Raw genomic sequence first — 114689 nt, 5'->3', positions numbered from 1 at the left:
GCGCCGCGTCGCTCTCGACGAATTCCGCCGACGCGGCCAGCTTGATCTCGCCGCCGTCGCTGACCCACTGACCGAAGTCGGCCATGGAGGAGAGGTCGTTTTCGTCGGCGACATCCTGGCGTACGGCGATCGCCCAGGTGTTGTTGGCGGGTGCCGGGGTCAGCCACGCCAGCTGGTGCGCTTCGCTGTCGGCGGCCTTGATCTTCTCGTAGCCCGCCTGCTCGTCCTTCCACGCCGGGTCGTCGGTGGTATCGGTGAAGAACGCGCCGTTGCCGGTATATTCGGGGTAGAGATCGATATCGCCAGCCACCAGCGCCTGGCGCACGATGTTGGTGGGGCCTAGCTGCAGACGGCTCTCCACCGGCAGGTCGGCGTTTTCCAGCACGTCGACGATCATGTTGCCGAGCAGCGAACCTTCGGTATCGATCTTGGAGGCGACGCGAATCGGCTGCTGGTCGTCCTGCGCCATGGCCTGGCTCATGCCAAGGCTGACGGTCATCGCCGCGGCGGCAACGGAGGTGAGTAGACGGGGGAGCGAATGGGACATGGCGGCGTTCCTTTGCGATCGATGAGCGCAAGGCTCGTTTGTCGAGCTTGCAGACTCGATTATTGTGGGCGTCCGTCCGGGACGGCTGTTGTCGAGGGCCGGATGACGAACCTCGCCTGGGTAGAGGATGAGTCTAGCGGTACTGCGCCCGGCCGACCAGCCGATGCCGAGCCTGGCGCTAGCTGCTAGGATGGATTCATCCGAGGTTCATTCGATCAGGAATGGGTCATCAAGACGATGAGGAGTAGGACATGAAGTTTCCTGGAGCGGCATTGATCGTGAGCGGCTTTCTACTGGCGGGTTGCAGCACCGCGCCCAAGCCCGACGAGGCGCCCCGGCCGCCGGACGTGAAGCCGGTTCCCGAAGATGCCTGCGGCGCCCAGACCGTCGGCAGCCTGGTCGGGGAGACCCTGACGGATGAGCTGCAGGCGCGTATCGCGGATCGTTCGCGTGCCGCCGAGATCCGGATCATGGAGCCTGGCAAGGCTTACACGATGGATCATCGTTCGGAACGGCTCAACATCAAGGTCGACGACCAGCGCATGATCACGGATATCACCTGCGGCTGACTGCAGGCAAGCGCATGCTTCGAGGGCCGGCCGATGACCGGCCCTCGCCGTTTCAGGAATCTGCCAGCCAGTGGCGCTCCGGCAGATCGGGCAGCCTCTCGAAGACGTTGCCGCAGCATTCAGCAAGGAGATCCCATGCTACGTACCGAGCTCATCACCGAAGGCACGCTGACCTGTTTCCCTGCCGGGCTGGCGCATGAAAACGGCTCGCTGGTCAACGTCGAAGTCTCGGCCGTGGTCTTCGACGGCGAGCGTTTGATTCTGGCCAGCGACAAGCCGATTCCCGGCGACGACCGGTCGGCCGTGTTCGCCTTCGATCTGGTCGACGGCCTGCCGGATCCGGGCAGCCTCCAGTACCTGACTGCGGACGCCATCCGGCGCGCGGTCAAGTACGAGGATTTCGCGCTGACCGTCGATGGTCGCTATATCCTGGCGACGACCGGCTTCGATCGTATCGATGACGCAAGTCACTCGCTCAATGCCTACAATCATCTGCTGGTCTGGCCGGTGGGCCAGCCGGATCGCGTCCAGGTCGTGGATCCGGATCCGCGCGACGGCGTCGGAGGTTCGCTGGAGCTGCGGCGCAAGCTCGACGAAGCGATCGGCCTGCCGTACTACAAGATCGAAGGGCTGGCCGCGGTCCCGGCGCGGGGCGAACTGGGCGAGAAGAGCGACGGCCTGCTACTGTTCGGCGTGCGCGAACAGGGCCAGGCCTACGACGATTTCGAGTACGTGGCGCGGGTGGTGGGCGTTCACTATCGCATGACGGCCGACGGCAATCTTGAGTTCGTCGACAAGCTCTGCGAGCGCTATCGCTTCGAGCCTTCGGAGTACGCTGGTGTTCGTCATGTCTGCGGGCTCTCGAGTCTCGAATACGACCCCTACAACGATCGCCTCTACCTGATGGCGAGCTTCGAGGTGGACGACGAGCACGGTGAGCACACGGGCGGCTATCTGTGGTCGATGCCGTTAGGCGACTTCTTCGCCGGCGCCGAGCCCTCGATCGTGGAAGACGAGCACGGCGAGGTTCTGGAATTCGAACACAAGGCGGAAGGGCTGGCGGTGCTCGATACCGAGCGGCTGTTCGTCGCCTACGACAACGACCGCGACATGTCGCTGGGCCGAATCGACGAGCGCGACGAGCGTGAGGCCTGCGAGGCGCCCTACACCGTGCTGCGAGTCATCGGCTGATGTCGCCACGTCGCCATACCGCTGCGTGATCGAGCGGCAGTGTCAGGCGTCGGTTTCGTGCCCGTGGGCGGGATCGTGCCGAGTTCGAGGCGCGCTGAATTCGTTCTTCCAGCGCTGCACCGCGACCTGCTCCTTGAGCAGTTCCAGCATGTCGATCAGCACCTGCTGGGTGACCCGGTCGGTCTTGTCGTCGACGTGAAGCCAGGCATCGACGCCGCTGCCGACCAGATCGGTCATCAGCGAATGAAAATGCGGGGAGCGCAGGCCATCGATCGCTTCGTGGACCACGCGGCTGGCAATATCGCTCATGCTGCGCTCGATGCCTTCCGCCACGGCGTCGCCCATCGGTAGACGCCGCAGCCGTCGCAATTCGTTGTTCTCCTCCACCGTTCTGGCGACCAGGGCGGCGACGTAACGATGCACCTGCTGGTGATTCTCGGCGTAGCCCTTGCTGATCGTGCGTTCCAGGCGGGCGGCGATTTCATCGACTAGCGCCGCCTTGCGCGGCTGGATCACCTCGGTCGAGATTCGCTGGGTCAGATGCTCGCTATCGCGGATCTCGCTCTGTAGATCGCTGAGCAGATTGATGGCGACGCGGTCGGAGATCTCTTCCATCAACACGCCGTAATAGGTGCGATAGAAGCGGTAGAGCTTCCAGCGGGTGAAATCGATCACGCCGAGTCGCTGCAACCGGATCATCAGCGAGACCACGCGCAGTACGCGCAGCAGGCGGAACCCGGCCAGCGGAATACAACCGAGCACGTCGTACCAGTGCACGAAGGGGTAGAAGAACCAGCGCACGTAGCGCCGCTGGGCGATGGCGATGGCCCAGCCCAGCAGCACGTCGAGCATGAAGATGGCGACGAAACAGAGATCGATCTGGAAGAAATTGGCGCGGATGGTGGCGTCGTAGGTGTCGTGCAGGCTCGGTGCGACGGCGGCGAAAGCGGCGTTGAGCGGCGGAATCAGATAGAGACTGTCGAACAGCAGCAGCGCCAGATTGATCGCCACCAGAACCACGATCGCGAAATCCCAGATCAGCAGCAGCCTCTCGCTGAAGCGGCTGATGCGCCGCTTGGGGCGGGGATGGCGGTCTGACTGGCGGGGTTCGGTTTCAAGCATCGAACGTCCTTGTTCGCAATGGCGGAAGTGATGGCCGGGCAGAGTCGTCGCGCTGGATGGTTTCCCGGCTCGGGCAAGAAGGCGTCAATCGTCGAACTGGCTGGCCGGATACGCCTTGAGGTGTTCGGCCATGGCGTTGCGCTCTTCTTCGGCTTCCTGCTTGCGCAACTTCTTGCGTAGCGCAGCCTTCTCGAAGCGTAGTTTCTGCAACGGCGTTCTCAATTCCAGCGGCGGTATCGGCACCGGTTTGCCGTCGCTATCGACGGCGACCATGGTCAGGTAGCAGCTATTGGTGTGGCGAATCACGCGCTCCTGGATCGATTCGGCCAGCACCTTGATGCCGACTTCCATGGAGGAGCGACCGACGTGATTGATCATCGCCAGGAAGGTCACCAGCTCGCCGACATGGATCGGCTGCTTGAACAGAACCTGATCGACGGAGAGCGTCACCACGTAGCTGCCGGCATAGCGGCTGGCGCAGGCGTAAGCGACCTCGTCGAGTTTCTTCAGAATCGCGCCCCCGTGCACCTTGCCACTGAAATTGGCCATGTCGGGGGTCATGAGTACGGTCATCGACAGTTCGTGCTGTCGGGGTAGGTCATCAGGCGTCACGGTGTCCTCGGTCTCATCTGGCGCAGCATTTTATGCGCCAGATGTACCACGTTTGGCCCGAACTGCCCATCAATCGCCCCGATAGTCGGCCGCTGGCCTCGTCAGAAAGATAGCGCTCCCGTCTCAGAACATCGTCAGGCCCAGGCCGATGATCACGCCCGTGACCACCAGCTGAATCAAGCAGAAGCCCATGATGTCCTTGGCGTTGAGCCCGGCGATGGCGAGTACCGGCAGCGCCCAGAACGGCTGCAGCAGATTGGTCCAGGCATCGCCCCAGGCCACGCCCATGGCGACGCGCGAGATATCGGCGCCGAGCGCTTCGGCGGCCGGCAGCATCACCGGCGCCTGCACGGCCCACTGGCCGCCGCCGGAGGGCACGAACAGATTGACCACGCCAGCGCTGATGAACGACCAGAACGGCAGCGTATCGGCAGAAGCGATGGCGACGAACATCTCCGACAGCGACTGCGCCAGGCCGGACTGCATCATGATGCCCATGATCCCGGCGTAGAACGGGAACTGGATGACGATACCGGCACCGCCGCGGATCGCTTCGGTCAGACTCGCCAGCAGGCTGCGCGGGGTGCGGTGAAGCACGATGGCGAGCATCAGAAACAGGAAATTGACACTGTTGAGATTGAGCCCGCCGCCGGCGAAGGCGAAGTAGTGGATCAAATAGAGCAGGCCGGGAATTCCGACCAGCCAGGAGAGCAGCGTGCTGTTCTCGAGCCGGTCCGCGGGGCGGTTGATGGTGGTCGAATCGGGCGGTTCCGGCTCGGCGAGCTGTTCGCGGGTAACGAACACGCTTTCGTTCTCCGGCGGTAGCATCCAGCGGTTGATCAGCGGCATGACGACGAACAGAGCGACGATGATGATCAGGTTGTAGCCCGCGAAGATGGTCTGCGAGGTGGGGATGATGCCGATCTGGGCTTCGCTGAAGTGCCCGGGCGTGGCGATGGTCAGCGGGATCGAACCGGCCAGCCCACCATGCCAGACGACGAAACCGGAGTAAGCGCTCGCAATCAGCAGGCGGTAGTCGACGCGCACCTGACGCGCCAGCGCCTTGGCGAAGAGGGCGCCGATGACCAGCCCGAAGCCCCAGTTGATCCAGCTCGCGGCGAGCGAGACCAGCGTCACCAGAATGATCGCGCGGGCCGGCGTTCCGGCAAGGGCGGCAAGTCTGTCCAGCAGGCGCTTGATCGGTGGCGAGTTGGCCAGCATGAAGCCGGTCACCAGCACCAGCAGCATCTGCATCGAAAACGACAACAGACCCCAGAAACCGTCGCCCCAGTAGCGCATCACCGCCAGAGGCGACTGCTGTTCGAACCCCACTGCCGCCAGCGCGGCGATGATCGTCAGCAGCAGCACGAAAATATAGGGATCGGGCAAATAGCGCTCGACCAGCTTGACCGCCGGGCGTGAGAGGCGCTGCAACATGATGTGAGTTCTCGTCGAGACTGTGTTAGCGCGAGGCTAACCCATCCTTCGAGTCACCATTAGTCAACCTTGGTCGAGTTATCGCCTTGATTATCGCGATATTTCCGGACTTTCCCCGGTACTGGATCGCGGGGACCAGCGCGTGCGGCGGTAGTGCAGATAGCAGACGCCCAGCGAGGCGGAACGCACGAAGGTGAAGAAAAGAAAGGCGAACCACAGGCCGTGATTGTCGAAGCGCTGGGTCAGCCACCACATCGGCAGATAGCAGACGATCGCCAGCCACACGGTATCGCGCATCGCCTTGCTTTCGGTGGCGCCGATGAAGACGCCGTCGAGCAGATAGCTCCACACCGCGAGAGCCGGCATCGCGATCATCCATGGTAGATACTCGGCGGCCGTGGCACGGACTGCCGGCAGATCGGTGAGCAGCGCGATCAGCCAATCGCCAGCGATGGCGAACAGCAGCATCGACGCGCCCGCCACCAGCAGCGATAGCTTGCCGGCGGCGCGCACGGCATCACCGAACTCCTTCCAGTCGCGTCGGCCCACCGAGCGGCCGGTGAGCGCCTCGGCAGCGTTGGCGAAGCCGTCCAGCGCGAAAGACGTCAGCATGATGAACTGCAGCAGCACGGCGTTGGCAGCGAGCACGGTATCGCCGAAGTTGGCGCCCTGCGCGGTGAAGAAGGCCTGAGCGAAAAGTAACCCCAGTGTGCGCACAAAGAGATGCTGGTTGACCCGGATCAACGCGGAATAGTGGGCCCAGGCGGTGAGCGCCTCGCGCGACAGCGAGCCGCCCAGATGACGACAGTGCACGGCGACCCGCCACACACCGAAGGCCAGCGCGCTGTAGTCGGCGATGAGCGATGCCCAGGCGACGCCGTCGCTGGCCAGGCCGAAGGCGTTGACGAAGAGCAGGTCGAGCACGATGTTGACGCCATTGGTGAGCAGCAGAATGGCAAAGGTGATGCGCGTCTTCTGTTGCCCGATGAACCAGCCCAGGATGGCGTAGTTGGCGAGCACGGCCGGGGCCGAGAATATCCGGATATGCGCGTAGCTGGCTGCCAGCGCCATCGATGCCTCGCTGCCGTCCAACAGCCAAAGCCCAAAGCCGATCAACGGCTTCGCCAGCACGATCAGTGCCACGCCGATCACCATTGCCATGACCAGCGATTGGGCCAGCAGCAGGCGCACGCCGCTGTCGTCCTCGCGTCCCATCGCCTGGGAGGTCAGCCCGGTGGTGCCCATGCGCAGAAAGCCGAAGCCCCAGTAGAGAAAGCTGAACAGCGTCGCGCCGAGGGTGACCGCGGCCAGATAACGGGAATCCGACAGGTGGCCGACGACGGCCGTGTCGACGAGGCCGAGCAGCGGCACGGTAATATTGGAAAGGATGATCGGCCACGCCAGCTTCCAGATATGGCGGGTCGTGGTTTGAGAGGCCAATTCGCGCTTCCTGCGGTTCGTTGAAATCCACCTGACGGCGCTCGCCAGCATACTCGCAAGCCCGTGCAAGTCGACCCCCGCGCGTTTTGCGAGTTGCGCTATCGGCGAAATTTTCTAGGCTTATCGAGATGTCACGCGGATGTCATGGTTCTCCGCAAAGTCATGCCGGACGCCGCATTCGCTATCTCCAACGGCTGAACAAAAGCCGAGAGTCAAGGGAACTCGATCATGTCGCCAAGCAGCGAGCAGTCGGCCTTTCGGGGCCGTCGCGCACTCACCTGCGCCTTTTTCGTGGGAGGTATGTTCTCCTCTCACGCCTATGCCATCACTGCCGTTACCGATATCGACTATCTCGATGCCGGCATTGTCACGCCGAGTGCGCCGCATTCGCTCTACGAGAGCGGAGACGGCCGGGTCCGCCTCAACGGTGGGCTGACGCTTTACGGATTCGGCGCGGCCACTGACAACGTCAACTTCGGTTCGGGATCCAGCATCGATGGCGGTGCGCCCACCGGGACGAGCCCGGCCTGGATGGAGGCCGTGGGCCAACCGGCGCTGACGGCCGAATGGGACGTTACGGGCGGCGGCACCTGGTTTACCGGCGTGCAGGGCAGCTACGCGCTGACTCGCGGCAGTGCCTACGGTGATGCCGCCGGCGCGACACCCGGACACCCCGAACAGGCAAGGCTCGATCGCGCCTATCTCGGATGGCGCAGCGGCGGCCTGTGGGCGGATACGCTGGGCGAGGACGCGATCACGCTCTCGGCCGGGCGCCAGAAATTCGAATTCGGCGATGGCTTTCTGGTCGGTGACGGCTTTACCGATACCGGCAAGTACGCGGGTTACTACATCGGGCCTAGCGAAGGCTTCAAGAACAGCGCCGTCGCTTCGATCGAAAGTCACGGCTGGCACGGCGACCTGTTTCATCTCGAAGCTGACCAGTACGTCAGCGGCGGTCCGGACAACGAAACCAGCACCAACGGTGCCAACGTCGATTACACCTGGGGCGACCGGGCCAAGGTCGGCGCGGCCTACCTGCGGGTCTACGACAGCGACATCGCCGGTCGCGACGGCATGGACGTTTACAATCTGCGAGCCAAGGGCAAGCCGTTCGCCGCCGTGCCCGACTTCTCGCTAGGTGGCCAGATTGTTCGCGAGAAGAACAGCGATGAAGGTATCGACGACAATGGCTGGTACGTCCAGGCGACCTATGACTTCTCCGATGCCCCCTGGACGCCGCAGATCGCCTATCGCCATGCCGAGTTCGGCGAAGACTACGACACGCTGTTCTACGACTTCGCCGGGGGTTGGGGCAACTGGTTCATGGGCGAGATCGTCGGCGAGTACATGCTGTTCAACGCCAATCTCGACGTCGACATGCTGCGCTTTTCGGTGGCGCCACGAGACGATCTGGAAGTCGGGCTGATCGGCTATCAGTTCCGCTATCACGACACCGAAGCGGCGGGCGCGAGCGATAGCGACTTCGCCAATGAATTCAATCTCTACGCCGACTGGTCGATCACCGATCGGCTCTCGTTGTCGGGCATCTACGCCGTCGCCGATCCCCAGCAGGGCGCCGAGGAGCGCTTCGGTGGCAACGACAACACCGCTCAGCTGTTCGAGCTCTACGCAACCTACACGTTCTAGCCGCGCCGCTAACGACAAGACGCCATCGCCGCTCCGACCTGGAAATCGGAGCGGCGATGGCGTTTTCAGATGTTGCGTTCGGCGAGCGCGGCGATACAAATCGCCATCTCGTGGCGATGCGTCAGGCGGATGAAGTGGATGTGGCTGTATTCGGGATCGATCATCGCTGCCAAGTAACGACGTCGGTTGCGATGCCAGGTCCTGAGAGACCAGAGCAGAACCGAGTCTCGGCTGAGAAAGGTCTGGCGGAAACTCTCCCGGTTGCCGGTTCCGGGCCATAGCTCCTTCTGGCTTGCAATGCGCGCTATGGCCCGGCCCACGGACTGACTCAGCACTCGCCAGAAGCCCAGATCGAGCCAGATGACGATGTCCACGTCACGCCATTTGATGGGCCGCGTGCGATCGAAGTTTCCGTCGATGACCCAGCCGTTCGGCGAAGCTGCCATGGCCGCGTGGAGGCGAGCGAAGAATTCGTCGTCCAGAGAGCCCTGCCAGTCAGCCTGCCAGTAGAGCTGATCGAGTTGAATGTGGGGAATGTGAAGGGCGTCGGCGAGCGCTTCAGCCAAGGTGCTCTTGCCGCATCCACTGGTGCCGACGACGTTGATTTTCATGCTGGGTTTTCGCGGATGGCGTCCTCATGGTGACGTACCCATCCGCAGATCAGATTGGTGCGTCTAAGTGGGCTTTGATGCGTCTCAGTGGCTTTGATGCGTACAAGCGGCCTCAGGCCGCGGTGATGATCTCGTACTTCTTCATCAGCTGCTCCTTGCTCTCCTCGCGCTCGGGGTCGAGGGGGATGCAGTCGACGGGGCAGACCTGCTGGCACTGCGGCTCGTCGAAGTGGCCTACGCACTCGGTGCAGCGCGCCGGGTCGATCACGTAGATCTCCTCGCCGGGCGAGATGGCGTCGTTGGGGCACTCTGGTTCGCAGACATCGCAGTTGATGCATTCATCGGTAATCATCAGGGCCATATCTATGTCCTCATGACGGGTTGTCGCCGTCTGCCGCGAATCGCCGCCGCAGGGCTTCGGCCACGCACGGCGATACATGTTGGGAAACGTCCCCGCCGAGGCGCGCGATCTCGCGCACGATCGTCGAGGAGATATAGGAGTTCTCGATCTCGGGCGTCAGGAACAGTGTCTCGACGTCCGGCGCCTGGGCGCGGTTCATGTTGGCCAGCTGCATCTCGTACTCGAAGTCCGACACCGCCCGCAGCCCCCGCAGGATGATGCGTGCCTGCTGCTGTGCCAGCAGTTCGGTGAGCAGACCGTTGAAGCCGATCACCTCGACGTTGGGCCATTCGGCGACCACCTCTCGAGCCAGCGCCTCGCGCTCCTCGAGAGAGAGTGTCGGCTGCTTGCGCGGGCTCTCCGCGACCGCGATCACGACCTTGTCGAAGATTCGCGCAGCCCGGTGGATCAGATCGCGATGACCGTTGGTGATCGGATCGAACGTGCCGGGATAGACGACGGTGTTCTGCATTCAGGAGACTCCGCGGTGACCGGGAACGGGGCCGGCGGACGGTGCGGTGCTCGCACGTGCTGCCGTACCCGGACCCGAGACGTTCAAACTCAATCCAGTGTACCGAAAGGATTGTCGACCTTCAGTGACACCGGATTGGCGTAACCGGGGATGCGGATCGAGTCGCGACCGACTTCCAGCTCCGGCCCTTCCAGCACGCCTTCACCGAAGCGATAGATGACATCGAATCGCCCGGCATCGGCAGCGGCTTCGTACTGCGCGGCGGCGGCGAGGGTCTGCTCGCGACGATGCCGCCAGTCGTCGACCGCGCGCTGGCCGTGGCGCTGGGCCAGCAGGCGTTCGGTTACCTGTGGCGACAGCAAAAGGCCGGTGGCGTTGTTGCCGCCGAAGCCCTTGGCGTTGATGAAGCTGCAGTCGGTCTCGAACTCGATCGGCGCCTGGAAGAAGCGCAGCCGCTCGGCGTGGACATCGTCGGCGACCGCGTCGAGCGTCGGAATGCCCGGCACCCAGCCGTGGGCGAAGGTGCCCAGTGCGCTGGCGATCTGATCCCCGGCGGCGCTGCCCTGGGAGTGGCCGATGAACGCCTTGATCGCGGCGACCGGCCAGTTCTCGATGCCGTTGGCACGCGCCACCTGATCGAAGATATGCGACTCGGTGGTACGGTTCTTCGGCGTGCTGGTGCCGTGGGCATGCAGATAGCTGCGCTGGCGCACGCTCCGTTCGCCGAGGATCGAGGTGGCCAGCGAGACGGATTTGCCCAGGGTGAGATAGTTGCCGATGCCGGGGGCCGAGATCGAGCGTTTCCAGCCATCCGCGTTGACGTTCACTTCGGGCACGGAACCCAGAATCTGCGCGCCGGTCTCGAGTACCAGCGAGTCGTCCATCAGCAGCACGAACTGCGACGCTTCGGCGATGGTGAAGCCGCAGTTGCGGGCGAACGGACGGCAGGCGCGCTGGTAGTCCTCGTCGGTCAGCAGCTCGAGGGCGTCGAGCGCCATCAGGCTCTGGTCGTCGGCCAGCGCACTCATGGCGCGGAACCCTTCGATGATCTCCGGCGTCACCGGCGCATCGCTAGTGCCGACCATAACGATTCGGCGGCGCCCGTGACGGATATCGTCGATGCCCAGGCGCAGGTTGTAGAGGAACGTGGCGCAGGCGCCTTGAATCGCGCCCGTTCCCCCGACGCTCCCCAGCACGTAGGCGTTGAGAAAGTCCGCCGACATCTGGCCGTAGCCCAGCGGCATCTGCTTGGAGGTGGTGCGGCTGCCGGTGACGAAGCTCTTGAGCATGCCGCCCCAGCCGGCGTCGTCCAGCTGGCCGATCGAGTTGCCGGCATAGACGGCGATGGCATCCGGATCCACCCGGTCGCGCAGCGACTCCCAGTCGAGCCCGCTCTGGCCGAGGCAGTCGCTGACACCGAAGATCGCCATCGACAGCCCGCGCGGATGATGCACGCTGCGATAGAAGCTGTCGGGCGCGAAGCCTTCCGGCAGGCGGCCGGCCGCGCGTACCAGCGCCTGGCGCCGTTCGGGCAGCAGGGCATCGAGCGTACCGGCGGGAACGCTGACCTCGACCGTCTGTTTGTCGAGTTCGCGCACTTCCCAGCCCGCGGGCAGCGGTTGCGGCAACTGGCGTCGCGACGCGGTGAAGCGCAAGGGGCTGTCGAGCGTCATTCGCACTTCACGATTGCCGGGAATGCCGGCCTCCCCGAAGGCGTCATCCTCGATGCGACGGATCAGCGTGTGCTTGAGGATGTGCTCGCGATAGCGGCTGACGACTGCCTGTTCGCTCAGGATATCGCCGTCGGCGCTTTGCCACTGGCCGTCCTCCCGGGAGGTGACCAGTTGCATCAGGGTTGCCAGTGCGACAAGCGTACGAGTCTGTTCGGCCGTTGGCAGAACGTCGAGAATCGTGCGGCGGTAGGCCTGGTGCCCGGAAGTTCTACCCGCGGCGTTGACGCCGCCCATACCGACGATTACCGGTAAATGTGACAAGCCACGTCCCTCGTGAACATTGGGGGCAATCGGTGAACGATGACATGGGGATGACGAAACTGCGATGAAAGGACATCCCCGGCAAAGGCTTGCGCTGTCGACCTCGAGTCGGCGAAGGGTAGCCCCGAGCCGGTGGAGGAGAGCCCTGAGTCGGTGAAAAATGGCCCCGGAACGAGCAGGGGACAGTCATCGCGCATGCCATCGAAGGCCGTATTGCCAGGATTGGCTGAATGTGGGCTGGGATGATACACCTGCGCGCGCGCGCCGTCATGCCGCGCGGGTGGCTTGCCCACGAACGCGTCGCGGGAGCCGGCGCCTCGGCGGCAGGAATGCCGACGCCGCGGCTGCTAGAATGCGCGCTCTGTCGTCAGCCGTGAACGGTGCTCTCCTTTCAACGAGCCTCATCCTTTAACGAGAACATCCTTTAACGGGCCTCATCCTTTAACGGTAATTGCCATGCAAGCGTCTTCGCGCGCCATCACTTCCAGTCAGCAGGGGCCGCACCAGGATCTGGTGCGCCGCGTTCAGCGTGCCCGGGACAGCGCCTGGCAACGTCCGCCCGCCGAGCACACGCGGATCGCCTTCGAGGGGGCGGCACAATGGCTGGTGGACCAGAATCGCCCGCTGATTCTCGACGCCGGTTGCGGCGTGGGCCTCTCCACGCGCCGACTGGCGGAGCGCCATCCCGACCACGCCGTGATGGGGGTGGATCGCAGCGAGCAGCGGCTGTCACGCGACCATGGCACCCTGCCGGACAACGCGCTGCTGGTGCGCGCCGATCTGGTCGATTTCTGGCGCCTGGCGATGGCAGCCGAGTGGCGGCCGGCGCGGCACTTCCTGCTCTATCCCAACCCTTACCCCAAGAGCACGCAGCTCAAGAAGCGCTGGCAGGGGCATCCGGTCTTTCCGGCGATACTTGCCCTCGGCGGTGTGCTCGAGTTGCGCTCCAACTGGGCGATCTACGTTCAGGAGTTCGCGCTGGGCGTGAAGACGCTCCGTGGCCTCGACGGCGAGATCGACTCCTTCACGCCGGAAGGCGCGTTGATGATGCCGTTCGAACAGACTTTCCTGACGCCGTTCGAGCAAAAATACGTCGAGAGCGGCCAGACGCTATGGCGCTACCGTGTCGATCTGTCGACGACGGGGCTCGACGCAACCACCTCGGCTGAACCGGACTCAACCGAATCGCCCTCAACCGAATCGCCCTCAACCAAATAGGAATCAAGCCTGATGAGCTATCTGCTGCTAGCGCTGGCGATCGTCGCCGAAGTCGTGGCGACCAGTTCGCTGAAAGCTTCCGCCGGCTTTTCACGGCTGCTGCCGAGCGTGGTCGTGGTGGTCGGCTACGGCTTCTCGTTCTATGCGCTGTCGCTGGTGCTCAAGTCTTTGCCGGTCGGTATTACCTACGCGATCTGGGCGGGACTCGGCATCGTGCTGGTGACGGTGATCGGCATCGTGTTCTATGGCGAAAAACCGGACCTGCCCGCTTATCTGGGCATGGGGCTGATCATTGCCGGCGTCGCCATCATCCAGATGTTCTCGCGTCTATCGTCGCACTGAGATTCTCGTCACTCTGGCGTCTTTCCTGCCGCTGGCGCTTTCGTCACGATCACGTCTTCTGCCACAGGAACACGACACCGGGCATCGCATTCACAGTGAGTTAATTGGTACGCTCTGGATGAGATTGGCCCTCATTTTTCTTTGGAGCGAGCATCCCATTATGCGGCGATGGCTAGGTCGAAGTTCTCTGTTTCTCGGTGCGTTATCCCTTTCTGTCTTCACCATCGCCGCGCAGGCGGCCGGGTTCGAGCATGTCGCCCGGCTGGCCGACAAAGGTTTCGCGATCAGCGCGCAGGCACGTCTGCTCGATAGCGGCGAGGTTCTCGGCGCCATCAATCCGGCGCAGTCGTTGTCACCGGCTTCGGTCACCAAGCTGTATACCGCGGCCGCTTCGCTGGATCGCTGGGGGCCGCAGCATCGCTTTACCACGCGTTTCGTCTCCACCGGCACGCTCGATGGTAACGGCGTGCTGCACGGCGATCTGGTGCTGGAGGGCGGCGGGGACCCGGCGCTGACCTCCGAAGAACTCTGGCGGTTGATCCAGAAACTGCGGGAGCTTGGCGTCTCCAGCATCGATGGCCAACTGGTGGTCAGCCAGTGGCGCTTTGGCCCGGTCACCTGCATTACCACCGACCGCTGCGAGACGCAGACGGAAGGCACCAACGCCTACGCGGCGCTGCTCTCTTCCGCCGCGATCAACTACGGCAGCTGGTGCGCCACGGTGATGCCGGGGATCGTCGGGCAGCCGGCGCGGGTCACCAACTGCGATACGGTGGCACCGACCATTCGCATCGAGAATGACGTCACTACCGTTGCTGCTGGCGGTTCGGCCAAGCTCTACGCCAGGCGGATCACCGACAGCCAGGGCGATACGCTGCGGGTCAGCGGGCAGATACCGGCCGGCAGCTATCCGCGCCCGGTCTACAAGGCCAGCTCCGATCCTGCCGACCAGACCGGCCAGACGCTGCTGTCGCTGCTGCGCCAGTCCGGTATTACGGTCAGCGGCGGCTATGCCGTCAGCCGCCAGGCGCCGCCGTCCACCGCGCAGGCTCTGGCTGCCGTCGAGGGCAAGCCGCTGCAGGAGCTGCTGCTGCGCACGCTCAACTACTCGAACAACTTCATGGCCGATACGCTGGCGCTGGACCTGACTTCCGGCACGCAGCAGAACCTGACGGACGCCGGCCGCGAACTGGAACGGTTCGCCACCAGCCTGCCGGGGCACAGCGCGGTCACCCTGCGTAGCGGCAGCGGCCTGACGCCGGAAAATCGGGTTTCGGCGCAGAGCGTCAATGCGCTGCTCGGCGCGATGTACGAACGCGCTTCGCTGTTCCCCACCTTCGTGGCCGGCATGCAGGTACCCACCAACGGGCCGATGCACTTCATCCGCCGCGGTAGCCAGACCTTCCAGGACCATGTGATGGTCAAGACGGGAACGCTCAACGAGCCGGTGACGGTACGCGCCATTGCCGGCTATTTCCGTACCGAGAGCGGGCGCTGGGGCAGCTTCACGGTGCTTGTCAACGGGACCGCGTCGACACCTTATCTTTCCTGGCGGGAAACGCTGCCGATGGTCTCGAACGACCTGACCGCGATGATCGAACGCCACTAACCCGCAACTCGACGCGGCGGCCGGCCTGTTTCCGGTCGCCCTGTCATGATCGGGACGCGCTTTCCGTGCGTTCTTTTGAAGAGGACACCATCGTGCTGTCACGCCTTGAGCCCTTGATTGCCGTCTCGGTGACTGTTGCTGTCGCCATGGCCGCTTCCGGTTGCGCCACGAGCTCCGGTACCAGCAATACCGTTGACGAGGGGCAGACTGCCAACGAAGCCCTGATCGGCACCTACTGGAAGCTGATGACGCTGGATGGCCAACCGGTGACCGCGGCGGACAACCAGCGTGAGGCGCATCTGGTTCTTGGTGAAGACGGGCGTGTTTCCGGTTCGACCGGCTGCAACCGGTTGATGGGCAGCTATCGGCTTGAAGGCGATACGCTGACCTTCTCCCGGCTCGCTTCGACCCGGATGGCATGCCCGGGTGACATGGCGATGCTCGAACAGGCGTGGTTGGCGGCGCTTTCCGAGACGGCGCGCTATTCGATTGCGGGCCCGTCACTGGAGCTGCAGAACGCTGACGATCGAGCGCTGGTCGAACTCAAGGCCAACGCGCTGTATTAGACTGCGTCCCAGGCTTCCAGCCTGACGACTCCTGACCTGATGATTTCCGAGCTGACGACACCTGACCTGACCACGAGAATCGAACCTTGACCCTGATCGACTGCGAGTTCGGCCCGCACGGTGAAGCCGTGCTGGCGATTTTCAACGACGCCATTCTCAACACCACGGCACTCTACGAATACCAGCCACGCACCAAGGCGTTCGTCGAGAGCTGGTTCCAGGCCAAGCGCGATGGCCATTTCCCGGTGATCGGCATGCTCGACGACGAGAGTGGGCGGTTGATGGGTTTTGCCAGCTATGGCCCGTTTCGCCCCCATGCCGCCTACCGCTACAGCGTCGAGCACTCGGTCTACGTGGATCGCGACTTTCGTCAGCGCGGCGTGGCCCGGCAATTGATGACGGCGCTGATCGAGCGCGCCGAGGCGCAGCAGTATCACTCCCTGATCGGCGGTATCGACGCTTCCAACGCGCCGAGTATCGCGCTGCATGAACAGCTGGGCTTCGTCCACGCGGGGACCGTGCGCCAGGCGGCCTACAAGTTCGATCGCTGGCTCGACCTGGCGTTCTATCAACGGGTGTTGGCGACGCCGACCAACCCTGGCGTGGATTGATCAGGGCGTCTCGCCGCGCTGACTCGGTTGCGCTCTGACGGCGCTGCCGGTCTCGCCGTTGTCGTTGATGACGTCTGTCGGTGTGCTGGGCAGGGCATCGGAGCCGATTGCCAGCCTGTCGGCGTCGGCCATGTAGACTTCCTGGCTGCTGCGCAGGAACAGACAGAGTTCGCGGCCGGCCTCTCCGTTCATATCGTTCTGTGGCCCGTCTTTCTGTGAATAGTGGCCCTGGATCAGCAATGCCGTCATGCCCGCTTCATCATCGAACAGTACGGGGTCGCCAGCTGGCGCGGCATCTGGAAATTGACTGGCGTTCTGGCACCGTTCGACGACGGCGCGGTCGTGTTCTGCCCATGCCGCAGGGCTGGAGGCGTCGGCGGCGCTGGCCAGCGTGAACAGGGCTGCAGTAAGAGCGATGGGGGGCGAGTTCAGGATCAACCAGCGCATGATAGGGCGTGCCTCGTTCCGGTGAGCTGAAGTGCCGAGCCTGTCGCATCCGCCATCGCATGATCGGCATGAATCTTTTCATGGGCCGTCTTGGCCCGTCATTGGAGTGTAGACCTCGCATGGCGATACCCGTTGCGTTGCTATTTCTGGCCGTGGTGTTCTCGACCTCGGTGTTGTCCGGCGTGTTCGGCATGGCTGGCGGATTGATCCTACTGGGCTTTTTGCTGGCCTGGCTGCCGGCGGCAACGGCGATCGCGGTACACGGGGTGATCCAGCTCACCGCCAACGCGTCGCGGGCCTGGCTGTCGCGCCGATTCATCGCCTGGCGTATCGTCGGCATGATCGCCTGTGGCGTCCTGATCTCGGCAGCCTTGCTGATGCTGGTGCGCTATTCGCCCAGCGAGACGGTGGTGCTGATCGTGCTGGGGCTGATGCCGGTGATGGTGTGGATTCCCAAGCGCTGGTTCCACTTCGATGTCTCGCGGCCCGGACACGCGGTCATGTGTGGCATCGTTTCCGGCGGCCTGACCATCGCCGTCGGGGTTTCCGGCCCGACCATCGACATCGGATTCATCCGCACCCAGCTCGACCGGCGCACCGTGGTGGCCACCAAGGCGACCATTCAGGTCATCGCCCACAGCCTCAAGATTCTCTTCTACTGGCAGGCGGCTATGGCGATGGACAGCGGCGAATGGGGCTGGGTGGCGCTGGCGATCCCCTTCGCATTCCTGGGAACGCGTACCGGCAACCTGATCCTGTCGCGGCTGACGGACGCCGGCTTTCGCTACTGGACGCGCTGGATCGTCACCGTGGTGGGCGCTTATTACCTGATTCGTGGCTTGATGGGGCTTCTGGCCTAGCTTGCCTCGTCAGCCCCGAATTCCCGTTCAGCCCTGCGATGGGCTGACGCCGAAATAGCGCTTGTACTCGCGACTGAACTGCGACGTGCTGCGATAGCCGACATCGGCGGCGGCGCGCGCGACGTTGACGCGCTGCTGGGCCAGCAGCACCCGGGCCCGGAGTAGCCGCAGGCGCTTGAGATACTGCACCGGCGAGAGCTGGGTCACGCGCTTGAAGTGGTGGTGAAAGTGCGAGGCGCTCATGTTGGCGCGATCGGCAAGCGCCTCTACCGTCAATGGCAGGGCGAAGTGGCGATGCAGATAGCTCAGCGATTCGGCGATACGGGCATAGTGCCCATGTTGCTGCACCAACTGGCGCAGCGACTGGCCCTGCGGGCCGTTGAGCGCGGCGAACAGCACTTCCCGTACCCGGCCTGTGCCCAGCGCGCGACTGGCATGTTCATCCTGCAGGCACGACGCCAGGCGTTGCACCGCTTCCGCCATCGGCGCATCGAGGGCCACGGCCGCCATGGGCTCGGGAGAGCCGCGGTCGAGAGGGGGCGGCGCGGGCAGATGGTGCACCAGCTCGCTCAGCATCAACGGATCCACGCCGATGGAGAGGCCCAGTAACGGAGCGTCGGAGCGGGCGATCGTCTCGCATTCGAACGGCAACGGCATCGCCTGTACCAGATAGTTGCCGGGGCCATAGTGAATCACCCGTTCTCCCAGGTAGCCGACCTTGTCTCCCTGCGCAATGATGAACAGCCCGGGCTCGTAGATCAGCGGCGTACGCGGGTGGCTGCATTCCGAGGCGATCAGTTTGACGCCGTCGATGGCCGTGTCGGAGAAGCCGTCGGTGCTGACCAGCGGCGCCAGCGTCCGGGCCAGCCGTGACGCCCATGAGTCGCGGGCGCTCGAGGAGCCGAAAGCGGGATCCCGGGGCGCACGATCCTGAAGAGAGGAGGCTGGGAGACGATCGAGCATGGCGACCTCGCGCTGATGAAGATGAACAAGGTCAGCGTATTGTGCATGAGCACGGCTAGATAGGGGTAACGGCCTTGCGAGATCCGGAGGATCGAGCAAATGTTGCGCAGGAAACGGCATGGCTGCCGAGAACGTTGTCGACCACACTGTGCCCACGATCCCGTTCATTCACCCATCGTTATGGGGAGTCAGAAACATGGCACAAGCTACCGCCACACCTGCCAAGGGTTACGCCGCGCATTCCGCCACCACGCCGTTGGCACTCTGGAACTTCGAGCGTCGTGCGCCGCGCCCGGACGATGTCTCGATCGAGATCCTCTACTGCGGCGTCTGCCACAGCGATCTCCACTTCGCACGCGACGACTGGGGCATGGCCTCCTATCCGGTCGTGCCGGGTCACGAGATCGTGGGCCGCGTTACCGCCGTGGGTGACGAAGTCAGCCAGTACCAGGTCGGCGATCTGGTCGGCGTCGGCTGCATGGTCGACTCGTGCCGCGAGTGCAAGGCGTGCAACGCCGGCCTCGAGAACTACTGCGCCGAAGGGTTCGTGATGACCTACGGCAGCCCCGACAAGCACGACGGCACGCTGACGCAGGGCGGCTATTCCGACAAGGTCGTGGTCAGCGAGCGCTTCGTGGTGCGCATGCCCGACGGCATCGATCTTAAATCCGCCGCGCCGATCCTGTGCGCCGGCATCACCACCTATTCGCCGCTGAAGCACTACGGCGTCAAGCCGGGCGACAAGGTGGGTGTCATCGGCATGGGCGGCCTGGGTCACATGGGGGTCAAGCTCGCCAAGGCGCTGGGTGCCGAAGTCACGCTGTTCACGCGCTCCGAGTCGAAGAAAGCCGAAGCGAAGAAGCAGGGCGCCGACCATGTCGTGATCTCCACCAGTGAAGACGAGATGGGCGCGATCACCGAGACCTTCGACTTCATGCTCGACACGGTGCCGGTGCAGCACGACATCAACCCGTATCTCAACGCCTTGAAGCCGGATGGCACTCACATTCTGGTCGGTCTGCTCGAGCCGATCGATCCGGCGATTTCCGGTGCCAATCTGGTGTTCCGTCGCCGCGTGCTGGCCGGCTCGCTGATCGGCGGCATGCCGGAAACCCAGGAAGTGCTCGACTTCTGCGCCGAGAAAGGCATTACCTGCGACGTCGAGATGATCAACATCGATCAGATCAACGAAGCCTGGGAGCGGATGCAGAAGGGCGACGTGAAGTATCGCTTCGTCATCGACATGGCGTCGATCAAGGACGTCTGATAGCGAGAGCTACGACTAGCGCCGGCTCCGGGGCGCTGTGGACAGTAGCTACGAGCTACGAAAACCGCCAGTGACAATGTCACTGGCGGTTTTCGTTACAGGAGCAACTCACCGATTTCGCGGCTCGCGGCTCGCGGCTCGCGGCTCGCGGCTCGCGGCTCGCGGCTCAGGACTGAACCCTGACCAACCCCTCCTGCGCCGTCGATGCCACCAGGCGGCCTTCGCGATCGAAGAAGCTGCCGCGGGCGAAACCGCGGGCGCCGCCCGCCCAGGGGCTTTCCATCACGTATAGCAGCCACTCGTCGATCTTCGGGTCCTGATGGATCCACAACGCGTGGTCCAGGCTGGCGATACGCAGCCGCGGGTCGCCGAATTCCACGTCATGCGCCAGCAGAGAGGTCAGCAGCAGGTTGAAGTCAGAGCTGTAGGCGAGCAGGTAACGGTGCAGGGCAGGATCCGACGGCATCGTGCTGCCGCCCATGCGGAACCAGATCATCCGCGAGGGCGGGCAGTCGTGGCATTCTTCCACCGTGATGAACTCGACGGGATGGCCGCGAAAGCGCTGGTGGACCGCCTTGCCTTCCGCCAGCAACGCTTCCGGCGACGGCACGTCGGGCGCGGTAGGCTGGTGATGCAGGCCATGTTCACGCCCCTGGAATGACGCACTGCAGAAGAATATCGGCTTGCCTTTCTGAATCGCCGTGACCCGACGCGTGGTGAAACTGCCGCCATCGCGAACGCGATCGACGGAATAGATGACTGGCAACTGGGCATCGCCGGGGCGCAGGAAATAGCCATGCAGCGAATGCAAAAAGCGGTCTTCGGGCACCGTGCGGGTAGCGGCGGCGGCGGCCTGTCCCAGCGCTTGCCCGCCGAACAGCTGGGGCAGGCCCAGATCCTGGCTCTGGCCGCGAAACAGGTTCTCTTCCAGCGCTTCCAGGCCAAGAAGCTGGATAAGGTCGTTCAGCGCTTGTGTCATTCGGGTATCCTTGATGGCGCGTCGATGAAGGCTTTTCGAACCAGATTCGTCACGAGTATATCCTGCTCGCCGACGACTCGCCGCGACGCCGGATGGGCAATACGGGACGGTCATGATACGTAGCGACGAATTCTACATGCACCGTGCGCTGGAGCAGGCGCAACTGGCGTTCGACCACGGTGAAGTGCCGGTCGGCGCCGTGGTGGTAGACCCCGCAGGCGAGGTGATCGGCGCGGGCTATAACTGCCCGGTGGCAGGCCACGATCCCACTGCGCATGCCGAAGTGCAGGCGTTGCGCAGCGCGGCTTCGGGTCTGAGCAATTATCGACTGGATGATTGCACGCTGTTCGTGACCCTCGAACCCTGTCTGATGTGCACGGGGGCGATCATTCACGCCCGCATCCGGCGGGTCGTCTACGCCACCGCCGAGCCCAAGGGCGGCATGGTCGAATCCCGGGCCAATCTGTTTGCCCAGCCCTGGTTCAACCATCGCGTCGAGATCGCCGGTGGCGTGCTCGCTGCCCCGGCCAGAAGACTGCTTCAGCAATTCTTTCGGGCGCGTCGTCAGCGTGATCCGTTGCCGGGATCGTCTTCGAGCTGAGCCTGAAGGGGCGCTTCTGCCTGACCCTGTGGCGTCGACTCGGCCTGCTCGGTGAGAACGACACGATTGCGACCTTCCTGCTTCGCACGGTACAGCGAATCGTCGGCGGCCTGGAGGATCCGGTTGCGCTGTAACGGAAGCGTATTTGTGACGCTGACCCCGATGCTCAGCGTTACCGGCTCGTCGTCGGGCAGGACGAGGCCGCTGTCGATAGCCGCCAGGCGTAGTACCTCGGCGATCTCCGCGGCCGTCTTACGGTCGCAGTGGGGCAGACAGGCGACGAACTCCTCGCCACCGTAGCGAGCGAACATGCCGCCGGCATGCTCAACCGGCAGGCGGCAGTATTGGGCGATTACCTTGAGATAGCGGTCGCCTTCCAGATGGCCGAAGTGGTCGTTGACGCTCTTGAAGTGATCGAGATCGCAGATCAGCACCGCCAGTGGCAGCGGATCCGGGTAGGCGTCCATCCAGCGCAGCAGTTCGCGCCGGTTGGGCAACTGGGTCAACTCGTCGTGACTGGCGATCCATTCCACCTCCTGCTGAAGTCGCTTGCGCTCCTTGATCTCTGCTCGTAACGAGGCGTTGGCCTGGTTGGCCAGACGGTGTTGATGCGCCAGACGCCGATAGATGTAGAGCACCATATGCAGCAGATAGGCGAGCAGGATGCCGAAGATCAGGGTGATTTCCGGTAGCCTGCTCCGCATCGCCTGTAACCAGTGCAGGGAGGGCCTCACGCTGAGCGTGAGCCGGTCGGTGCCCAGGGCGACGGTCTGCTGGTATTGCCATTCGGCAAGAGCGCCCAGCGGACCGTAGTGAAAGTAGAGTTGGTTATTACCACTGAGCGTCACTGCGCGATCCTGGTTGGGCGTCTGCTCGAGCAGCGAACTGAGCAGGGTGTCGACGCTGACCACCATTCCCACCGCACCGCGCAGCGTTCCATCGACGACATCGCGCACCGGCAGGTAGCTGATGACCCCGCGCCCCCCTGAAGGAAGTCGACGATACCGGTCTGGCCTTCGATGCCGTAGATCAGGGGCCGATCCAGAGCCTCCCTGGGCTGGGAGCTCGCCGAGTAGAGATTGGTGCCAAGCACGGACCGGTTGCCGCGTAGCGGATAGACGCGGATGACGGTGCCGTCGGGATCGATGAAGGCGATATTGCGGAAGTAGCCGAAATCGTCGTGATAGGGCTTGGCCTGCTGCTCCCACTCCGAGCGCGTGGGCACGTGTCCCAGCATGTTCCAGAAACTGGTGAAGCGTCGCATGGCCTCGAGATGTGATGCCGTTTCCGACGCCATCAAGGTCGCGATGTCGTTACCTTCGCCGGCAGTGGTCTCGTGGAGACGCAGATTGTCGGTCTGGCGCTGCTCCTGCCAGCTGATCATCGCCAGTAGCGCGATCGAGCCGCCAACCAGGAGCGGTGGCAGAATTCGCCGCCAGTAGCATCGTAGCGTCGGGAAAATCGCCAGGCATTGCGCGGCCCAGAATAGCCCCAGCGCGGCCAGCATCGGCAGCGGGATCCCGTTCAAGCTGGAGGCATATTCCGGCGGCGGTGTCAGCGAGCGATAGCCCAGCCAGGCGCCGCCCATGGCCACCAGCAGCAGAATGATCGGAGAGCCCAGTCCCAGCCGCGACAGCAGCAGCACGTTGAGGATCAATCCGAATGTCATGCACAGCGCGAGGATGGGCGGGCGGCTGTGGAAGAGCTCCCAGTGGCCCGGCAGGAGATCGAGCCAGCGTTGCCAGAGATCGACGCTGACCCAGTCCTCCGCGATCAGGAAGCTGGCGATGATCGCCAGGGTCAGGATGCCGGTAGGAATCAGCAGCCAGCGGCTGGTCCGGATCCAATGGCGATAGGCAACGAACTGACCCAGCCACAGCAAGCCAAGCAGCAGCAGAAGAATCCATCGTTGATCTGGCTCGCCACCTGGCCAGAGACCCAGCAGTAAAGCTGGAAGCGCCAGGTACAACGACAGACGGGACAACACCATCGACATAGACGTTAGAGTTCTCCACCACGGCTGCCGATGACAGCTCAACGATAATCCCATGGCAGCAGACTAGAACAACCGATCACAACAGAGGAGCGACGGTTTCCAGAGGCGTCGTTTCCCCCTCGAGTGCGCGTTCCCCTAGCAGGTTGAACTGCTGCTGGCTGCGATTGACGTACTTCAATATTTCGTAATAACGGCGAATGTTACGCACGTAAATTACCGGTTCCCCGCCACGAGCATAACCGTGGTGTACCCGAGAATACCATTCGCGATCCTGCAGCAGCGGCAGCGCTTCGCGAACGTCGGCCCAGCGGTTGGGATCGCCACCGCGCAGACGGGCGATATCCTGGGCATCGAACAGGTGTCCGAGCCCGACGTTGTAGGCGGCCAGGGCCATCCAGGTACGGTCCGGCTCGGGGATGTCTTCGCCGAGGCGCTGCTTGACCTGAAGCAGGTATCGCGCGCCACCGTCGACGCTCTGGCGAGGATCGAGTCGATCGTCGATGCCGATCTCCTTGGCGGTGGGGCGTGTCAGCATCATCAGACCGCGAACGCCGGTCGGTGACTCGGCGTCGGCTTCCCAGTGCGACTCCTGGAACCCCAGCGCCGCCAGCAGGCGCCAATCGAAACCGGTCTCGCGCGCGGCCTCCTTGAAGTAGGGGAGAAAACTCGGCAGGCGGGTGCCGATGTGATGGATGAAAAGCCGTGCGGCGACGTACTCGAGGTAATCGTCATGGCCGAAGTACCGTCCGATGAGCTCGTCCAGCCCGCCATTGCGCCGCTGTGTCTGGAGAAAGTCGTTGGCGGCGCTGAGAAGGTCGATCGGCTGATCTGCCGAAAAGGCCCAGGCCAGGCTCATGGGTTTGCCTAGCGCAAAGCCGCGCTCGACGTTGGGGAAGAACAGGCGATTGAGCTTGAACTGGTGGGTATAGACGACGGCGGCATCGAGGTCGTCGCGCTCGACCATCTCCATCAGGTCGGCGATGGTCAGCCCGTCCGCTTCGCGCCAGCCGAGCCCTGGCAGGTTCTGCTGCTGCGTGTGCAGCGCCTCGGCGTTGCCGGAGTTGGCGATGACGCCGATACGCAGCCCCACGAGATCGTCCAGCGTACGCACCGGCGGCAGGCCGCGGCGATAGACCACCAGCGGCTGCAACGTCAGGATCGGCTTGCTGTAGCGAATGCCCGGTCGGCTCAGATCCAGAGACAGGGCGGCGGCGCCCATGTCCGCCTTGCCGCTGCGCACGTCGTCGAGGACATCGTCGATACGGATATTGCTGTCGACCGCCAGACTGACGTCGAGCGATTGCGCGAAGCGTCTCACCAGTTCGTATTCGAATCCGGTCGGCCCATGTCCACCGTTATAGAAGGTGATGGGGCCGTTGCGAGTCGCGACCTGCAGGAAATCGCGCTTGCGAATCGGATCGAGACCGTCACTGTAGCGCAGCGCAAACTGAGCGGGGCAGAGAAGCGTCGCCAGCGTCAGCAGCACTGTCAGCGCGAGTCGCAGACGTGTGAGGAGCTTGGACATGCAAGGGGATCGGTGACAGCGTGACGGGACACCATAGCCGGCCGCCGTCTCTCTGTCATCTATTCGAGATTGCGCCACGCACCCCGAAACGCGGGCATCACGCGTCGATCGTGGCGGTATCTTCCCCGCCAGATAGATGGCTCGCGACCGAGACCCGCGTGTTGACTTAGCGAGCGCCGCCGCTTTCCAGTATCATGTCGCCCTGATCCCGGCATCGCTGCCCCGTCTCGCTGAAGACCAACGCGATCCTCGACCGTCCTGGAGGCTTTCCACGCCATGCTCGAATTGCAAGGCGCTTCCGCGCTATCTGCATTCCGTCACGCCAAACTGCTCGCCGATCTTCGCGCTGTCGTTCCCGAAGTCGAGTCTCTCGACGCGCATTACGTCCACTTCGTCGATCACCATGACGAGCTCGATGACGAGGCTCGCCAAGTGCTGGATCGGCTGCTGGACTATGGAATCCAAAACCCTGAAAGTCGTGACGCCGACCAGAATACGCCCGCCGGTGGCCATCTGTTTCTGGTCGTCCCCCGCATCGGCACGATCTCGCCCTGGTCCTCCAAGGCCACGGATATCGCCCACAACTGCGGGCTGGATCAGGTCGCGCGCATCGAGCGGGGTATCGCCTACCGCGTGACGCTGAAGAGCGCGCCGGCCCCCGAAGCCTACGACGTCATGGTCTCGCGCCTGCATGACCGCATGGTCGAGACCGTGCTGTTCGACTCGAGCGACGCGGCCAAGCTGTTCTCGCACCACCAGCCGACGCCGCTGGCGACGGTGGACGTGCTTGACGGTGGCCGGCCGGCGCTGGCCAGCGCCAACGCCGAGCTGGGACTGGCACTCGCCGACGACGAGATCGACTATCTGGTCGAGGCCTTCCGGGCGCTGGGGCGCAACCCGACCGACGTCGAGCTGATGATGTTTGCCCAGGCCAACTCCGAACACTGCCGCCACAAGATCTTCAACGCCGATTGGGTGATCGACGGCGAATCCCAGACCCACTCGCTGTTCAAGATGATCAAGAACACCTTCGAGCAGTCCAGCGACAAGGTGCTCTCGGCCTACAGCGACAACGCGGCGATCATCGAAGGGCCGACGGCCGGGCGGTTCTTCCCCGCGCCGGACAGCCAGGTCTATGGCGCAACCCGGGAACCGATCCACATCCTGATGAAGGTGGAAACCCACAACCATCCGACTGCGATCGCTCCGCATCCGGGCGCGGCCACCGGCGCTGGCGGCGAGATTCGCGACGAAGGTGCGACGGGGCGCGGTGGCAAGCCCAAGGCGGGACTCACCGGCTTCACCGTTTCCAACCTGCGCATCCCCGAGTTCGTCCAGCCGTGGGAAGCCTTCGACTACGGCAAGCCGGAGCGGATCCAGTCGGCGCTCGACATCATGCTCGAAGGGCCGATCGGCGGCGCGGCATTCAATAACGAATTCGGCCGGCCCAACCTCAACGGCTTCTTCCGCACCTTCGAACTCGACGCGGTGGGTGCCGGCGGCATCGAGCGCCGGGGTTACCACAAGCCGGTGATGCTGGCCGGCGGCTACGGCAACGTCCGTGACGGCCACGTGCTCAAGGGCGAGATTCCGGTCGGCGCCAAGCTGATCGTGATGGGCGGCCCGGCGATGTTGATCGGTCTCGGCGGCGGCGCCGCGTCGTCGATGGCCTCCGGTACCTCCAGCGAAGATCTCGATTTCGCCTCGGTGCAGCGCGATAACCCGGAAATCGAACGCCGGGCCCAGGAAGTGATCGACCGCTGCTGGGCCCTTGGTGACGATAACCCCATCGCCTTCATCCATGACGTGGGTGCCGGCGGCCTCTCCAATGCCTTGCCGGAGCTGGTCAAGGACGGCGGGCGCGGCGGCCTGTTCGATCTGCGCGCGGTGCCCAACGTCGAACCGGGCATGAGCCCGCTGGAAATCTGGTGCAACGAAGCGCAGGAGCGTTACGTGCTGGCGGTCACGCCGGAACAGCTCGACACCTTCGATGCGCTGTGTGCCCGCGAACGCTGCCCCTACGCCGTGGTCGGCGAAGCGACCGAAGCGCACCATCTCGCCGTGCGCGACGGCCATTTCGAGGCCGATCCCGTCGATCTGCCGATGAGCGTGCTGTTCGGCAAGCCGCCCAAGATGCAGCGCAGTTTCGAGCGCCACACGCTCAACCTGCCGGGTCTGGGGCTCGACAACCTCGACCTGCGCGAAGCGCTGGACCGCGTGCTGCGGCTGCCCACGGTGGCGTCCAAGAGCTTTTTGATCACCATCGGCGACCGTTCGATTACCGGCATGGTCGCTCGCGACCAGATGGTCGGCCCCTGGCAGGTGCCGGTGGCGGACTGCGCGGTGACCACCTCGAGCTACGACACTCACGTCGGCGAGGCGATGGCGATGGGCGAGCGCCCGCCGGTCGCGCTGATCGATCCGGCGGCCAGCGCGCGCCTGGCCGTGGCCGAGGCGATCACCAACCTGGCGGCGGCACCGATCGAAAAGCTCTCCGACATCAAACTCTCCGCCAACTGGATGAGCGCTGCCGATCATGTCGGCGAGAACCAGGCGCTGTTCGATGCCGTTCACGCCGTCGGCATGGAACTCTGTCCGGCGCTGGGCATTGCCGTGCCGGTGGGCAAGGATTCGATGTCCATGCGCACCGCGTGGCAGACGGAAGAGGGCGAGAAGAGCATCACCGCGCCGCTGACGCTGAACATCACCGGCTTCGCCCCGGTCACCGATGCCCTGCGCACGCTGACGCCGCAGCTGCGTCTCGACCAGGACGAGAGCGATCTGATCCTGATCGATCTCGGTCGCGGCCAGAACCGTCTCGGTGGCTCGGCGCTGGCTCAGGTCTATGGTCAGGTCGGCAACGTATGCCCGGACCTGGACGAAGCCGAGGATCTGGCGGCGTTTTTCAGCGTCATTCAGGGACTCAACGCCGACGGCAAGCTGCTCGCCTATCACGACCGCAGTGACGGCGGCCTGATCGTGACGCTGCTGGAGATGGCCTTCGCCGGCCGTGGCGGGCTCGAGATTAAGCTCGACTGGCTGACCGACGACGCCGTCGGCGCGGTCGATGCGCTGTTCGCCGAGGAGCTGGGCGCGGTCATTCAGGTCAACCGTCAGGACACCGAGTTCGTGCTGGCGCAGTTCGCCGCCGCCGGGCTCGAAACCTGTGGCGTCATCGCCCGGCCGCGTTACGACGATCAGGTCCGCGTGACGCTGTTCGAAGAGCCGCTGCTGGAAACCACCCGCGCCATGACCCAGCGTACCTGGTCCGAGACCAGCTACCGGATGCAGGCGCTGCGCGACAACCCCGAGGCCGCCAAGAGCGAGTTCGACGGCCTGCTCAACCTGCGCGATCCGGGGCTGTCGGCCAGTCCGACCTTCGATGTCGACGACGACATCGCTGCGCCTCTGATTCAGAAAAGCAGAGTCCAGACCGGTGTGCGCCCGCGCGTGGCTATCCTGCGCGAGCAGGGCGTCAATGGCCATATGGAAATGGCGGCGGCCTTCGACCATGCCGGCTTCGAGGCGGTTGACGTGCACATGAGCGACATCCTCGCCGGTCGTGTCACCCTCGACGACATGAAAGGCTTGGTCGGCTGCGGCGGCTTCTCCTACGGCGACGTGCTCGGTGCCGGCGGCGGCTGGGCCAAGTCGGCGCTCTTCAACGGTCGCGCTCGCGATCAGTTCGCGGCCTTCTTCGAACGTGAAGACACCTTCGGCCTCGGCGTCTGCAACGGCTGCCAGATGTTCTCTCAGCTCAAGGAACTGATCCCCGGCGCCGAGCGCTGGCCGCGTTTCGTGCGCAACGGCTCCGAACAGTTCGAGGCCCGCGTGTCGATGGTCCAGGTCGAGGAGAGCCCGTCGATTCTGCTCGCCGGCATGGCCGGATCGACCCTGCCGATCGCCGTCGCCCATGGCGAAGGTCAGGCGTTGTTCGAGGATAGCGGCCACCTGCGCAGCATGCAGACCAGCGGCCAGATCGCGATGCGCTACATCGACAACGAAGGCCAGGTCACCACGCGCTATCCGGCCAACCCCAACGGCTCGCCGGCAGGGATTACCGGACTGACCACGCCGAATGGTCGCGTCACCATCATGATGCCGCACCCGGAGCGCGTTGCCCGCGCGGTGACCAACTCCTGGCGTCCGCCGGAGTGGACGCAGGACGGCGCATGGATGCGGATGTTCCGCAATGCCCGCGTCTGGGTTGGTTGATCTAAGGGATTGACGCCAGCGCCACGTCGTGGTGTGACGACGAAAACCGGTTTGCCGTGGGTTCTATACCTTGAGCAAGCCGGTTTTTTTATGGGCGCCTGGCTGGGCGGTTGGCTCTATCTTGGCGAGGTTACGACTGATGGCGCTTTTACTGCCCTTATGCACGTTATTACGAGGGGCAAGCCCCTCGCGCTCCCCTTTTTGACGCCACAGAACGATGAAGTCCCGAACGTCTGAGCACCAAACTCGGGTCGGCGCCTAGGGACATCCGACCGCCATGGATGGCGGAAGTGCAGAAAATGCAGGAGCAATTTTCTGCCCTGTCCCAACGCGCCTCGCGCGACATCCATGTCGCGCGCCCCGGTTTGGATGCTCATCGTTCGGCATCGTCCTGAATAGGCGTCATTGGGGTGGAGACCTTCACCATCACCGATTCGCCCAGCCTCATCGCTATCATCAAGAAATGATGCTGAAACGCTTATCCATAAAGCGCCCAGTGTCGCGCCCGAATCCGCTCGAGACAGAGCCTGAGCTCGCCATCCAGCGCGCGATCTTCGACTACCGGGGCGAAATCCTCGCGCAGTGTCGCGACCATAGCATCCAACGGGGCGGGCAGAGGATCGCCGCGCAGGTGAACGCCCTGCAGCCCGGCGAGCAGCGCGGCGGCGGTGACCTGTTCGGTGAGTTCGAGCACGCGCAGGGCGTCGCGGGCGGCGATGGTGCCCATGCTCACCTTGTCCTGGTTGTGGCACTCGGTGGAACGGGAGAAAACGCTGGCGGGCATGGTGCCCTTGAGCGCTTCGGCAGCCCAGGCGGAGGCGCCGATCTGGACCGCCTTGAAACCGTGATTGATCATCGTGCGTTCGGCCGGCGCACCGGAGAGGTTGCTCGGCAGGCCATGGTTGTAGCGGGTGTCGACCAGCAGCGCCAACTGGCGGTCGAGCAGGTCGGCGACGTTGGCGGTCAGCGTCTTCAGGCTATCCATGGCGAAGGCGATATGCCCGCCGTAGAAATGACCGCCGTGCATGACGTCACCGGCCTCCGGGTCGATCAGGGGGTTGTCGTTGGCGCTGTTGAGCTCGGTCTCGATGAAGCCGCGCAGCCAGCCGAGGCTGTCCGCCAGCACGCCCAGCACGTGCGGGGCGCAACGCAGCGAATAGCGATCCTGCAGGCGCTGTCGTGGCGGCAGATTCTCCAGTTCCAGATCGGCTCTCAGCCAGGCGGCGACACGGGACTGACCAGGGTGCGGTTTGGCCGCGAACAGTCTCGCCTCGAAATGGTTGGGGTTGCCGCGCAGGGCGGCCACGTTGAGCGCGGTGATGCGGGTGGCGAGCTTCAGCAGATATTCGGCGCGGCCGAAGACCTGGCACGCCAGCGCGGTCATGACTGCAGTGCCGTTCATCAATGCCAGCGCTTCCTTGGGACGTAACGTCAGCGGTTCCCAGCCCAGCTCGGCATGCGCTTCGGCCGCCGTTCGCACTTCGCCGCGCCAGAGCACTTCGCGTTCGCCGCACAGCATGGCCGCCACGTAGGAGAGCGGCGTCAGGTCGCCGCTGGCGCCGACCGAGCCCTCTTCGGGAATGCGCGGCAGCAGATCTTCCTGCAGACAGGCGTGAAGACGCTCGAGCAACGTGAAGCGCACGCCGGAAACACCCTGGCACAGCGACTGCAGGCGAGCGACGAGTACTGCGCGTGCCGCCTCGGGTTCGAGAAACCGACCCAGCCCACAGCCATGGAACGTATACAGCTGGCGCGGCAGCGCCTCGACCTGGGAGAGCGGAATGGCGGTGACCCATGAATCGCCGTAACCGGTGGTGATGCCGTAGATCTGCCCCTCGCGGTCGAGCAGGCCATCGACGACCGCCGCGCCTCGATCGATCCTGGCGCGCCACTGCGGATCGGCATCGAGTGCCGACTCGGCGCGACGCTCGGCCAGAGCAATGACGGATTCGAGGGATAGCGGCGTGGGGCCGAAGACGACGGGGGAGACAGCGACTGACATGAAAACGGCATCCGGGGAAGAAGATCGCCGAGTCTAGCCCGGTGATCCGGTCGTGAACCAGCGGATGCCGTTGGACAAAGGTCGAATGCGGTGGGCTATCTCGACCTCAGGTTGGTCGGATTGCCGTGTAAAAGAAGCGAACCGAAGGCTCGCCATCGAGCAGCGGGGCGGTACCTTCCTTGAAGGGCGGGTAGTGCGGCATCTGCATGTGATGTTCGAAGGCGGCCCGATCGCGATAGACCTCGTGCAGAACGACGATGTCTTCGCTGCCTTCCGGTGTCAACACGTCGAACGCCAGGCAGCCTTCCTCGTTGCTCAAGGACTCGCTGGCATCGTTGTGGGCCAGTGCGAGGAAGGCCGGCACCTGGCCCGGCTTGATCCGGAATTCGGCAATGACCACGAAGTGGGTGGATTCGGCCATGGTGATCTCCTTATCGAAATTGAGCGGGGTAATGGCAAGCGCGCCGTCGCCGACACGCCGGCCGAAGCATCAGTGTACGCGCGGCGCCTCGCCCATGCCGAGACGTTCCTGGAATTCGGCCACGGCGCTCTTGATGAGTTCCAGCAATCCGGGAATCAGCGCGACGCCCTGGTCGGGCCCTTCGACGAATTGTTCGACGCTGACGTGCACGGCCTCGTTGTGCACCACCAGTTTGGCCGCCTTCAATGTATTCATCACGTCGTTGGCGGTTTCCAGCAGTAGCGTGCGATTGGTGGCGGCGGCAGCCTGCCACACGCCGGGCAGCATCAACTGGAAAAACGCCGGCTCGTCGGTGGCGACGACCAGCACGAACTCGAGATTGTCCTGGCGAATGCGCGCCGCCTGGGCGTCCATGGCCTCGATGTCGATCTCCATGGCGCGCAGCTGTTCGACGTAGCGTTCGAGCGGGGTGGGAGCTTCGTGTGAGATGTCAGACTGCATGAAGGCGCTCCGAAGTCGAGTTGCGGCGACAAGGCGCCGGTGCCCTCTATTGTACCGTCAGTGGCCCTCGTTGTACGGCGGCAAGCCCGTTGCATGATACTGATGATGAATCAGGGGGCCGTCGCCATCTCCGGATTGAGGACGGCGGCGCCGAGCGCCCGAAAGGTGTCTAGGCGTTCGTCGGTGGCATCGGTGATCAACGTCCACTGATGAGGGAACGGCGTCCAGTGCTGCTGGCTCGCGTGGCCCAGCTTGGTGGCGTCGGCCATGACATAGACCGCCGCCGCCCGCGCGATCATCGCTTCCTTCAGCCACGCCTGTTCCGGGCTCGCTTCGCAGAGCCCCAGTTCGGTGACGCCGTCGGCGCTGAGGAACAGCCTGTCGACCGTCAGGCGTGAAAGCGACGCGTGGGCCAGCGGGCCGTAGGCGGTCATGCTGGAGGTGCGCAGATCACCGCCCAGCACGGTGGTGTGCCCCTCCGGCAACTGCGTGAGCCAGGGCAGCGCCGCCATGTTGTTGGTGATCACGTGAAGGCCGTGCTTTTCATTGAGCCGGGCGGCCAGTGCCGACGTCGTGGTGCCGCCATCGAGGAGCAGCGTATCGCCATCCTCGATGCAGGCCAGTGCGCAAGCCGCAAGGCGTGCCTTGACGTCGCCCTGGCGCATGCGGCGTTGCTCCAGCGTCAACTCCGGCTCGCGCTGGCCGATGGTCGTGGCCGCGCCACCGTAGGTGCGAACCAGCAGCCCTTGCTGGGAGAGCGCGCCGAGATCGCGACGAGCGGTCGCCTCGGAAATGCCGAAGTGGCGGCACAACGCCTCGATACTGGTAATGCCGGCGTGGACGGCTTCCAGCATGTCGTGGCGGCGTTTGGCGACTTTCATGTAATCCTCCACAATCGAACGAACCCGCCTGGGCGGGTTCGAGCTTCGTCTCTTGGCTATCCTCGGCGCCTATTGTGCCATTGTATGGGGCTCACGGCCGCCGATCGCTGATCCATCGATGGATCAATCGCCCAGAGACAGCTGATGACGCGCCGCGACGATATCGGAGAGCTCGGGAACGTACTTCTCGCCGTCACCCTGGGATTCGGCGCTGGCGTAGAGGTCGCGCACGGCCCTGGCGACACCGGCTTCGACGTTCATTGCCTCGGCCAGCGAGGCCAGGTAACGCGTGTCCTTATGGGCATTCGCCAGGGTGAAGCGATGCGCGTCACGGTCGCGTTCCAGCACGTACTGGAAGAAGGTCCGATAGAAGCCGCTATCCATGCGCGAGCCGCGAATGACGCTATCGAACGTCTGCGGCGTGATGCCGGCCTTGGCACCGATGGTCAGCGCTTCGGCGAAGATCGCGCCGTAACCCATGGCCAGGAAGTTGTTGAGCAGCTTCATGGTATGGCCGGCGCCCGCCGGGCCCACATGCATGATCCTGGCAGCCCAGGTTTCGATGACCGGGCGCACTCGCTCGAGCGTGGCCTCGTCGGAGCCGATCATTGCCTGGAGTTCGCCGCTCTCGGCCTGGGCCGGTATGCCGCCGAGCGGGGCGTCGATCAACGTGATGTGATCCTGTGCCAGTGACTCGGCGAGCTTGCGCGTCAGCGTCGGTTCGGACGTCGAGCAGTCGACGATGACGAGGTTGTCGCGTCTTGCCTGCCTGGCGCCGGCGCGGATGCCGTGCTCGCCATCGATCAGCGATTCGACCTGAGGCGCGCCGGTCACGCAGAGAAAGACGATATCGCATTCGGCGCCCAGAGTGGCCGCGTTGGCCGCTTCCTCGGCACCCTTGGCAACCAGGTCGTCGATGGGTTGGCGATTACGATGCGCCAGTACCTTGAGCGGATAACCCGCCTTGAGTATGTTGCCGGCCATGCCGGCGCCCATGAGTCCGAGTCCTGCGAAACCGATGACCGGCATATGTCTCTCCTGGTATCGATGGATCGTTGACGATCGAGACGTGCCTCAGGCGTTGGCGTCGTGACGGCTCGCCAGTTCGACGGCCTGTCGAAGCGCCTCGATCAGGCTGCGATCGTCGGCAATGCCCTTGCCGGCGATATCGAAGGCGGTTCCGTGATCCACTGACGTGCGCACGACAGGCAGGCCAACGGTGACGTTGACGCCGGCTTCGAGGCCCATCACCTTGACCGGGCCGTGGCCCTGATCATGATACATTGCCACCACGCAGTCGAAGTCGCCACGACCGGCACGGAAGAAAAGCGTGTCGGCGGGGAGCGGGCCCTCGACATCCCAGCCGCGCTGGTGCAGTGCCTCGATGGCCGGCACGATCTTTTCTTCCTCTTCACCATAGCCGAACAGACCGTTCTCCCCTGCGTGGGGATTGATGCCGCACACCGCGATGCGCGGATTCGTCTGGCCGGCGCGTACCAGCGTTTCATGGGCTCGCTCGATGGTACGCGTGACCAGCCCCGGCTCGATGCGCGCAATGGCATCGATGATGCCGATGTGGGTGGTGACGTGGATCACCTTCATCTTCGGTGTCACCAGCATCATCGAGACTTCCTCGGTGCCGGTCAGGTGCGCCAGCAGTTCGGTATGGCCCGGGAAGATGTGGCCACCGGCATGCAGGGCTTCCTTGTTTAGCGGGGCGGTGCAGATCGCATCGAGCTCGCCGGCTTCGATCAACTCCACGGTCCTGGCGATGTACTGATAGGCGGCATCGCCCGCGATCGGAGAGACCTTGCCCCAGGGCAGGTCGGCGGGGATCAGGCCGAGATCGATGCACTCGAGCGTGCCGCGCTCGAACCGCGCCTGCGCGGGAGTCTCGACGACATGCAGCTGAAGCGTGGATCCGACGATCTCCATGGCCTGACGCAGGCGCCCGGCATCGCCGATGACCAGCGGGCGGCACGCGTCGTGGACCGTGTCCTGGGCGAGCGCCTTGACGATGATCTCGGGGCCGACGCCGGCAGCGTCGCCCATGGTGATGCCGATGATGGGACGGTCGGTCATGCTCGTATCCTCTGCTGAATCCTGAAAATGGGTAGCGGCTTTTGCGTCGTGCCAAATTCGGGCGAAGGCGGCGGTGTCGCCAAAGCCGCCCGCCTTGGTGATGACTTCCAGCGTTCGGCCGCGATACCCGGCCTGAAGTCGCGCCATCCCGGTATCGGGCGCATCGACGAGACCTAGCCGGGTAATGTCCGCCGCGGTCAGTAGCGCCCTGGCGGTAGCGCCTCCGGTGGCGATCAGGCGATCGAACGCGTCCAGATGCGGCGCGAGTATCTCGCCAAGCCGGACGCTGAGCCTGGGACCGTCCGCGGCGTTGCGATCGTCGGGCTGGGCCAGGCGAACCATGATGTCGTCCCCGGCTTGCAGCGTTTGCTGAATGCGTCGGGTGACCGATGCCAGAGCGGGCGAGAGCGAGTCGTCACGTGCCTCGCCAACGAGATCGGCGGCATCGATCTCGATCACCTCGAGACTCGGGTTGCTGTCGATCAGCGCGTCGGCCTGCGCATGCGAAATGCCGCTCATGCTGCCGATCACGATCATCGTCGGACGCCGACGTGGTTCCCGCGAGAGACGGTTCGTGGCCGGCGTACCGACGAGCCCCAGCGCCGCCGGCAGTGCCAGCCCCAGCCCGGCCGAACCGACCCAGAATACGTTATCGAGCGGTGCAGACAGCGTTGCCAGACGCTGCAGATCGACATCGGTCAGCGCGTCGCAAACGACGGCCTGGACGCCGTCCTGCTGATACTGACGCAACGTTTCCGATACCACGGCATCCGCTTCATAGAGCGTCGGCAGGTCGAGTCGGCGTGTTTTCAGCTCGGCGCCCTCCAGCATCTCGACCAGATCCGCGCGGCCACGAATGCCCTCGTTGGTCCAGACTTCGGTCTCTTCGACGGGGCGCTCGTAAAGCCACTGGCGACCATCGCGAGTGGTTCTTCCGGTGGCCGGGTAGGCCGGTGCGACGATCGCCATGCCGGCACCGGGAACCAGGCTCGCGATTTCGGCGGCAACGTTGCCGCGTAGCGTCGAGTCGACCTTCTTGAACAGATACTGGTAACGGCCTGTCCACTGATCCAGGCAGGTACGGTGACGCAGGGCGGCCTCGGCGGGATCGCAGGCCCGGGAGTCCATATCGATGGCTGTCGCGTCGCTGTGACCAACGGTCGTGGCGGACAGCATGACGTCGGTCGACAGGCCCTGAGTGGTGCAGCCAATCGCGGAGTCCGCGGTGCCGGTGAGATCGTCGGCCAGAATCAGCAGAGATGTCAGACGCCTTTCAGGCGGATGAGCGTCGGGGGAGGTGTTAATCGTCATTTATGATCGAATCGATAGAATATTGTCTTATAAAATGATCGTTTCGATCATGAAAGGCAAGTCGACGAAAGTGGTGCGTCTGTGAAAAATCGATTCACCACTAGAGGTAAAACCGTACGCGATGGATCGGCAAGCAAACTTTTCTGAGTGAATCGATCATTTTTGTGGCGGGTAGGATGTCTTCAGCATGGCGTGGGCCGCGATAGCACCGGAATGGACGTCGGCCACGCTGCAGTCGTGCGCCAGCGCCAGCCGGTGAACATCCTCGTATTCCGGCGCGACACGGATGTCCTGGCCGTTCAGCGTGCCTATCTTCACCCGTACCGTGCCCCATTCGGTTTCGACGAGCTCGATCCGGCGTTCGAGGCGCCGTCGGCTGGTCTCTTGGCGCCGTACGCCGAACGTCGAGGAGTGAAGCAGCATTAGCTGCTCCAGGCGGTCCGCTTCATGACAGGGGGCCAGTACCGTGATCAGGATTCCCGGGCGCGACTTTTTCATCGTGACCGGGGTGTAGAACACGTCCAGCGCCCGAGCTTCCAGCAGTACGCCCATCAGATGACCCAGCTGCTCTCCGGTGACGTCATCGAGCTGGCACTCCAGCACCGCGATGATCTCCCGCTCCGGGGAGACTGTCGCGGTTTTCATCGAGACGACGCGCAGCACGTTGGGATGAGGAAAGTCGCGGTTGCCGGCACCGTAGCCGATCCCGACCGGCGTGCCTGCCGGCGCGGCGCGGAACGACTCGACCAGCGTCGCCAGAAACGCGGCGCCGGTGGGCGTGGTCAGCTCGCCTGCGACATCGGCCTCGAAGGTGGACAGCGGCACGCCCTTGAGCAGCTCCAGCGTCGCCGGCGCGGGGATCGGGAAGCGGCCATGTGCCATCGTGACCACGCCGTATCCCACCGGCACCGGGGTCGCGGTGATCGTATCGATATCGAGTGCTTCCAGTGCGAAGCAGACGCCGAGGATGTCGATGATCGAATCCATCGCGCCCACTTCGTGCAGATGAACCTCGGCCGGATCGATCCCGTGGATTCGACCCTCGGCTTCCGCGATTGCGGTAAAAATCGCCGTCGCCCGGCGGCGAACCCGGGGAGGGAGATCGGCGTCGGCGATCATCGTCAGAATCTCTCCCGCACGGCGGTGGGGATGATCATGATGTTCGTGTTCGTGTTCGTGTTCGTGTTCGTGTTCGTGCGAGTGCGAAGCATCGTGAGCATGATCGTGACCTTGGCCGTGAGCGTGACCATGGCCGTGAGCGTCACCATCGGGTTCGAGTGCGATCCTGAGCAGCCGCGCGTGGATACCGCAGCGATCCACCGGCCGGGTGTCGAGTTCGAAAGGATCGATCGGCAGCCGTCGCAGCGCGGCCGCGACATCGTCCAGATCGGCGCCGAGATCCACTAGCGCCGCCAGCAGCATGTCGCCGGCGATGCCGAAGGTGCAGTCGATATGGAGCGTCTTCATGAGCGACGCGGTTCCTCGAAACAGGCCGGGCGGGGATCGGGGCCCCGCTCGAGCAGCGAGAGAATGTTGGCCGCCTGCCAGGCGGCGCCGAAGCCGTTGTCGATGTTGACCACGCTCATGCCGGTGGCGCATGCCGAGAGCATGCCGAGCAGGGCGGTAACGCCCTGCAGGCTCGCGCCGTAGCCCACCGAGGTCGGCACTGCGATCACCGGATTGCGCACCAGCCCGGTGATCACGCTGGGCAGCGCGCCTTCCATGCCGGCGATCACGATCAGCACGTCGGCCCGGGTCAGCGCTTCACGATGCGCCAGCAGTCGATCGAGTCCGGCAACGCCGACGTCGTTGAGCCGGGCGACGTTGACGCCCAACCATTCAAGGGTGCCCGCCGCTTCTTCGGCCACGGGCAGGTCGGACGTGCCGGCGCAGATCACCGCCACGGTGCCGGGGAGGCGCTTCGGCGGGTTGCCCCAGCAAAGCAGCCGGCTGGCCGGGTCATAGTGGCCGTGTGGATGGTCTTGCAGCACTCGTTCGGCACGTTCGGCGTCGAGACGAGTGACCAGCGCTCGCTGGTGCCGGTCGATCAGGCGGCCGACGATGGCGCTGATCTGGACGGCCTGTTTGCCCTCGCCGAACACGACTTCGGGAACGCCGTTACGGTTTTCGCGATCGTGATCGACGCGGGCGAATCCCAGGTCGGAAATGGGGCGGTCAGGGCGTTCGGTCATGCCATATCCTGTCGAGCCGAATTCAAGGCAGCAGGCGATTCATGCTGCCGCTGCGGTAGCCGGCCAGATCCAGCGTCACCCAGGCATATCCCAGCGCCGTGAGCTCCGCGACCAGTCGGTCGTGATGTTCGAGCACCGTCGCCATGTCCTGAGGCTCGACTTCGATCCGCGCCAGTTCGCCATGATGGCGCACGCGGAGCTGACCGATGTTCAGGGCCCTGACGCGGCGCTCGGCTTCGGCAATCCGCTCGAGCTTCTCCAGCGTGATGCGCTCGCCGTAGGCGACCCTCGACGACAGGCAGGCCAGCGAAGGCTTGTTCCAGGTCGGCAGGCCCATGGCCTGGGAGAGTTCGCGAATCTCGGCCTTGTAGAGGCCGACCTCGTGCAGCGGGCCGCGCACGCCGTATTCGCGGGCGGCCTGGGTGCCGGGGCGATGCTCGCCATCGTCGTCGGCGATCAGGCCGAAGACGATATTGTGGAATCCGGCGTCGACCATGATCGGCGCCAGATGAGTGAACAGGCCAGACTTGCAGTAGTAGCAGCGGTTGGCGTCGTTCTCGGCGTAACCGGGGATGGCGATCTCCGAGGTCTCGATGACCCGGTGCGGCGCCTCCAGGCGCCGTGCCAGTTCGCGGGCGGCATCGAGTTCCTCGAACGGATAGGATTCCGAATCGGCGGTGACCGCGAGGACGCGTTCCCGGCCCAGCGTCTCCAGCGCGATGGCGAGCAGAAAGGTGCTGTCGACGCCTCCGGAGAACGCCACCACGACATCGCCCATGTCGCGCAGCACGTTGCGCAGCCGCTCGAGCTTGGCGTCGAGTTCGGCGCCCTGGGCCACGTCGGCGGTCAGCGGCACGCCAGGCGGCCGCGACGACGGCGCCCCGTCCACGGTCAAGGCGTCGATCCGGTCGGTTCGAGCCATCGAGGTCATTGGTTCCTCCTATCGTGTGTCCGTCGACCGGTCGTTCAGTCATCGACCTGATTCAATTGTCGGTCTGATCAGTCATCGACATACGGTACTGTCAGCGGCCCCAGCGGCATCACGGCAATCGACATCTCCTCGCCGTAACGTGCCTTCAACGCCTGCAGCGTCTCGGCGATGTCGTGGACGGGCTCCAACAGCGCGGCGCGCGCCTGGGCGTCGCTCAGCGTCGAGTAGAGCATCACGTCGGCCCAGCTCTGGATGACTGCCTGCTTCTGCACCTGCCACTGATCGAGCATGGCGAACTCCGGATCCTCGATCATTTCGAGCAGTGCCTGGGGAGAGTCTGCCATGGCGAGAATCTCGGCGAACTTGCCGTGATCGGGAATGCCATCGGAACACTCGCAGGCCATCAGGATGGTGCCGCCACGCTTGACGATCTTGTGCGCGGCGCTCATTCCTTTCACCGCCTGGTAGAGATTCTGGTCGAGCGGGTAGCCGGAATTGCCGGTAATCACGACATCGAAGCGCTGGCTGGCGCGTACCATGGCGTGTTCCAGCTCGTGTTCGCAACCCTGACGATGGGCTTCGGTGAGATCGCCGGCAAACACCCGAGTGATCGCCTTGTCGCGATTCAACGTGACGTTGAGCATGAAATGGGGCGGGCACAGTGCGTTGATCTCGCGGGTCATCGCCTGCAGCGGATTGTCGTCCATGTTGCCCCAGGTGGAGCGCGGATCGCCGATCATGCGGGAGTTGTGAAACGTCATGATCGTCTCGAGACCCGCGATGCCCGGCATCACCCCTTTGGGCCCGCCGGAGAAGCCAGCGAAGAAGTGCGGTTCGATGAAGCCGGTAACGATACGGAAGTCGGCCTCGACCCAGCGTCGATTGAGCCAGGAAGGGCAGCCGAAGCTGTTGTCCCCCACGTTGACCAGCTCATCGTAGTTGTCGCAGTGGTTGTTGATGATCTCGATATGATCCACCACCCAATCGCCCAGCATGCCGCGGAGTTCCTCGACCGTCTGGTCGCGGTGGGTACCGGTGCCGTTGATGATCACGAAGTTTTCATGCGGCACGTGATCGAGCGTTTCGATCAGCAGCGGTACCAGCAGATGGTTGGGCGTCGGCCGGGTGATGTCGCTGATCACGATGGCGACGCGATCGCTGGCCTTGACCATTTCCTTGAGCGGCGGCGTGCCGATCGGGAAAGAGAGCGCTTCGCGCACGCCGGCCACGGGATTCTCCAGCGCATGCTGCGTCGTGGGTTCGACGACGAAAGTGTCGTCCGGCAGGTCGAGTGCCAGCTCACCCTTGCCGTAGAGCAGAGAGATGTTCATGAAGGCTCCAGGATGGCGGCGCTTGCGCGCCGCCGGATGATGTCGTGCGTCTCAGCATGCCACGATACGGCAGCGACGTCGCTCAACCGTCGCGTGCCACACCGAGATCCTCGTCGACACGAGACTGCGGTTCGTCCTCGCGGGTGCCGTCGATACCGCGTTTCTTCTGCCAGCGGTCGACCAGCATCACGGCGATCGGCCCCAGGATGGCGGTCGTCAGCGTGGCGATCGAGATCTGCGACGTCGCGATATTGACCAGGTCGTGATAACTCTGCGCTTCGGCCGCGCTCATCATGCCCGAGTTGGCGGCGACCGCGGCGGCTGCGGCAATGGCGGCCGGCGTGCCGGCGGCGTTGCCCGCTGTGGTCGCTTCGGAGACCGGGGCGATGGCGCTGGGTTCGCGGAACAGTCGGAAAACCAGAATACCGACGCCACCGGTGAGTACGGTCGTCATGACGCCCAGCAGCAGGCCGGCACCCACGACCTCGGGGTTGAAGAACGCCGCCAGGTTCATGTTCGCGCCCAGGGCAAAGGCGAAGAACGGTACCGGCAGGATCTCGCCGGGCTTGAGGAAGGCGCGAATGTCGCGATCGAGGTTGCCCAGCAGCATGCCCAGCGCAATCGGCAGCAGCACGGCGATGAAGGCGATGACCGGGAACTGGGAGCCCAGCAGCCCTAGCGACATGAGGGTGAAGAACGGCCCGTCGTTGAGCGACAGAATCGCCACCGCGCCGGTATCGGAGCGGTTGCCGTACTGGCTGGTGAGTGCCGCGTACATGCCACCGTTGCCATTGGTCATGGCGGCGATGATCGCCACCGTCGAAAGACCCAGCAGGCCGTCGATCGGATCGAACATCAGGCCCAGACCCACGCCAACCGCCAGACCGGTCAGATATTTGGCGGTAACCAGCAGGGCGCCTTTCTTGAGCGCCTTGCCGCCTACGCGCAGATTCATCTGGCTACCGGAGCAGAACAGGAACAGCGCGATGAGTACCAATGCCCCATCCTTGAACAACTCCTGAGAGAAGCCCCCGATACGCAGGAATTCGTATTGGCCGCTATCGGTCTGTCCTGCACCGAGCCACTGCAGAATCGCGGTGATCCAGGATAGATGGAGCTGGTCTATCGTATTGAGTGCGGCACCGAAAATGAGGGGAACCACCATCAGGCCCCCGGGAACCTTCTGGACCGTGGCGAGCAGTTTCATGAGCTGGACTCCCGTGCGCCATATGTGGCGAATGATTCACTATTGATCGAAACGATTGTCAATTTGATCGAAACGATCATTTGTAGCAATGCCACTAAAGGCGTAGACGACCGTGATCTGTCCATTCCCTGAATGGCTCGACCTGAGTACCATGCCGCTCATGTCCAGATCCCGCTCGGCCAACGCCTTTCCCCAGCTTCGCCCTTACCAGACCCAGGCGGTCGACAACGTCATCGCCCACTTCCGGGGCAGCGACGATCCGGCCGTGGTGGTGCTGCCCACCGGCAGCGGCAAGTCGCTGGTCATCGCGGAGCTGGCGCGGCGTGCCCGTGGCCGGGTGCTGGTGCTGGCGCATGTGCGCGAACTGGTCGAGCAGAATCACGCCAAGTACCTGGCCTACGGACGCGAGGCGGACATCTTCAGCGCCGGACTGGGACGCAAGGAGAGCGGTCGGCAGGTGGTGTTCGGCTCGGTGCAGTCGGTGGTCAACGGGCTGTCGGACTTCGCCACCGGCGACTTCACGCTGCTGGTGATCGACGAGTGTCATCGCGTTTCGCTCACTCGGGACAGCAAGGTCGAGCATCATGCCACGGTGTCCGGGAAAGGTGATCGACGGACCGCTTCCACCTACGAGAAGGTGATTGCGCGGCTGCGCGAGGTGCGACCCAACCTCAAGGTGCTGGGCCTGACGGCAACGCCATATCGGCTCGGCGAAGGGTTTCTCTATCACCGCCACTACCACGGCATGGTGAAAGGGCCGGAGGATGCCTTCTTCCGCGACTGCGTGTTCGAGCAGCCGCTGCGGGTGATGGTGCGTCAAGGCTATCTCGCCGAGCCCAGGCGGATCGATGGAGCCTTGGCCTTCTACGATTTCTCGCGACTGACGCCACAGCGCAACGGCCAGTTCGCCGAGCGCGATCTCGACGGGGTCGTTCGAGGCAATCGGGCCACGCCACAGATCATTCATGACGTGATCGAGCGTGCCCGGGACCGCGAGGGCGTGATGATCTTCGCCGCCACCGTCGCCCACGCCGAGGAGGTGCTGGGGCTGTTGCCGCCGGAGGATAGCGCGCTGGTGACCGGTGCGACGCCGGGGCCGGAGCGGGAGCGATTGATCGCGGCGTTCAAGGCGCGCGAGCTCAAGTACCTGGTCAACGTGGCGGTCTTGACGACCGGCTTCGATGCGCCGCACGTGGACGTGATCGCCATTCTGCGCCCGACCGAATCGGTGGGGCTCTATCAGCAGATCGTCGGCCGGGGCTTGCGGCTTTCGCCTGGCAAGCGCGACTGCCTGATTCTCGATTATGCCGGCAACCCTTGGGAGCTCTACGCGCCGGAGATCGCCCAGGCGCGGCCGGACGGCGAGAGCGAGCCGGTGCAGGTCGAATGCCCGGAGTGCGGTTTCGCCAACACCTTCTGGGGCAAGCGCGACGGCGACTTCGTGATCGAACATCACGGCCGGCGCTGCCAGGGGCTTCTTTTCACACGCGGCCAAAGCCCCGCGCTCTCTATACGCGCCCAAAGCCACGCGCAAAGCGAAAGGTCAAACCTGGCAGGTGAATCTGATGCCGGCGCGGGGTCGGGCGCCGTGGAGAGTCGACATCAATGCACGTTCCGCTTCCGCTTCAAGGTGTGCGAGCAGTGCGGTGGCGAGAACGATATCGCCGCGCGAGCCTGCGGCCATTGCGGCGAACGTCTGGTCGATCCGGACGACAAATTGCGCGATGCGCTCAAGTTGCGTCATGCCAAGGTACTTCGGGTCAGCGGCATGCAGCTCGAGGCGACTACCAACGGGCGCGGCGTCCCGAGGCTCAAGGTGACCTACCACGACGAGGATGGCGAGACGCTGAACGAATGGTTCGGGCTGGAGACGCCGGCACAGCAGCATGTTTTCGCCCGCGTCTTTCTGCGCCAGCATCTGCGCGCGCCGGGTAGCGGCTGGCGGCCCGGTTCGGCCGAGGAAGCGGCTGCCGAAGCGGGGCGTCTGCGCGCGCCGGATTTCGTCATCGGCCGCAAGAGCGGCCGCCATTGGCGGGTCGAAGAGAAACTGTTCGACTATGTCGGGCGTTATCGCACGGCGGATACGGCAGGCGCCGAAGGGTAGGATCGTTTACTTGCTAATAAAATCATTGGGCCAATCGCGACCTTTGACTAGAATGAAGTGGCGCTCGTTCGAGCGCTCTCCCCAAATCGAAAAGCAAGGAGCTCCCCATGAGCTGGACGACCCCGGAAGTGAAGGAAATCTGTGTCGGCATGGAAATCAACGACTACATGCCCGCTGAATTTTGAGCCAGAAGCAAGACACGCGCGGCGGTGCTGCCTTGCAGCTGCGCGTACTGGGGGCGGCCGCCGGTGGCGGCTCGCCTCAGTGGAACTGCCGCTGCGACGTGTGCCGTCTGGTCTGGGAAGGCGATTCACGCGTCACGCCACGGACCCAATCCTCGATCGCCGTCAGCGTCGACGGCGAAAACTGGGCGCTGATCAACTGCGCGCCCGATATTCTCAAACAGATTCAACAGACGCCGGCACTGCATCCGCACGAAGGCCGACGGCATACGCCCATCGCCAGCGTGCTGCTGACCAATGCCGACGTCGATCACATCGGCGGGCTCCTGAATCTTCGCGAAAGCTCGCCGTTCCGGCTGCTGGCGACGCCGATGATTCAGGACGTGCTGCGAGGCAGCCCGGTCTTCGATGTGCTCAATCCCGATCACGTCAGCCGTGAATCCATCGCGCTGGACCAGCCTTTCACGCTGCTCGACGGACTGCAGGCCCGACTGTTCGCGGTGCCGGGCAAGACTGCGCTCTTTCTGGAGGGCGATCAGGTCGAGATCGGTGTCGAAGGCGAAAGCACGGTCGGCGTCGAACTGATCAGCGGCGACAGGCGCGCCTACTATATTCCCGGCTGCGCCGCGATGACGCCGACACTCGCTGCGCGTCTCGATGGTGCCGATCTGCTGCTGTTCGACGGCACTCTATGGCGTGACGACGAGATGGTGCGCGCCGGCGTCGGCCACAAGACGGGCCAACGCATGGGCCATATGTCGATGTCCGGAGCCGAGGGCAGTATCGCGGCGCTGGCCGAACTCTCGCTGGGTCAGCGTGTCTTCGTTCACATCAATAACACCAACCCGGTGTTGATTGCGGATTCCCCCAAGCGCCGGACCGCCGAGCGCGCCGGCTGGGAGATCGCCTACGACGGTATGGAGTTGAGCTGTTGAGCCTGACCTTCGAGAACCATCCGGATCTGACCGAACCGTTGAGCGTCGAGGCGCTGGAAGCCCGACTGCGCGAGGTCGGTGAGACCCGTTATCACCACCGCCACCCCTTCCAGTTGATGCTGCAGAACGGCGAGCTGGACAAGCGTCAGGTTCAGGCCTGGGCGCTCAACCGCTACTACTATCAGGCGATGATCCCGATCAAGGACGCCTCGCTGATGGCGAGGCTCGATGACCCCGACCTGCGTCGAACCTGGCGTTCGCGGCTGGTCGACCATGACGGCGAAGCCGCGGGCGAGGGTGGGATCGAGCGCTGGCTCAAGCTGACCGACGGCCTGGATTTGCCCCGTGAACTGGTCGTTTCGACCCGCGGCATCCTGCCGGCGACGCGCTTTGCTGTCGAAGCGTATACCCACTTCGTGCGCGATCGGACGCTACTCGAGGCGATCGCCTCGTCGCTGACCGAGCTGTTCTCGCCGATGGTGATCGGCCAGCGCGTGCGCGGCATGCTCGAACACTACGATTTCGTCTCCCGCGAGACGCTCGCCTACTTCGAGCCACGGCTGACCCAGGCGCCGCGGGATGCCGAAATGGCGCTGGACTACGTCAAGCGCCACGCCAAGCGCGCCGATCAGCAGCAGGCGGTCATTGACGCGCTGCGCTTCAAGTGCAGCGTGCTGTGGGCAATGCTCGATGCGCTGCAGCACGCCTATGTCGGTTCCAGCTCGAATCCAGCGGGTCAGGTGCCGCCGGGCGCCTGGGGCAGTGGCATCGAAGGGCAGGAGATCGAAGGTAACGGCCTGGGTGGCCAAGGGAGGCTCGCCTGATGAGTGCCGATATCGATACCCCTACCAATTCCGGCGAACCCGAACTCCAGGAGTCAGACGTCGTGCGTATACCGCGCGGCGTGCGCCTGCGCGAGGACAAGGCCCGTGGCGGCTGGGTGCTGCTGGCGCCGGAGCGGGTGTTCCAGCTCGATCCGATTGCCCAGCAGGTGCTGACCCGCGTCGACGGCGAGCGCGACGTCGCCGCCATCGTCGACGATCTGGCGCAGGCGTTCGCCGCGCCACGGGATCGCATTCTCGCCGACGTGCGGGCGATGCTCGCCGATCTGATCACCAAGAACGTTCTGGAAGTGGCATGAATTCCCAACCGGAAGCGCACCGGTCGCCCTCGATGCAACCTCCCCCTATTGGCATGCTGGCGGAGCTCACGCATCGCTGTCCGCTGCAGTGCCCTTACTGCTCCAACCCGGTCGAGCTGACCCGCAAGCGCGAGGAACTCGATACCGAGACCTGGCAGCGGGTCTTCGCCGAGGCGGCCGAGCTTGGCGTACTGCAGGTGCATCTTTCCGGCGGTGAGCCGGCATTGCGCCAGGATCTGGAAACGCTGGTGGCGAGCTGCGCCGAACACGGCCTCTACTCCAACCTGATCACGGCCGGGGTCAATATCAGCCGGGCGCGGCTCGATGCGCTGGCGGATGCCGGGCTCGATCACGTCCAGCTCTCGGTGCAGGGTGCCACTGCCGAGGTCAACGATCATATCGCCAATCTTCCCGGTGCCTTCGACAAGAAGCTCGCCTTCGCGGCGGAGGTGACCGATGTCGGCCTGCCGTTGACGCTCAACAGCGTGATTCATCGCGCCAATCTTCATCAGATTCCCGATCTGGTCGAACTGGCGCTGGAGCTCGGCGCACGCCGGCTCGAGATCGCTCATGCGCAGTACTACGGCTGGGCGCTGCAGAATCGTGGTGCGCTGATGCCGCCACGGGAGCAGGTGATGGAAGCGCTCGAGCTGGTGGAAGCCGCCCGCGAGCGGCTGAAGGGCAAGCTGGTGATCGACGCCGTGGTGCCGGATTACTATGCGCGTTTGCCCAAGCCGTGCATGAATGGCTGGGGCCGTCAGTCGCTCAACGTCACGCCCACGGGCAAGGTATTGCCGTGCCACGCCGCCGAGACCATTCCCGGTCTCGAGTTCTGGAACGTGCGCGACCATGCCCTGGGCGACATCTGGCAGGAAAGCCCCGCGTTCAACGCCTATCGTGGCACCGCCTGGATGCCGGACGCCTGCCAGAGCTGCGACCGCCGCGAGATCGACTGGGGCGGCTGTCGCTGTCAGGCGCTGATGCTGACCGGCGATGCCACCCAGATGGACCCGGTCTGCGAGCGCTCGCCCTATCACGACGAGATCCAGACGCTGGCGATCGTCGATTCGAGCCGAGACGACGAATTTACCTATCGCCGGTTTTCGCGCCAGCCCGCTTGATATCGACGATGGCTGCGTGTCCATCGCCGGTCCGTCGACTTCGTGTCGATAGGCCATCGTTGCATGCCTTGTTAGACTGCGTTCACTATTCAGCAGTGATCCGGGAGGCGGCGTGAGCGTTATCGAATCCGAACGACCCGATGCCGCCGAGGCGTCGCCCTCCGCGCAACTGCCGCTCGAATTCGTGGCGCGGGTCAATGGCGAAGGCCTGACCGAGCTGCCACAGGATCTCTACATCCCGCCGGAAGCGCTGAAAGTCTTCCTCGAGACCTTCGAAGGCCCGCTCGATCTGCTGCTCTACCTGATCCGGCGGCAGAATCTCGACATTCTGGCAATCGACGTTGCCGCCATCACCCACCAGTACGTCGAGTACGTCGATCTGATGCAGGCGATGGAGATCGATCTCGCCGGCGAGTATCTGGTGATGGCCGCGATGCTCGCCGAGATCAAGTCGCGCACGCTGCTGCCGAGACCGCCCAGGGGAGACGACGAGGATGAAGAGGATGATCCGCAGGCCGAACTGATTCGCCGCCTGCAGGAGTACGAGCAGCTCAAGCTTTCCGCCGAGACGCTGGACGAACTGCCGCGAATGGGGCGCGACTGGCACCCGGCCCAGGCGGCATTGCCCGAGCTCGAACCCCGCGTGGTACATCCGGATGTCTCGCTGAGCGATCTGCTCGGGGCGCTGGGCAGCATGCTCAAGCGCGCCGACCTGCGCCAGTCCCACCGGATCAGCCGCGAAGTGCTGTCGACGCGGGAGCGAATGCTCGCGATCATGGCCAGACTCGAGGCGGATCGCTATACGCCGTTCGAATCGCTGTTCGCGCTTTCCGAGGGGCGCGCCGGGGTCATCGTCACCTTCATGGCGATTCTCGAATTAGCGCGTGAGTCAATGATCGAAATCGTGCAGAATGCGCCGCTCTCGCCGATTCACCTGCGGGCCCGGCTGGCGCTGGAGGCGGGCGTTCCCGGCGAGAACGAAGGCGCTCCCGGCGAGGAAGAGGGCGTTTTCGAGACCGGCAGCGACGACGAGGCGAAGGCATGAACCGCCTGACCGACCCCTACGTGACCCCAGCGCTGGACGAGATTCTCGAAGCGGTGCTGCTGGCCGCCGGCGAGCCGGTCTCGCTGGAACGGCTCGAGACGGTGTTCGACGACGGCGGGAATAGACCGTCCCGCGCGGCGATCCGCGAGTCGCTCAACAAGCTCGGCGAGCGGCTGTCGAACGGCGGTGCGCTGGAGCTGATCGAGTCGGCTTCGGGGCACCAGGTGCGTATCCGGCAGCGCTACTCGCCCTGGGTGTCACGTTTGTGGGATGAAAAGCCGCAGCGTTACTCGCGAGCTCTGCTCGAGACGTTGGCGCTGATCGCCTACCGCCAGCCGGTGACCCGCGGGGATATCGAGGAGGTTCGCGGCGTGGCGGTGAGCAGTTCGATCATGCGCACCCTGGTGGAGCGCGGCTGGATTCGCGTCGTCGGACACCGTGACGTGCCCGGGCGGCCGGCAGTCTACGCGACCACACGGGCGTTTCTCGACGATCTGGGGCTGAAGACCCTGGATTCGTTGCCGCCGATGCATGAACTCAAGGCCTTCGAAACGTTCGAAACCGGCATGCGCGAGCCGTTCGCCGATGTACCCGATGTCGATACTGGCGGCGTCACCGGCAGCGAAACGCCACCGCTCGCAGGGGAAGAAACCCCTAAAGCAGTGGTGGAAACAGAAGAAACCGATTTATCGGCAGCGTCGGGTGAATGTGACAATGATGAGCCCGACAACGACGAACACGCCGAGATGGCGTCCCCCGGCGAGTCGCTGAGTTTTGCCGAGCTCGAAGCGCGACTGGCCGAACGTGCCCGAAAACGTCAGGCCGAGGCGGCGAACGACGCCGACCCGGCGGACGAGAATTCGGACACGGACACCTGAGAACCGCCAATTCCGATCGGTTTGCCTGTGGGCGCGACGGTCACTGGCGCATTCTCTAGCCGACGAGGCAATGAAAGACATGACGGATACCAACACCGAAAAGCTGCAGAAAGTGCTGGCGCGCGCCGGTCACGGCTCGCGACGGGAGATGGAAACGGCGATCAGCGCCGGCCGCATCAAGGTCAACGGCCAGGTCGCCAAGCTGGGCGACCGGGTCGGCGCACGCGACCGTGTGGCGCTCGACGACCGGGCGATCAATCTGCGAGCGGTCGAGGAAGTGCCGCGACGGGTGATCATGTACAACAAGCCGGAAGGCGAGCTGTGCACCCGCAAGGACCCAGAAGGCCGGCGGACCGTCTTCGAACGCCTGCCGCGACTGAAGGGCGAGCGCTGGATCGCGATCGGCCGTCTCGACATCAACACCAGCGGGCTGTTGCTGTTCACCACCGACGGCGAGCTGGCCAACCGGCTGATGCATCCTTCGCACCAGATCGAGCGGGAGTACGCAGTACGCGTGATGGGCGAGGTGAAGCGCGAGCACGTGGTCAACATGGTCGAAGGCGTGATGCTCGAGGACGGCCCGGCCCGTTTCACCGACGTGCAGGAGTTCGGCGGTGAAGGCATCAATACCTGGTTTCACGTGGTGATCCTGGAAGGCCGCAACCGCGAGGTGCGCCGGCTGTGGGAATCCCAGGGGCTGACCGTCAGCCGCCTGAAGCGCGTGCGCTACGGCAACATCTTCCTCGACAAGCGGGCCAAGGCCGGCGAGTGGACAGAGATGACCCAGGACGAGATCGACGAGCTTTCGACCCTGGCAGGCCTCGAGCCGCGCAAGGTGCCGGAGATGACGCCGGACGAGAAGAATCGCTGGAGCCGCGACAAGAACAAGCGTCGCCCGGTGACCGCGATGAAGAAACCGCGTCGGCCGCGCCGCGAAGACGCCTGACCCCGGCGGCATGGTGGTTGCCTCGGAGCGGGGAAAAAACGCTTGCCTGCTCCGAGGCTTATGAGTAATATGTGCGCCCAGTCGGAAGGGGTCGTTAGCTCAGTTGGTAGAGCAGTTGGCTTTTAACCAATTGGTCGTAGGTTCGAATCCTACACGACCCACCACTTTCCGACGGGTCGATGTTTTTGGCGCAAACGAGTGCCATTGATCAAAAGAGCATGGGTCGTTAGCTCAGTTGGTAGAGCAGTTGGCTTTTAACCAATTGGTCGTAGGTTCGAATCCTACACGACCCACCATCGATCTCTTTCCTCGCCTTCACGGCATCGATTCGGCTTCCACCGCCGATCATCCGTTCCGGGTCGTTAGCTCAGTTGGTAGAGCAGTTGGCTTTTAACCAATTGGTCGTAGGTTCGAATCCTACACGACCCACCATTCTGTTTTATTCCTTCGCTTCACGCTGAGTTGATGCGCGCCTGGTCGTGTCTGTGGTACTGGTTGATCTAGGGTCTGTTGACGTTTCATGCACGGCCGCGCCGGAGCCAGTTTTTGTGCGGAGGCAAGGCGTGAGGAGCGTAGTTTGGTCATTCCAAATGAACGACGAATAACGCAGCACCGTGCAAAAACTGGCCCGGCCCTTCGGGTTGCGCGGCAAATGGCGCCATGCGGCGTTGCGGGGTTGGAAAAGGGAACCACCCTTCTCTGCATCCCGCGCCTGGCCTGGCGCCATTTGGCGCAGCAACGCGGTTCGCGCAGAAACGTCAACAGACCCTAATGACCGTTCCAGGAGAGAGCCCATGTCTTCCCGTGCCTCCGCGCCGCTCGCTGCCGCTCGACACTCGTCCCGATCGAGTGCCGTCTATCGCCATGCCGACGAGCCGATCGGCAGCGTCGAGCAGATCTACAGCGGGCGGTTGGTTCCGGATCTGGCGGTCAGCACCTTTCGCAATATCGACCGGCTGTTTCCTTCGAGGGTCGTCACTGGCAGCGAGCGGCCACGCCCGCTGCCGCAGGCGCTGGAGAGTCTCGACGGGGTGCTGGCCACGGTGAATGGCGAGTCCTACGACCTCTACGACTATCTCGCCTTGAACCAGGTCACCGGGCTGGTGGTTCTCCACCGGGGCCGCATCGTCCACGAGACCTATCAGCGCGGCAACGATCGCGATACGCGCTGGATGTCGATGTCGGTCGCCAAGTCCATCTGCTCGACGCTGGCCGGCATGGCGATTCAGGACGGGTCGATCCGGGAGGGACTGGCGGCTCGGGTGGTCGACTACGTGCCGGCGCTGGCGGGAAGCGCCTACGATGGCGTGAGTCTGCGCGATCTGCTGATGATGGCCTCCGGCGTGGCCTGGAACGAAACCTACACCGACCCGGCGTCCGATCGCCGCCGGCTGCTCGAGGCGCAAGTCGCCCAGCAACCGGGCGGGGCGATGGCGGTAATGGCGTCGCTGCCTCGCACCGCGATGCCGGGCGCGGTCCACAACTACAGCACCGGCGAGACGCAGATTCTTGCCGAACTCGTTCGCCGTGCCGTCGGCCGGCCGTTGGCCGACTATCTGTCGGACAAGCTATGGCAGCCCTTCGGCATGGAGCACGAGGCCACCTGGTGGCTGGAGTCGCCGGACGGCATCGAGATCGGCGGCAGCGGGATCAGCGCAACGTTGAGAGATTACGCGCGTTTCGGCCAGTTCATGCTCGAAGGCGGGAAGATCGATGGCGAGCCGCTATTGCCCGAAGGCTGGATCGCCGAGGCCACGAGGCCGACCACGCTCGCTGGCGGTGAGTCGCTGGGCACCGTATCACCGGGCACGGTATCACCGGGCTCTGTACCACTGGAATATGGCTACATGTGGTGGACGGCCTGGACGGACCCTTCACGCCAGGACCAGGCCTATGCGGCGAAGGGTATCCACGGGCAGGCCATCTACGTCAATCCGGCCCGCGAGATCGTGATCGCGCAGAACGCCGCCGCCCCCAAGCCGTTGGGCAAGTTGGCGATCGATCCCATGGCGTTCTTCGACGCGATCGTCGCGCACCTCGACCGGCATCGCTGAGTCCTGCTCTCCGGCCGTTTCTTTCTCGGCGCGAGCTCGGCGCGAGATGTCCGGAAGCCATCGCCGGGGTCCCATGGCGGGGCAGATCAGAAGTTTTGCATCGTATCCCGGTAGCCGAGGAAATCCTGGCGCCGCTGCTCGATGCGGCTGGCCATGGCGTAGTCGCCGCTCTGCCTGGCCACTTTCTCGGCGGAGTCTATCTGGCGGATGGCGGTGTCGATGCGTCCTTCGAGCTGTAGCTGCTCGGCGCGCGCCAGCTGGCCCCAGGCATCACGGCCGGTGCGGCCGGCGGCCTCGGCCAGTAGTCCGAACACGTTAGGGTCCTCCGGATACTGTTCGCTCATGGCGCGCAGTACGTCGAACGCCTGGGCAGGGGACGTCTGCACCAGGGCTTCCGCCTGTACCCATTGCGCCGGATAGTAGGAGGGGGAAAGCCGCAGGATGCGCTGCGCTCGCGTCACGGCCTCCTGGCGGCGGTCGGCGTCGTAGGCGATCTGCGCCGCCGTGGCGGGGATCATCGAAAGATCGGGGTATTGTCGGGCCAACTCGTCCAGCGTTTCCAGCGCGGCGTCGGTGCGCGTCTGCCGGGCATCGATCAACGCCTGAAGGTAACTCAACGCTGCCGGCGGCGGATCGTCCTGCTCGAGCGCCGTCATCGCCTGGCTCGGGTTGTCCCGGTTGATCAGCAGCAGCGCTCGCCCGCGAATCATGGCGTAAGTCGGGTCGTCACGGTGGGGAGGTGATGGCAACTGATCGGCGCGCGTCTGGGTATCGCTGATGCGCGATTCGGTGACCGGGTGGGTCAGCAGAAACTCCGGCGGATTGCCGCCTTGCAGCGCGGCGAGCTTCTGCAGCGTGCGGAACATGTCCGGCATGGCCTGCGGGTCGTACCCGGCCTTGGCCATGGCGCCGAGACCAACGCGATCGGCCTCCTGCTCGAAGCGCCGGGAGTAGGCGAGCTGGTCCTGAATGAAGGCGGCCTGCGTCCCCATCATGGCGGCGATGCCAGCGCTGCCGCCACCCCCGGCCGCCAGCACCATGCCCGCCAGCATCGCCGCCATGGTCGGCAGCTGCGTCTCCTCGACCCGCTCCATGCGCCGGGCATAGTGGCGCTGGGCCAGGTGGCCCAGCTCGTGAGCCAGCACCGAGGCGAACTCGTCCTCTTCGGGCGCGGTGGTGAACAGGCCGGCATTGACCCCGACCACGCCGCCGGGCACGGCGAAGGCGTTGAGCAGACGACTGTCGACGAGCGTGACCACGAGCCGTTCGTTGACGCCGCTGTATGGCACCAGTTTGGCCAGCATCGAGCGGACGTAGGTCTGGGTGATCGGATCCTGCCATGGGTCGGTCTGGGCGCGGAACTGGCGTAGCCAGGCGCGACCCAGGCGGTATTCGTCACTGGTGGTGACGGCAGCACTGGTACTGCCGAGATCCGGAAGCTGATAGCCTTGCTGGGCCTGGGCGAGCGGGGCGGCGCCGGCCAGCGTGGCGGATAGCAACGAGACGGCCAACAGCTGCCGTTTGAATGATGTCGGTCGGTGGTTTGTCATGCTGACGGTCTCGATCCCCATTCAGGCAAAGCTACGGTACACGCAAAAGACCCGGCGCAGCCAAAGATACGCTGCAGGCGAAAGCCACGGTAGGGGGTAACGGTCTGGGTTATCATGCCTTCGACTACAGTTTGTCGCAGACGTGCCCAGGCGCTTTCCAAAAGTCGGGGAGCGATGCCACCGGCCCCGTGGCAGGCTAACGAACTTTCGATTCGTCTTTCAATTTACCGTTCACCAACCCGGAATCTGTTATGTCTCAAGCGCCCGATTGCCGGCTGGATGCCTCCGGTCTGAGCTGTCCGCTTCCGTTGCTCAAGGCCAAGCAAGCTCTCGCCGGCATGCAAGCCGGGCAACTGCTCGAAGTGATCGCGACCGACGCTGGCTCCTGGCGTGACTTCGAGAGTTTCGTCGAGCATAGCCGGCATACGCTGGTCGAGCGCGAGCAAGCGGACGGAATCTATCGCTACTGGCTGCGCAAGGCGGATGGAGACGCACCGGCATGAGTTTGAAGGGCATCCTGCGTAACTGGTTCGAGCGTTATCTCTCCGATGAAGAAGCGATCGTCCTGCTGGCACTGCTGATCGGCGGCTTTGCCATCGTGATCTGGCTCGGCGGTGCGCTGGCACCGTTTTTCACCGCGCTGGTCGTCGCCTTCCTGTTGCAGGGCGTGGTGGCCTGGCTGGAGCGTCGAGGGCTGCCGCGTCTGCTGGCGGTCGGGCTGGTCTTTCTGCTGTTCGTGGGGGCGCTACTCGCCTTGGCGCTGGTCATCATGCCGCTGGTCTGGAATCAGCTGGTCGAGCTGGTCCAGGAGGCCCCCAGCATGTTTGCCAGCAGCCAACGCTGGCTGGGCGAGATGCAGACGAAATACCCGACCATCGTCACGCCGGATCAGATCCAGGGGTGGATCGCCACGGCGGGCCACCAGGCGTCGCAGCTCGGCCAGCGGGCGCTGACCTTCTCGCTGGCGTCGCTGGGCAACCTGATGGCGGTGATCATCTACCTGGTACTGGTGCCGATCCTGGTCTTCTTCATGCTCAAGGATCGCGAGCGGCTGGTCGCCTTCATGCTGTCGATGCTGCCGGGCAGACGCACGCTGATGACCCGTATCTGGAATGAGATGGACGATCAGATCGCCAACTACGTGCGCGGCAAGACCATCGAGATCATCATCGTCGGCAGCGTGGCCTTCATTCTCTTCTGGGCCTTCGGATTGCCCTACGCCGCCTTGCTGGGGCTGATGGTGGGACTGTCGGTGCTGGTGCCCTACATCGGTGCCGCGGTTGCCACGCTGCCGGTCGCGGCGGTGGCGGGTTTTCATTTCGGCGCCAGCGAGCAGTTCCTGTATGTGCTGGTGGCGTACGCCATTCTGCAGGCGCTCGACGGCAATGTGCTGGTGCCGATCCTGTTCTCGGAAGCGGTCAACCTGCACCCTGTCTCGATCATTCTGGCAGTGCTGTTTTTCGGGGGGCTGTGGGGCTTCTGGGGCGTGTTCTTCGCGATTCCACTGGCAACCTTGATCAAGGCGCTGGTGCAGGCCTGGCCGCGAGGCGAGTCGGACCAGACCGAGATAGAGAAGACGCCCTGAAGCGCGTCCTCGCCGACCGTCAGACGTTGAGTTCGCGCGCCGCTTCGAGCACTTCGTCCACGTGCCCCGGCACCTTGACGCCACGCCACTCGTGGGCCAGGTTGCCGTCGGCGTCGATCAGGAACGTGCTGCGCTCGACGCCCAGATGTTCCTTGCCGTACATCTTCTTCAGCTTGATCACGTCGAACTGCCGGCAAATCGCTTCGTCGCGATCGGAGATCAGCTCGAACGGGAAGCCCTGCTTGGCCTTGAAGTTCTCGTGGGACTTGAGGCCATCCCGCGAGACGCCGAAGATGACCGTGTTGGCGGCCTCGAACTCGCCGATCTTGTCGCGGAAGTCGCCGCCCTCGGTGGTGCAGCCCGGGGTGCTGTCCTTGGGATAGAAATAGATCACTACCTGCTTGCCACGGTAGTCGCCGAGACGAAAGGTCGTGTCGCCGGTGGCCTCGGCGGAGAAGTCTTCGACGGGTTGTCCAACGCTGAGGGTCATGAGCCGCTCCGAAATGAAAGGGGAATGGATCGTCAAAATCCCTGAGGATTCCGTTGCGAACGAACGATAGCCGATTCTGGCGGTCAATGCTCGGGCATGGCGATCCTCGAGACGGGCGACGAGATCATCACAGGACGGCGTCGTGTGTCGAGGCGTCGATCTCGGCGGGGAGCCGGCTTGCCGGCTGTACACGCCGAGGCTGCCTGAGTACCATCTGAGGTTTGCAAATCGTGCCTGGGTAGGCGCCATGCCCGCATTGGCATGCGTCCGGGGTTCCGGGATTCGTCAGGTCCGGTTATTCGCTTTCCGGGATAATCGACTTACGGTGAGTTAACGCGGCCGGCGTCCATCCCGGCCACAGGGAGAGAGCTGCAAGATGATCACAGGCAGTATCGTTGCCATGGCGACGCCGATGAAAGCCGGTGGCGAGATCGACTGGGAGGCGCTGCGTCGCCTGGTGAATTTCCATCTCGATCACGGCACTGACGCGATCGTCGCCGCCGGTACCACGGGCGAACCGACCACGATGTCGTTCGCCGAGCACTTCGATGTCATCCGCACGGTGGTCGAAGAGGTCAACGGTCGGATCCCGGTCATCGCCGGTACGGGCGCCAACAACACGGCCGAAGCGGTCGAGCTGGCGCGCTATGCCAGCGAAGTAGGTGCCGACTGCTGTCTTTCGGTCGCGCCTTACTACAACAAGCCGACCCAGGAAGGCCTGTATCAGCATTTCAAGGCGGTCGCCGAAGCCAGCGAACTGCCGATCATTCTCTATAACGTGCCCGGTCGTACCTGCTCCGACATCTACAACGAGACGGTTTTCCGCCTGGCGGAGCTCGAGCGGATCGTTGGCTTGAAAGACGCCACCGGCAACCTGGAACGTGCCGAGGAGCTGATCGATCGACTCAAGGGCAGCGATTTCGCGCTCTACTCCGGTGACGACCCTACCGCTTGCGACTTCATGCTGATGGGCGGCCACGGCGATATCTCCGTCACCGCCAACGTGGCGCCGCAGTCGATGCACGATCTCTGCGTCGCGGCGACCAGCGGCCAGCGCGAGAAGGCGCACCAGATCAACGCGCGTCTGGCGCCGCTGCACACGGCGCTGGGGATCGAATCCAACCCGATTCCGGTCAAGTGGGCGCTCAACCGCATGGGTTATGCCGACACCGGGATCCGGCTGCCGCTGACCTGGCTGTCAGAACGCTACCACGGCAGCGTCGGCGAAGCGTTGCAGCTCGCCGGCATCGACAGCAAGTGATGCCACCCGGCGTGGATCGAATCGCTAACCAGCCCATTGCTTCAAACAAAGGTGGATGCATGAAGCCCGTCCTCAAATGGATGCCTCTGGTGTTGTGCTCGTCGCTGGTCCTGTCCGGCTGCGGTCTGTTTCAAGACGGTTACTACTATGACCGCAACGACGAGTACCAGAACGCCAAGATGACCCAACCGCTGGATCTGCCGGCTTCGCGCAACCAGGTTCGCTATCAGGATTCGATGCCGGTTCCCCAGGCCGATAGCGATTTCGCGTCGACGGAGGCCATGGACGACGCGCCGCGCCCGCAGCCGCTGGCCTCCGGGCAGAGCGACGAGCAGCCTTACGTCGAAATGCGTCAGGCAGGCAGCGAGCGCTGGCTGCTGGTCGATGCCGCGCCGGCCAGTGTATGGCCGCGCCTGCAGGGCTTTGCCGTCGATCACGGCGTCAACCCGACCGCCATCAATGCTGCCAGCGGTCGCATCGACACCGCTCAGGGCAGCATGAGCCTGCGCCAGGGGCTGCGTAGCGGTACCAGCGAGGTGCGTTGCGACATCGGCAGCAGCGCCCAATGTCTGACCTCGATCAAGGCGTATCTGGACAACAACCATACCGCCGACAGCGGTGTGTCGCTGGCCGCGCAGCCGCTCGACCAGAGCGAGCGCGTGAAGCTGCGCAACCGCGACGGCGGCTGGAAGCTCGATCTGGCACTGGACAGCGAGCGTGCCTGGTCCGAGCTCTACTATCAGCTGCAGAACGGATTCGATGACGATCGCCTGACGGTAACGGATCAGAACCGCAGCGCCGGTCAGTTCTTCATCGACTACCTGCCGCTGGAAGCTGATGACGGCGGCTGGTTCGACTGGTTCGGCAGCGATCCGCAGCCCAACCATTACCGCCTGCAGCTCGACTCGAACGCCAACAATACCGTGGTGACGGTCGATGATGCCGATGGTCAACCGGTGGCACCGGCTGCGGCACGGGAGCTGCTGGACGCGATCGCGTCCACGCTGCGCTGATGGCGTCGCCCTCCACACCGGGCCTTCACTTCGCCTCGCTGGGCAGCGGCAGCAAGGGCAACGCGACGCTGGTCAGCGATGGCGAAACCCTGGTACTGGTGGATTGCGGTTTCGGCGTGCGCGAGGCGGAGAAGCGCCTCGCGCGGTTGGGCGTCCATCCGCGCCAGCTATCGGCGGTGTTGGTCACTCATGAACACAGCGATCACATCACCGGGGTGGGCGCCCTGGCGCGCCGCCATCAACTGCCGGTCTATCTCAGCGCCGGCAGTTGGTTCTCCGGCAAGTTGGGCGAGGTGCCCAGGCACGAACTGCTGGTACCACAGGCACGCTTCGCCATCGGCGGACTGGAGATCGATCCGGTCACCGTTCCTCACGACGCCCGTGAGCCGATCCAGTTCTGCTTTCGTGCCCACGATCGCCGCCTCGGGGTATTGACCGATCTCGGTCATCCGACGTCTCACGTGGCCGATGTCTTCGGCGGCTGCGATGCGCTGTTCCTCGAGTGCAATCACGATCCGCGCATGCTGGCAGAAGGGCCCTATCCGCCGCACTTGAAGCGCCGTGTCGCCGGGCGCTGGGGCCATCTCGCCAACGGCCAGGCGGCGGAACTGCTGCGCCAGCTGGGGCTCGATCGGCTGCAGCGGATTGTCTGCTCGCACCTGTCGGCGCAAAATAATCACCCCGAGCGGGTACTGGAAACCTTGGTGCCGCTGCTCGACGGCGATGAGTCGCGTCTGCTGGTTTCGGCCCAGGATAGCGGTATCGACTGGCAGCAGGTGGCCTGACGGTGAAAAGAACCGTCTCGTCGCCACACCACGTTTCACCTTCATTACCTTCATGAACCTGCTGCCCCAAGGGGCCGCGACGCGGAGACAGCTCCATGCAAAAACGCGATCTTCTCTATGCCGGCAAGGCCAAGTCGGTCTACCTGAGCGACGACCCGCAGCGGCTTGTCCTGCACTTTCGCGATGACACCAGCGCCTTCGACGGCAAGAAGAAGGAAGCCCTTGAGCGCAAGGGCATGGTCAACAACAAGTTCAACGCCTTCATCATGGAGAAGCTTCAGGCGGCGGGCATTCCCACGCATTTCGAGCAGTTGCTGTCCGATACCGAGTGCGTGGTCAAGAAGCTGGAGATGATTCCGGTCGAGTGCGTGGTGCGCAACCTGGCTGCCGGTGGCCTGGTGCGCCGTCTTGGCGTCGAAGAAGGCATCACCCTGAATCCGCCGACCTTCGAGCTGTTCCTGAAGAACGACGAGAAGGGTGATCCAATGATCAACGAGTCGCTGGCCGAGACTTTCGGCTGGGCGACGCCCGAGCAGCTGGCGACCATGAAAGCGCTGACGTTCCAGGTCAACGACGTGCTCAAGCAGCTGTTTCTCGACGGCGGCATGCTGCTGGTCGACTACAAGCTCGAGTTCGGCATCTTCGAGGGCGAGATCGTGCTGGGCGACGAGTTCTCGCCGGACGGCTGCCGGCTCTGGGATGCCGAAACCCGCGAGAAGCTAGACAAGGACCGCTTCCGTCAGGGGCTGGGCGGTGTGATCGAGGCCTATGAGGAGGTGGGGCGGCGTCTGGGCATGAGCTTCTAGAAACGCTGTCTCAATTCCTGCGCGGGCAAATTGCTTTGTTGTACGGCTCCGGTGCGCCGGTCCGATCGGAATCCTCACCTATACCCCATAGGCTCCGGTTCCTGCGCGCCGTACGCCTTGCACTTCGCTCCGCTCGGAGATTGTTACAGCGCTTCTCGAGAATTGATTTTCATGAGAGGCCCCGACATGACAACGTCGGGGCTTCTTGCTTTCTGGCTCACCTGGCGATTTTCTGGCGTATTTCTGCGCCTTCAGTCGATGCGTTCCGCGCTCTCGATCGTGATCGGCGTCTTCGGCACATTGGCGTGAGGGCCCTGGCGGCCGGTGGCAACGCCGGCAATCTCGTCGACCACGTCCATGCCGGAAACCACGTGGCCGAACACCGTATAACCCGGGTTGTAGAGATCGCGATAGTTCAGCGCGCTATTGTCGACCAGATTGATGAAGAACTGGCTGGTCGCGGAATCCGGATTGGCGGTACGCGCCATGGCGATGGTGCCGCGGGTGTTATCGAGGCCGCTTTTTTCCAGCGCGATCGGTGCGTGAGTCTCTTTCTGCTCGAGATCCGCCGTCATGCCGCCGCCCTGGATCATGAAGTCCTGCATGACGCGATGAAAGACCGTGCCGGCATAGAAGCCTTCATCGACGTAGCTCAGGAAGTTGTCCACCGTCTTGGGGGCCGCCTTGGCATCGAGTTCGACTTCGATGTCGCCCTGGCTCGTGTGCAGGCGCACGTGCGGATGATCGGCATCGGCGAGCACCGGAAGAGAGAATGCCGTCAGGGCGGACAGGCAAAGGGCAATCAGCGACTTTTGCATCGAAGGCACTCCAGTCATTCATCGAAGTTCGCCAGCCTAGCCGCATCGGTGCCGAGTGACCAGCCCTGGTCACCGTTCGATCCACCCATCAACGCGGCTCGATCGCTTCCACCCGGATCTCGGTGTCGTCGACATCTTCCAGTGCCTGAAACCGCACGTTGACGTCGCGCAGGAAGACGCCGTAGCGCCGGGAGGCGCCCTGCCGGTTCGAACCACTGCCGTGATAGGCGGGGCGCGGGTCCTGCGCCAGCACCTCTTCGATCAGGCGAGACAGCGATTCACCGTCGGGATGGCGCTGTAGCGCTTCCTGTGCCGCGGTGCTGAAAACGACGCGGTGCCGGGGCGGCGGCGCGGGCGCGAAACCGGCATCGGCATCGGGTCGGGACTCGGCCCAGGGCAGATACGGCTTGATGTCGAGGATCGGCGTGGCGTCGCAGAGATCGTGCCCCCGCAGGTGCAGCTTGACCCGGCTTCGATACTCGGCCAACCGGGATCCGGCAATCGGCGTCTGGGCAAGCGAGGGTTTCGGCGTGCATTCGATATCGACCAGCTCGACCAGCGACAGGCCAAGGCGGTTGGGGCGGTGGGTGCTGCGGCTGGCGAAGACGCCGATGCGCTGATTGCCTCCAAGCCGAGGCGGCCGCACCCGGGGCGTCCAGTTCTCCGGGCTGCGATCGAAGACGAAGGTCAGCCACAGATGGGTCATCGCCTCCAGACCTTCGACGGCGAGCGGATCGTCGAACGCCGGCGCCAGATAGAGAATCGCCCGCGCCGACGGCGCCAACCCCGGCTGGCGCGGAATTCCGAACTTGTCGGGATAATCGCTGGCGACATGACCGATCGTCTCCAGCGTGAAAGCGCTGTCGGACACGGGAGCATGGCGTGAGGGCTCTGACATCATGAGATTGCGCTTCTCGAGGTGAACTTTTGCAATGGTGCCATAATGGAGTAGCGCTCGGCCCCGGGTGCGGCAGGATTTCGGCAGCTCGCATAATACCAAGGAGAGGTGTTGGATGAGTTTTTTGCATGTTTACCACGAAGCCGATAGCGACCAGCCGTTGCTGTCGACGCGCGATGAGGCGCGTATCAAGCTGGAACTGGGCGCCCATCAGATTCTCTTCCAGTCCCATTCGCTACCGCCGCTTCGCAGTACCGCCAGTGCCGAGGAGGTGCTCGATGAGCACGCCGCTCTCATCGACGAGATGCGTCTGCGCAGCGGGTGTCAGCGGATCGAACTTCGCGGCATGAGCCCGGTCTATCCCGATGGCCAGTTGCGGCGGGAGCTGCTCTACAGCGAGTCGCGCAGCCTGGGTCAGCAATGGCATCTGTTTCTCCACGGCCAGGCGATCTTCTACCTGCATCTGGCTTATCGTGTCTATGTCGTTGGCTGCGAGCGCGGCAATCTCATCTCCATCCCCGCGGATCTGCCGCACTGGTTCGATATGGGGCCGCAGCCGGACTTCGTCACCTTGACGCTCAGCGAAGGGGATACGGATTCGCTGGCGGAAACCGCCAGCGACATCGCGCTGCGCTTCCCGCGCTATGAGTCTCTGGTCAACGACGCTGCGTGATCCGGCGGCGTCGTTGATGGTCGATCAGCTCGGAGGATCTCGATATGCTCGAACGAACCCGCTTCCGCGAGGCATTGCCCCGGGATGTCTCGGATCAGGCCGAGGTTTTTTACCACGCGATCATGGAAGGCGCGGCCAACCACTATACCCTGGCCCAGCGCGAGGCCTGGGCATCGGCGCTGCCGCGCACTGCGGAAGCGTGGATGGCGCGACAGGCGATCTACTCCACGCTGGTGGCAGAATGCGACGGGCATTGCATCGGCTTCTGTGAGCGCGATCTCCCGGCCGGGCGCATCGAAACGCTCTACGTCTGGCCTTCGGTGGCACGGCAGGGCGTGGGATCGCGCCTGCTGTCGCTGTCCATCGAGGCATTGAGAGACGCGGGGCACAGCGAGGCGATGATCGAAGCGAGCCTGGTGCTGGCGCCATCGCTGACCGGGCGCGGTTGGGCAACCCTGGGCGAAGAGTGGAGCGAACGTCAGGGCGAACGGCTGCCGCGGGTGCGAATGAGACTGGCACTGGATACCGGCGGCACGTGAACGCAACCGTTGGCGGTTCTGGACGTCTCCATTTCCCTTGAGCCGGGAAATTCGGTAGAGTCGCTTCCATAATGAAAGTGACCTACGACATTTCCTCCTTCTGCCCGGTGGCTCGCGCACTCGACTGCGTCGGCGACAGCTGGACGCTGCTGATCCTGCGCGATGCCATGCAGGGCGCGCGTCGCTTCGACGAGTTCCAGCGCGGCCTGGGCATCGCTTCCAGCATGCTGACGCGGCGCCTGGATCGCATGGTCACCAATGAACTGTTCGAAAAGCGCTGCTATCAGCAGCATCCGCCGCGTTACGAGTATCATCTGACGGCAAAGGGGCACGACCTCGCACCGGTCATCCTGATGCTCTACCGCTGGGGCGAAGACCATCTGCCGATCGAAGCCGACGGCTTCCATCTGGTCGATCGACAGACCCTGGAACCCGTCGATCCGATCCTGTACGACCGCCACCACGACAGGCCATTGTCGCCCGGCGACGTGCGTCTGGCCCCCGGACCCGACGCCAGCCCGGCGGTCCATGCCCGTGTCGAGCGCATGCAGAAAGCCTTCGACCGTGGTGCTTCTTCCAACTCGCAGACAGCGGCAGCGAAGGCTTCTGGCCAGCTTGCCGATGCTGCGAGTGACTCGATCAATGACTGAAAGGACATCGTCATGCGACGTATCGTAGTGACAGGTATGGGCATCCTCTCGCCGTTGGGATGCGGTATCGAAACCGTGTGGCAGCGTCTGCTGTCGGGCGCCTCCGGCCTGCGCCGACTGCCGGCGGAGACCGTCGAGGGGCTGGCCGTGGGCGTCGGCGGCCCGGTGCCGACCATCGAGGAGGACAGCGCCGGCTTCGATCCCGATGCCACCATGGATCCGAAAGAGCGGCGCAAGATGGACCGCTTCATCCAGATGGCGGTGGCGGCGGCGGAAGAAGCGCTGACCCAGGCCAACTGGTTCCCGCAGACGGAAGCCGAGAAGGAGCGCACGGCGACCCTGATCGGCTCGGGCATCGGCGGCTTTCCCGCCATTGCCGATGCGGTACGCACGGTAGACAGCCGTGGGCCGCGGCGGTTGTCTCCGTTCACCATTCCTTCGTTTCTGGCCAACCTCGCCTGCGGCCAGGTCTCGATCCGTCACGGCTTCAAGGGCCCGCTCGGCGCACCGGTGACGGCCTGTGCCGCCGGCCTGCAGGCGATCGGCGATGCCGCGCGCATGATTCATGCCGGCGAAGCGGACGTGGCGCTCTGCGGCGGCAGCGAGGCGTGTATCGATCGCGTCAGCCTGGGTGGCTTCGCCGCCGCCAAGGCGCTCTCCAGCCATTTCAACGACACGCCGGAGCAGGCCTCGCGGCCGTTCGACCAGGCCCGCGACGGATTCGTCATGGGGGAAGGTGCCGGCCTGATCGTGATCGAGACGCTCGAACACGCCCTGGCACGGGGCGCGACGCCGATTGCCGAACTGGTCGGCTACGGCACGACTTCCGATGCCTATCACATGACGGCAGGTCCCGAGGATGGCTCCGGCGCGGCGCGCGCGATGCAGATCGCACTGCGTCAGGCAGGGCTGGAAGCGGCCGACATTCAACACCTCAATGCCCATGCCACGTCTACGCCGGTAGGTGATCGGGGCGAACTTGCAGCCGTTCGTCGGGTATTCGGCGAACGCTCGCCGGCGATCAGCGCCACCAAGGCAACCACCGGCCATCTGCTGGGTGCCGCAGGTGGCGTCGAAGCGATCTTCACGCTGCTGGCGCTGCGCGATCAGACCGCGCCGCTGACCCGCAACTATGCCGATCCCGACCCCATGGCGGCGGACCTGGACATCGTCCACGGCGAATCGCGCCAGATGCCGATGGAACACGCCATCTGCAACGCCTTCGGGTTTGGTGGGGTGAACGCCAGCGCGATCTTCAAGCGTTACGAGAGCTGAAACGGGCTGCGCTCGGCAATATGACACGAGCTACGAGCTACGAGCTTCGAGCTTCGAGCTTCGAGCTTCGAGCTTCGAGCTTCGAGCTTAGAGCTTAGAGCTTAGAGCTTAGAGCTTAGAGCTTAGAGCTTAGAGCTTAGAGCTTAGAGCTTAGAGCTTAGAGCTTAGAGCTTAGAGCTTAGAGCTTAGAGCTTAGAGCTTAGAGCTTAGAGCTTAGAGCTTAGAGCTTAGAGCTTAGAGCTTAGAGCTTAGAGCTTAGAGCTTAGAGCTTAGAGCTTAGAGCTTAGAGCTTAGAGCTTAGAGCTTAGAGCTTAGAGCTTAGAGCTTAGAGCTTAGAGCTTAGAGCTTAGAGCTTAGAGCTTAGAGCTTAGAGCTTAGAGCTTAGAGCTTAGAGCTTAGAGCTTAGAGCTTAGAGCTTAGAGCTTAGAGCTTAGAGCTTAGAGCTTAGAGCTTAGAGCTTAGAGCTTAGAGCTTAGAGCTTAGAGCTTAGAGCTTAGAGCTTAGAGCTTAGAGCTTAGAGCTTAGAGCTTAGAGCGAAGAACGCCAGCGATGTCGTCGCTGGCGTTCTTCGTTCCGAAAGTCACGCTGTTCTTCGCGGCTCGTAGCTCGTAGCTCGCGGCTTCAGGCCATCGTGTCGACGATGCCGCCTTCGACCCGCATCGCTGCACCGGTGGTGGCGCTGGCCTGGGGCGAGGCGAGGTAGACACTGAGATTGGCGACTTCCTCGACCTCGGCCACGCGCTGGATGATCGACGACGGCCGGTTCTCCTTGACGAAGTTGGCTTCCGCCTCGGCTTCGCTGATGCCTTGCTGTTTGGCGATGTCGGCGATCATCTTGCCCACGCCTTCGGACTTGGTCGGCCCGGGAAGCACCGCGTTGACTGTGACCTGGGTGCCCGCAAGCACCTTGGCCAGCCCCCGCGAGATCGACTGCACGGCGCTCTTGGTCATGCCGTAGTGGACCATTTCCGCCGGGATGTTGAGCGCGGATTCGCTGGAGAGGAACTGGATACGGCCCCAGTCGCGCTGCTTCATTCCCTGGGCGTAGTGGCGCGACAGCCGCACGGCGCTCATCACGTTGACGTCGAAGAACTGCTGCCACTCTTCATCAGGGATCTCGAAGAAGTCCTTGGGGCCGAAGATGCCCACGTTGTTGATCAGAATGTCGCAGTCGGGCTTCCGGCCGATCAGTGTCTGGCAGCCCTCGGCCGTGCCCAGATCGGCGGCCACGCCGTCGATCACGGCTCCCGGTATCTCCTGCTCGAGCGTACGGATCGCGTCGTCGACGCGCGCCTGCGTCCGTCCGGTCACCGTTACTGCCGCCCCGGCGTTGGCCAGGCCCTTGGCGATGGCCAGCCCGATACCGGCGGTGGAGCCGGTGACGATGGCCGTCTTGCCCGTCAGATCGATTTTCATCAGGTCTCTCCTTTTCCTGTTTGGCCAGCGTTTCGTCGGTCTCGCAAAGTGACGGTCGCGAGGATGGCCCCGACGAAAGTCGCAGGGGTAAACTCGAACATCGGGGCAGTCGTCGCGAACACAACCCGTGCGACAGGTTTTGGCCCGGCATCTGCCGGCCATGGCCGCTTTCGATGGCAGGACGTTCGGCGACAGGGCGCATTTCGCAATTCGTCGTCCCATCGCTGAAAGCCGCGGGGCTGCTGCCTCCTTATACTCATTAGATACAACCCTAACCACCAGGGAGAAAGACATGGCCGCGAGCCCGACACGTGACGATTTCGACCGCTACATGACCCCCAACTATTCGCCCCAGCAGGCGATTCCGGTGCGCGGCGAGGGGAGCCGCCTGTGGGATCAGGCGGGCAAGGAGTACATCGATTTCGCTGGCGGTATCGCGGTCAACGCGCTGGGACACTGCCATCCGGCGCTGGTCGGCGCGCTGACGGAGCAGGCCAACAAGCTTTGGCATCTCTCCAATGTCTACACCAACGAGCCGGCTCTGGCACTGGCCAAGCAGATGGTCGAGCGGACCTTCGCCGACAAGGCGTACTTCTGCTCTTCCGGCGGCGAGGCCAACGAGGCCGCATTCAAGCTGGCACGGCGCTGGGCGTTCGACAACTTCGGCGAGAAGAAGCACAAGATCATCTCGTTCAAGCAGGCGTTCCACGGCCGTACGCTGTTCACCGTCAGTGTCGGCGGTCAGCCCAAGTACTCCGAAGGGTTCGGCCCCATTCCCGGCGGCATCGTGCATGCGGAGTTCAACAATCTCGACAGCGTGCGTGCGCTGATCGACGACGATACCTGCGCCATCGTGGTCGAGCCGATCCAGGGCGAAGGTGGCGTGACGCCGGCAACGCCCGAGTTCATGCGCGGCCTGCGCGAGCTGTGCGATCAGCACCAGGCCCTGCTGGTCCTCGACGAAGTGCAGTCCGGCGTCGGTCGCAGCGGCAAGCTCTACGCCTACATGCATTACGACGTGACCCCGGACATCCTGACTTCCGCCAAGGCGCTGGGCGGTGGCTTCCCGATCGGCGCGATGCTGACCACCGACCGTGTCGCGCCGTCGCTGGCGGTGGGAACGCACGGTTCCACCTACGGCGGTAACGCGCTGGCCTGCGCCGTGGGTCTGGCCGCGCTGACCACCATCGATACGCCGGAAGTGCTGGCAGGCGTCGAGCGTCGTCACGAGCTCTTCCGCGAGCATCTCGAGGTCATCAATCGCAAGTACGGCGTGTTCAAGGAGATCCGCGGCATGGGCCTGCTGATCGGCGCCGAGATGAGCGACGACTTCGAGGGCCGCGCGCGGGACATCCTGCCGCTGGCTATCGAACAGGGGCTGATGATTCTGGTTGCCGGCCCCAACGTGCTGCGCATGGCGCCGTCGCTGGTGATCCCGGAAGCGGATCTCCAGGAAGGCATGGCGCGGCTGGAACTGGCCATCGAGCAGCTCGTCGGCCAATCATGATCGATGCCGATGTCGTCTCAGGTGCCGTAGCGGATTCGACGGCGAGAAGCGTCGGACACCTGCTGTTTCGCCCGGCGCAGTCCGGCGATCTGGCCGCGATCGAGCGGCTGGCCGGCGGCTCCACGCCCAAGCTGACCAACCTGCCCGCGCACCGCGACCGGCTGGAGGAGCGGATCGCCCGCTCCTCCCGGGCGCTGGCGCGCAATGTCGACTTCCCCGGCGACGAGCTCTACACCTTCGTGCTCGAGGATCGAAACCTGGGGGAAATCATCGGCACGGCGAGCATCCGGGCTCAGGCCGGCGCGCAGGACGCCTATTACACCTACCGCCAGGAAACCCTGATCCACGCCTCGCAGCAGCTCAACCTGCGCCATGAAGTGCAGACGCTCTCGCTTTCCCACGAGATGTCGGAAGTCTCGCTGCTGTGCGCGTTGTCGCTGGATTCGCGCTACCGCGGCACCAGTGCGGCGACGCTGCTGCGCCGCGCCCGGCTGATGTTCATCGCCCAGTATCCCGAGCGCTTCGCCGAGACGCTGGGCGTCGCCTTCCCGGGCTATCTCGACGAGGCGGGCGGCTCGCCGTTCTGGGACAGTGTCGGCCGCCACTTCTTCGAGCAGAGCTACCACGAGATCAACCTGCTGGCAGGCGTGCGCTCGAAGAGCTTCATCGCCGAGGTGATGCCGCAGTTCCCGCTCTATCTGCCGTTGCTGACGCCGCAGGCCCGCGCGGCGATCGGGCGTGAGCATCCGGCCCACGAGCAGGCGCTGCAGGAGATGCTGGCCGAAGGCTTCGTGCGTTCGCGCCATGTCGATATCTTCGACGCCGGCCCGGTGGTGAGAGGGGAGCGGCAGCGGCTGCACACGCTGACCCACTGCGGCTGGCACCCGGTGCGAATCCGTCCGGCGGCCTCGCTGCCGGATGCCGAGCCGGCCATGGTGGCCAATCAACAGCTGGCGGATTTTCGCTGCACCGTCGCGCGTTACGCGCTCACCCCGACCGGCCAACTGCTGCTGTCGGAAGAGCAGGCGGCATTGCTGGGCGTCGAGGAGGGGCGTGCCGTGCTGGTCGCGCCGCTGGCGCTGCCCAACGTCGAAGACGCGCTGGACGAGGGAGAACTGTAATGCGCCTGCGACCCATTGGGCATCACGATATCGACGAATTGCAGGCCCTGGCCCAGGAAACCGGCGTCGGTTTCACCTCGCTGCCCAACAGCCGCGAGTTCCTGACCGCCAAGATCGACAACGCGGTAGCGGCGTTCGAAGGCCGCGTCCCCGAGCCGGAGCGGCTCTATTTCTTCGTGCTCGAGGATGAGCAGACCGGCGAGCTGGCGGGCTGCTGCGCGATCGAGGCCGAGGTCGGCCGGGAGACGCCGTTCTACCACTATCGTGTCGGCAAGCTGGCCCACTCATCGGTCCAGCTCGACCTGCATCGCACCATCGACACGCTGTTTCTGAGTTCGGATCACACCGGCGACGCCGAAGTCGCCTCGCTATTCCTGCGTCCGGCCTACCGGCGAGACCGCAACGGCACGCTGCTCTCCAAGGCGCGCTGGCTGTTCATGGCGGAGTTCCGCGAGTGTTTCCCGGCCAAGGTACTGGCGGAAATGCGCGGCGTCTTCAGCCCGGACGGCGTCAGCCCATTCTGGAACAGCCTCGGCAGCCACTTCTTTCCGATGGAGTTCAAGCAGGCCGACCAGCTCACCGGGCTGGGGCAGAAGAGCTTCATCGGCGAGCTGATGCCGAAGTACCCGATCTACGTGCCGTTTCTGCCGCAGGCGGCGCAGGACTGCATCGGCCAGGTCCACGAGCACACCCGGCCCGCGCTGGAAATGCTCAAGAAGGAAGGGCTGCGCTGGGAAGGCTACATCGACATCTTCGACGGCGGCCCCACGGTGGAAGCCTACATCGATGACGTGCGCGCCATTCGGCATTCGCGCTGCGTCACGGTGGAAGTCGGCGGCGAGCGGTTGGCACAGTCCGAGCGCCCCGGCTGGATGGCGGCCACCACCGGCATGAACGACTTCCGCTGCAGCTGGATCGGCCGCGGCCCCAGCGAGGATGACGTGATCACGCTCACTACCGCCGAAGCCGAGCGCCTGGACGTGACCAGCGGCGACCGGTTGCGAGTGCTGGAAACGTAACCCGGCTGCGCCGGGAGCTATAAGCTTTAAGCCGTAAGAAAGGTCAAAAGCGAGAAGCCGATTGTTGGATTTTGTGGTGGTGGTTTGATTTTGGCTTACGGCTTACGGCTTACGGCTTACGGCTTACGGCTTACGGCTTACGGCTTACGGCTTACCAACAAATCATCAGGAGCGACATATGCACGCAAAGCTTCAACTGCTGATCGACGGCCGCTGGATCGACGGCGCGGCCGCGCGTTTCGACAAGCGCGATCCCGTGTCGGGCGACTCGCTGTGGCAGGCCGCGGCGGCTTCACCCGAGCAGGTCGATGACGCAATCTCGGCAGCGCGGCGTGCGTTTCCTGGTTGGGCGCGCCGTCCCTTTGCCGAACGCCAGGCGATCGTCGAGCGTTTCCGCGATGAGCTGGAGAACCACCGCGAGCCGTTGGCCCGCAGCATCGCGCACGAGACCGGCAAGCCGATCTGGGAAGCGCGCACCGAAGTAGGTGCGATGATCGGCAAGGTGGCGATCTCGCTGACCGCCTATCACGAACGGACCGGCGAGCGCGCCCGGGATGCCGGTGGCACGCGCGCCGTGCTGCGCCATCGCCCGCATGGCGTGCTCGCGGTCTTCGGCCCCTACAACTTTCCGGGCCATCTGCCCAACGGCCACATCGTGCCGGCGCTGCTGGCGGGCAACTGCGTGGTGTTCAAGCCCAGCGAACAGACGCCGATGACCGCCGATTTGACCCTGCAGTGCTGGGAGCGGGCGGGCCTGCCTGCCGGCGTGATCAACCTGGTCCAGGGCGCGGCGGAAGTGGGGCAGGCGCTGGCGGGCAACGCCGATATCGACGGCCTGCTGTTCACCGGCAGCGCCAAGGTCGGCGGGCTGTTGCACCGCCAGTTCGGCGGCCAGGTCGGCAAGATCCTGGCGCTGGAGCTGGGCGGCAACAACCCACTGGTTGTGAAGGACGTGCGCGATCTCGACGCGGCGGTGCTGACCATCGTCCAGTCGGCGTTCCTCTCCGGCGGCCAGCGCTGTACCTGTGCGCGTCGCCTGATCGTGCCGGAAGGGGAAGCCGGTGATCGACTGATCGAGAAGCTGGCGCAGGTGCTGGCTGAACTGCGGGTGGCCGAGCCGTTCAGCGAGCCGGCGCCGTTCTATGCCGGGCTGGTCAGCCCGCAGGCGGCGGAAGGCCTGCTCGAGGCGCAGCGCGATCTGGAAGCCCGTGGCGGACGCGTGCTGGTACGCATGCAGTCGCTGCAGGCCGGCACCAGCCTGCTGTCGCCGGGGCTGGTCGATGTCACCGGCTGCGACGTGCCTGACGAAGAGCACTTCGGCCCGCTGCTCAAGGTCCATCGCTACCAGAACTGGGACGAGGCGATCGAGCTGGCCAACGATACCCGCTACGGGCTCTCCGCCGGCCTGATCGGCGGCGACCAGACCGACTGGGACGACTTCCTGCTGCGGATTCGCGCCGGTATCGTCAACTGGAACCGCCAGACCACCGGCGCTTCCAGCGATGCGCCGTTCGGCGGCATCGGCGACAGCGGCAACCATCGCCCCAGCGCCTATTACGCGGCGGACTACTGTGCCTATCCGGTCGCCTCCATGGAGGCCGATACGCTGACGATGCCCACGGAGCTGCCGCCGGGGGTGACCTTGTGAGCAGCGAAGCGGACATGACGGCCGAACAGGACGTGCGCGAGGTCAATTTCGACGGCCTGGTCGGCCCGACCCATAACTACGCCGGGTTGGCCCACGGCAACGTGGCCTCGATGCGTCATGGCGGGCTCGCGTCCAACCCGCGCGAGGCCGCGCTGCAGGGCTTGGCCAAGATGAAGTCGCTGATGGATGCCGGCTACGCCCAGGGCGTGCTGCCGCCACAGCAGCGCCCGGACCTGGGCGCCTTGCGGGCGCTCGGTTTCCAGGGGGATAACACCCAGGTGCTGGCGCGGGCCGCCAGGGAAGCGCCGCAGATCCTGCGGGCGGTGTGTTCGGCCTCGTCGATGTGGACCGCCAACGCCGCCACCATCACGCCGAGCCTCGATGCGCCCGACGGCCGCGTTCACTTCACGCCCGCCAACCTGCAGTCGAGCTTCCATCGCTATCTCGAGCCGGAAACCACGGGCCGCGTGCTCGCCTCGATCTTTCGCGACGAACGCCACTTCGCCCATCATCCCGTGCTGCCGGCGACGCCGGCGTTCTCCGACGAGGGTGCCGCCAATCACACGCGTCTTTGTGGCGAATACGGTGACGCCGGCGTGCATCTGTTCGTCTATGGCCGTCAGGCCTTCGGCGGCGAGCGCGCCCCCAGGCGCTATCCGGCCCGCCAGACGCTGGAAGCAAGCCAGGCGATCGCACGCCAGCATGGCCTCGAGGATGCCCGGGTCGTCTTCGCCCAGCAGCATCCCGACGCCATTGATGCCGGTGTCTTTCACAACGACGTGATCGCCGTGGGCAACGGGCCGGTGCTGCTCTATCACGAGATGGCGTTTCTCGACGAAGAGAAGACGCTGGACGCCCTGCGCGAACGAATGACGACGCCACTCGTCCCGGTGCGCGTGCCCAGCGAAGCGATCAGTCTCGAGGATGCGGTATCGACCTACCTGTTCAACTCGCAGTTGCTGTCGAATCCGGATGGCAGCATGACGCTGGTGGTGCCGGGGGAGTGTCAGGAGAACGAAGCCGTCTGGCGGACGATCCAGGATCTGCTGCTGGCGGGCTACAACCCGATCAGCGAGGTGATGGTCAAGGACGTCAAACAGAGCATGCGCAACGGCGGCGGCCCCGCCTGCCTGCGTCTGCGGATCGTGCTGTCCGCGGCCGAGCGTCAGGCGCTGAGCGGGCGGGTGCTGTTGAACGACGCGCTCCATGCCGATCTGGTGGCCTGGGTCGAGCGGCACTACCGCGACAGCCTGACCCCGGACGATCTGGCCGATCCCCGGCTCGCCGACGAGACGCTCACGGCGCTCGACGAGCTGACTCGGCTGCTCGGCATCGGTGACGTCTATCCGTTTCAGCGCGAGTCGACAGGGCGGGCGTAACGAGACGCCGGCCCGATCAGAACCGCCGACGCCGGCTCAGCGCCGCGAGGCCGAACAGCGCCCCCGCGATGACCGTCGTGGTGATGACAGGATGCATCGAGGCCTCGGTGTAGAGGCTGGTCTTGCAGACATGATGCGGGTAGTTCCCCCGCTCGCGCATCTCGGTCCCGGGCTCATGTAGCGCGAATGACTGGCGATGCTCCGCACGCCCGGACTTCTGCTGATCGATCATCATGCCGCCCATGAGGCGATCGGTCAGGCGCGGCGCGAAGTAGTCGAGCATCGCGATCGCCTTGCTGCCGCCCCCGGCGCGAATGTCGCGTCGGGGATGAACGGTGCAATGCAGGATCGCCTTGGCGACGATGCTCGGCTCGTAAAGCGGCGGCGGCAGGCTGGGCTCCTGCTCGAGCAGGTTGTGGGCATGTTCGGCATAGGGCGTGGCGATGCTGCCGGGTTTGACCAGGGTGACCGATACCGGCGCGCCCAAGGCTTCGAGCTCCACGCGCAGCGAATCGGTGAAGCCCTTGACGGCATGCTTGGAGGCGGAATACATGCCCTGGATCGGAATCGCGCGATCCGATACCAGCGAGCCCAGATTGATGATCGCGCCGCCATGGCCCGCAGTGCGTGTGGAGAGATAACGCGCCGCCTCCAGCGAGCCGTGGACGATGCCCCAGAAATTGGTCTCGAACAGCTTGCGATGATCCTCCAGCGGCACATCGAGCATATAGCCGTAAAGCGACGCGCCCGCATTGTTGATCCAGGTATCGAAGCCGCCGAAATGGTTGAAGGCGGTCTCGGCAATGCCATGTACCTGAGCGGGATCGCCCACATCGGCCACGGCATGAACCGCCTCCGCGCCCCGTTGGCGAAGCTCCTCCACCAGTCGAATCAGCGTATTCTCGTTACGCGCCGACACCACGAGGCGCGCCCCCCGATCGGCGGCCATGCGCGCCGTGGAGAGCCCAATGCCGGAGGTCGCGCCGGTAATCACGACGACCTGATCTTCGAGATGCTTCAGCCTGATACCCATGTCGCTCTCCTTGCCGGCCCTTGACGTATCGCGCTCGTGCCTGAGCGAAGTCCGTTTCGGGACCTGTTCCGAGGTCTGTTCCAGGGTCTATTTCGGGGTCTGTTCTGGAAAATAACTCTCTACAGCATAGAAGGCGGCAGGGGATTGCAAAGCCAAGGCATGCCCCGGCTTTACCGAGAGCAATGAAAGGGAGAACCCGGGCGTCAGTCGTCTCCCAGCTTGACCATCCTGGGCCGGCCGATCAGCACGCCGGCCACGCTCTGCCCGGCCAGCAGCACGATCAGGAAGATCAGCGACAGCTGCCAGTCGCCGCTCAGCCCGTGCAGTGCGCCGAACAGCAGCGGCCCGCTGGCACCCATCAGGTAGCCGATGCTCTGGGACATGCCCGACAGCATCGCCGCGTGCTGGGGCTGTCGGGTACGCAGTACGATCATGGTCAGCGCGAAACTGAAACAGCCGCCCTGGCCGGCACCCAGCAGCAGTGCCCACAGCAGCGGGGAGGCCGTGGGCGCAAGCAGCAGGCCGAACAGCGCCAGCGCCACCAGCGAGCAGAGCCCCAGCACCAGCAGGCTGTGATGCGTTAGCCTCGATGCCAAGCGCGCGACGATGTAGCTGCCCGGAATGCTGGTGAGGTTGATCAGCGACAGCATGATCCCGGCGGTCGCCACCGGGACGCCGGCCTGGATCGCCACCGCCGGCACCCAGGTCTGCAGGGTGTAGAAGCTGAGCGACTGGGCGCCCATGAACAGCGTCAACGTCCACGCCACCGGGCTTCTGAACAGGCGCGACATCGGCGGCCGGCGCGTGGCGGCCGGTTCCTCGGGCGCCAGCGAGAGCGCCACGCGCCACCACACGATGGCGGAGCCGATGCCGAACGCCGCCCATAGCCAGATCGGCGTGGACCAGCTCCCCGAGAGATTCATCAGCGGAATGGCGCTACCGGCACTGATCGTGGCGCCGACGCCCATCATAACCGTGTATAGCCCCATGGTGCGGCCCAGCCGGTCGCCGCGATCGCGCTTGACCAGGCTCGGCATGAACACGTTGCCGAAGGCGATACCCAGCCCCGCGCACAATGTCCCCAGCAGCATGACCGTCAGGTTCTCGACGCCGCGCAGAACGCCGCCGAGGGCGATCAGCGTGATAGCGCAGGCGATGGCGCGGTCGAGGCCGACGCGATCGGCGAAGCCCGGCGCCAGCGGCGAGAGCAGCCCGAAGCAGAGAATCATCCCGGTGGTGAACAGGCTCGCCGTTCCCGCGCCGATGGAGAGCGTTGACATGATCGGATCGAGTACCGGTCCGATGACGACGATCGGCGCACGCAGGTTGATCGCCGCCAGACCGAAAGCGACGAGCCACAGCCAGGCCGGTAGCGGGGGACGAGAGATCGAGGCTGACGACACGGGGAGTGATTCTTCGCTGAATGGGCCGGCATCTTACCATCGTTGATCGGCGCATCGATGCTTGCATGGGTAAAGTGATCGTTTTACATTGGGGCCATGGATATTCGCACACGACTCATCTCGACTGCCGAGCAGTTGTTCGACCGGTACGGCTTCACCGCCACCGGGATGGACCGGCTGACGCAGGCCGCCGGGATTTCCAGCCGCACGCTCTACAAGCACGTCGGCAGCAAGAACGGCCTGATGGCCGCCGTCCTGAACGAGCGGGACCGTCGCTTCCATCGGCTCGTCGGCGCGGACAATATCGACGCGCTGTTCGATGCGCTGGAAATCTGGTTCGCCCGGGAGGGCGCGCGGGGCTGCCTGTTCCTGCGGGCCTGGGGCGAAACCGGCGGTAGCGTACCGGAGATCGCCGAGGCGATGGCGCGACACAAGCAGCGACTGCGGCAGCGAATCGACGAGATCGTGGTGGCGGAGATCGGCCGGCGCGACGACGAGCTGGCCGAAGCGATTCTGCTGCTTTTCGAGGGCGCGACCCATGCAGCGACCTATCGCGGCGGCGCGGCCGTCGACGGTGCGCGGCGTGCCGCCCATCGATTGGTCGAGACCGCACGGGCGCCTAGACGCCGCTAGCTGGTCATGTCGTTCGACGAACGGGCCGACGCCAGAGTCGGCGAATTTTTTTCGCCCGTAATGAAAACGACCGTTTTACATCTGATCGGACTTCGACTTCGGCAAACCGGCTTCCCCCAGTCTCGCGACGGTGAATGCTCGAATGGAGAATGCCTCATGAATCACTCGGAAATGCGCCTAGTCCTCGCCGGCACTCTACTGACCGGCGTCAGTTATGGCTTGGCTCGCTTTGCCTACGGTCTCTTTCTGCCCAGCATGCGCGAGGATGTCGGTCTCGGTCCGGCCATTGCCGGGATCATCGGTAGCGGTGCCTACGTCGGCTACTGTCTCGCCATCGTGGCAAGCGCTCTGCTGGTGGAACGCCTCGGGGCGCGCCGGGTGGCGATCGCCGCGGCGCTGGTTGCCGCAGGTGGCATGACGATCGTCGCCATCAGCACCAGCGCGCTCTGGCTGGCCGGCGGCATCCTGTTCGCGGGGCTGAGCACCGGGCTGGCATCGCCGCCCATGGCGCAGGCCGTCTCGACGTCGATCGCGACCGCTCGGCAGGGACGTGCCAATACCGTCATCAATGCCGGCACCAGTCTGGGTGTTGCCGTTTCCGGGCCGGTGGCCTTCGTCGCTACGGGGCAGTGGCGACTCGCCTACGCCGCGTTTGCCGTCGCCGCGCTGCTCAATGCGCTGCTGCTATTAGTGACCATGCCGCGAGCGAATGCCGGCACCGGCCGCCAATCCGGTTCACGGCAAGAAGAGCCTCGTGGCGGTCTCTGGCGCCCGCGCGCGTTGATGCTCGTGGTCGCGGCCACCAGTACGGGCCTGGCCAGCGCTGCCTACTGGACCTTCTCCAGCGACGTCATCATCTCGCGAGGACATCTCGGGCAGGGCGTGGCCAACGTGATGTGGATTCTGATCGGCGTGGCCGGGCTGGCAGGCGCCGCGACGGGCGATCTGGTCGCGCGCTTTGGGCTCAACGTCGTCCATCGTGGGGTGCTGGCGATGCTGGCGCTGTCGTTATGGCTGCTGGTACTGAGCCCCTCGAGCCTGCCGACGGTGTTCGTCTCCGCGGGGCTCTTCGGCGCCGCCTACATCATGCTCACCGGGGCCTATCTCGTCTGGGGCGTGAGGCTCTACGCGGATCGGCCGGCAATCGGGCTGGGGCTGCCTTTCCTGATGATTGCCATCGGCCAGGTCATCGGCTCGCCGCTGGCCGGCTATCTGATCGGCAGCGCGGGATACACTGTCTGCTTCGTTGTCTTTGCGCTGATCGCCCTGGCGACGGTGCTGGCCGGATATCGCCCGGACGATCGGCAGAAAGAATGGCGGGAAGAGGCCGCGGCTACCCAGGGCGCTTGCCGAAAGCGCGGCGCATCAGGGCTGCCGGGCTCCACGATCCATCATTTCTACATGCCGGCCATGCCGCCGCTGGGGTTGATCGACAAGATCGGCCGCAGCATCGGCGACTGGTTCCATTCCGTCAGACGTTGACGCTGTCGAGGGGAGCCCGCCGGCCCCCTCGCCTTAAGACGGATGCCTCTCAGCGACTGCCCGGGACGACTCAATTCCTCAGCATCGCTTCCACGACGCAGGCATGCTGCAGCAGCGCGGCGTCGCCGCCCTGGGGGCGAGACAGCATCAGGCCGATAGGGAGTTCCGCGCCTGAAGGGAAGTAGGGCAGCGAGATCGAGGCGGCGTCGAGATAGTTGAAAACGCTGGTGTTGCGCAGCGCCAGCCGGTTCGCGCGTTGGAACGCGGCGGCGTCGTTCTCGAGATCGGCCCGCTTGGGCGGCAGCGTCGCGACGGTGGGCAGCAGTACCGCGTCGAAGCCGGCCATCTCGACTTCGAACCGGCGCTGCCAGCCCGCTCTCGGCCAGAGGCGCTGGAGATAGTCCGCGGCGCTGATGTCCCGACCGCCGTTCAGACGCTCGGCGATCAGCGGATCGTAGTCCGCCTCGGCACGCGCGAGCTGTTCGCGATGCAGCGCTGCCGCTTCCGGCACTACCAGGCCGCCCTGCTGATTGATCGCCAGCGCGCCGTCGACGGCCGCTAACGGCAGGCGCTCGACGTGGCACCCCTTGGCTTCGAGAGCAGCCACGGCGGCCTCGAAGCCATCACGGACCGCATCGTCCAGTTCGCTCAGCAGACCGCCTTCGGCGATCGCCAGCCGCAGTGGCCGAGGCGAGGCATCCAGTGGCGGCATCGGCCGGTCGGCGAGTATCGACCACAGCCGCGCGCAGCAGTCGACGCTGGGCGCGATCGGTCCGACGCAATCCAGGCTCGGCGCCAGCGGGTACGCGCCTTCGCCGGGTATACTTTCCTGACTCGGCTTGAATCCAGTCAGGCCGCAGAATGCGGCGGGGATGCGCAGCGAACCGCCAGTATCGCTGCCCAGCGTCGCCGCGGCCAGGCCGAAAGCCACCGAGGCGGCGCCGCCGGACGTCGAGCCGCCGGTGATGCGCTCGGCATCGAACGGGTTGGGCGGTGTGCCGTAATGCCGGTTGAGCCCGAGCCCCGAGAACGCGAACTCGCTCATGTTGGTGCGTCCGGTCAGCAGCGCCCCGGCACGACGAAGACGGGCGACCGAGGGCGCGTCCCTCTCGGCCGGCGCGCTGTCACCCAGCACCCGGGAAGCGGCCATGGTCACCTCGCCGCGAACATCGAACAGATCCTTGATGCTGATCGGAGCGCCGCCCAGCGACTCACTCGGGTCGACTCGCGTCAGCCGGTCGCGCAGCTTGTTGGCATCGAACTCGATGAAGGCAGAGGTGGTGACGTCGGTCTGCGACTGCGCCCGCTCGATCAACGCCTCGAGCGCCTGGGCGGGCGTGAAATCGCCAGTATCGACTGCCGCCTGCCAGTCATTCAAGCGGCGCTGATGCGGCGGGCGGGCCCAGAACGCGCTGGCGGCATCGAGCTGGCTCATTGCGCGACCTCGAGCTCGACGACGATGTAGCTGTGGCTCAAACGACGATTCAGGACCGGATCGTTGAGCGTCATCGAGAAGCGCGGGCTGGTCCGAATGCCGCCAATGGCCGGCACCGTGCCGCACAGCAGCAGCGTATTGGGTGCCAGCGACTGCCCCTGCTTGAGCGCGTCGGGGAGTTTGGCCAGCAGCGTATCGACATCCAGCAGCTCGGCGAGCGTGCCTTGTTGATAGGTGACGGTCTGGCCGTTTTCTTCGATCTCGCTTGCCAGTTCCAGCGAATCCCAATGATCGCGGACCTCATTCAGCGGCCATGCCTGGGTGGCGACCGGTTTGGCGCAGAGCTGCTTGGATTCGGCCACGCCGACGGCTTCGAGTTTGCGGTCGGTGTGATCGGACGCGAGCGTCACCCACAGGCGGCCGTCGCCATCGCTGACCAGGCAGACTTCGGCTTCGCCGGAGCCTTCGCTGCCCAGCATCTCGACGTTCTCGGCCTGGGTCAGCAATTGCGCGCTGGCACGGTAGAACAGCGGCACGCTCGATGGCGGTTTGACGCCGATGGCGGCCAGCTCGTCGATGTGATGTTGAACGCCAGCCTGATCGCGGCCGGCCCAGCCGGCGATCGCCAGCCGTTCCGGCGTGACGGTGAGCGTGTCTTCGGGGGTATCGAAAGTCAGCATGAGTGATTCCTGAACTGTCGTTGGATCGGAAAGCGGCGTCGGGTGTTGCTGTTCATAGATGAAGCGACGAATCAGAGCGAGTTCGGCAGCCACAGGGCGATGTCGGGGAACAGAATCAGCAGGACGGCCATCACCACCATGGCGGCGATGAACGGCAGCGTGCCGATGACCACGTCGGAGAACGGCTTGCCGCGCCGGGAAGCCTGGACGATATAGAGGTTGAGACCGACCGGTGGTGTGATCAGCGCCATCTCGACGAACAGGATCATCACCACGCCGAACCACACCTTGTCGAAGCCGGCGGCAAACAGCAGGGGAGCGATGATCGGCAGCGTGATCACCATCATCGACAGCGTCTCGATAAAGAAGCCGAGAATCACCAGCAGTGCCAGCACGCAGAGCAGCAGTGCCATCGGTGACAGGTCCAGTTGCGTCAGCAGTTGCGTCAGTTGATTGGAAAGGCCCGCCGAGGCGAGCGCGAAATTGAGAAACGAGGCTGCCAGCATGATGAACAGAATCATCGAGGTGGTGCGCACGGTGTTGTCGAGCGCTTCGGTCAACATGCGCCAGTCCAGTCGGCGATTGAACGCAGCGAGGATCAGCGCGACCACCACGCCGATGGCGGCGGCTTCGGTGGGCGTCGCCCAGCCGGTGTAGATCGAGCCGACGATGGCGACGAACAGGATCAGCAGTGGCAGCAGGAACTTCAGATGACGCAGGCGCTCCGGCCAGCTCGAGTGACTGCGTGGCCCCCCTAGCGACGGCTTGCAAGCGCAGAACAGGATCGCCGTCAGCATGAACAGGCCGGTCAGCAGCAGCCCCGGCAACAGCCCGGCCACGAACAGCTTGGGGATCGAGGTCTCGGTCAGGAAGCCGTAGACGATCAGGTTGATCGACGGCGGGATCAAGATCCCCAGCGTGCCGCCGGCGGCAATGCTGCCGCAGAAGAGCTTCGGGTGATAGCCGAGCTTGTCGCCCTGGGGCAGCGCCACGGTGGAGATCGTCGCGGCAGTGGCCACCGACGATCCAGAGGTTGCCGAGAACAGCATCGAGGTCATCACGTTGGCATGCAGCAGACCGCCGGGCAGCCAGGAGAGCCAGTGATCCATGGCGCGATAGGCGCGTTCGGCGATCCCCGCACGCACGATGATCTCGCCCATCAGCACGAACAGTGGGATCGCGATCAGCAGAAACGAGTCCGCGGCGGACCACAGGTTTTGACCCAACGCCTTGGTCAACGGGAAGAACGAGAAGAACTGGTCGACGCCGAAGGCGAGCAGGAACAGCGCGATGGCGACCGGAATGCCGGTCAACAGCAGCGCCAGAATTCCGATGGAAAGATAGGCAAGCATCAGGATTTTCCTCCTGCCGTGGCGTTGTCGCGCTCGTTGGCCTCGAGCGGGTCGGCATCATGGCCCATGCCGATCAGTGTATGGATCGTGGCACTGTCGCCCTGCGTTGCCGCCAGCAGTGCGCGTATCGCGAGCATGACCGCAGAGAGCGCGAACCAGGTGTAGCCGAGCACCCAGACCAGCTGTGGAATCCATAGCGGCGTCGACAGCGGCGTGTTCGCCGTGGTGTGGTTGGAAAGTGAATCCGAGAACACCGGCCAGGCGTGGATGACGATCATCCAGCCGACCAGATTGACGGCGAGAATCGAGAGCAGATCGAGCGCGGCACGGGCTGCAATCGGCAAGCGGGAGTAGCCGACATCGATGCGGATGTGGGCGCGTTCGGTCAGAGTATGCGAAAGCCCCCAGGAGGATAGGATGGCCAGCACGTAGCCGGCGTACTCCTGCACGCCCTCGAAAGAGTGGCCCAGCAGTTTACGGCTGACGACCTCGATAATGACCAACGCCACCACGGCAAGCAGTAGAAGTCCGATGAGGCGAGCGGCCCAGCGGGAGATCTGACGCACCGCGCGCACGAGCGCGTCGACCAGCGAAACGAGAGAGAGCATGTTGGATACCTACATCTCGGCGCGGCCGACGCGCGCTGGCGCCGGCCGGAATGAAGCGGGATTTAGGTGATGCGGGTCACTTGACGATGGGAAGCGCGACCAGCGGTGCGACGTTCTCGTTCCACAGCGAGATCGTCTCGTCGTCGATGCGCGATGCCCAGCTCGGCAGCACCGCATCGACCAGCGCCTGGTGGGCGCGCTCGCGGTCGGCATCGGTCACCTCGACCAGGTTCATATCGCCCGGCTCGCCATGTTCGCAATCGCCGCTACCTGTCAGGCAGGCAATGCCCTGCTGTTCGTCCTTGGCCAGATTGTTCCAGACCGGATCGACGAAACCAGGTTCGATCTGGTCTTCGATGGTTTGCTTGGTCTCATCGTCGAGCGAGCTCCAGGTATCGTTGCTGACCGCGGTAATGACGGTGTCCCAGCCGCCGATCGGTAGCGGCAACAGATAATCGGCGACATCTTGCCAGCCAGAGTTGTAGCCGGAGAGCGAGCCGGTCACGGCACAGTCGATGACGCCTCGCTCGAGCGAGCCCGGCACTTCGTTGAACGCCATGACTGTGCTTTGAGCTCCGATCGCCGAGAGAAATTCCGCCGTGGTCCGGCCGCTGGCACGAACTTTTTTGCCCTGCAGATCGCCGAGATTCTTGATCGGTGTGTTGCAGAACACCACCTGCGGGGTATTGGGGGCAATCGCCAGCACATGGGCGTTGTATTGAGATTGCATTGTTTTTTCGGCGATCGGCATGAACGCTTCGCTAACTTCGCGCGCCTTATCGGGATCGGTGGTCATCATCGGCAGATCGAGGCCTTCCAATGCCGGTGCTTCACCGCCGACATAGTCGGAGAAGGTCATACCAATATTGAAAAGCCCGTTCTTCAGGTAATTGAAGACATCGCTGCCTTCGATGCCCATTTGATCGAAGGTGGTCATTTGCACCTGAATCTGGCCGTCGCTTGCCTCGGGAAGCCTCTGGGTCCAGAACGGCGCTTCGAAGTTTTTATGCAGGGAGACAGCGCTCCAGGTGCCGACCACGTTGAGACTGGTTTCGGCAATCGCACTCTGGGCGATCCCGGAGGTCAGCGCGGTGAGGGTGAGGCCAATCAGAGTCTTTTTCATGAGAGTCTCGCTTGTTGAGTTTGTTATACGAGTAGCATTTCTCGTTTGGCAGTACTTCCCGCTTATCGGGGCTTCCAATTCCTGCAGTGCTTTTCCAGCTCCAGTCGTGTTGCCCGGTATTACTAGCGGTACTTCAGGCGATAGTTGGGGATATCGGTAATGAGCATGTGTCCTGGCGCGTGAGCCATGGCGAAGGGCAGCTTCGCATTCATCAACGCGATCTGTGGGGTGACGCCACAGGCCCAGAATACCGGGATGTCGTCATCCTCCATTACCGGCGCATCGCCGAAGTCGGGCTTGCCGATATCGTCGATGCCGATCAGCTCGGGACGAGCCAGATGCAGAGGCGCACCATGAACGCTAGGCATGTCGGTAGTAATCTGTACGGCTCGGATGGCGTCGGCCGGCGACATGGCGCGCATGGAGACGACGTACTGACCGTGAAACGGGCCGGCTGGCACCAGCGGGATATTGGTGCGATACATCGGCACGATGGTTCGGGCATCCATGTGTCGCACCGGCACGCCTTCGGCAATCAAGGGTTCCTCGAACGAGAACGAGCAGCCGATCGAGAAGGTAACCAAGTCGTCGCGCCAGCGTGAGGTGAGATCTTCGGGCTCTGCGACCAACTCGCCATGTTCGTAGACGCGGTAGCGGGGTACGTCGGTGCGCAGGTCGATCGCGTCTCCCAGTGCCTGCGGATGGAAGCTGCCCGGTTCGCTGACGTCGAGGACCGGACAGGCCTCGCGATTGGCCATGCAGAAACGCAGGAAGTCGCTGGCGTAGGCCTCGGGGATGATGACCAGATTGGCCTGGGCGTAGCCATTGGCGATACCGGTGGTCGTGTTGGGCCAGTCGCCGCGGCGGATGGCGGCGCGCGCATCGGCCGGAGAGACGGTGGCGTCGAGAGAGAGCATCTTGTCGATCCTGGTTGTCATTGTCGTGGCAGCTTTGGCCGACAGGGCCGGACGCCGCCTGATGGCATCAACGCTATGGGTTCACGACGCATCAATCCAATCGATTTTTATGATTCTTATTCATCGGTAAAACCTTTCAACGTCAGGTTCATCGACAAAGCCCTCCAACATGAGACCCATCGGCAACGCCTTTTCAGCGTCAAGCGTGCTCGCGCTGGTCACGTTGACCGAGTTCGATCGCCAGGTCGATGACGCCATCGGCCAGTGCCTTGTCGATGTGCTGTGGCCAGGAGGCAGCAAAGTCCAGTCGTGGCAGATCGCAGGGCAGTGTGACGAGCTCGCCGCGGGCGATCTCCTGCTCGACGATGCGGGGCGGGATGGCACCGACGCCAATACCATCCAGCGCCAGGCGCACGATGGTCCAGACCGAGCCGGAACAGTGCAGTTTGATCCGTTCCAGGCGCTGCTGATGCAACAGAGACTGCAGCTCCCGATAGGGGCGGCTGTCGCTGGCGAAGGTGATCAGCGGCGTGCCGCTGCGTTCCAATGCTGCCAGTGAAAAGGTGTCGGGATCGAACGCCAGGCACGGGTTGACGATCAAGCCGGTCGGGTAGTGGCACAGCGGGCGACTGAGTATGTCCTGGGCGTCGACCGGCCCCAGCGTGAAGGCCATGTCGATCTGGCGGTTGAGCAGGCGGTTGGCGAGCCCCGGCGTGCCATCCACCTCGAGCTGAAGCGTCATGTCGGGAAAGCGGTTGGCGAGCTCGGCAATGAACGCCGGCAACCAGCTGTGAGCGATGGTCTCGACCACGCCGAGGCGCAGCACACCCTGGAAAGGGTTGTTGGCCTCGAGCATCGCCATCGCTTCCTGGCGCGTCTCCAGCATGTGCTGAGCGTGGCGGTAGAACTGTCGACCCTTCGGCGTGGGCTGGATCGGGCGCTGGGCGCGATCCAGCAACGGCCCGCCTACGAAGTCCTCGAGCCGGGCGATACGATCCGAGATGGAAGGCTGGGTCAAGTGCAGGTGCTGTGCGGCGAGGCGGAACGATCCCAGTCGTACGATCCAGACGAAGGCTTCGATTTCCTTGAAGTCGAACATGGCAGGCTCGCTCGGGTTGCGGTGGGGAACGGTGGCACAGGGCGCCCGCCAGTATTGCATAGACGGTCGCGCGCAGGAGATGGCCGATTTCCGCCATGGTCGGATGTCCGTGCGCGCTTCGGGCCGCTACAATGGGCCACCCTTTCTGTATCGGACGTGGCCGATTCGCTTCACGAGAGCCGCCGTGTCCGTGCATTGTCATCTGACCGTGACACCACGACACAAGCCGACCGTCACCTTTCGCTGCATCATCCAGCCGGCCTGTGTCGCTCAACCTCTGCCCGATGTGGCAGCCAGACTGCCCCCGCGGCGAACAGACGAAAATGAGGAGTGCTTGATGAGCCAGGATTTCCCGGACGACAATTTTCCCGACAATACGGATCACCGTCGTCGCCATTCCGCCAAGGTGGTCGATGGTCCCGGCAAGGCCGCCAGTCGCGCGATGCTGCGCGCCGTCGGTTTCACCGATGAAGATTTCAAGAAGCCTCAGGTCGGTATCGCTTCGACCTGGAGCCGCGTCACCCCGTGCAACAGCCATATCAACGTGCTGGCGGAAGCGGCCAGCGACGGCGCCGATGCCGCCGGTGGCAAGGGCGTGATCTTCAACACGATCACCATTTCCGACGGTATCGCCAACGGCACCGAGGGCATGAAGTATTCGATGGCCTCGCGCGAGATCATCGCCGACTCCATCGAAGCCGTTTCCGGCTGCGAAGGCTTCGACGGCGTGGTCGCCATCGGCGGCTGCGACAAGAACATGCCCGGCTGCATGATCGGTCTGGCTCGTCTCAACCGGCCCAGCATCTTCGTCTACGGCGGTACCATCCAGCCCGGCGCCGGCCACACCGATATCGTCTCGGTGTTCGAGGCGATGGGCGCCTACTCCCAGGGCAACAAGTCGCTGATCGAGGTCAAGCAGATCGAGGAGACCGCGATCCCCGGGCCGGGCTCCTGCGGTGGCATGTACACCGCCAACACCATGGCCTCGGCGATCGAGGCGATGGGCATGAGTCTGCCCAACTCGTCGGCCCAGGAAGCGGTCTCGCAGACCAAGCACGACGATTGCCGCGCCGCCGGCGAGGCCGTGCTCAAACTGCTCGAGCTGGACCTGAAACCCTCCGACATCATGACCCGCAAGGCATTCGAGAATGCCATCACCGTGGTCATTGCCCTCGGCGGTTCCACCAATGCCGTGCTGCACCTGCTGGCGATCGCCAATACCGTCGGTGTCGAGCTCTCCCTCGATGACTTCACCGAGATCGGCAAGCGTGTGCCGGTATTGGCGGACGTGCGTCCCAGCGGCCATTACATGATGAGCGAACTGGTGGCGATCGGCGGTATCCAGCCGCTGATGAAGATCCTGCTCGACGCCGGCATGCTGCATGGCGACTGCATCACCGTCACCGGCAAGACGCTGGCCGAGAACCTGGCGGACGTGAAGCCGTATCCGGTCGATCAGCAGATCATCAAACCGCTGGACAAGCCGGTCAAGGCGACCAGCCACCTGCGCATTCTCTATGGCAACCTGGCGCCGGAAGGGGCGGTGGCCAAGATCACCGGCAAGGAAGGCACCCGCTTTACCGGTCGCGCTCGGGTATTCAATTCCGAAGAGGAAGCGCAAGCGCGGATCAACGATTTGACCGTGGTCGCCGGCGATGTCGTGGTCATTCGTTACGAAGGGCCGAAGGGCGGCCCCGGCATGCGCGAGATGCTGACGCCGACCTCGGCGATCATGGGCCGCGGCCTGGGCGACAAGGTGGCGTTGATCACCGACGGCCGATTCTCTGGCGGCAGCCACGGTTTCGTGGTCGGCCACATCACGCCGGAAGCCTTCGTCGGCGGCCCGATCGGGCTGATCGAGGATGGCGACGAGATCACCATCGACGCCGAGAACGACGTGATGACGCTGCACATCGACGACGCCGAGATGGAGCGCCGCCGCGCGGCCTGGAAGCGTCCGGCACCGCGCTACACTCGTGGCACGCTGGCCAAGTACGCCAAGACGGTCAGTTCGGCGTCCAAGGGAGCGGTCACCGACCTGCCCGAAGCGCTGGACGACTGAGCCGGTGCCGGAGGTCGATACCGTTTCGTATCGACGCTAGCCGTACGAACGCCTCGAGGTTTCGACCTCGGGGCGTTTTTCGTTCGCGTACCGCTTTTTTCATCTATCAATGAATTTGATTCATGAAGTGGCTGTATAACTTTCATGCCGCCATAGGTCTATCCTCGCCGTCGCTTGGGTATCCTTGGCGGCCTACGTTTTCGGCGGCGCTGCCTGCCGACCCTCTCGCCGCCTTCGAGCCGGCCAACAACGCCAAGGAAAGATCATGAAGACCAGTCGCGATCGCATCATCACCACGCATACCGGCAGCCTGCCGCGGACGCTCGAACTGTCGAAGCTGCTGGTCATGCGCGAACAGGGGAAGCCGGTGGACACAGCGGCTTTCGATAGCGAGGTCGCGCGCTGCCTGGACGGGGTGATCGCCGCACAGTTCGAGGCGGGGCTCGACAGCATCAACAACGGCGAGGCGCCGCGGGTCGGCTTCTCGACCTACGTCACCGAACGCATGACCGGCTTCGGCGGGGAAGGGCGGCGCAAGCCGACGCTGGATATCCAGCGCTTCCCCGGCTACGCCGAGCACATGGCGCGTCAGATCGGAGTCTCGGAGGATCTCGCCAAGGTCTGGAACACGCCGCTGGCCCAGCGTGCCGTCCAGTACGACCCGACTCTGGCCGGGGTCAAGGCGGAGCTCGCGTCGTTCGATGCCGCGCTCGTCAACCGTCCTCGACCGCTGGAAACCTTCATGACCGCCGCGTCTCCTGGCGTCGTGACCACGACCATGCTGCGGGCGGAGAACAACCCCGACTATCTCACCGATCGCGAGTACGTGCTGGCGGTGGCGCGGGAAATGAAGCAGGAGTACGAGGCCATCGTCGCAGCCGGGCACATTCTGCAGCTGGATGCGCCGGATCTCGCCATGGAACGAGTCATCATGTTTGGCGATGCCGATCTTGGCACCTTTCTCGAACGGGTGGAATTGCACGTCGAGGCGATCAATCTGGCGCTGGAGAACATTCCCGCGAACAAAGTGCGGCTGCACGTCTGCTGGGGCAATTGGCAAGGGCCGCACCAGGACGACGTGCCGGTGGCGGACCTGCTGCCGATCCTCTACCAGGCCAAGGTCGGTGCGCTGAGCATTCCGCTGGGCAACCCCCGTCACGAGCACGAGACCGTCTCGTTCAAGACGCATCCGCTGCCGGATCACATGCTGCTGATGCCGGGCGTGATCGATGTCACCACCAACTATCTCGAGCACCCGGAGGTCGTCGCCAACCGCATCTGCGCGTCGGTGGAGGCCATCGGCGACCGCGAGCGCGTGGTGGCAGGCACCGACTGCGGCTTCGGCACCTTCGCGAGCTACGAGTTCGTCGCGCAGGACGTGGCCTGGGCCAAGCTCAAGGCGCTGAGCGAAGGGGCTGCCATCGCCACCCGCCGGCTGTGGGGCTGAGCATTCATTGCAAAACGTAACCTTGCAGAATGTGGCCTTCTCCTATACTGCGTGGGCAAACGGCACAACAGGGAGAGGTGCAATGTCGATGAAAAGGATGAAGAACGCCGGTCTGGGATTGGCGCTCGGTGCGCTGCTGTTCGGTGGCGGGGCAATGGCACAGGACAAGACGAGTGATCAGCCCAATCTGGACAAGCAGTCGGGAGATCAGACCAGCGAGCAGGAAGACGCCCGCGAGACGGGGGTTCAGAAGGAAGGGGTTCCCAAGCTCGCGCAGGAGTGTCGTGATCTTGCCGTGCAGAAGGATGAACAGTCCGAGGAGATAGATGGCAAGTCCATCTACGAGACCAACGCCAAGAACTACAAACAGGGAGAGGAGTTCGAGCTGCTCGTCGATCTGCTTGGCGAGGGCAACGCCAAGTACAATCTCACTTGCAAGATCGACGCCGACGGCAACATGAGTTACGAGGGTATGGAAAAGAGTTCGACCGTCAAATCCAGCCCGGGTGGCGCTTGAGCCTATTCCGTGGGATACGCCATGGCTTCGTTGTGACGCCATGGCGCGGCTGTTTCGTCCACGTGTCTGACGGGTTCGGGCTAGGGTAGCGATGGCAGAGGCGATTCCCTCGGCAACGTTCGAGACCAATGCTCCCGTCGGCGTCATTTCGGATACTCACGGGCTGCTGCGAGACGAAGCGCTGGCGCTGCTGGCCGGTTGCTACCCGCTGATCCACCTGGGTGACGTAGGTGATCCGGCCATTCTTGAGCGCTTGGCCGAGCTCGCGCCCGTCCATGCTGTCCGTGGCAATATCGATATCGAAGGAGAATGTGCTTCCTTGCCACTGCACTGGCGTCTGGTGATCAATGGCCGGGTTCTGCAGCTGGTTCACGATATCGCCGATATCGATGAGCGAATGGCGTTCGAGGCCGTGCTGCACGGCCACTCCCACAAGCCGCGCAACGCGTGGCGGGAGAGCGCCAGCGGGCGCCAGCTGTGGTTCAACCCCGGCGCGGCGGGGAAGCGCCGTTTTCGCCTGCCGATCACGCTCGGCAAGCTATGGATCGACGAACGCGGCATTCGCGGCGCTATCGTTCACCTGCCGTCATGAACGGAATCACTCGTCTTCGGGCGTGATTCGAATCAGCGCGCCGTTGCTGGCATCCGTCAGTACCCATAGCGCGCCGTCCGGCCCTTCCGTCACGTCGCGCACGCGGCCGAGAGATTGTGCGAGACGCTGCTCGCCGCTTACCCGCTTTCCGTCGAGCGTGAGCCGAACCAGGCCGCCCGGCGAGAGCGAGGCGATGATCAGATTGCCCTGCCAGCCGGAGAAGCGTTCTCCCTGGTAGAAGGTCATGTCGCCCGGGGCGATGACCGGGTCCCAGTAGTAGATCGGCTGCTCCATGCCTTCCTTGGCGGTCAGGCCCTCGCCGATGGGCGCGCCGCTGTAGTCCTCACCGTAGGTGATGATCGGCCAGCCGTAGTTCTTGCCGGGTTCCGGGACGTTGAGCTCGTCGCCGCCCTTCGGGCCGTGCTCGATTGTCCATAGTTTGCCGCTTTCCGGGGATAGGGCGGCGCCTTGCACATTGCGATGGCCGTAGGACCAGATCTCGGCCAGCCCGTCTTCGGTACTTGTTGCGACACTTGCGTTCTGTCTATTAGCGAACGGGTTGCTGTCGGGAATGGAGCCGTCGGCGTGGATCCTCACGATCTTGCCGAGATGGGTGTTCAGATCCTGTGCCAGTTGCCGGGATTCGGGCAGCGAGCGCTCTCCCAGGGTTACGTAGAGCCTGCCTTCGTTATCCCACTCCAGCGCGGAGCCGAAATGCTTGGTGGAGTCCCAGGCCGGCGTCTGACGGAAGATGACTTCGACGTTTTCCAGGCGGCCGTGGTCCTGGCCGAGAACGCCGCGAGCGACGGCGGTGCCGTTCTTGCCATCGCCTCGAGGCTCGGCGTAGCTGAAGTAGATTCGCCTGTTGTCGGCGAAGTCGGGATCGAGGCTCACATCGAATAACCCGCCCTGGCCGCGGGCATCGATCTCCGGCAGCCCCTCGATCGGTTCGGACAGCGTGCCGCTCTGCAGGTCGACGGCGCGCAGGCGTCCGGGGCGCTCGGTCACCAGCGCCAGGTCGTTGTCGACAAAGGCCAGCCCCCACGGGTGGACCAGTCCCTCTGCCACGGGCGTCGTGACCAGCGCAACATCGCCTTCGATCGCGGGGGCGCGGGTCTGGCGTTCGAATGCCGGCGTCTGATCCGGAGCATTGGGCGGGCCGCTCCGTACCGGCTGCTGGGCCAGCGTCTCGCCGCAGAGCGATAGCAGCAGGGCAGTGCCGGACGAGGTCACGAGGCTTCGTAGCATGTCGATCTCCATGGGGTTGGCATCGCGCTTCCCTACTGACTGTAGCAGCCTTCCGCGCGAGCAGGGGCGGCACGGCGAGTCGCATCGTGGCGCTAAATGACAGCCGGACGCGCGAGATTGTCGACAAACCCTGCCCGGTATTAGCCAAAGTTGATATCATTAGGCTTTGTCTGAAAAGTCGTTGAGCGAAGGTCAGACAAGGCAAAAATCGGCGAAAACGGACCGGGCTGGCGTACCAGTTTACGCGGTGTAAATGAGTACTTTGAGCCGATTTTTAACGACGTATGGCCGAGCGCAGGCAGTTTTCAGACAAAGCCTAGCCTTTTACCGGAGCCCGACCTTGTCCGCTGATTCTTCTCCGCCTCGCTTTTCTCCCCCGACGTGGATGCGTTGGCTGCTGCTCGTTATCGGCTGTGTCGTGGCCAATCGCGCATTGAACGCGATCCACATGCCGGCTGGCGGCTTCATCGGGCCCATGGCGGTCTCGATCACCTACGGCGTCATGGTCGGTGGCCTGAAGCTGCCCCGCATCGGCTTCAAGCTCAGTCAGGGCGTCATCGGCGTGTTGATCGCCCAGACGCTGACCCTGTCGGTGCTGTTCAAGATTCTCGATGCCTGGCCGGTGATGCTGATCGCCACGGCGATTACCCTGCTGTTGAGCCTGATCGTGGGGATCAGGCTGGTTCGCTACGGCGGGCTTCCGGGCTCGACGGCAGCCTGGGGCACGACGCCCGGCGCCGCCGCTGCCATGGTCGCGATGGCCGAGGAAACCGACGCCGATCCCCGAATCGTGGCGGCAATGCAGTACGTGCGCGTGGTCTGCGTGGTGCTGGTGGGGGCGCTGGTGAGTCACTATCTAGGCGTCACGGATAGCGGCAACGCGGGCCATGCGGCAGCTCTTCCCATCGGTCTGGGCTATCTGGGGGACCTCGTCACGACGCTGGCGGTGGTCGCCATCGGCGTGTGGATCTTCGATCGACGGATGCCCGCCGGCGCGCTGCTGGGGCCGGTGATGGTGGGGAGCGTGCTGCATCTGACCGGCATCATCACCATCGTGTTGCCGCAGCCGCTGCTGGAGCTGGCTTACGGCGTCATTGGCACCTACGTGGGGCTGCGCTTCGATCGCGAGACGATCCACAACATCGCCCGCGCATTGAGCAAGATGATCTTCGCCTCGCTGATGCTGATCGCGCTATGCGCGCTTTCCGCCTGGCTGATGACCCTGCTGATGCATACCGAGTTCATCACCGCTTATCTCGGCACCAGCCCCGGTGGCCTCGACTCGATGACGATCATCGCCATCGATACTCATGCCGATGTCGGACTGGTGGTGGCGTTGCAGACGTTGCGACTATTCACTGTCGTGCTGGTGGGGCCGGGGATGGCGAGGCTGGTGGCGCGCTTTGCCAGACCTTCAACGGCGTAGAGCCCGGTGCCGATGCCCGTTTCAAGCTTTCCGAGCCGCTGACGGCTCGGCTAATCGAAGCTCCACTGCCAGCGCTTGTGGGTGCGCTTCGAGGGCTTGGCCGGGGTATGACTGCGTACCCGGCTAACCCAGGCCTGGCGCGCTTCCCAACGGATCAGGTAGACGGTCTCGCCGTCGCGTAGCGGCGGGTTGGCGGGATCGATCAACACGGCCTCGAACCAGCGCGAGAGATGATAGACCTGCAGTTTGCCGCTAACCGGGTGGGCGGCCACCTGAACGGCAACTTCCGCCCCTCGGCCGTTGGTCGGGAGCATCGATGTGGCGAGCCAGGCTGGCAGGCCCAAGCGGGAGGGACGCCGATAAACCAGTGCGAGCGAGGCAAGGCCCAGGCACAGTACTATCTCTTCCGGCGTTTGATTGAACCACTGATCCATGGGATCTCCCCTGCTTCTTGACGCGATAGCCTCTATCGATGGGCAAAATCGTTCTTTCGTGCGGTGCCTGCGTGGGCTCCCTTTCTCTCTATCAGATCGAGCAATGCCTAGCAGAATACGGATCGTCAGTACCGCTCTCCACATTAGAACGGTAAACATTTGCTGTCTTACGTAGCGATCGATAGGGATTGCTATTGCGATTCCGGCCTGGCGAAACGGGGCTTTCCGCCGTTGCTGCTAACCTGCGGTTTCAATCGCGTCACGGGGTTTACAGGACGCCGCACGCGGCGATGGTCGGCGCGGATCCAGAAACGCAAGGCCCCGATCCTGGGATCGGGGCCTTGTGCCTTGACGCGGCGAGTCTCGAGGGAGACTGATAGATCTCGCCGGAAACTATGGCGTCGTCGGGCGTGCTGAATCACGCCCGGTGGGTAGCGACGATTACTTGACCTTGGAGTACTTGTTTACTGGACCTTGAAGTACTTGTCGTAGATCTCGTCGTAGGTGCCGTTGTCCTTCAGGGTGGCGAGGGCATCGTCAAAGCGTTCGGCCAGCTCCTTGTCGCGCGGGCGGAAGGCGATACCGAAGCCTTCGCCGAAATATTTCTCCGGCTCGCTGATCATGTCGCCGACGGTGACGTAGTTGCCGTCTTCGCTATCCAACAGGGTGGACTTGCCGACCGGGAAGTCGAGGAAGGCGATGTCGACGCGTCCGGCATCCATGTCCAGCACCAGATCGTCGGCCGTGGTGTAGCGGCTGATGTCGGCATCGTCGCCGTACATGTCGGTCACGTAGTTGTCCTGCAACGTGCCGCGCTGGACGCCGATGGTCTTGCCTTTCAGCGACTCGGGGTAGACCGTGTCGATACCGCTGTCGGCGGCCGCGAACCATGCGGAGGGCGGCTTGATGTACGGGTCGGAGAACAGCACGGTCTGGCGGCGCTCGTCGTTGATTGTCATCGACGACATGATGGCGTCGTACTTGCGCGCCAGCAGGCCGGGGATGATGCCGTCCCAAGCTTGAACGACCCATTCGCATTCGGCCTTGATCTGCGCGCACAGGGCGTTGCCGAGTTCGATGTCGAAGCCGGTCAGCTCGCCATCCGGGGTACGGTATTCCATCGGTTCGTAGGGGACGTCGACACCGATGCGCAGCTGTTCGGTATCCTGGGCCTGGGCGACACCCGCGATCAGCGCGGCGCCGAGCAGGCTGGTAGTCAGCAGTTTCTTCATGGATCGCTTCTCTCTTGTGATGCGTGAGTTCTTGTGTGTTGCGATTCGGTCCCGGTCCATTCACCGCCTTTTGAACAGTGAAGGCTTCCTGACACTCGATGGGCGACAACCGCAGCATAACCAATGCTTACACAATTGAATATCGCCGCAATCAACGCCTGATTCACGGCGCCAGCAGATAACCGCTCCGATGGCTGTGATGACCGGCGATATCGGCGACGATCATGCCGGCGGTGGCCATCCGGCGCTGGCTGCGGGCATAGAACATGCCGGCCTGGGAGGCATGAACCGGTTCGACGCGATCGCTGATCGGATCGATGATCTCGGCGATGAGCTGGCCGGCTACCACCTCGATGCCGGGTTCGGCGTGGAACACCAGCAGGCCACCGATCGGCGCATGCAGAAAGTCCATCGCCGCCAGTTCGGTGGCCGGATAGGCCAGTTCGGGCAATGCCGGCGCCTCGCCCGCGACGAGTCCCAGATGCCGCAGCCAGTCGATGATCGCCTGGGCATCGTGACCGGCGAGAGCATGATCGACATCGCACTGACCGCGCAATTCCAGCGTCACCGACTGGCAGCCGTAGTCGAGCGGGAAACGCTCGCCGAACGTCTGTCGCAGCTGTTCCCACACCAGCGTGAAACACTCGTCGAACGACTGGCCGCCGGAATCGGTGGCCAGCATGCTGGCCTTGGCGCCGAAGTATCGCGCCAGCGGCTCGAATACCGGCCAGGCCGCCGGCGTGGTGTAGAGGTGCTCGACGGCATCGAAATCGCAGTGGAGGTCGAGCACGAAGTCGGCACGGCAGGCCAGGCGCTGCAGCGTCAGCTGCATGGATTCCAGCGTGGTGGTCGGTGTGATCGACGCCAGCGCAGCCTCGAAACGATCGCGAATCAGGTCGCGGTTGTGAGCGATGTTGTCGTTCAGTGCCGTCTCAAGGCCGTCGGCAATGCTATCGGCCACGTTCACGTAGCGACGATTGAAGTTGGTCAGACTCTCGAAATCGTAGCGCCCCAGCGGCGTATCCATCAGTTGCTGGTCCAGCCCCACCGGGTTGGCGACGGGCACGAGCGTCACGCGGCAGGCCAGCTGTCCCTGGGCCTCGAGCTCGGCGAGGCGCTGCTTGAGCGTCCAGGCGACCAGCATGCCCGGCAGTTCATCGGCATGCAGCGCGCCCTGCACGTAGAGATGCCGCTCGGCATCCGCCGGGCCGAAATGAAAGCTGTCGATGTAGCGTTCGGTGCCCGGCACCGGGCTGATCAAAGGGTGCTTCTGGTGTTCCACGACACTTCCTCGACTCGAGAATCATGAGGCCCGGTCGCTGGCACCATGGCCTGCGACCGGACGGGGGCGGGATTATTCGGCGCAGTCCTGCTCGCTCGGGCGTACCGACAGATCGTAATCGAAGTACTTTTCCATCAGCTCGTCGAAGGTGCCATCGGCGTAAACCTCGCAGATCGCCTTGTCGAACTTGGCGGCCAGCGCCTTGTCACGCTGACGGAACGCCATCGCCGCGCCTTCGCCGAAGATCGAGGTGGGCGTCTTGATGCTGTCGCCGAGCTGCTTGTAGGGGCTGTCGTCCTGACGGAAATCGATGGCGTCGTTGGCGATCGGGAAATCCTCGAAGGTCAGGTCGAGACGGCCGGACTTGAGGTCGTTGACCACGTCCTGGGAGGAGCCGTAGCGGTGGATGTCGAGAACGTCGCCGTACTCCTGGGTGACGTAGACATCGCGGATGGTGCCGCGCTGCACACCCACGGAGAGCCCCTCCAGGGAGGCCTTGTCATCGATGTCGATATCGCGATCGCGTGCGGTGATCCAGACGCTGGGCGTGTTGTAGTAGGGCAGCGAGAACAGCACCTGGCGCTCGCGCTCCGGGGTGATCGCCATCGACGACAGGATGGCGTCGTACTTGCGCGCCAGCAGGCCCGGAATGATGCCGTCCCAGCCCTGTTCGACCCAACTGCACTCGAGGTTGGCGCGGGTGCACAGCTCGTTGCCGAGATCGATCTCGAAGCCTTCGAGATCGCCCTCGGCGTTACGCACGACGAAGGGTTCGTAGGGCACGTCGATACCCAGGCGAATGGCATCCTGACTTTCCTGGGCCATGGCCTGACTGAATGCCTGACCCGATACGAGGGCGCCCGCGATAAGCGCGCCGGTGATCCACTTGTTCATGAGAAGTTCTCTTTGTGTGTGGTGATGATGGCAGATGACGTCGAACGATGACCTGGTCTGCGCTCAGGCGCCGCGCGGACGCAGGTGCGCCAGTAACCGTTTTTCCAGCTTTCGAAACACGAACATGATGCCGAAGGTCAGGCAGAGATAGATCAGCGCGACGAAGATGAAGGCATCGAACGGCGCGTAGAAACGGGCGTAGACATAATAGGCCGCGCCGGTCAGATCCATGATCGTCACCACGCTGGCCACGGCGCTGGCGTGCAGCATGAAGATCACCTCGTTGCCGTAAGCCGGCAAGGCACGGCGAAAGGCGCTGGGCAGAATGATGCGGCGCATCATCAACTTGCGTGACATGCCGTAGGCGCGGGCCGCTTCGATCTCGCCCTTGGCGGTGTTCTTGATCGCACCGTGGAAGATCTCGGTGGTGTAAGCCGCCGTGTTGAGCGTGAACGCGATCAGTGCCGGGAAGAACGCCTGCTTGAACACCACCCAGAAGATGCTGTCCTGAATGCCTTCGAAGAAGACCACGCCGTAGTAGACCAGATAGAGCTGGATCAGCAGCGGCGTACCCCGAAAGACGTAGGTGTAGGCGTAGATCGGAAGCTTGATCCAGCGGCGCTTCGAACCGCGGCCGATGGCCAGCGGCACCGCCAGGATCATGCCGATCACCAGCGACAGGAAGACCAGCTGTACCGTGGTGACGAAGCCGCCCCAGTAGAAGCCCAGCGTATTGGCGGTGAAGATCGTGTTGTCGGACAACAGGTCGGTGAACCAGCCGTTCAATTGTTCCATTCGCTGGACTCCCCAAAGCCGGTGTTGTAGCGCTTGGTCAACTTGGCGAAGCCCCACTCGGACAGCGTGGCGATCAGCAGATAGATCATCGCCACCGGGATCATGAACAGAAACGGCTCATGGGTTGCCTTGGTGGCTTCGGCAGCGACACGGACCATGTCGGTCAGGCCGATGATCGAGACCAGCGCGGTAGTCTTGAGCAGCACCATCCAGTTGTTGCCGATCCCCGGCAGGGCATGACGCATCATCAGCGGAAAGCGAACGCGTCTGAAGGCGAGTAGCGGGCTCATGCCGTAGGCGCGCGCGGCTTCCATCTGGCCTTCTTCCACCGCCTGGAAGGCCCCGCGGAAGGTTTCGCCCATGTAGGCCCCGAAGATTAATCCGATGGTGATGACGCCCGCGACGAAAGCGTTGATGTTGATGAAGATATCGATATCGAAGGCGTAATAGAGCTGGTCGGTGAGCATGTTGATGCCGATCTGACCGCCGTAGAACAGCAGCATCATCAGCACCAGATCCGGCACGCCGCGCACCAGCGTGGTGTAGAGCGTGCCGATACCGTGGATCAGCCGATTGCGCGATAGCTTGGCGCTGGCGGTCAACAATCCCAGGATGACTGCCAGTATCAGCGATAGCACGGCCAGTTCGATGGTGACCATGGCCCCCTCGAGCAGCCGCGGGCCGTAGCCTTGCAGGTCGATCATGATGGAGTCCGCCTCAGTGCTTGGGCGCCAGGAACTGGCGCAGGCGCTCGGAGCGCGGGTTGTCGAGGACATCGGCCGGCGTGCCGGACTCTTCGACCACGCCCTGGTGCAGGTAGATCACCTGGCTGGAAACGTCCCGGGCAAAGGCGATCTCGTGGGTCACCAGGATCATGGTACGGCCTTCGTCGGCAAGGCCGCGCATGACCTGAAGCACGTCGCCGACCAGCTCCGGATCGAGCGCCGAGGTCGGTTCGTCGAACAGCATCACTTCCGGATCCATCGCCAGGGCACGGGCGATGGCGCCACGCTGCTGCTGGCCGCCGGACATCTGGGTCGGATAGTAGTCGGCGCGATCGAGCAGGCCGACGCGATCGAGCAGGGCGCGGGCCTCGTCGATCGCCTGCTTTCTGGGCTTGCCGAGCACGTGAACCGGCGCTTCGATGACGTTTTCGAGCAGTGTCATGTGCGACCAGAGGTTGAAGTTCTGGAAGACCATCGACAGCTTGGCGCGAATCCGCTCGACCTGTTTCCAGTCCGCCGGCTCGCGGCCCTGTTTGGTGGTACGGAAATTGATCGCCTCGTTGTGAACGATCAGTTCGCCTTCGTCGGGCTGCTCCAGCAGGTTCATGCAGCGCAGAAAGGTGCTTTTCCCGGAACCGGAAGCGCCGATCAGGGTGATGACGTCACCCTTGTGCGCCTGGAGAGAGATCCCCTTGAGCACCTCATGATCGCCGAAGCGCTTCTTGATGCCCTTCGCTTCCAGGGGGATGGGGGTCGCGGCCATGATGTTGTCCACCGAGTGGGTTGGCTGGCGGGAAGCGGTACGGCGTCAGATGGCCCGTCTTGCTGTCGATCGTGCCAACGTCGGATAGCGTAGGCGACGCCGACTCCCCGGCGAAAAATGCGGCGATTCTAGCAGTTTCGCCGTTAGGTTCCAGACAACGCCTGATCGGAGCGACGGCGCGACGCGGCAAAAAATGGGTAAGTGAGCGGTAACTCATTGTTCATTTTGGAAAACTCCTGGCAAGCATTGTCATTGTTGGTCGACTCGAAAGTCGTTGCGGATGAACCCGGTTCGCCGATGGCCGCTAGGGCTGGATCGGGGGCGCGCAAGGACGGACCAGCAAGGCCGCGCGCGCATTCAATTCCACCTGGGCGTTGGGAAAGACTACCGAGAGCGGTGCTTCTTGCACGGTAAAGGCCCCGGTCGCGTCGTCCTCGGTCAGCGTCTCGCCGACCGCGAATTCGGTGAAGTTGGCGACGTCTTCGGCAAAGGTGAGCCGGAAGGATTCGCTCGTGCGCATCAGCTCGAAAGCGACCTGGAAGAAGCGCAGGCCATCCAGACTGTCGGCCGAAAACGGACGGCCTTCCGCGAGGGCGGCGAGCCAGGCCCGCATGCCGCCGAGGGCGTCGAGATCGTTTTCACCGAAGGGGCGCACCTTGCCGAGCTCCAGCGTATAGGCTTCGGCCGCGTGATAGTGACGCGAATAGTGGGAAAAGGTCCAGCTGTGCTGATGCTGCAGCAGCACGGCCTGCATGCCGGCCGCGGCCAGTCCCGGCCAACGCGACTCGGGCTGTGTCTCCGTATAGGGGACGACGGCGAAGCGCGGGTAACGACTGTCGCGAATGGCGGTATGCAGATCGAGATGCAGCGGTTGGTCGGGATGTTTCACGAAGAACTCATCGACCGCGCGCATCAGCTCGCGCGCTCGCTGGGGCTCGTCGCCCGTCTGATCGAGATCGCGCTTGAACAGGCGGTTGAGATTGGTGGTGACGAAGCGGGTCCGGGCGCGAATCGAGGGAATGTTGCCGAGAATGACCAGCAGCGGCGCGCCCAGCGTGAGGCGGCCGACCTCGAGCGCCGCAAGCAGTTCGCCGACCAGCTCGATCGGCGCCGTCTCGTTGCCGTGAATGCCGGCGGAAATCACCACGCCACGAGCGTCCGGCGCGACGACATCCGGTGTCAGCTCGAGGATGCCCTCGCCGAGGATCCGATAGCGTCCGCCGGGCAGGCGGCCCTGTTCTGCTGCGTTGCGGTCGGTGTCATCCGAGGCGCCGTCGCTCGGCGTCGATGCCTCATCCAGTGTCGCCGAGAGCCACTTATCCAGCATGGCGCGATAGTCCAGCATGGCGCGCTCGCCACGGCGGAAGCATTAGAAGGGTGTCGGGCAGGGCGGGTATCGAGATCGGCACGGACATGGGCAGGATAGGCTCTCGCCAGCTTCGGCTGTTACGGAGAGATCAGCTTACCCCGTTCGTGGTCTCCGGCAAGCCGCCGCGTCGATACGCTGAAAAAACGCGGCTCGATCATGAAAGCGCATTCTCGACAGTCTCGGCTGGAAAGTCCTCGCTCTCGCCTTCGCGCTGTACACTCTCCTGGCAAGGGATCCGGAAGGCCCGCTCGCCGCGTGGCGTTCCGGATTCGTGTTCTGCTCTGCCAGGCTGCGCCCGGATTCACGCCAGGCGCCGGTCAGGTCTTATACCAGCCCTCGGGTTCCGGTGTAGAGGGTGTAAATCGAACGGCTGGCGGTCATCAACAGCCGATTGCGATGCTCGCCGACGAAGCAGAGATTGGCGCACACCTCCGGCAGCAGAATCCGGCCGATTCGGTCTCCGTTCGGGGCGAAGATCGATACGCCGTCATGCCCTTTGCCGCCGGAGACCGCTGCCCACAGGTTGTCGTCCTGATCCAGGGTGATGCCATCGTAGGTTTCCGTATCCTGGCTCGACACCACGGTTTCGCGGCCGCTGAGCGACTGGCCGTCCTGGGAGAGCGTCCAGCGCGATACCGTTGCCGGCCGGTCAGGGAAGTGGGAGGGCGCGGTGTCGCTGATGTAAAGCCGGCGCTTGTCGCCGGACAGGGCGATGCCGTTGGGTTTGCCCAGCTCGTCGGTCAGCAGCCTGGGCGTGTCCATGGTGTCGTCGATGTAGTAGACCGCCGGCTTGAGCGCCAGCGGACGCTTCTCGCCTTCATAATCGACGTGGGCGCCGTAGCCGGGATCGGTGAAGATCACGCCATCGTTGTCCAGGATCACCAGGTCGTTGGGGGCATTCAGCGGCTTGCCCTGAAAGCGGCTGGCCAGCACCGTAGTGGTGCCATCCCACTCGTAACGCACGACCCGCGCCGGTGAATGCTCGCAGGCGACGAGGCGACCCTGATGGTCGAAGGCGTTGCCGTTGGAGTGGCCGACGCCTTCGCGTAGCACGCTGACCTGGCCGGTCACTTCGTCCCAGCGCATCTGCCGGGCGCGGGGAATATCGCTGAACACGGCATAACGCCCCACCGCGTTCCAGGCCGGGCCTTCCAGCCACAGCCCGTCCGACCAGTGGCGTTCGAGCGGCGTGTTGAAGACGTAGTACGGCTTGAAGCGATCGTCCAGCACCTGCCACGCTTCGTCCGGGTAGCGGGCGGGCGGCGCGCCGGCCGTCTTGGCCAGCAGGCTGGGCGAGAACGCGAGGGAAGCGCCAAGCAGCGCCGAGTTGCGCAACAGCTGACGACGATCGAGGGTCATGGCAGGCTCCAGGTCGGAAGGATGACTTCCACTATAGGACGTTAGCCGGATGGGGCGAGAAAGAGACCTTCGACGTCGACCAAAGCATGAGCTTCAAGACGGGTGCGTCTCGAGGCGGCGGCTTCGGAACGGATCAACCGGGCGCTTCGCCGACATCCTCGGTTCGCTGGCAGGCTTCTGGATCCTGGGAGACCTGGATCAGCTCGTCGACCGGGAACTCCAGCTCACGCGCCCGGGATACCAGGGCGGTGTAGGTGGGGGCATCCAGGGTCGGGTCCCGCGAAAGTATCCACAGGTAGTCTCGGTCCGGACCGGCGACGAGGGCATGTTGATAACTGTCGTCCAGCGCCAACACGCTGTAGCCGGCATAGAACGGGCCGAAGAAACTGACCTTGAGATGGCCGACATCGGGGGCGCCGACGAAACTGGCCCGACCCTCGGCGCTTTCCCAGCGCTGTTCGGCCGGATCGTAACCACGATTGATGACCCGGATATCGCCATCGTCACGGCGGCTGTATTCTGCCGTGACGCATTCGAGCCCTTCCTCGAAGCCGTGATCGAGTCGAGCGATCTCGTACCACTGGCCCAGGTAGTGATCGATCCGGAAGTCGCTGACCGGCTGGGTGCCTTCGGGCACGCCCGTGCAACCGGCCAGCAACGTGAACGGCGCCAGCCAGGTCAGGCGCGGGTAATGCGGGAGTCTCGACGGCAACAACATGAAGGTCCTTCCTTTTTCGGCTGTTGCTGAGAGTTTCCCGATGAGAAAAAGTTGCATTTGCTATCGGTGTAACAACGTCACGGCTTTCAAGTCTTGTCACGCGGTGGCGTCGGTCGAATCAGGATCTCGTTGACATCGACGCGTTCCGGCTGGCTCAGCGCATAGATCACGGCGTTGGCGATATCCTGATCCTGGAGCGCCTGCTCGGGCGGCGAGTCGAAGAACGGGGTGTCCACCATGCCGGGCTCGATCAGGGTGACGCGAATCCCCGAACCGCGCAGTTCCTCTCTGAGATTGTGACCGATGCCGGTGACCGCCCACTTGGTGGCGCTGTACATCGAGCCGGCGATGGTGGTGCGGCCAGCGGCCGAACCCGTCAGCAGCACATGGCCGTGACTTTCGCGCAGGGCCGGCAGCGCTGCCTGGATCGACAGGCCGACGCCGTACACGTTGGTCAGTATCATCGACTTCCATACCTCCGCATCGGCCCCGCTGAAGCCTCCCGGCGTGCCGCCCATGCCGGCATTGGCGAACAGCCCGTCGAGACGGCCGAAACGGGCAAGGGTCTGTTCGACGGCCCGGTGCTGATCCTTGGCTGAAGTGACGTCGCAGCTCAGCGCCAGGGCGCGCTCCTCCCCGAGAGAAGCCACCAGGGCCTCGAGCTTGTCCGTGCTACGCGCTGCCAGCGCAACGCGATATCCCGCCTCGACCGCGAGCCTGGCGGTCGCCGCGCCGATACCGCTCGAGGCGCCCGTGATCAAAATGACCTTGTCATGAGACATCGTCGAATCCTTTCGTCCTGATCGAAGATGACCGCCCACCGATGGCCGCGGGCGGTCGCGTGAGGTTGGTTGAGACAGAGTGATTGAGACAGAGTGATTGAGACAGGTTGGCTGAAACAGGTTGATCAAAATAGGGTAGTCGAGCCAGGTCGGCCAAGACAGGCCGGTCGAGACAGGTCAGTCAAAACAGGCCGATCGAGACAGGCTGGTCGAGATAGACCGATCAAGACAGGTTGGCCGAGAGAGACCGGCCGCGCCGTCAGCTGGCTTCGCGGCTTTCCATTTCCTGGCGGTAGGTCTTGGCCAGGGAGGTCTTTTCCGAATCCCCCAGGGCGCGCCCCGCCAGTTGGAAGACTTCCTGCTCTTCCTCGTCGAGATGATGCGTGACCAAGTGCTGGAGCTTCTTGGCGCTGGCCAGCCAGCCGGGAGATTCGTACTCGGTCGCTTCCAGCGTTTCCAGCAGCTCGTCGATCTCGTGATGCTCGGCAACGCTGTGGCGCGCTTTCTCCTGCGTCATGTCGTGTTCCATCATCGGAATGTAGAGCGCGCGCTCTTCCGCAGCGGCATGGTTCTCCAGTTCGGCGCGCAGACGTTTGTAAAGCTCGTCGCGGCCTTCACTGTCGCCATGGGTCTTGACCAACAGGTCGAGCAGACGGCGCTGCTTGTCATGGCTTGCACGCAGGTCTTCGAAAAGCGTCATGGTTCTCATCCTTGTGTCGCGGTCCTATTAGCGTGGGCGAATGGACGTTGCATTAGCCTGGGTAAAGGTTAGGCGATATAGCGGCGTCTGCTAGGCTTTGTCTGAAAACTGCCTGCGCTCGGCCATACGGCGTTAAAAACCGGCTCAAAGTACTCATTTACACCGCGTAAACTGGTACGCCAGCCCGGTCCGTTTTCGCCGATTTTTGCCTTGTCTGACCTTCGCTCGACGACTTTTCAGACAAAACCTAAATCCGTCCGCAGGTAGCCGGCTTGCTTTCAAGTGGCCGAGCGACGAGAGCCTGCGGCTTAAGTCGGATGTCATTGCCTCGTCAACTGTGGTTACTTACGTCGATAATATTATCAATAATTATGGCGACGAGGATGACATGGCTAACGACTCTCATGACGACAGCCAGCACGGCAATCAACACGACGGACCGGAAGACGAACGGCAGACGGGGCTCAATCAGGGGCTAGTGAACTACGGCGATGCCGGCTTTTCACTGTTCCTGCGCAAGGCGTTCATCAAAGGCGCGGGGTACAGCGACGATGCGCTCAATCGTACCATCGTCGGTATCGTCAACACCGGCAGCGGTTACAACCCTTGCCACGGCAATGCGCCGCAACTGATCGAGGCGGTCAAGCGCGGAGTGATGCTGGAAGGCGGGTTGCCGATCGAATTCCCCACCATCTCGATCGCCGAGAGCTTCTCCACCCCGACGAGCATGTACCTGCGCAACCTGATGTCGATGGATACGGAGGAGATGATCCGTGCCCAGCCGATGGACTCGGTGGTGCTCATCGGCGGATGCGACAAGACCGTTCCCGCCCAGCTGATGGGCGCGGCCTCCGCCAATCTGCCCATGCTCGAGCTGGTGACCGGCGCCATGCTGACCAGCGGCCACCGTGGCGTCAGGGTGGGGGCGTGTACCGACTGCCGTCGCTACTGGGGCATGTATCGCGGCCAGGAGATCGACGATCAGGAGATCGAGGAGGTCAACGCCAAGCTGGTGGGCAGCGTCGGTACCTGTTCGGTGATGGGGACGGCCAGCACCATGGCGTGTATCAGCGAGGCGCTGGGTATCGCGTTGCCGGGTAGCGCCTCGCCGCCGGCGGTGACCGCGGACCGCATGCGCGTCGCCGAGGCGACGGGGCGGCAGGCCGTGATCAACGCGCGGGCTGGCGTGACCCCGGACAAGATCCTGACCGAGAAGGCGTTCGAGAATGCCTTGCGGGTGCTGCTGGCGATCGGCGGTTCGACCAACGGCATCATCCACCTGACCGCCATCGCCGGGCGCATGGGCATCGATATCGATCTGGCCGCCTTCGACCGCATGAGCCGCGAGACGCCGGTGCTGGTCGATCTCAAGCCTTCGGGTCAGCACTACATGGAAGACCTGCATCGTGCCGGCGGGCTGCCGACGGTGCTGCGCGAGCTGAAGCCGTTGCTGCACCTGGATGCCATGACCGTGACCGGACGCACCCTGGGGGGAGAGATCGACGCGGTGCCGGTGTTCGAGCAGCAGGTCGTGCATCGCTTCGATACGCCGCTCTATCACGCCGGCGGGATCGCGTTCGTGCGCGGCAACCTGGCCCCCGACGGCGCGATCATCAAGCAGTCGGCCGCGGACGCCCGCCTGATGGAGCACGAAGGGCGTGCCGTCGTGTTCGAGGACGCCGAAGACATGGCGGCACGGATCGACGACCCGGAGCTGGACGTGACGGCAGAGGACGTCCTGGTGCTCAAGCGGATCGGCCCCGTCGGCGCGCCAGGAATGCCCGAGGCGGGCTATCTGCCGATTCCGCGCAAGCTGGCGCGGCAAGGGGTGCGCGACATGCTGCGGATCTCCGACGGCCGCATGAGCGGCACGGCGGCGGGCTCCATCGTGCTGCACGTGACGCCGGAAGCCGCCCTCGGCGGGCCGCTGGCGCTGGTCGAGAACGGCGACCGGATTCGCCTGAGCGTGAGCGAGCGCCGGCTGGAGCTGCTGGTCGACGACGAAGAACTCGCCCGGCGCCGGGAAGGCTGGCGACCGGTGGCGCTGACCGCCGAGCGGGGGTATCGCAAGCTGTTTCTCGAGCAGATTACCCAGGCGGATCAGGGTTGCGACTTCACCTTCCTGCGGCCGCCGAACATTCAGCGGCGTGTGCCGAAGTGACACCGGGCCGCTTCGCGGTCGTCAGGTCGATGATAAATCCTTTTGCCAAGACAACGTATTCCTGCAAGGAGAGCGTACAACTGTTGAGATCCTGACTGATCTATTGCTGGTCATGACGAGGGGGCTTAACGCTCGCCCCCTCGCCGCTCCCCCTCTTTTCGCGCCACAAGACCGTGAAACCCTGGCCGATCAATCGCTGCGCTTAGGGTCGGCATGCAAGGACATCCGACCGCCATGGATGGCGGAAGTGCAGAAAATGCAGGAGCGCTTTTCTGCCCGTTCAACGCGCCTCTTGCGACATCCCTGTCGCAAGACCCAGCTTGGCGATTATCGTCCAGTACGGTCTTGAGAGGCGCTTGGGGTGGCTCTGGCGACGCACGGGGCTTTTCAGCCTCTAAGGCTGACTACCTGCATCAGCCGCCTTCCCGGAGGCGGTAGAGGTGGAGGTAGCGCTCCTTCGAGGGCTGGAGATGCTGGTAGCAGAGGCGATGTAGTTCGGCGCGGTCTTGCCGTTCGAGCGCGTCGATCATGGCGAGATGCTCGTCGCGGGCCAGCCGGATGGACTGGCGGTCGGTGGTGCCGATGAAGCGGATGGCATGTGCCTTCTGGGCGAATTCGTTGATGGTGTCGGCGAGATACTCGTTGCCGCAGGCGGCGAACAGCGTGCGGTGAAACGCGATGTTTTGATGAAACACCGCGCGCAGGTCGCCGCTCTCCACGGCCGCGCTGTGTCGCGACTGGATGGCGGTCAACGCCTCGATCAGCGAGGGCGGCGCCGGCATCGGTATGCGATCCGCGGCGGCCTCCTCCAACAGTTCGCGCATGACGTAGATCCCTTCCACCTCTTCCGGCGTATAGGATTTGACGAAAGCGCCGCGATTCTTGATGCGCTCCACCAGGCCGGCATTCTCGAGCTGAAACAGCGCCTGGCGCACCACGTGGCGCTTGCCGGCGAAGCGCTGCATCAGGTCTTCCTCGACCAGCCGCTCCTTCGGATGCACGCGATTGAGCACGATGTCTTCTTCTATGGCCGACACGATATCGGTCACGCTGGCCGCTTCGGCGACCGTCGCGGCTTGCTCGTCGACGAGGTATCGGCCCGTGTCGGTGCTGCTCGGTTTGGCGTTGTCCCGTTTTGGCATGAATGTGTTCCCGTCACGATGTATTCCCGTCACCCGGTTGGCCATTGTCTTCAGCAGGGCAGGCAAGGAGCAAGCGCCGCCGCTGGTCAGTCCGCCGGTTGCAGAATCGATTCTGCCACGGCCGTTCGCCGAATGATGGCGATTTCGCGCCCTTTAGGACCATTTTGTACGCCGTTACTGCTTTAGTCTCTATTGGCGGCAATATTATTGACAATCTGATCGATAAATTAATACGTTCTCTTTGGCACGACAAGAGTAGGTAAGACAAGAGTAGGCAAGACAAGGCTAGGTAAGACAACGACAAACAGACTCCGTCAGAGAGGAATCGATCATGCACGCCAAAGCCCTTCGCCACTGGCTGACGGCCACCGCCGTCGCCATCAGCCTGTCTCCCCTGGCGCAAGCCGCCGATTACGTGGGAGGCGATGAAGTCACCGTTCTGCAAGGATTCAAGCCGGGAGGCGGGAGTGATGCCCTGGCTCAGCTGGTCCAGCCGCGCCTGAGCGAAATTCTCGGCGTCGATTTCGTCAACGAATACATGCCCGGCGCCACCGGGGCCGTCGCCTGGACGAGGCTGGCCAAGCAGTCGCCCAACGATGGCAGCACCATCAGCATCACCAACACGCCGATGCTGATGACCAACTACATCATGAACGATGCCATCACCTACAAGACCGACGAGATGACGCCGATCGCCAACGTGGTGACCGATCCGGGCATCGTCGTCGTCAGTGCCGATAGCCCCTACCAGACCATCGAGGGTCTCTTCGAGGCCGCCGAGCAGAGCCCGGGTACGGTGACCATCGGCAATTCCGGCGTCGGCGGCGACGACTTCTTCACCACCATCCTGCTCGAGCAGGCCAAGGGGCTCTCCTTCAAGAAGGTGCCGTTCCAGGGCGACGGCCCGTCCGCAACGGCAGCCATGGGCGGCAAGATCGATGCCAGCTTCAACAACGTGGGCAACGTCTACGGGCAGATCGAGTCCGGCAACCTTCGGGCGTTGGCCGTCTTCGCCGAGAAACGGCTGACCAGCCTGCCGGACGTGCCCACCATGAAGGAGAAGGGTGTCGACGTGGTGGCGGGTTCCTCGCGGGGCTACAGCGCGCCGGCGGGCATTCCGGATGAGGCCCGTCAGCAGTTGATCGAGGCGTTCGAGACGCTGGCGCAGGAGCCCGACTTCCAGGCCCAGGCGGAGAAGCGCGCCATGAATCTCGATGTCGTCACTGGCGATGACTACCGCGCCATGATCGACCAGATGGAGAGCGATTACCGCGGCATCTGGGAATCGGTCAAGGACGAGGTCGGTCGCTGAGTGGCCGATCGATACCCGACGAGGAGGACGCCATGAACGTCAGTCGTTTGCTGCTGGGAGTGTTTGGCATCGTCGTGGCCGGCGTCTTCTTCTTCGATGCCAGCGATTACCCCCGCGCCGCCGCCCAGATGCCGATGATCTACGCAGTCGCCGTCGGGCTGCTGTCGCTGGCGATGGTGGCCAGCGAACTGCGGCTACAGCGTCGCGCGCCGGCCACTGGCGGCAGCGCCGCCGAGCCAGCCGACCGGGAAGCGGACGAGGCACCACCGGCGCCCAAGCGCTGGGCGGCGGTCGTCACCATCTTCCTGCTGGCGGTGGGGTATGTCGCGTCGATGACGACGCTCGGTTACGTGCTGGCCACGGCGCTATTCATGACCCTGGCGCTGGCGATTCTGCGCACCGTGAAGTGGTCCTTCGCGCTGATCGCCGGTGCGGTGCTGATCGCCATGGTGTGCCTGGTGTTCGTGCAGTTCCTGGGTCTGCCGATCCCGCTGCTGCCGAGCTTTCTTTGAGTCTTCGCCAGCACTGGTAAGCCCTCGCCAGCACTGGCGGCCACGACGCTCGGTTCGAGCGCAGGAGAGTAGACGCGCATGGATTCCTCTTTGGTGATGATCGGGCTGACCAACGTGCTCAGCTTCAACAACATTGCCTGCATCCTCGGCGGTACGCTGCTGGGGCTGTTCGTCGGGGCGATGCCGGGGCTGTCGGCGACGATGGCGCTGGCCCTGCTGTTGCCGCTGACGTTCAGCTTCGACCCGGCGACCGGGCTGAGCATGCTGGCTTCGCTCTACGTTGGGGCGTCCTACGGCGGCTCCATCGCCGCGATTCTGCTGCGTACCCCCGGCACGCCCTCGGCGGCGGCGACCGTGCTCGACGGCTTCCCGCTCTCGCAGCAGGGCAAGGCGGGCCAGGCGCTGGGGATCTCGCTGTTCGCCTCGTTCTTCGGCGGGCTGATGAGCGGCATCGCGCTGCTGACGGCGGCACCGCTGCTCGGCACGCTGGTGCTCGAGTTCGGCCCGGTCGAGCTGTTCGCGATTGCCGTACTGGGCATCACCATCATCGGTTCGCTGGCGCAGGGGTCGGTGATCAGCGGCCTGCTTTCGGGCGGGCTGGGCCTGCTGCTCAGCACGGTGGGGATGGACCTGACGACCGGTACGCCACGCATGACCTTCGATCAGATCAACCTGTTCGCCGGGATCGATTTCACGGTGGCATTGATCGGGCTGTTCTCGGTGCCCCAGGCGCTGACGCTGATCGAGAACTCCCACCGGGGCAACAAGGTAGCGAGCCGTATCACCGACCGCTTGATGCCACGCTGGAGCACCATCAAGCAGCTGATGCCCAACATCCTGCGCTCCAGCGGCATCGGTATCGTCGTGGGGCTGATTCCCGGCACTGGTGGTGATACCGCCAGCTGGTTCGCCTACAACGAGGCCAAGCGCTTCGCCAAGGACAAGAGCCGCTTCGGCAAGGGAGAGATTGCCGGCGTCGCCGCGCCGGAGGCCGCCAATAATGCGGTCGTTGGCGGTGCGCTGATTCCTACCATCGCCCTCGGGATCCCGGGGAGCTCTTCCACCGCGATCCTGCTCGGTGCGCTGATGGTGCAGGGCATCCTGCCCGGCCCCAATCTGCTCACCGATTACGGCGACGTCACCTACACCCTGATCTGGGCGGTGATTCTCGCCAACATCGCGCTGCTGGTGGTGGGGCTGGCGTTCACCAAGATGAGCGTCTCGGTGACCAAGATTCCTGACGGCTTCATTGCCTGCGCGATTCTGACGCTGTGCATCATCGGTGCCTTCGCGATCAACAACAGCCTGTTCGATGTCGGGCTGATGCTGGGCTTCGGGTTGTTCGGCTACTGGATGAGCAAGGCGGGAGTGTCGCCGGCGCCGATGGTGATCGGCCTGATCCTGGGGCCAGTGATGGAGACCAGCTTCCAGCAGTCGATGCTGATCGGCAACGACAGCTTCGGCGTGTTCCTGGAAAGCCCCATCGCCACCGTGCTGCTGATTCTGGCGCTGCTCTCGATCCTGCAGGCGACACCGTTCTTCCGCTGGCTGCGTCTGCCGCTCAAGCGCCGCCTGAAACAGAGTTGATTCATGAGCCTGGATTCAAGACGCGTGGATTCATCACGCCCGGGTTAACCCCTATTCTGGAGAGATGACCGATGACGAGAATTACCGATGTGCAGGCGCGAACGGTCAACGTCGCGCTGGATAATCCGACCAGCTTTTCCAACCGGCAGGTGCTCAAGCGCGACTACGCGCTGGTCAAGGTGACCGGCGACGACGGCATCAGCGGTATCGGCTTCTGCTACGGCGGCAACAACGCCGGCCATCTGGTGACGCAGGCGGTACGCGACCTGCTCAAGCCGGTGCTGATAGGGCAGGACGCGCATCGCGTCGAGGGGCTGTGGCAGGAGATGTACCAGGAAGGGCTGCTGCACGGCCGCACCGGCTCGGTGATGCGGGCGCTGAGCATCCTCGACGTGGCGCTGTGGGACCGCAACGCCCGCGCCGCCAACCTGCCGCTCTACAAGTTTCTCGGCGCCAGCGACGAGCACAGCGTGGCGGCCTACGCCAGCGGCGGCTATTACCTCGACGGCAAGACGCCGGCCAGGCTGGCGGAAGAGATGACCGGCTATGTCGAGAAGGGCTTCAAGGCGGTCAAGATGAAGGTGGGGCGCGAAGATCTGGCTGGTGAAGAAGCGCGGCTGGCGGCGGTTCGCGAGGCGATCGGCCCCGACGTTCTGCTGATGATGGATGCGAACAATGCCTGGCGCGATCTTCCTTCGGCCCTGGCCTTCGCGCGCATGGCCGAGCCCTATTCGCCCTACTGGATCGAGGAGCCGTTCAGCCCGGACGACATCGACAACCATCGCCGCCTGGCCGAGCGCACGCCGATCCCGGTGGCAACCGGCGAGATCGAAGCCGGTCGCTGGCGCTTCAAGGAACTGTTGGACAAGGAGGCGGCGATGATCCTGCAGACCGATGCGGCAGTCTGTGGCGGGGTGACGGAGTTCCGTCGCATCGCGGCCACGGCGGCCAGCTACGGCGTGGAGATCTGCCCGCACTGGTTCCATGATCTTCACGTGCATCTGGTCGGTTCGACGCCGAATGCGCCTTTCGTCGAATTTTTCGCCGACGATCAGGTGCTTAACTTCCGTAGGCTGATCGATACGCAGTTGACCTTCAACGACGGACGGCTGAATCTACCCCAGACGCCGGGATTGGGATTCGACTTCGACGAGGAGGCGCTGTCGCGCTACGCCGTCGAGCCCTGGTCCTGAAGCTCGATAGCCGCGGGGTCATGACCGATCCCATCACCATTCTCTATCAAGAGGTCTGTGTTCATGTCGTCGAATGCGCCCTGCGGTACCGTACTCTCTCCGGTCATCACGCCGTTTGGCGATGACCTTGCTCCCGATGCCGCGCGCTTCGTCGAGCACTGCCGCTGGCTGATGGCCAACGATGTCGGGCTGGCGATCTTCGGCACCAACTCCGAGGCCAACTCGCTGTCGGTGCAGGAGCGCCTCGACCTGCTTGATCATCTGGTCGCGGCGGGGCTCGACACAAGCCGCCTGATGCCCGGTACCGGCTGCTGCTCGATACCCGACAGCGTCGCCCTGACCCGACATGCCGTCAGTAAGGGCGTCGGAGGCGTGCTGATGCTGCCGCCGTTCTACTACAAGGGCGTCTCGGAGGAGGGGCTGTTCCGGTTCTACAGCGAGGTGATCGAGCGGGTCGGCGATGAGCGGCTGCGGCTCTACCTCTACCATATTCCGCCGGTGGCGCAGGTGCCGATCGGGCTGGGCCTGATCGAGCGGTTGCTGAAGCGCTATCCCGAGGTCGTGGCGGGGATCAAGGACAGCTCCGGCGACTGGGCCAACACCCAGTCCGTGATCGACGCCTTCGGCCAGCAAGGATTTCGCGTCTACGCGGGCAGCGAACGCTTCCTGCTGCCCACACTGCGAGCCGGCGGCGCCGGTTGCATCAGCGCCACGGCCAACGTCAATCCCCGCGCGATCTCGGCGCTGGGCGCCAGTTGGCGCGAGGAAGACGCCGATGCGCGCCAGCAGGCGTTGAACGAGATTCGCGATATCTTCGAGAGCGTGCCGATGATTCCGGCGCTCAAGGCCGCCACCGCGCATTTCAGCGGTGATCCCGCCTGGGACCGCCTGCGGCCGCCGCTGGTCTCGCTCGACGACGGCCAGCGCGACAGGCTGCTGACAACGCTGGCAGGGGTCGACTTCGCGATGCCGGGGCTGAAGGGATGACGGCTTGCCGGCATCGCTCGCCGACTTTTCGTACGACTTTTCGTACAAAGCCTGACATCGCCTATGTATAACCGATCTCCCTTTTCCACGCGTAAGGATCATTCGTGACGCGCCAACAACGCCGCCTGTCCCGTATTCGCAACTTCCTGGACCTCGAACGTGCCGGCAAGCGCCATCTTCCCCGGCCGATCTACGGATACGTCGCCAACGCGGCGGAAGAGGGCAAGAGCCTGGCCGCCAACCGTGCGGCCTTCGATGACTACTGCTTCGTGCCGCGGGCGCTGAGGGATGTCTCCCGTGTCTCGCTCGAGACCGAGCTGCTGGGCACGCGTTATGCCGCGCCGTTCGGCATCGCCCCGATGGGGATCAGCGCGCTTTCGGCCTATCGGGGCGATCTGGCGCTGGCTCGCGCAGCGTCGCGGGCCGAGGTGCCGATGATCATGAGCGGGTCGTCGCTGATCCCGATGGAAGAGGTGGCCCGGATCGACGGCAGCGACTGGTTCCAGGCCTATCTGCCGGGGGATCGGCCCGGCATCGAGGCGCTGATCGAACGCATCGAGCGAGCGGGATTTCGTAATCTGGTCATTACCGTCGACTACGCGGTGCCGCCCAACCCCGACAACAACCGGCGCAGCGGCTTCTCGTCGCCGATTCGCCCCAGTGCCCGCCTGGCATTGGATGGGCTGCTCAAGCCCCGCTGGCTCTACGGCACCTTCTACAAGACGCTTCGCCACCAAGGCATTCCCCACTTCGAGAACAATCACGCGACCCGAGGCATTCCGGTCATCTCCCGGAACGTCAATCGCGACTTCTCGGGACGCACCCACCTCGACTGGGACTATCTGGCGCTGGTACGAGAACGCTGGCCGGGCAATCTGGTCGTCAAGGGCATTCTGCACCCCGAAGATGCGAAGCGCGCCAAGGATCACGGCGCCGATGGCATCATCGTCTCCAACCATGGCGGCCGGCAGCTGGATGGCGCGATCGCTCCGTTACGGGCACTGCCCGATATCGTCGAGGCCGTCGGCGATTATCCCGTCATGATCGACAGCGGCTTCCGGCGCGGTACCGATGTGCTGAAGGCGCTCGCGCTGGGCGCGCGATTCGTTTTCTTCGGCAGGCCTTTCAACTACGCGGCCGCCTATGCCGGGGAAGCCGGCGTCGAGCATGCGATTCGTCTGATGCGGGAAGAAATTGCGCGAGACATGGCGCTTCTCGGTATTACGGAAATCCAGCAGATGGACAAGAGCCGGCTGCGGGAAGTTCGCTAGGCGACAATTGAAACTTGCCGCCTTGAATTACCTGAAGTTACAAATAAAATCCAAGCCATTACTGTGCAGTAAACTCTCTCTATTGGCCGGTTTTGACGTTATCTGACCTTTATTCGCCGATTTAACAGGCAAATCCCGAGATTTGCCTGGACTTCCTATCTTTTTGGCGGGCTTCAGTAAATATCATCGATTAACATTATCGGCGGGTAAGTTGTGGCACTATGCTACGCTGCAAAAATATTTACCCGATATGGCGATATGGCGATATGGGAATCGAAAGATAAAGGGATGCTCGCCCGTCACAAGACGATGGCAGGGAACGCCATGAGACTGGAATCGTAAGTCAGCTTACTTCGAAACACTTAGCCCATTTGTAAAGTTCAGGGATCGCGCTTGATGCGATTATCGACATACCAGACTCTTCAATCTGCCACGCTGAGCGCTGCATCGAGATTTTGCCGCTCGGTATTTCCGAGACGGAATCGGGTTCGGATCGGAGGTCGTCCTTGAAAACCGCAATGACAGCAGCAGAGTCAGGGAGTCATGACGCATGCGGAGGGGGCTGACCGGATGTCTGTTGCTCATGCTCGTTCTCGTCTCTTTTTGCGGCCTCGCAGATGAGCCCGCGACGCTCGTTATCGCCAACCGAACCGTGCATCAGTCCGCTTTGCCCATAGAGACGCTCAGAGCCATATTCGCGATGCGGCAGAGAACGTTGCCGGACGGACAAGCGGTGCATGTCTATGTATTACCTGACGATAATCCGATTCACGAAGATTTTTCCAAGAAAATACTGGGTGTCTATCCGCATCAGCTCCGGCTGGCCTGGGATCGTGCCGTCTTTTCCGGGACCGGACAGGCCCCCAACGAAGTCGACGATGAGACCGAGATGCTCGAGGCGATTGCCTCCACGCCAGGCAGCATCGGCTATATCCAACAATCAAGCCTGAATGATCAGGTTCGGGTGCTCGATATTGAATAGATTGAAGCGGTTCTTGATCGTCGCTCAGGCTGCGGTAACCACAATAGGGGCCACTGGCGCTCACGCGATGGAAACGGCGGATACCTTCCAGGTTCATGGCTTCATGAGTCAGGCGCTCATCGTGACCGATCACAACGACTTCTTCGGTCCCAGCAGTGACGATGGCGGCAGCCTGGAATATACCGAACTGGGGCTCAACGCCTCTTTTCGTCCTTTTAGCCATGTCCTGGTCGCCGGTCAGGTGTTGAGCCGGAAAGCCGGCAATTACGGAGACGCCTGGCAGCCTGAACTGGATTACGGTGTCGTGGATTATCAGTTGATCGCCGATGAAGAAAGGGCATTCGGAATACAGCTGGGAAGATTCAAGAATCCGTTTGGCTTCTATAACCAGACACGTGATGCCCCGTCGACACGCCCCAGCATCCTGCTTCCCCAATCCATCTACTTCGATAGAAGCCGCTCTTGTAACTATTCAGGTGGCTGCGGATGGCAT

General features: G+C 63.8%; 106 protein-coding genes, 3 tRNA genes and 1 pseudogene (1 of these 110 running past the window's edge). 56 read left to right on the top strand and 54 right to left on the bottom strand.

The genetic code is table 11. The features are described 5' to 3' along the window. Positions 1-547, bottom strand: the 5' portion of a protein-coding gene (gene osmF / locus CCD76_RS08705) for a glycine betaine ABC transporter substrate-binding protein OsmF (protein WP_373419412.1). It extends 395 nt beyond the left edge of the window; 547 of the gene's 942 nt are visible here — the first part of the coding sequence; the start codon lies at positions 545-547; its stop codon lies off the left edge, out of view. 251 nt (positions 548-798) lie between these two features. Between osmF and CCD76_RS08700 the strand changes: the two genes are divergently transcribed. Both CCD76_RS08700 and CCD76_RS08695 read left to right on the top strand, forming a co-directional pair. Further along, on the top strand, positions 799-1116 hold the full coding sequence (locus CCD76_RS08700) for an I78 family peptidase inhibitor (RefSeq protein ID WP_087719126.1): 318 nt from the start codon (positions 799-801) through the stop codon (positions 1114-1116). A gap of 135 nt (positions 1117-1251) precedes the next feature. Beyond that, positions 1252-2307, top strand: coding sequence for a hypothetical protein (locus CCD76_RS08695; protein ID WP_087719125.1), 1056 nt, complete (start codon positions 1252-1254; stop codon positions 2305-2307). Positions 2308-2349: 42 nt separating this feature from the next. On the opposite strand, the gene CCD76_RS08690 is transcribed toward CCD76_RS08695, so the two are convergent. The 4 genes from CCD76_RS08690 to CCD76_RS08675 all read right to left on the bottom strand — a co-directional run bounded on the left by CCD76_RS08690 (position 2350) and on the right by CCD76_RS08675 (position 6918). Then, positions 2350-3429, bottom strand: coding sequence for an ion transporter (locus tag CCD76_RS08690; RefSeq protein WP_256961219.1), 1080 nt, complete (start codon positions 3427-3429; stop codon positions 2350-2352). 84 nt (positions 3430-3513) lie between these two features. After that, positions 3514-4002, bottom strand: a complete 489-nt coding sequence (locus tag CCD76_RS08685) for an acyl-CoA thioesterase (protein ID WP_087719124.1) — start codon at positions 4000-4002, stop codon at positions 3514-3516. 162 nt (positions 4003-4164) lie between these two features. After that, positions 4165-5478, bottom strand: coding sequence for a short-chain fatty acid transporter (locus CCD76_RS08680; protein ID WP_087719123.1), 1314 nt, complete (start codon positions 5476-5478; stop codon positions 4165-4167). A gap of 90 nt (positions 5479-5568) precedes the next feature. Further along, positions 5569-6918, bottom strand: coding sequence for an MATE family efflux transporter (locus CCD76_RS08675; RefSeq protein WP_256961218.1), 1350 nt, complete (start codon positions 6916-6918; stop codon positions 5569-5571). A 228-nt stretch (positions 6919-7146) separates the two neighbouring features. On the opposite strand from CCD76_RS08675, the gene CCD76_RS08670 reads away from it, so the two are divergent. Further along, positions 7147-8565: a hypothetical protein gene (locus tag CCD76_RS08670; RefSeq protein ID WP_087719121.1), complete on the top strand. Its 1419-nt coding sequence runs from the start codon at positions 7147-7149 to the stop codon at positions 8563-8565. Between the two features lie 65 nt (positions 8566-8630). On the opposite strand, the gene CCD76_RS08665 is transcribed toward CCD76_RS08670, so the two are convergent. The 4 genes from CCD76_RS08665 to CCD76_RS08650 all read right to left on the bottom strand — a co-directional run bounded on the left by CCD76_RS08665 (position 8631) and on the right by CCD76_RS08650 (position 12015). Next, positions 8631-9176 (bottom strand): adenylate kinase, encoded by a 546-nt coding sequence (locus CCD76_RS08665; RefSeq protein WP_087719120.1) that lies wholly within the window; start codon positions 9174-9176, stop codon positions 8631-8633. 112 nt (positions 9177-9288) lie between these two features. Continuing rightward, a complete protein-coding gene (locus tag CCD76_RS08660; protein WP_087719119.1) occupies positions 9289-9537 on the bottom strand; it encodes a YfhL family 4Fe-4S dicluster ferredoxin in 249 nt (82 codons plus the stop codon). A 10-nt stretch (positions 9538-9547) separates the two neighbouring features. Next, positions 9548-10048, bottom strand: coding sequence for a pantetheine-phosphate adenylyltransferase (coaD, locus tag CCD76_RS08655; RefSeq protein ID WP_087719118.1), 501 nt, complete (start codon positions 10046-10048; stop codon positions 9548-9550). An 89-nt stretch (positions 10049-10137) separates the two neighbouring features. After that, a complete protein-coding gene (locus tag CCD76_RS08650) occupies positions 10138-12015 on the bottom strand; it encodes a beta-ketoacyl synthase (protein ID WP_087719117.1) in 1878 nt (625 codons plus the stop codon). A 483-nt stretch (positions 12016-12498) separates the two neighbouring features. Between CCD76_RS08650 and trmB the strand changes: the two genes are divergently transcribed. The 5 genes from trmB to CCD76_RS08625 all read left to right on the top strand — a co-directional run bounded on the left by trmB (position 12499) and on the right by CCD76_RS08625 (position 16388). Next, positions 12499-13260 (top strand): tRNA (guanine(46)-N(7))-methyltransferase TrmB, encoded by a 762-nt coding sequence (trmB, locus tag CCD76_RS08645; RefSeq protein ID WP_087719116.1) that lies wholly within the window; start codon positions 12499-12501, stop codon positions 13258-13260. A 9-nt stretch (positions 13261-13269) separates the two neighbouring features. Then, positions 13270-13602: a DMT family transporter gene (locus CCD76_RS08640; RefSeq protein ID WP_179208888.1), complete on the top strand. Its 333-nt coding sequence runs from the start codon at positions 13270-13272 to the stop codon at positions 13600-13602. Positions 13603-13762: 160 nt separating this feature from the next. Continuing rightward, positions 13763-15211 (top strand): D-alanyl-D-alanine carboxypeptidase/D-alanyl-D-alanine endopeptidase, encoded by a 1449-nt coding sequence (gene dacB / locus CCD76_RS08635; RefSeq protein WP_087719114.1) that lies wholly within the window; start codon positions 13763-13765, stop codon positions 15209-15211. 65 nt (positions 15212-15276) lie between these two features. Further along, complete coding sequence (locus tag CCD76_RS08630; RefSeq protein ID WP_143543264.1) at positions 15277-15777, top strand: META domain-containing protein; 501 nt, start codon at positions 15277-15279, stop codon at positions 15775-15777. 86 nt (positions 15778-15863) lie between these two features. Continuing rightward, positions 15864-16388, top strand: coding sequence for a GNAT family N-acetyltransferase (locus CCD76_RS08625; RefSeq protein WP_087719112.1), 525 nt, complete (start codon positions 15864-15866; stop codon positions 16386-16388). Here CCD76_RS08625 and CCD76_RS08620 read toward each other — a convergent pair whose 3' ends face one another. Then, on the bottom strand, positions 16389-16835 hold the full coding sequence (locus tag CCD76_RS08620; RefSeq protein ID WP_087719111.1) for a hypothetical protein: 447 nt from the start codon (positions 16833-16835) through the stop codon (positions 16389-16391). A 119-nt stretch (positions 16836-16954) separates the two neighbouring features. Between CCD76_RS08620 and CCD76_RS08615 the strand changes: the two genes are divergently transcribed. Beyond that, a complete protein-coding gene (locus CCD76_RS08615; RefSeq protein ID WP_087719110.1) occupies positions 16955-17695 on the top strand; it encodes a TSUP family transporter in 741 nt (246 codons plus the stop codon). 27 nt (positions 17696-17722) lie between these two features. On the opposite strand, the gene CCD76_RS08610 is transcribed toward CCD76_RS08615, so the two are convergent. Then, positions 17723-18658: an AraC family transcriptional regulator gene (locus CCD76_RS08610; RefSeq protein ID WP_087719109.1), complete on the bottom strand. Its 936-nt coding sequence runs from the start codon at positions 18656-18658 to the stop codon at positions 17723-17725. A 196-nt stretch (positions 18659-18854) separates the two neighbouring features. On the opposite strand from CCD76_RS08610, the gene CCD76_RS08605 reads away from it, so the two are divergent. Beyond that, complete coding sequence (locus tag CCD76_RS08605) at positions 18855-19925, top strand: NAD(P)-dependent alcohol dehydrogenase (protein WP_087719108.1); 1071 nt, start codon at positions 18855-18857, stop codon at positions 19923-19925. Positions 19926-20091: 166 nt separating this feature from the next. Here CCD76_RS08605 and CCD76_RS08600 read toward each other — a convergent pair whose 3' ends face one another. Beyond that, positions 20092-20904 (bottom strand): acyl-CoA thioesterase domain-containing protein, encoded by an 813-nt coding sequence (locus CCD76_RS08600; RefSeq protein WP_087719107.1) that lies wholly within the window; start codon positions 20902-20904, stop codon positions 20092-20094. Between the two features lie 115 nt (positions 20905-21019). Here CCD76_RS08600 and tadA point away from each other — a divergent pair, with 115 nt between their 5' ends. Then, on the top strand, positions 21020-21505 hold the full coding sequence (gene tadA, locus CCD76_RS08595) for a tRNA adenosine(34) deaminase TadA (RefSeq protein ID WP_087719182.1): 486 nt from the start codon (positions 21020-21022) through the stop codon (positions 21503-21505). Here tadA and CCD76_RS08590 read toward each other — a convergent pair. The 3 genes from CCD76_RS08590 to mltF all read right to left on the bottom strand — a co-directional run bounded on the left by CCD76_RS08590 (position 21469) and on the right by mltF (position 25026). Further along, on the bottom strand, positions 21469-22419 hold the full coding sequence (locus CCD76_RS08590) for a GGDEF domain-containing protein (protein WP_087719106.1): 951 nt from the start codon (positions 22417-22419) through the stop codon (positions 21469-21471). The genes tadA and CCD76_RS08590 overlap by 37 nt on opposite strands. Further along, on the bottom strand, positions 22350-23501 hold the full coding sequence (locus tag CCD76_RS08585) for a hypothetical protein (RefSeq protein WP_087719105.1): 1152 nt from the start codon (positions 23499-23501) through the stop codon (positions 22350-22352). Before CCD76_RS08585 ends, CCD76_RS08590 begins: the two co-directional genes overlap by 70 nt. Positions 23502-23577: 76 nt before the next feature. After that, positions 23578-25026, bottom strand: a complete 1449-nt coding sequence (gene mltF, locus CCD76_RS08580) for a membrane-bound lytic murein transglycosylase MltF (RefSeq protein WP_087719104.1) — start codon at positions 25024-25026, stop codon at positions 23578-23580. Positions 25027-25302: 276 nt separating this feature from the next. Between mltF and purL the strand changes: the two genes are divergently transcribed. Further along, positions 25303-29241 (top strand): phosphoribosylformylglycinamidine synthase, encoded by a 3939-nt coding sequence (gene purL, locus CCD76_RS08575; protein WP_087719103.1) that lies wholly within the window; start codon positions 25303-25305, stop codon positions 29239-29241. 478 nt (positions 29242-29719) lie between these two features. Here the strand turns inward: purL and CCD76_RS08565 are convergent, their stop codons facing one another. The 11 genes from CCD76_RS08565 to CCD76_RS08515 all read right to left on the bottom strand — a co-directional run bounded on the left by CCD76_RS08565 (position 29720) and on the right by CCD76_RS08515 (position 42100). Further along, positions 29720-31243, bottom strand: a complete 1524-nt coding sequence (locus tag CCD76_RS08565; protein WP_087719101.1) for an HAL/PAL/TAL family ammonia-lyase — start codon at positions 31241-31243, stop codon at positions 29720-29722. Between the two features lie 106 nt (positions 31244-31349). After that, positions 31350-31664 carry a putative quinol monooxygenase gene (locus tag CCD76_RS08560; RefSeq protein ID WP_087719100.1) on the bottom strand — a complete coding sequence of 105 codons (315 nt, stop codon included), beginning with the start codon at positions 31662-31664 and terminating at the stop codon, positions 31350-31352. Between the two features lie 69 nt (positions 31665-31733). Continuing rightward, positions 31734-32165, bottom strand: coding sequence for a hypothetical protein (locus CCD76_RS08555; protein ID WP_087719099.1), 432 nt, complete (start codon positions 32163-32165; stop codon positions 31734-31736). Between the two features lie 110 nt (positions 32166-32275). Then, entirely contained in the window at positions 32276-33046 is a 771-nt protein-coding gene (locus CCD76_RS08550) for a DeoR/GlpR family DNA-binding transcription regulator (protein ID WP_087719098.1), read from the bottom strand. Between the two features lie 123 nt (positions 33047-33169). Next, positions 33170-34075 carry an NAD(P)-dependent oxidoreductase gene (locus tag CCD76_RS08545; protein WP_087719097.1) on the bottom strand — a complete coding sequence of 302 codons (906 nt, stop codon included), beginning with the start codon at positions 34073-34075 and terminating at the stop codon, positions 33170-33172. 45 nt (positions 34076-34120) lie between these two features. Then, positions 34121-36439, bottom strand: a complete 2319-nt coding sequence (pdxA, locus tag CCD76_RS08540) for a 4-hydroxythreonine-4-phosphate dehydrogenase PdxA (protein WP_087719096.1) — start codon at positions 36437-36439, stop codon at positions 34121-34123. Between the two features lie 156 nt (positions 36440-36595). After that, complete coding sequence (gene larC / locus CCD76_RS08535; RefSeq protein WP_179208883.1) at positions 36596-37906, bottom strand: nickel pincer cofactor biosynthesis protein LarC; 1311 nt, start codon at positions 37904-37906, stop codon at positions 36596-36598. Further along, positions 37903-38631 (bottom strand): nickel pincer cofactor biosynthesis protein LarB, encoded by a 729-nt coding sequence (gene larB / locus CCD76_RS08530; RefSeq protein WP_087719094.1) that lies wholly within the window; start codon positions 38629-38631, stop codon positions 37903-37905. Before larB ends, larC begins: the two co-directional genes overlap by 4 nt. Positions 38632-38653: 22 nt before the next feature. Further along, positions 38654-39562 carry an ATP-dependent sacrificial sulfur transferase LarE gene (larE, locus tag CCD76_RS08525; RefSeq protein WP_218776998.1) on the bottom strand — a complete coding sequence of 303 codons (909 nt, stop codon included), beginning with the start codon at positions 39560-39562 and terminating at the stop codon, positions 38654-38656. Positions 39563-39630: 68 nt separating this feature from the next. After that, complete coding sequence (gene larA / locus CCD76_RS08520) at positions 39631-40893, bottom strand: nickel-dependent lactate racemase (RefSeq protein WP_087719093.1); 1263 nt, start codon at positions 40891-40893, stop codon at positions 39631-39633. An 82-nt stretch (positions 40894-40975) separates the two neighbouring features. Continuing rightward, positions 40976-42100 carry a 2-keto-3-deoxygluconate permease gene (locus CCD76_RS08515; protein ID WP_087719092.1) on the bottom strand — a complete coding sequence of 375 codons (1125 nt, stop codon included), beginning with the start codon at positions 42098-42100 and terminating at the stop codon, positions 40976-40978. A gap of 151 nt (positions 42101-42251) precedes the next feature. Here CCD76_RS08515 and CCD76_RS08510 point away from each other — a divergent pair, with 151 nt between their 5' ends. The 13 genes from CCD76_RS08510 (at position 42252) to CCD76_RS08450 (ending at position 52506) form a co-directional block, all read left to right on the top strand. After that, positions 42252-44204: a DEAD/DEAH box helicase family protein gene (locus tag CCD76_RS08510; RefSeq protein ID WP_373419411.1), complete on the top strand. Its 1953-nt coding sequence runs from the start codon at positions 42252-42254 to the stop codon at positions 44202-44204. A 107-nt stretch (positions 44205-44311) separates the two neighbouring features. Next, positions 44312-44389, top strand: coding sequence for a pyrroloquinoline quinone precursor peptide PqqA (pqqA, locus tag CCD76_RS20640; RefSeq protein WP_075569317.1), 78 nt, complete (start codon positions 44312-44314; stop codon positions 44387-44389). Positions 44390-44421: 32 nt separating this feature from the next. Continuing rightward, positions 44422-45321 carry a pyrroloquinoline quinone biosynthesis protein PqqB gene (gene pqqB, locus CCD76_RS08500; RefSeq protein WP_087719179.1) on the top strand — a complete coding sequence of 300 codons (900 nt, stop codon included), beginning with the start codon at positions 44422-44424 and terminating at the stop codon, positions 45319-45321. Next, positions 45318-46145: a pyrroloquinoline-quinone synthase PqqC gene (gene pqqC / locus CCD76_RS08495; RefSeq protein ID WP_218776997.1), complete on the top strand. Its 828-nt coding sequence runs from the start codon at positions 45318-45320 to the stop codon at positions 46143-46145. The genes pqqB and pqqC overlap by 4 nt, the downstream gene beginning before the upstream one ends. Then, positions 46145-46462: a pyrroloquinoline quinone biosynthesis peptide chaperone PqqD gene (pqqD, locus tag CCD76_RS08490; protein WP_087719091.1), complete on the top strand. Its 318-nt coding sequence runs from the start codon at positions 46145-46147 to the stop codon at positions 46460-46462. Before pqqC ends, pqqD begins: the two co-directional genes overlap by 1 nt. Then, positions 46459-47583: a pyrroloquinoline quinone biosynthesis protein PqqE gene (gene pqqE, locus CCD76_RS08485; protein ID WP_087719090.1), complete on the top strand. Its 1125-nt coding sequence runs from the start codon at positions 46459-46461 to the stop codon at positions 47581-47583. The genes pqqD and pqqE overlap by 4 nt, the downstream gene beginning before the upstream one ends. A 112-nt stretch (positions 47584-47695) precedes the next feature. After that, positions 47696-48628, top strand: coding sequence for a segregation and condensation protein A (locus CCD76_RS08480; protein WP_087719089.1), 933 nt, complete (start codon positions 47696-47698; stop codon positions 48626-48628). Then, on the top strand, positions 48625-49506 hold the full coding sequence (gene scpB / locus CCD76_RS08475) for an SMC-Scp complex subunit ScpB (RefSeq protein WP_087719088.1): 882 nt from the start codon (positions 48625-48627) through the stop codon (positions 49504-49506). The genes CCD76_RS08480 and scpB overlap by 4 nt, the downstream gene beginning before the upstream one ends. 79 nt (positions 49507-49585) lie before the next feature. After that, the gene (gene rluB, locus CCD76_RS08470) at positions 49586-50452 is read left to right on the top strand and encodes a 23S rRNA pseudouridine(2605) synthase RluB (protein WP_087719177.1); all 867 of its coding nucleotides are present in this window, start codon (positions 49586-49588) and stop codon (positions 50450-50452) included. A gap of 88 nt (positions 50453-50540) precedes the next feature. Then, positions 50541-50616: transfer RNA gene (locus CCD76_RS08465), tRNA-Lys, on the top strand. A 56-nt stretch (positions 50617-50672) separates the two neighbouring features. Continuing rightward, a tRNA-Lys gene (locus tag CCD76_RS08460) sits at positions 50673-50748 on the top strand. A gap of 60 nt (positions 50749-50808) precedes the next feature. After that, positions 50809-50884 (top strand) — tRNA-Lys (locus CCD76_RS08455). Positions 50885-51246: 362 nt separating this feature from the next. Further along, a complete protein-coding gene (locus CCD76_RS08450) occupies positions 51247-52506 on the top strand; it encodes a serine hydrolase domain-containing protein (protein ID WP_087719087.1) in 1260 nt (419 codons plus the stop codon). An 86-nt stretch (positions 52507-52592) separates the two neighbouring features. Here CCD76_RS08450 and CCD76_RS08445 read toward each other — a convergent pair whose 3' ends face one another. Continuing rightward, positions 52593-54056 (bottom strand): M48 family metalloprotease, encoded by a 1464-nt coding sequence (locus tag CCD76_RS08445; RefSeq protein WP_087719086.1) that lies wholly within the window; start codon positions 54054-54056, stop codon positions 52593-52595. Between the two features lie 251 nt (positions 54057-54307). Here CCD76_RS08445 and CCD76_RS08440 point away from each other — a divergent pair, with 251 nt between their 5' ends. Next, positions 54308-54559, top strand: a complete 252-nt coding sequence (locus tag CCD76_RS08440; protein ID WP_071232753.1) for a sulfurtransferase TusA family protein — start codon at positions 54308-54310, stop codon at positions 54557-54559. Beyond that, positions 54556-55641, top strand: a complete 1086-nt coding sequence (locus CCD76_RS08435; RefSeq protein WP_087719085.1) for an AI-2E family transporter — start codon at positions 54556-54558, stop codon at positions 55639-55641. The genes CCD76_RS08440 and CCD76_RS08435 overlap by 4 nt, the downstream gene beginning before the upstream one ends. 19 nt (positions 55642-55660) lie before the next feature. Here CCD76_RS08435 and CCD76_RS08430 read toward each other — a convergent pair whose 3' ends face one another. After that, positions 55661-56131, bottom strand: a complete 471-nt coding sequence (locus CCD76_RS08430) for a peroxiredoxin (protein ID WP_087719084.1) — start codon at positions 56129-56131, stop codon at positions 55661-55663. Between the two features lie 376 nt (positions 56132-56507). Here CCD76_RS08430 and dapA point away from each other — a divergent pair, with 376 nt between their 5' ends. From dapA to purC, 4 genes are all read left to right on the top strand, one after another. Beyond that, positions 56508-57392, top strand: a complete 885-nt coding sequence (dapA, locus tag CCD76_RS08425; protein ID WP_087719083.1) for a 4-hydroxy-tetrahydrodipicolinate synthase — start codon at positions 56508-56510, stop codon at positions 57390-57392. A gap of 59 nt (positions 57393-57451) precedes the next feature. Beyond that, a complete protein-coding gene (gene bamC, locus CCD76_RS08420) occupies positions 57452-58405 on the top strand; it encodes an outer membrane protein assembly factor BamC (RefSeq protein WP_087719082.1) in 954 nt (317 codons plus the stop codon). Next, complete coding sequence (locus CCD76_RS08415; protein WP_087719081.1) at positions 58405-59190, top strand: MBL fold metallo-hydrolase; 786 nt, start codon at positions 58405-58407, stop codon at positions 59188-59190. Before bamC ends, CCD76_RS08415 begins: the two co-directional genes overlap by 1 nt. Positions 59191-59285: 95 nt before the next feature. Continuing rightward, positions 59286-59996, top strand: coding sequence for a phosphoribosylaminoimidazolesuccinocarboxamide synthase (gene purC / locus CCD76_RS08410; protein WP_087719080.1), 711 nt, complete (start codon positions 59286-59288; stop codon positions 59994-59996). Positions 59997-60247: 251 nt separating this feature from the next. On the opposite strand, the gene CCD76_RS08405 is transcribed toward purC, so the two are convergent. Then, complete coding sequence (locus CCD76_RS08405) at positions 60248-60814, bottom strand: peptidylprolyl isomerase (RefSeq protein ID WP_218776996.1); 567 nt, start codon at positions 60812-60814, stop codon at positions 60248-60250. 88 nt (positions 60815-60902) lie between these two features. Beyond that, the gene (gene tsaA / locus CCD76_RS08400) at positions 60903-61715 is read right to left on the bottom strand and encodes a tRNA (N6-threonylcarbamoyladenosine(37)-N6)-methyltransferase TrmO (protein ID WP_256961214.1); all 813 of its coding nucleotides are present in this window, start codon (positions 61713-61715) and stop codon (positions 60903-60905) included. Positions 61716-61827: 112 nt separating this feature from the next. Here tsaA and CCD76_RS08395 point away from each other — a divergent pair, with 112 nt between their 5' ends. From CCD76_RS08395 to fabF, 4 genes are all read left to right on the top strand, one after another. Further along, positions 61828-62385 carry a cupin gene (locus CCD76_RS08395; protein WP_087719078.1) on the top strand — a complete coding sequence of 186 codons (558 nt, stop codon included), beginning with the start codon at positions 61828-61830 and terminating at the stop codon, positions 62383-62385. Positions 62386-62429: 44 nt separating this feature from the next. Beyond that, the gene (locus CCD76_RS08390; protein ID WP_087719077.1) at positions 62430-62924 is read left to right on the top strand and encodes a GNAT family N-acetyltransferase; all 495 of its coding nucleotides are present in this window, start codon (positions 62430-62432) and stop codon (positions 62922-62924) included. Between the two features lie 71 nt (positions 62925-62995). Further along, on the top strand, positions 62996-63574 hold the full coding sequence (locus tag CCD76_RS08385; RefSeq protein WP_087719076.1) for a winged helix-turn-helix transcriptional regulator: 579 nt from the start codon (positions 62996-62998) through the stop codon (positions 63572-63574). Between the two features lie 12 nt (positions 63575-63586). Beyond that, on the top strand, positions 63587-64849 hold the full coding sequence (fabF, locus tag CCD76_RS08380) for a beta-ketoacyl-ACP synthase II (RefSeq protein ID WP_087719075.1): 1263 nt from the start codon (positions 63587-63589) through the stop codon (positions 64847-64849). A gap of 621 nt (positions 64850-65470) precedes the next feature. Here the strand turns inward: fabF and CCD76_RS08375 are convergent. Then, entirely contained in the window at positions 65471-66265 is a 795-nt protein-coding gene (locus CCD76_RS08375; protein WP_087719074.1) for an SDR family NAD(P)-dependent oxidoreductase, read from the bottom strand. Positions 66266-66557: 292 nt separating this feature from the next. Between CCD76_RS08375 and CCD76_RS08370 the strand changes: the two genes are divergently transcribed. From CCD76_RS08370 to astB, 5 genes are all read left to right on the top strand, one after another. Further along, positions 66558-67772: an aspartate aminotransferase family protein gene (locus CCD76_RS08370; RefSeq protein ID WP_087719073.1), complete on the top strand. Its 1215-nt coding sequence runs from the start codon at positions 66558-66560 to the stop codon at positions 67770-67772. Then, the gene (locus CCD76_RS08365) at positions 67769-68893 is read left to right on the top strand and encodes an arginine N-succinyltransferase (RefSeq protein WP_087719072.1); all 1125 of its coding nucleotides are present in this window, start codon (positions 67769-67771) and stop codon (positions 68891-68893) included. The genes CCD76_RS08370 and CCD76_RS08365 overlap by 4 nt, the downstream gene beginning before the upstream one ends. Then, positions 68893-69912 carry an arginine N-succinyltransferase gene (astA, locus tag CCD76_RS08360; protein WP_087719071.1) on the top strand — a complete coding sequence of 340 codons (1020 nt, stop codon included), beginning with the start codon at positions 68893-68895 and terminating at the stop codon, positions 69910-69912. The genes CCD76_RS08365 and astA overlap by 1 nt, the downstream gene beginning before the upstream one ends. 178 nt (positions 69913-70090) lie before the next feature. Then, the gene (gene astD / locus CCD76_RS08355; protein WP_087719070.1) at positions 70091-71560 is read left to right on the top strand and encodes a succinylglutamate-semialdehyde dehydrogenase; all 1470 of its coding nucleotides are present in this window, start codon (positions 70091-70093) and stop codon (positions 71558-71560) included. 14 nt (positions 71561-71574) lie between these two features. Continuing rightward, positions 71575-72939: an N-succinylarginine dihydrolase gene (gene astB / locus CCD76_RS08350; protein ID WP_087719175.1), complete on the top strand. Its 1365-nt coding sequence runs from the start codon at positions 71575-71577 to the stop codon at positions 72937-72939. Positions 72940-72955: 16 nt separating this feature from the next. Here astB and CCD76_RS08345 read toward each other — a convergent pair whose 3' ends face one another. Further along, positions 72956-73972 carry an SDR family oxidoreductase gene (locus CCD76_RS08345; protein ID WP_087719069.1) on the bottom strand — a complete coding sequence of 339 codons (1017 nt, stop codon included), beginning with the start codon at positions 73970-73972 and terminating at the stop codon, positions 72956-72958. A gap of 203 nt (positions 73973-74175) precedes the next feature. Continuing rightward, positions 74176-75375 (bottom strand): MFS transporter, encoded by a 1200-nt coding sequence (locus CCD76_RS08340; protein WP_087719068.1) that lies wholly within the window; start codon positions 75373-75375, stop codon positions 74176-74178. A gap of 96 nt (positions 75376-75471) precedes the next feature. On the opposite strand from CCD76_RS08340, the gene CCD76_RS08335 reads away from it, so the two are divergent. Then, a complete protein-coding gene (locus CCD76_RS08335; RefSeq protein ID WP_087719067.1) occupies positions 75472-76008 on the top strand; it encodes a TetR/AcrR family transcriptional regulator in 537 nt (178 codons plus the stop codon). Positions 76009-76164: 156 nt separating this feature from the next. Next, complete coding sequence (locus CCD76_RS08330; protein WP_179208882.1) at positions 76165-77490, top strand: MFS transporter; 1326 nt, start codon at positions 76165-76167, stop codon at positions 77488-77490. A gap of 70 nt (positions 77491-77560) precedes the next feature. Here the strand turns inward: CCD76_RS08330 and CCD76_RS08325 are convergent, their stop codons facing one another. The 7 genes from CCD76_RS08325 to CCD76_RS08295 all read right to left on the bottom strand — a co-directional run bounded on the left by CCD76_RS08325 (position 77561) and on the right by CCD76_RS08295 (position 84704). After that, on the bottom strand, positions 77561-78925 hold the full coding sequence (locus CCD76_RS08325) for an amidase (RefSeq protein ID WP_087719065.1): 1365 nt from the start codon (positions 78923-78925) through the stop codon (positions 77561-77563). Beyond that, the gene (locus CCD76_RS08320) at positions 78922-79605 is read right to left on the bottom strand and encodes a DUF2848 domain-containing protein (RefSeq protein WP_087719064.1); all 684 of its coding nucleotides are present in this window, start codon (positions 79603-79605) and stop codon (positions 78922-78924) included. The genes CCD76_RS08325 and CCD76_RS08320 overlap by 4 nt, the downstream gene beginning before the upstream one ends. Before the next feature lie 71 nt (positions 79606-79676). Next, positions 79677-80957: a TRAP transporter large permease gene (locus CCD76_RS08315; protein WP_087719063.1), complete on the bottom strand. Its 1281-nt coding sequence runs from the start codon at positions 80955-80957 to the stop codon at positions 79677-79679. Continuing rightward, positions 80957-81565, bottom strand: a complete 609-nt coding sequence (locus tag CCD76_RS08310) for a TRAP transporter small permease subunit (protein ID WP_087719062.1) — start codon at positions 81563-81565, stop codon at positions 80957-80959. The genes CCD76_RS08315 and CCD76_RS08310 overlap by 1 nt, the downstream gene beginning before the upstream one ends. A gap of 76 nt (positions 81566-81641) precedes the next feature. Continuing rightward, on the bottom strand, positions 81642-82766 hold the full coding sequence (locus tag CCD76_RS08305; RefSeq protein ID WP_256961212.1) for a TRAP transporter substrate-binding protein: 1125 nt from the start codon (positions 82764-82766) through the stop codon (positions 81642-81644). A gap of 44 nt (positions 82767-82810) precedes the next feature. Further along, positions 82811-83605 carry a putative hydro-lyase gene (locus tag CCD76_RS08300; RefSeq protein ID WP_087719060.1) on the bottom strand — a complete coding sequence of 265 codons (795 nt, stop codon included), beginning with the start codon at positions 83603-83605 and terminating at the stop codon, positions 82811-82813. Positions 83606-83804: 199 nt separating this feature from the next. Next, entirely contained in the window at positions 83805-84704 is a 900-nt protein-coding gene (locus CCD76_RS08295) for a LysR family transcriptional regulator (protein WP_179208881.1), read from the bottom strand. Positions 84705-85041: 337 nt separating this feature from the next. Here CCD76_RS08295 and ilvD point away from each other — a divergent pair, with 337 nt between their 5' ends. The 4 genes from ilvD (at position 85042) to CCD76_RS08275 (ending at position 89322) form a co-directional block, all read left to right on the top strand. Then, on the top strand, positions 85042-86766 hold the full coding sequence (gene ilvD, locus CCD76_RS08290; protein WP_087719058.1) for a dihydroxy-acid dehydratase: 1725 nt from the start codon (positions 85042-85044) through the stop codon (positions 86764-86766). A 265-nt stretch (positions 86767-87031) separates the two neighbouring features. Beyond that, positions 87032-88213: a methionine synthase gene (locus CCD76_RS08285; RefSeq protein ID WP_087719057.1), complete on the top strand. Its 1182-nt coding sequence runs from the start codon at positions 87032-87034 to the stop codon at positions 88211-88213. Positions 88214-88295: 82 nt separating this feature from the next. After that, positions 88296-88730 (top strand): hypothetical protein, encoded by a 435-nt coding sequence (locus tag CCD76_RS08280; protein WP_087719056.1) that lies wholly within the window; start codon positions 88296-88298, stop codon positions 88728-88730. 91 nt (positions 88731-88821) lie between these two features. After that, positions 88822-89322: a metallophosphoesterase family protein gene (locus CCD76_RS08275; protein WP_087719055.1), complete on the top strand. Its 501-nt coding sequence runs from the start codon at positions 88822-88824 to the stop codon at positions 89320-89322. A gap of 6 nt (positions 89323-89328) precedes the next feature. Here the strand turns inward: CCD76_RS08275 and CCD76_RS08270 are convergent, their stop codons facing one another. Further along, positions 89329-90570, bottom strand: coding sequence for a PQQ-dependent sugar dehydrogenase (locus CCD76_RS08270; RefSeq protein WP_087719174.1), 1242 nt, complete (start codon positions 90568-90570; stop codon positions 89329-89331). A gap of 340 nt (positions 90571-90910) precedes the next feature. Here CCD76_RS08270 and CCD76_RS08265 point away from each other — a divergent pair, with 340 nt between their 5' ends. After that, positions 90911-91996, top strand: coding sequence for an AbrB family transcriptional regulator (locus CCD76_RS08265; protein ID WP_256961211.1), 1086 nt, complete (start codon positions 90911-90913; stop codon positions 91994-91996). 50 nt (positions 91997-92046) lie between these two features. On the opposite strand, the gene CCD76_RS08260 is transcribed toward CCD76_RS08265, so the two are convergent. The 12 genes from CCD76_RS08260 to CCD76_RS08205 form a co-directional block, all read right to left on the bottom strand. Then, positions 92047-92430 (bottom strand): hypothetical protein, encoded by a 384-nt coding sequence (locus tag CCD76_RS08260; protein ID WP_087719053.1) that lies wholly within the window; start codon positions 92428-92430, stop codon positions 92047-92049. Positions 92431-92894: 464 nt separating this feature from the next. Beyond that, complete coding sequence (locus CCD76_RS08255; protein ID WP_087719052.1) at positions 92895-93662, bottom strand: ABC transporter substrate-binding protein; 768 nt, start codon at positions 93660-93662, stop codon at positions 92895-92897. Positions 93663-93825: 163 nt separating this feature from the next. Next, the gene (locus CCD76_RS08250) at positions 93826-94944 is read right to left on the bottom strand and encodes a succinylglutamate desuccinylase/aspartoacylase family protein (RefSeq protein ID WP_087719051.1); all 1119 of its coding nucleotides are present in this window, start codon (positions 94942-94944) and stop codon (positions 93826-93828) included. Positions 94945-95016: 72 nt separating this feature from the next. Further along, positions 95017-95838 carry a transporter substrate-binding domain-containing protein gene (locus CCD76_RS08245; protein ID WP_087719050.1) on the bottom strand — a complete coding sequence of 274 codons (822 nt, stop codon included), beginning with the start codon at positions 95836-95838 and terminating at the stop codon, positions 95017-95019. 63 nt (positions 95839-95901) lie between these two features. After that, complete coding sequence (locus tag CCD76_RS08240) at positions 95902-96633, bottom strand: ABC transporter permease (protein ID WP_087719049.1); 732 nt, start codon at positions 96631-96633, stop codon at positions 95902-95904. Beyond that, positions 96621-97337: an ABC transporter permease gene (locus tag CCD76_RS08235; RefSeq protein WP_087719048.1), complete on the bottom strand. Its 717-nt coding sequence runs from the start codon at positions 97335-97337 to the stop codon at positions 96621-96623. Before CCD76_RS08235 ends, CCD76_RS08240 begins: the two co-directional genes overlap by 13 nt. 13 nt (positions 97338-97350) lie before the next feature. Next, positions 97351-98121 carry an ABC transporter ATP-binding protein gene (locus CCD76_RS08230; protein WP_087719047.1) on the bottom strand — a complete coding sequence of 257 codons (771 nt, stop codon included), beginning with the start codon at positions 98119-98121 and terminating at the stop codon, positions 97351-97353. Positions 98122-98425: 304 nt separating this feature from the next. Further along, positions 98426-99466, bottom strand: coding sequence for a succinylglutamate desuccinylase (locus CCD76_RS08225; RefSeq protein WP_256961210.1), 1041 nt, complete (start codon positions 99464-99466; stop codon positions 98426-98428). Between the two features lie 348 nt (positions 99467-99814). Next, positions 99815-100849 (bottom strand): SMP-30/gluconolactonase/LRE family protein, encoded by a 1035-nt coding sequence (locus CCD76_RS08220; RefSeq protein WP_087719046.1) that lies wholly within the window; start codon positions 100847-100849, stop codon positions 99815-99817. A 133-nt stretch (positions 100850-100982) separates the two neighbouring features. Continuing rightward, entirely contained in the window at positions 100983-101567 is a 585-nt protein-coding gene (locus CCD76_RS08215) for a lipocalin family protein (RefSeq protein ID WP_087719045.1), read from the bottom strand. Positions 101568-101653: 86 nt separating this feature from the next. Then, a complete protein-coding gene (locus tag CCD76_RS08210; RefSeq protein ID WP_087719044.1) occupies positions 101654-102349 on the bottom strand; it encodes an SDR family oxidoreductase in 696 nt (231 codons plus the stop codon). 259 nt (positions 102350-102608) lie between these two features. Next, entirely contained in the window at positions 102609-103049 is a 441-nt protein-coding gene (locus CCD76_RS08205) for a hemerythrin domain-containing protein (protein ID WP_087719043.1), read from the bottom strand. Positions 103050-103437: 388 nt separating this feature from the next. Here CCD76_RS08205 and CCD76_RS08200 point away from each other — a divergent pair, with 388 nt between their 5' ends. Further along, positions 103438-105210: an IlvD/Edd family dehydratase gene (locus tag CCD76_RS08200; protein ID WP_087719042.1), complete on the top strand. Its 1773-nt coding sequence runs from the start codon at positions 103438-103440 to the stop codon at positions 105208-105210. 413 nt (positions 105211-105623) lie between these two features. On the opposite strand, the gene CCD76_RS08195 is transcribed toward CCD76_RS08200, so the two are convergent. Next, positions 105624-106352 carry a GntR family transcriptional regulator gene (locus tag CCD76_RS08195; protein ID WP_087719041.1) on the bottom strand — a complete coding sequence of 243 codons (729 nt, stop codon included), beginning with the start codon at positions 106350-106352 and terminating at the stop codon, positions 105624-105626. Between the two features lie 331 nt (positions 106353-106683). On the opposite strand from CCD76_RS08195, the gene CCD76_RS08190 reads away from it, so the two are divergent. From CCD76_RS08190 to CCD76_RS08155, 8 genes and pseudogenes are all read left to right on the top strand, one after another. Further along, on the top strand, positions 106684-107664 hold the full coding sequence (locus tag CCD76_RS08190; RefSeq protein ID WP_087719040.1) for a tripartite tricarboxylate transporter substrate binding protein: 981 nt from the start codon (positions 106684-106686) through the stop codon (positions 107662-107664). Positions 107665-107696: 32 nt separating this feature from the next. Next, the gene (locus CCD76_RS08185) at positions 107697-108176 is read left to right on the top strand and encodes a tripartite tricarboxylate transporter TctB family protein (protein ID WP_087719039.1); all 480 of its coding nucleotides are present in this window, start codon (positions 107697-107699) and stop codon (positions 108174-108176) included. Between the two features lie 78 nt (positions 108177-108254). Then, positions 108255-109763, top strand: coding sequence for a tripartite tricarboxylate transporter permease (locus CCD76_RS08180; protein ID WP_087719038.1), 1509 nt, complete (start codon positions 108255-108257; stop codon positions 109761-109763). Positions 109764-109834: 71 nt separating this feature from the next. Then, a complete protein-coding gene (locus CCD76_RS08175; RefSeq protein ID WP_087719037.1) occupies positions 109835-110956 on the top strand; it encodes a mandelate racemase/muconate lactonizing enzyme family protein in 1122 nt (373 codons plus the stop codon). A 63-nt stretch (positions 110957-111019) separates the two neighbouring features. Then, positions 111020-111943: a dihydrodipicolinate synthase family protein gene (locus tag CCD76_RS08170; RefSeq protein ID WP_087719036.1), complete on the top strand. Its 924-nt coding sequence runs from the start codon at positions 111020-111022 to the stop codon at positions 111941-111943. Between the two features lie 104 nt (positions 111944-112047). Then, a complete protein-coding gene (locus tag CCD76_RS08165; protein ID WP_087719035.1) occupies positions 112048-113214 on the top strand; it encodes an alpha-hydroxy acid oxidase in 1167 nt (388 codons plus the stop codon). 583 nt (positions 113215-113797) lie between these two features. Next, positions 113798-114196 (top strand): hypothetical protein, encoded by a 399-nt coding sequence (locus tag CCD76_RS08160; RefSeq protein WP_087719172.1) that lies wholly within the window; start codon positions 113798-113800, stop codon positions 114194-114196. 13 nt (positions 114197-114209) lie between these two features. Then, positions 114210-114689, top strand: a pseudogene (locus CCD76_RS08155) (hypothetical protein); the annotation flags it as partial.

It is taken from the genome of Salinicola salarius (genome assembly GCF_002179555.1).
GTDB lineage: Bacteria > Pseudomonadota > Gammaproteobacteria > Pseudomonadales > Halomonadaceae > Salinicola > Salinicola salarius_A.
This window is presented reverse-complemented; position numbering and strand designations above follow the sequence as displayed.

Coding starts and splice junctions, on each gene's coding strand:
- CCD76_RS08700 (WP_087719126.1), top strand. CDS start 799: ATGAAGTTTCCTGGAGCGGCATTGATCGTGAGCGGCTTTCTACTGGCG.
- CCD76_RS08695 (WP_087719125.1), top strand. CDS start 1,252: ATGCTACGTACCGAGCTCATCACCGAAGGCACGCTGACCTGTTTCCCT.
- CCD76_RS08690 (WP_256961219.1), bottom strand. CDS start 3,429: ATGCTTGAAACCGAACCCCGCCAGTCAGACCGCCATCCCCGCCCCAAG.
- CCD76_RS08685 (WP_087719124.1), bottom strand. CDS start 4,002: ATGACCGTACTCATGACCCCCGACATGGCCAATTTCAGTGGCAAGGTG.
- CCD76_RS08680 (WP_087719123.1), bottom strand. CDS start 5,478: ATGTTGCAGCGCCTCTCACGCCCGGCGGTCAAGCTGGTCGAGCGCTAT.
- CCD76_RS08670 (WP_087719121.1), top strand. CDS start 7,147: ATGTCGCCAAGCAGCGAGCAGTCGGCCTTTCGGGGCCGTCGCGCACTC.
- CCD76_RS08665 (WP_087719120.1), bottom strand. CDS start 9,176: ATGAAAATCAACGTCGTCGGCACCAGTGGATGCGGCAAGAGCACCTTG.
- CCD76_RS08660 (WP_087719119.1), bottom strand. CDS start 9,537: ATGGCCCTGATGATTACCGATGAATGCATCAACTGCGATGTCTGCGAA.
- coaD (WP_087719118.1), bottom strand. CDS start 10,048: ATGCAGAACACCGTCGTCTATCCCGGCACGTTCGATCCGATCACCAAC.
- CCD76_RS08650 (WP_087719117.1), bottom strand. CDS start 12,015: ATGGGCGGCGTCAACGCCGCGGGTAGAACTTCCGGGCACCAGGCCTAC.
- trmB (WP_087719116.1), top strand. CDS start 12,499: ATGCAAGCGTCTTCGCGCGCCATCACTTCCAGTCAGCAGGGGCCGCAC.
- dacB (WP_087719114.1), top strand. CDS start 13,763: ATGCGGCGATGGCTAGGTCGAAGTTCTCTGTTTCTCGGTGCGTTATCC.
- CCD76_RS08620 (WP_087719111.1), bottom strand. CDS start 16,835: ATGCGCTGGTTGATCCTGAACTCGCCCCCCATCGCTCTTACTGCAGCC.
- CCD76_RS08615 (WP_087719110.1), top strand. CDS start 16,955: ATGGCGATACCCGTTGCGTTGCTATTTCTGGCCGTGGTGTTCTCGACC.
- CCD76_RS08610 (WP_087719109.1), bottom strand. CDS start 18,658: ATGCTCGATCGTCTCCCAGCCTCCTCTCTTCAGGATCGTGCGCCCCGG.
- CCD76_RS08605 (WP_087719108.1), top strand. CDS start 18,855: ATGGCACAAGCTACCGCCACACCTGCCAAGGGTTACGCCGCGCATTCC.
- CCD76_RS08600 (WP_087719107.1), bottom strand. CDS start 20,904: ATGACACAAGCGCTGAACGACCTTATCCAGCTTCTTGGCCTGGAAGCG.
- CCD76_RS08590 (WP_087719106.1), bottom strand. CDS start 22,419: ATGGTGGTCAGCGTCGACACCCTGCTCAGTTCGCTGCTCGAGCAGACG.
- CCD76_RS08585 (WP_087719105.1), bottom strand. CDS start 23,501: ATGTCGATGGTGTTGTCCCGTCTGTCGTTGTACCTGGCGCTTCCAGCT.
- mltF (WP_087719104.1), bottom strand. CDS start 25,026: ATGTCCAAGCTCCTCACACGTCTGCGACTCGCGCTGACAGTGCTGCTG.
- purL (WP_087719103.1), top strand. CDS start 25,303: ATGCTCGAATTGCAAGGCGCTTCCGCGCTATCTGCATTCCGTCACGCC.
- CCD76_RS08565 (WP_087719101.1), bottom strand. CDS start 31,243: ATGTCAGTCGCTGTCTCCCCCGTCGTCTTCGGCCCCACGCCGCTATCC.
- CCD76_RS08560 (WP_087719100.1), bottom strand. CDS start 31,664: ATGGCCGAATCCACCCACTTCGTGGTCATTGCCGAATTCCGGATCAAG.
- CCD76_RS08555 (WP_087719099.1), bottom strand. CDS start 32,165: ATGCAGTCTGACATCTCACACGAAGCTCCCACCCCGCTCGAACGCTAC.
- CCD76_RS08550 (WP_087719098.1), bottom strand. CDS start 33,046: ATGAAAGTCGCCAAACGCCGCCACGACATGCTGGAAGCCGTCCACGCC.
- CCD76_RS08545 (WP_087719097.1), bottom strand. CDS start 34,075: ATGCCGGTCATCGGTTTCGCAGGACTCGGACTCATGGGCGCCGGCATG.
- pdxA (WP_087719096.1), bottom strand. CDS start 36,439: ATGACGATTAACACCTCCCCCGACGCTCATCCGCCTGAAAGGCGTCTG.
- larC (WP_179208883.1), bottom strand. CDS start 37,906: ATGAAGACGCTCCATATCGACTGCACCTTCGGCATCGCCGGCGACATG.
- larB (WP_087719094.1), bottom strand. CDS start 38,631: ATGACCGAACGCCCTGACCGCCCCATTTCCGACCTGGGATTCGCCCGC.
- larE (WP_218776998.1), bottom strand. CDS start 39,562: ATGACCTCGATGGCTCGAACCGACCGGATCGACGCCTTGACCGTGGAC.
- larA (WP_087719093.1), bottom strand. CDS start 40,893: ATGAACATCTCTCTGCTCTACGGCAAGGGTGAGCTGGCACTCGACCTG.
- CCD76_RS08515 (WP_087719092.1), bottom strand. CDS start 42,100: ATGAAACTGCTCGCCACGGTCCAGAAGGTTCCCGGGGGCCTGATGGTG.
- CCD76_RS08510 (WP_373419411.1), top strand. CDS start 42,252: ATGCCGCTCATGTCCAGATCCCGCTCGGCCAACGCCTTTCCCCAGCTT.
- pqqA (WP_075569317.1), top strand. CDS start 44,312: ATGAGCTGGACGACCCCGGAAGTGAAGGAAATCTGTGTCGGCATGGAA.
- pqqD (WP_087719091.1), top strand. CDS start 46,145: ATGAGTGCCGATATCGATACCCCTACCAATTCCGGCGAACCCGAACTC.
- pqqE (WP_087719090.1), top strand. CDS start 46,459: ATGAATTCCCAACCGGAAGCGCACCGGTCGCCCTCGATGCAACCTCCC.
- scpB (WP_087719088.1), top strand. CDS start 48,625: ATGAACCGCCTGACCGACCCCTACGTGACCCCAGCGCTGGACGAGATT.
- rluB (WP_087719177.1), top strand. CDS start 49,586: ATGACGGATACCAACACCGAAAAGCTGCAGAAAGTGCTGGCGCGCGCC.
- CCD76_RS08450 (WP_087719087.1), top strand. CDS start 51,247: ATGTCTTCCCGTGCCTCCGCGCCGCTCGCTGCCGCTCGACACTCGTCC.
- CCD76_RS08445 (WP_087719086.1), bottom strand. CDS start 54,056: ATGACAAACCACCGACCGACATCATTCAAACGGCAGCTGTTGGCCGTC.
- CCD76_RS08440 (WP_071232753.1), top strand. CDS start 54,308: ATGTCTCAAGCGCCCGATTGCCGGCTGGATGCCTCCGGTCTGAGCTGT.
- CCD76_RS08435 (WP_087719085.1), top strand. CDS start 54,556: ATGAGTTTGAAGGGCATCCTGCGTAACTGGTTCGAGCGTTATCTCTCC.
- CCD76_RS08430 (WP_087719084.1), bottom strand. CDS start 56,131: ATGACCCTCAGCGTTGGACAACCCGTCGAAGACTTCTCCGCCGAGGCC.
- dapA (WP_087719083.1), top strand. CDS start 56,508: ATGATCACAGGCAGTATCGTTGCCATGGCGACGCCGATGAAAGCCGGT.
- bamC (WP_087719082.1), top strand. CDS start 57,452: ATGAAGCCCGTCCTCAAATGGATGCCTCTGGTGTTGTGCTCGTCGCTG.
- CCD76_RS08415 (WP_087719081.1), top strand. CDS start 58,405: ATGGCGTCGCCCTCCACACCGGGCCTTCACTTCGCCTCGCTGGGCAGC.
- purC (WP_087719080.1), top strand. CDS start 59,286: ATGCAAAAACGCGATCTTCTCTATGCCGGCAAGGCCAAGTCGGTCTAC.
- CCD76_RS08405 (WP_218776996.1), bottom strand. CDS start 60,814: ATGCAAAAGTCGCTGATTGCCCTTTGCCTGTCCGCCCTGACGGCATTC.
- tsaA (WP_256961214.1), bottom strand. CDS start 61,715: ATGATGTCAGAGCCCTCACGCCATGCTCCCGTGTCCGACAGCGCTTTC.
- CCD76_RS08395 (WP_087719078.1), top strand. CDS start 61,828: ATGAGTTTTTTGCATGTTTACCACGAAGCCGATAGCGACCAGCCGTTG.
- CCD76_RS08390 (WP_087719077.1), top strand. CDS start 62,430: ATGCTCGAACGAACCCGCTTCCGCGAGGCATTGCCCCGGGATGTCTCG.
- CCD76_RS08385 (WP_087719076.1), top strand. CDS start 62,996: ATGAAAGTGACCTACGACATTTCCTCCTTCTGCCCGGTGGCTCGCGCA.
- fabF (WP_087719075.1), top strand. CDS start 63,587: ATGCGACGTATCGTAGTGACAGGTATGGGCATCCTCTCGCCGTTGGGA.
- CCD76_RS08375 (WP_087719074.1), bottom strand. CDS start 66,265: ATGAAAATCGATCTGACGGGCAAGACGGCCATCGTCACCGGCTCCACC.
- CCD76_RS08370 (WP_087719073.1), top strand. CDS start 66,558: ATGGCCGCGAGCCCGACACGTGACGATTTCGACCGCTACATGACCCCC.
- CCD76_RS08365 (WP_087719072.1), top strand. CDS start 67,769: ATGATCGATGCCGATGTCGTCTCAGGTGCCGTAGCGGATTCGACGGCG.
- astA (WP_087719071.1), top strand. CDS start 68,893: ATGCGCCTGCGACCCATTGGGCATCACGATATCGACGAATTGCAGGCC.
- astD (WP_087719070.1), top strand. CDS start 70,091: ATGCACGCAAAGCTTCAACTGCTGATCGACGGCCGCTGGATCGACGGC.
- astB (WP_087719175.1), top strand. CDS start 71,575: ATGACGGCCGAACAGGACGTGCGCGAGGTCAATTTCGACGGCCTGGTC.
- CCD76_RS08345 (WP_087719069.1), bottom strand. CDS start 73,972: ATGGGTATCAGGCTGAAGCATCTCGAAGATCAGGTCGTCGTGATTACC.
- CCD76_RS08335 (WP_087719067.1), top strand. CDS start 75,472: ATGGATATTCGCACACGACTCATCTCGACTGCCGAGCAGTTGTTCGAC.
- CCD76_RS08330 (WP_179208882.1), top strand. CDS start 76,165: ATGAATCACTCGGAAATGCGCCTAGTCCTCGCCGGCACTCTACTGACC.
- CCD76_RS08325 (WP_087719065.1), bottom strand. CDS start 78,925: ATGAGCCAGCTCGATGCCGCCAGCGCGTTCTGGGCCCGCCCGCCGCAT.
- CCD76_RS08320 (WP_087719064.1), bottom strand. CDS start 79,605: ATGCTGACTTTCGATACCCCCGAAGACACGCTCACCGTCACGCCGGAA.
- CCD76_RS08315 (WP_087719063.1), bottom strand. CDS start 80,957: ATGCTTGCCTATCTTTCCATCGGAATTCTGGCGCTGCTGTTGACCGGC.
- CCD76_RS08310 (WP_087719062.1), bottom strand. CDS start 81,565: ATGCTCTCTCTCGTTTCGCTGGTCGACGCGCTCGTGCGCGCGGTGCGT.
- CCD76_RS08300 (WP_087719060.1), bottom strand. CDS start 83,605: ATGCTCTCTCTCGACGCCACCGTCTCTCCGGCCGATGCGCGCGCCGCC.
- CCD76_RS08295 (WP_179208881.1), bottom strand. CDS start 84,704: ATGTTCGACTTCAAGGAAATCGAAGCCTTCGTCTGGATCGTACGACTG.
- ilvD (WP_087719058.1), top strand. CDS start 85,042: ATGAGCCAGGATTTCCCGGACGACAATTTTCCCGACAATACGGATCAC.
- CCD76_RS08285 (WP_087719057.1), top strand. CDS start 87,032: ATGAAGACCAGTCGCGATCGCATCATCACCACGCATACCGGCAGCCTG.
- CCD76_RS08280 (WP_087719056.1), top strand. CDS start 88,296: ATGTCGATGAAAAGGATGAAGAACGCCGGTCTGGGATTGGCGCTCGGT.
- CCD76_RS08275 (WP_087719055.1), top strand. CDS start 88,822: ATGGCAGAGGCGATTCCCTCGGCAACGTTCGAGACCAATGCTCCCGTC.
- CCD76_RS08270 (WP_087719174.1), bottom strand. CDS start 90,570: ATGCTACGAAGCCTCGTGACCTCGTCCGGCACTGCCCTGCTGCTATCG.
- CCD76_RS08260 (WP_087719053.1), bottom strand. CDS start 92,430: ATGGATCAGTGGTTCAATCAAACGCCGGAAGAGATAGTACTGTGCCTG.
- CCD76_RS08255 (WP_087719052.1), bottom strand. CDS start 93,662: ATGAAGAAACTGCTGACTACCAGCCTGCTCGGCGCCGCGCTGATCGCG.
- CCD76_RS08245 (WP_087719050.1), bottom strand. CDS start 95,838: ATGAACAAGTGGATCACCGGCGCGCTTATCGCGGGCGCCCTCGTATCG.
- CCD76_RS08240 (WP_087719049.1), bottom strand. CDS start 96,633: ATGGAACAATTGAACGGCTGGTTCACCGACCTGTTGTCCGACAACACG.
- CCD76_RS08235 (WP_087719048.1), bottom strand. CDS start 97,337: ATGATCGACCTGCAAGGCTACGGCCCGCGGCTGCTCGAGGGGGCCATG.
- CCD76_RS08230 (WP_087719047.1), bottom strand. CDS start 98,121: ATGGCCGCGACCCCCATCCCCCTGGAAGCGAAGGGCATCAAGAAGCGC.
- CCD76_RS08225 (WP_256961210.1), bottom strand. CDS start 99,466: ATGCTGGACTATCGCGCCATGCTGGATAAGTGGCTCTCGGCGACACTG.
- CCD76_RS08220 (WP_087719046.1), bottom strand. CDS start 100,849: ATGACCCTCGATCGTCGTCAGCTGTTGCGCAACTCGGCGCTGCTTGGC.
- CCD76_RS08215 (WP_087719045.1), bottom strand. CDS start 101,567: ATGTTGTTGCCGTCGAGACTCCCGCATTACCCGCGCCTGACCTGGCTG.
- CCD76_RS08210 (WP_087719044.1), bottom strand. CDS start 102,349: ATGTCTCATGACAAGGTCATTTTGATCACGGGCGCCTCGAGCGGTATC.
- CCD76_RS08205 (WP_087719043.1), bottom strand. CDS start 103,049: ATGACGCTTTTCGAAGACCTGCGTGCAAGCCATGACAAGCAGCGCCGT.
- CCD76_RS08200 (WP_087719042.1), top strand. CDS start 103,438: ATGGCTAACGACTCTCATGACGACAGCCAGCACGGCAATCAACACGAC.
- CCD76_RS08195 (WP_087719041.1), bottom strand. CDS start 106,352: ATGCCAAAACGGGACAACGCCAAACCGAGCAGCACCGACACGGGCCGA.
- CCD76_RS08190 (WP_087719040.1), top strand. CDS start 106,684: ATGCACGCCAAAGCCCTTCGCCACTGGCTGACGGCCACCGCCGTCGCC.
- CCD76_RS08185 (WP_087719039.1), top strand. CDS start 107,697: ATGAACGTCAGTCGTTTGCTGCTGGGAGTGTTTGGCATCGTCGTGGCC.
- CCD76_RS08180 (WP_087719038.1), top strand. CDS start 108,255: ATGGATTCCTCTTTGGTGATGATCGGGCTGACCAACGTGCTCAGCTTC.
- CCD76_RS08175 (WP_087719037.1), top strand. CDS start 109,835: ATGACGAGAATTACCGATGTGCAGGCGCGAACGGTCAACGTCGCGCTG.
- CCD76_RS08170 (WP_087719036.1), top strand. CDS start 111,020: ATGTCGTCGAATGCGCCCTGCGGTACCGTACTCTCTCCGGTCATCACG.
- CCD76_RS08160 (WP_087719172.1), top strand. CDS start 113,798: ATGCTCGTTCTCGTCTCTTTTTGCGGCCTCGCAGATGAGCCCGCGACG.